100 protein-coding genes and 2 pseudogenes (2 of these 102 only partly in view) are annotated in these 115,343 nt (G+C 74.3%); 56 read left to right on the forward strand and 46 right to left on the reverse strand.

Annotation, left to right across the window (positions count from 1 at the left end):
- From TPA0908_RS20715 to TPA0908_RS20745, 7 genes are all read left to right on the forward strand, one after another.
- Positions 1-2,193: the 3' portion of a Na+/H+ antiporter subunit A gene (locus TPA0908_RS20715; protein ID WP_281940346.1), read on the forward strand. It extends 657 nt beyond the left edge of the window; the window shows 2,193 of its 2,850 coding nt (coding positions 658-2,850); its start codon lies off the left edge, out of view; it ends in the stop codon at positions 2,191-2,193.
- Positions 2,190-2,654, forward strand: a complete 465-nt coding sequence (locus TPA0908_RS20720; protein ID WP_281940347.1) for a Na(+)/H(+) antiporter subunit C — start codon at positions 2,190-2,192, stop codon at positions 2,652-2,654. The genes TPA0908_RS20715 and TPA0908_RS20720 overlap by 4 nt, the downstream gene beginning before the upstream one ends.
- A complete protein-coding gene (locus tag TPA0908_RS20725; RefSeq protein WP_281940348.1) occupies positions 2,651-4,222 on the forward strand; it encodes a Na+/H+ antiporter subunit D in 1,572 nt (523 codons plus the stop codon). The genes TPA0908_RS20720 and TPA0908_RS20725 overlap by 4 nt, the downstream gene beginning before the upstream one ends.
- On the forward strand, positions 4,219-4,824 hold the full coding sequence (locus TPA0908_RS20730; RefSeq protein WP_281940350.1) for a Na+/H+ antiporter subunit E: 606 nt from the start codon (positions 4,219-4,221) through the stop codon (positions 4,822-4,824). The genes TPA0908_RS20725 and TPA0908_RS20730 overlap by 4 nt, the downstream gene beginning before the upstream one ends.
- Positions 4,821-5,084: a monovalent cation/H+ antiporter complex subunit F gene (locus TPA0908_RS20735; RefSeq protein ID WP_107155397.1), complete on the forward strand. Its 264-nt coding sequence runs from the start codon at positions 4,821-4,823 to the stop codon at positions 5,082-5,084. Before TPA0908_RS20730 ends, TPA0908_RS20735 begins: the two co-directional genes overlap by 4 nt.
- Positions 5,081-5,503 (forward strand): monovalent cation/H(+) antiporter subunit G, encoded by a 423-nt coding sequence (gene mnhG, locus TPA0908_RS20740; protein ID WP_281940354.1) that lies wholly within the window; start codon positions 5,081-5,083, stop codon positions 5,501-5,503. The genes TPA0908_RS20735 and mnhG overlap by 4 nt, the downstream gene beginning before the upstream one ends.
- Positions 5,504-5,566: 63 nt before the next feature.
- Positions 5,567-5,989, forward strand: a complete 423-nt coding sequence (locus TPA0908_RS20745) for a cold-shock protein (protein WP_281940356.1) — start codon at positions 5,567-5,569, stop codon at positions 5,987-5,989.
- Between the two features lie 19 nt (positions 5,990-6,008).
- Here the strand turns inward: TPA0908_RS20745 and TPA0908_RS20750 are convergent, their stop codons facing one another.
- The 4 genes from TPA0908_RS20750 to TPA0908_RS20765 form a co-directional block, all read right to left on the reverse strand.
- The gene (locus TPA0908_RS20750; RefSeq protein ID WP_281940358.1) at positions 6,009-7,052 is read right to left on the reverse strand and encodes a polyprenyl synthetase family protein; all 1,044 of its coding nucleotides are present in this window, start codon (positions 7,050-7,052) and stop codon (positions 6,009-6,011) included.
- Positions 7,053-7,059: 7 nt separating this feature from the next.
- Positions 7,060-7,476: a hypothetical protein gene (locus TPA0908_RS20755; protein ID WP_281940360.1), complete on the reverse strand. Its 417-nt coding sequence runs from the start codon at positions 7,474-7,476 to the stop codon at positions 7,060-7,062.
- Between the two features lie 99 nt (positions 7,477-7,575).
- Positions 7,576-7,890 carry a TraR/DksA family transcriptional regulator gene (locus tag TPA0908_RS20760; RefSeq protein WP_281940362.1) on the reverse strand — a complete coding sequence of 105 codons (315 nt, stop codon included), beginning with the start codon at positions 7,888-7,890 and terminating at the stop codon, positions 7,576-7,578.
- Positions 7,891-8,001: 111 nt separating this feature from the next.
- Entirely contained in the window at positions 8,002-8,139 is a 138-nt protein-coding gene (locus TPA0908_RS20765) for a hypothetical protein (RefSeq protein ID WP_281940364.1), read from the reverse strand.
- A 398-nt stretch (positions 8,140-8,537) separates the two neighbouring features.
- Between TPA0908_RS20765 and TPA0908_RS20770 the strand changes: the two genes are divergently transcribed.
- Positions 8,538-8,768: a potassium transporter TrkA gene (locus TPA0908_RS20770; RefSeq protein WP_281940366.1), complete on the forward strand. Its 231-nt coding sequence runs from the start codon at positions 8,538-8,540 to the stop codon at positions 8,766-8,768.
- A gap of 3 nt (positions 8,769-8,771) precedes the next feature.
- Here TPA0908_RS20770 and TPA0908_RS20775 read toward each other — a convergent pair whose 3' ends face one another.
- Entirely contained in the window at positions 8,772-9,998 is a 1,227-nt protein-coding gene (locus tag TPA0908_RS20775; protein ID WP_281940368.1) for a PucR family transcriptional regulator, read from the reverse strand.
- 179 nt (positions 9,999-10,177) lie between these two features.
- Here TPA0908_RS20775 and TPA0908_RS20780 point away from each other — a divergent pair, with 179 nt between their 5' ends.
- The 6 genes from TPA0908_RS20780 (at position 10,178) to TPA0908_RS20805 (ending at position 18,258) form a co-directional block, all read left to right on the forward strand.
- Positions 10,178-11,128 carry a hypothetical protein gene (locus tag TPA0908_RS20780; RefSeq protein WP_281940370.1) on the forward strand — a complete coding sequence of 317 codons (951 nt, stop codon included), beginning with the start codon at positions 10,178-10,180 and terminating at the stop codon, positions 11,126-11,128.
- 81 nt (positions 11,129-11,209) lie between these two features.
- Positions 11,210-12,763, forward strand: a complete 1,554-nt coding sequence (locus TPA0908_RS20785; protein ID WP_281940372.1) for a phenylacetate--CoA ligase family protein — start codon at positions 11,210-11,212, stop codon at positions 12,761-12,763.
- Positions 12,764-12,765: 2 nt separating this feature from the next.
- Positions 12,766-13,206 (forward strand): DUF4188 domain-containing protein, encoded by a 441-nt coding sequence (locus tag TPA0908_RS20790; protein ID WP_107155405.1) that lies wholly within the window; start codon positions 12,766-12,768, stop codon positions 13,204-13,206.
- Positions 13,203-14,285, forward strand: a complete 1,083-nt coding sequence (locus TPA0908_RS20795; RefSeq protein ID WP_281940374.1) for a GNAT family N-acetyltransferase — start codon at positions 13,203-13,205, stop codon at positions 14,283-14,285. The genes TPA0908_RS20790 and TPA0908_RS20795 overlap by 4 nt, the downstream gene beginning before the upstream one ends.
- A gap of 1 nt (position 14,286) precedes the next feature.
- Entirely contained in the window at positions 14,287-15,324 is a 1,038-nt protein-coding gene (locus TPA0908_RS20800) for a nitroreductase family protein (RefSeq protein ID WP_281940376.1), read from the forward strand.
- Between the two features lie 117 nt (positions 15,325-15,441).
- Complete coding sequence (locus TPA0908_RS20805) at positions 15,442-18,258, forward strand: glycosyl hydrolase family 95 catalytic domain-containing protein (protein WP_281940379.1); 2,817 nt, start codon at positions 15,442-15,444, stop codon at positions 18,256-18,258.
- Positions 18,259-18,288: 30 nt separating this feature from the next.
- Here the strand turns inward: TPA0908_RS20805 and TPA0908_RS20810 are convergent, their stop codons facing one another.
- A complete protein-coding gene (locus tag TPA0908_RS20810) occupies positions 18,289-19,005 on the reverse strand; it encodes a hypothetical protein (protein WP_281940381.1) in 717 nt (238 codons plus the stop codon).
- Between the two features lie 73 nt (positions 19,006-19,078).
- Between TPA0908_RS20810 and TPA0908_RS20815 the strand changes: the two genes are divergently transcribed.
- Entirely contained in the window at positions 19,079-19,906 is an 828-nt protein-coding gene (locus TPA0908_RS20815) for a PIG-L family deacetylase (protein ID WP_281940383.1), read from the forward strand.
- 18 nt (positions 19,907-19,924) lie between these two features.
- Here TPA0908_RS20815 and TPA0908_RS20820 read toward each other — a convergent pair whose 3' ends face one another.
- Together TPA0908_RS20820 and glnA are read right to left on the reverse strand one after the other, a co-directional pair.
- Complete coding sequence (locus tag TPA0908_RS20820) at positions 19,925-21,091, reverse strand: carboxylate-amine ligase (protein ID WP_281940385.1); 1,167 nt, start codon at positions 21,089-21,091, stop codon at positions 19,925-19,927.
- Positions 21,092-21,185: 94 nt separating this feature from the next.
- The gene (glnA, locus tag TPA0908_RS20825) at positions 21,186-22,610 is read right to left on the reverse strand and encodes a type I glutamate--ammonia ligase (RefSeq protein ID WP_281940386.1); all 1,425 of its coding nucleotides are present in this window, start codon (positions 22,608-22,610) and stop codon (positions 21,186-21,188) included.
- Positions 22,611-22,765: 155 nt separating this feature from the next.
- Between glnA and TPA0908_RS20830 the strand changes: the two genes are divergently transcribed.
- Positions 22,766-24,547 carry an N-acetylglutaminylglutamine amidotransferase gene (locus TPA0908_RS20830; protein WP_281940388.1) on the forward strand — a complete coding sequence of 594 codons (1,782 nt, stop codon included), beginning with the start codon at positions 22,766-22,768 and terminating at the stop codon, positions 24,545-24,547.
- A 17-nt stretch (positions 24,548-24,564) separates the two neighbouring features.
- Entirely contained in the window at positions 24,565-24,828 is a 264-nt protein-coding gene (locus TPA0908_RS20835; RefSeq protein ID WP_281940390.1) for a YegP family protein, read from the forward strand.
- A gap of 83 nt (positions 24,829-24,911) precedes the next feature.
- On the opposite strand, the gene TPA0908_RS20840 is transcribed toward TPA0908_RS20835, so the two are convergent.
- From TPA0908_RS20840 to TPA0908_RS20890, 11 genes are all read right to left on the reverse strand, one after another.
- Positions 24,912-25,610 (reverse strand): aspartate/glutamate racemase family protein, encoded by a 699-nt coding sequence (locus TPA0908_RS20840; protein ID WP_281940392.1) that lies wholly within the window; start codon positions 25,608-25,610, stop codon positions 24,912-24,914.
- Entirely contained in the window at positions 25,610-26,887 is a 1,278-nt protein-coding gene (locus TPA0908_RS20845) for an NAD(P)/FAD-dependent oxidoreductase (protein WP_281940394.1), read from the reverse strand. Before TPA0908_RS20845 ends, TPA0908_RS20840 begins: the two co-directional genes overlap by 1 nt.
- Before the next feature lie 12 nt (positions 26,888-26,899).
- The gene (locus tag TPA0908_RS20850; protein ID WP_107155420.1) at positions 26,900-27,778 is read right to left on the reverse strand and encodes a family 3 encapsulin nanocompartment shell protein; all 879 of its coding nucleotides are present in this window, start codon (positions 27,776-27,778) and stop codon (positions 26,900-26,902) included.
- Between the two features lie 14 nt (positions 27,779-27,792).
- Positions 27,793-28,632, reverse strand: coding sequence for a class I SAM-dependent methyltransferase (locus tag TPA0908_RS20855; RefSeq protein WP_281940397.1), 840 nt, complete (start codon positions 28,630-28,632; stop codon positions 27,793-27,795).
- A 30-nt stretch (positions 28,633-28,662) separates the two neighbouring features.
- Positions 28,663-29,493: an SDR family oxidoreductase gene (locus tag TPA0908_RS20860; RefSeq protein WP_281940399.1), complete on the reverse strand. Its 831-nt coding sequence runs from the start codon at positions 29,491-29,493 to the stop codon at positions 28,663-28,665.
- 5 nt (positions 29,494-29,498) lie between these two features.
- Positions 29,499-30,464 (reverse strand): sulfotransferase, encoded by a 966-nt coding sequence (locus TPA0908_RS20865; RefSeq protein ID WP_281940401.1) that lies wholly within the window; start codon positions 30,462-30,464, stop codon positions 29,499-29,501.
- Positions 30,461-30,691, reverse strand: a complete 231-nt coding sequence (locus TPA0908_RS20870) for a hypothetical protein (protein WP_281940403.1) — start codon at positions 30,689-30,691, stop codon at positions 30,461-30,463. The genes TPA0908_RS20865 and TPA0908_RS20870 overlap by 4 nt, the downstream gene beginning before the upstream one ends.
- Positions 30,688-31,881 carry an MFS transporter gene (locus TPA0908_RS20875; protein ID WP_281940405.1) on the reverse strand — a complete coding sequence of 398 codons (1,194 nt, stop codon included), beginning with the start codon at positions 31,879-31,881 and terminating at the stop codon, positions 30,688-30,690. Before TPA0908_RS20875 ends, TPA0908_RS20870 begins: the two co-directional genes overlap by 4 nt.
- Positions 31,878-33,191 carry a DegT/DnrJ/EryC1/StrS family aminotransferase gene (locus TPA0908_RS20880; protein WP_281940407.1) on the reverse strand — a complete coding sequence of 438 codons (1,314 nt, stop codon included), beginning with the start codon at positions 33,189-33,191 and terminating at the stop codon, positions 31,878-31,880. Before TPA0908_RS20880 ends, TPA0908_RS20875 begins: the two co-directional genes overlap by 4 nt.
- A 426-nt stretch (positions 33,192-33,617) precedes the next feature.
- Positions 33,618-34,622: an Acg family FMN-binding oxidoreductase gene (locus TPA0908_RS20885; protein WP_281940409.1), complete on the reverse strand. Its 1,005-nt coding sequence runs from the start codon at positions 34,620-34,622 to the stop codon at positions 33,618-33,620.
- Between the two features lie 133 nt (positions 34,623-34,755).
- On the reverse strand, positions 34,756-35,985 hold the full coding sequence (locus TPA0908_RS20890) for a PucR family transcriptional regulator (protein ID WP_281940411.1): 1,230 nt from the start codon (positions 35,983-35,985) through the stop codon (positions 34,756-34,758).
- Between the two features lie 83 nt (positions 35,986-36,068).
- Between TPA0908_RS20890 and TPA0908_RS20895 the strand changes: the two genes are divergently transcribed.
- The 5 genes from TPA0908_RS20895 to TPA0908_RS20915 all read left to right on the forward strand — a co-directional run bounded on the left by TPA0908_RS20895 (position 36,069) and on the right by TPA0908_RS20915 (position 43,062).
- Complete coding sequence (locus TPA0908_RS20895) at positions 36,069-37,160, forward strand: ferredoxin reductase (protein WP_281940413.1); 1,092 nt, start codon at positions 36,069-36,071, stop codon at positions 37,158-37,160.
- 12 nt (positions 37,161-37,172) lie between these two features.
- Positions 37,173-38,312, forward strand: coding sequence for a fatty acid desaturase family protein (locus TPA0908_RS20900; protein WP_281940415.1), 1,140 nt, complete (start codon positions 37,173-37,175; stop codon positions 38,310-38,312).
- Between the two features lie 145 nt (positions 38,313-38,457).
- The gene (locus TPA0908_RS20905) at positions 38,458-40,053 is read left to right on the forward strand and encodes a glycosyltransferase (RefSeq protein WP_281940417.1); all 1,596 of its coding nucleotides are present in this window, start codon (positions 38,458-38,460) and stop codon (positions 40,051-40,053) included.
- A 278-nt stretch (positions 40,054-40,331) separates the two neighbouring features.
- Positions 40,332-41,507, forward strand: a complete 1,176-nt coding sequence (locus TPA0908_RS20910; protein WP_281940419.1) for an alanine--tRNA ligase-related protein — start codon at positions 40,332-40,334, stop codon at positions 41,505-41,507.
- Between the two features lie 67 nt (positions 41,508-41,574).
- Complete coding sequence (locus TPA0908_RS20915; protein WP_281940422.1) at positions 41,575-43,062, forward strand: ATP-binding protein; 1,488 nt, start codon at positions 41,575-41,577, stop codon at positions 43,060-43,062.
- 102 nt (positions 43,063-43,164) lie between these two features.
- Here TPA0908_RS20915 and TPA0908_RS20920 read toward each other — a convergent pair whose 3' ends face one another.
- Positions 43,165-44,589 (reverse strand): C40 family peptidase, encoded by a 1,425-nt coding sequence (locus TPA0908_RS20920; RefSeq protein ID WP_281940423.1) that lies wholly within the window; start codon positions 44,587-44,589, stop codon positions 43,165-43,167.
- 254 nt (positions 44,590-44,843) lie between these two features.
- Here TPA0908_RS20920 and TPA0908_RS31830 point away from each other — a divergent pair.
- Together TPA0908_RS31830 and TPA0908_RS20925 are read left to right on the forward strand one after the other, a co-directional pair.
- A pseudogene (locus TPA0908_RS31830) lies at positions 44,844-45,038 on the forward strand (helix-turn-helix domain-containing protein); the annotation flags it as partial.
- Between the two features lie 15 nt (positions 45,039-45,053).
- Complete coding sequence (locus TPA0908_RS20925) at positions 45,054-48,299, forward strand: AfsR/SARP family transcriptional regulator (RefSeq protein WP_281940425.1); 3,246 nt, start codon at positions 45,054-45,056, stop codon at positions 48,297-48,299.
- Here TPA0908_RS20925 and TPA0908_RS20930 read toward each other — a convergent pair.
- Positions 48,287-49,654 carry an FG-GAP repeat domain-containing protein gene (locus TPA0908_RS20930; protein ID WP_281940427.1) on the reverse strand — a complete coding sequence of 456 codons (1,368 nt, stop codon included), beginning with the start codon at positions 49,652-49,654 and terminating at the stop codon, positions 48,287-48,289. The two genes, TPA0908_RS20925 and TPA0908_RS20930, sit on opposite strands and share 13 nt — an antisense overlap.
- A 252-nt stretch (positions 49,655-49,906) precedes the next feature.
- Between TPA0908_RS20930 and TPA0908_RS20935 the strand changes: the two genes are divergently transcribed.
- A complete protein-coding gene (locus TPA0908_RS20935) occupies positions 49,907-51,718 on the forward strand; it encodes an acyl-CoA dehydrogenase (protein ID WP_281940429.1) in 1,812 nt (603 codons plus the stop codon).
- A 167-nt stretch (positions 51,719-51,885) separates the two neighbouring features.
- Here the strand turns inward: TPA0908_RS20935 and TPA0908_RS20940 are convergent, their stop codons facing one another.
- The gene (locus TPA0908_RS20940) at positions 51,886-52,632 is read right to left on the reverse strand and encodes a GntR family transcriptional regulator (protein ID WP_281940431.1); all 747 of its coding nucleotides are present in this window, start codon (positions 52,630-52,632) and stop codon (positions 51,886-51,888) included.
- A gap of 225 nt (positions 52,633-52,857) precedes the next feature.
- On the opposite strand from TPA0908_RS20940, the gene TPA0908_RS20945 reads away from it, so the two are divergent.
- The 4 genes and pseudogenes from TPA0908_RS20945 to TPA0908_RS20955 all read left to right on the forward strand — a co-directional run bounded on the left by TPA0908_RS20945 (position 52,858) and on the right by TPA0908_RS20955 (position 53,999).
- Complete coding sequence (locus TPA0908_RS20945) at positions 52,858-53,055, forward strand: hypothetical protein (RefSeq protein ID WP_281940433.1); 198 nt, start codon at positions 52,858-52,860, stop codon at positions 53,053-53,055.
- Positions 53,056-53,144: 89 nt separating this feature from the next.
- Positions 53,145-53,396: a hypothetical protein gene (locus TPA0908_RS20950; RefSeq protein WP_281940435.1), complete on the forward strand. Its 252-nt coding sequence runs from the start codon at positions 53,145-53,147 to the stop codon at positions 53,394-53,396.
- Positions 53,393-53,580: pseudogene (locus TPA0908_RS31720) on the forward strand (hypothetical protein). The gene TPA0908_RS20950 and the pseudogene TPA0908_RS31720 overlap by 4 nt, the downstream one beginning before the upstream one ends.
- Complete coding sequence (locus TPA0908_RS20955) at positions 53,565-53,999, forward strand: NUDIX hydrolase (protein ID WP_281940438.1); 435 nt, start codon at positions 53,565-53,567, stop codon at positions 53,997-53,999. Before TPA0908_RS31720 ends, TPA0908_RS20955 begins: the two are co-directional and overlap by 16 nt.
- 3 nt (positions 54,000-54,002) lie before the next feature.
- On the opposite strand, the gene TPA0908_RS20960 is transcribed toward TPA0908_RS20955, so the two are convergent.
- Positions 54,003-54,941: an alpha/beta fold hydrolase gene (locus tag TPA0908_RS20960; protein ID WP_281940440.1), complete on the reverse strand. Its 939-nt coding sequence runs from the start codon at positions 54,939-54,941 to the stop codon at positions 54,003-54,005.
- 83 nt (positions 54,942-55,024) lie between these two features.
- Here TPA0908_RS20960 and TPA0908_RS20965 point away from each other — a divergent pair, with 83 nt between their 5' ends.
- Together TPA0908_RS20965 and TPA0908_RS20970 are read left to right on the forward strand one after the other, a co-directional pair.
- A complete protein-coding gene (locus TPA0908_RS20965) occupies positions 55,025-55,597 on the forward strand; it encodes a TetR/AcrR family transcriptional regulator (RefSeq protein WP_281940442.1) in 573 nt (190 codons plus the stop codon).
- Between the two features lie 69 nt (positions 55,598-55,666).
- Entirely contained in the window at positions 55,667-55,867 is a 201-nt protein-coding gene (locus TPA0908_RS20970; protein ID WP_107162439.1) for a hypothetical protein, read from the forward strand.
- A gap of 66 nt (positions 55,868-55,933) precedes the next feature.
- On the opposite strand, the gene TPA0908_RS20975 is transcribed toward TPA0908_RS20970, so the two are convergent.
- Complete coding sequence (locus tag TPA0908_RS20975; RefSeq protein WP_281940445.1) at positions 55,934-56,338, reverse strand: VOC family protein; 405 nt, start codon at positions 56,336-56,338, stop codon at positions 55,934-55,936.
- Positions 56,339-56,516: 178 nt separating this feature from the next.
- Positions 56,517-56,900: a MerR family transcriptional regulator gene (locus TPA0908_RS20980; protein ID WP_281940446.1), complete on the reverse strand. Its 384-nt coding sequence runs from the start codon at positions 56,898-56,900 to the stop codon at positions 56,517-56,519.
- A 58-nt stretch (positions 56,901-56,958) separates the two neighbouring features.
- Here TPA0908_RS20980 and TPA0908_RS20985 point away from each other — a divergent pair, with 58 nt between their 5' ends.
- Positions 56,959-57,867, forward strand: coding sequence for an NAD(P)-dependent oxidoreductase (locus tag TPA0908_RS20985; protein ID WP_281940448.1), 909 nt, complete (start codon positions 56,959-56,961; stop codon positions 57,865-57,867).
- A 75-nt stretch (positions 57,868-57,942) separates the two neighbouring features.
- Here the strand turns inward: TPA0908_RS20985 and TPA0908_RS20990 are convergent, their stop codons facing one another.
- Positions 57,943-58,548 (reverse strand): YdeI/OmpD-associated family protein, encoded by a 606-nt coding sequence (locus TPA0908_RS20990; RefSeq protein ID WP_281940450.1) that lies wholly within the window; start codon positions 58,546-58,548, stop codon positions 57,943-57,945.
- A gap of 22 nt (positions 58,549-58,570) precedes the next feature.
- Here TPA0908_RS20990 and TPA0908_RS20995 point away from each other — a divergent pair, with 22 nt between their 5' ends.
- Together TPA0908_RS20995 and TPA0908_RS21000 are read left to right on the forward strand one after the other, a co-directional pair.
- The gene (locus TPA0908_RS20995) at positions 58,571-59,479 is read left to right on the forward strand and encodes an aminoglycoside phosphotransferase family protein (RefSeq protein WP_281940452.1); all 909 of its coding nucleotides are present in this window, start codon (positions 58,571-58,573) and stop codon (positions 59,477-59,479) included.
- Positions 59,480-59,593: 114 nt separating this feature from the next.
- Positions 59,594-60,199, forward strand: coding sequence for a class I SAM-dependent DNA methyltransferase (locus TPA0908_RS21000; protein WP_281940454.1), 606 nt, complete (start codon positions 59,594-59,596; stop codon positions 60,197-60,199).
- Positions 60,200-60,242: 43 nt separating this feature from the next.
- On the opposite strand, the gene TPA0908_RS21005 is transcribed toward TPA0908_RS21000, so the two are convergent.
- Together TPA0908_RS21005 and TPA0908_RS21010 are read right to left on the reverse strand one after the other, a co-directional pair.
- Positions 60,243-61,247, reverse strand: coding sequence for a HEAT repeat domain-containing protein (locus TPA0908_RS21005; RefSeq protein WP_281940456.1), 1,005 nt, complete (start codon positions 61,245-61,247; stop codon positions 60,243-60,245).
- 29 nt (positions 61,248-61,276) lie between these two features.
- The gene (locus tag TPA0908_RS21010) at positions 61,277-61,543 is read right to left on the reverse strand and encodes a helix-turn-helix domain-containing protein (RefSeq protein ID WP_281940458.1); all 267 of its coding nucleotides are present in this window, start codon (positions 61,541-61,543) and stop codon (positions 61,277-61,279) included.
- A gap of 75 nt (positions 61,544-61,618) precedes the next feature.
- On the opposite strand from TPA0908_RS21010, the gene map reads away from it, so the two are divergent.
- Positions 61,619-62,437 (forward strand): type I methionyl aminopeptidase, encoded by an 819-nt coding sequence (gene map / locus TPA0908_RS21015; protein ID WP_281940459.1) that lies wholly within the window; start codon positions 61,619-61,621, stop codon positions 62,435-62,437.
- Here map and TPA0908_RS21020 read toward each other — a convergent pair.
- Positions 62,370-63,635: an MFS transporter gene (locus TPA0908_RS21020; protein WP_281940461.1), complete on the reverse strand. Its 1,266-nt coding sequence runs from the start codon at positions 63,633-63,635 to the stop codon at positions 62,370-62,372. The genes map and TPA0908_RS21020 overlap by 68 nt on opposite strands.
- 91 nt (positions 63,636-63,726) lie before the next feature.
- Here TPA0908_RS21020 and TPA0908_RS21025 point away from each other — a divergent pair, with 91 nt between their 5' ends.
- The 3 genes from TPA0908_RS21025 to TPA0908_RS21035 are packed head-to-tail and all read left to right on the forward strand — an operon-like array spanning position 63,727 to position 66,051.
- A complete protein-coding gene (locus TPA0908_RS21025) occupies positions 63,727-64,677 on the forward strand; it encodes a LysR family transcriptional regulator (RefSeq protein WP_281940463.1) in 951 nt (316 codons plus the stop codon).
- A gap of 36 nt (positions 64,678-64,713) precedes the next feature.
- Positions 64,714-65,352 carry a class I SAM-dependent DNA methyltransferase gene (locus TPA0908_RS21030; protein ID WP_281940464.1) on the forward strand — a complete coding sequence of 213 codons (639 nt, stop codon included), beginning with the start codon at positions 64,714-64,716 and terminating at the stop codon, positions 65,350-65,352.
- Between the two features lie 18 nt (positions 65,353-65,370).
- Entirely contained in the window at positions 65,371-66,051 is a 681-nt protein-coding gene (locus TPA0908_RS21035) for a hypothetical protein (protein WP_281940466.1), read from the forward strand.
- A gap of 21 nt (positions 66,052-66,072) precedes the next feature.
- Here TPA0908_RS21035 and TPA0908_RS21040 read toward each other — a convergent pair whose 3' ends face one another.
- Both TPA0908_RS21040 and TPA0908_RS21045 read right to left on the reverse strand, forming a co-directional pair.
- Positions 66,073-67,164 carry a winged helix DNA-binding domain-containing protein gene (locus tag TPA0908_RS21040; RefSeq protein WP_281940468.1) on the reverse strand — a complete coding sequence of 364 codons (1,092 nt, stop codon included), beginning with the start codon at positions 67,162-67,164 and terminating at the stop codon, positions 66,073-66,075.
- A 51-nt stretch (positions 67,165-67,215) separates the two neighbouring features.
- Positions 67,216-67,446, reverse strand: coding sequence for a hypothetical protein (locus TPA0908_RS21045; RefSeq protein ID WP_281940470.1), 231 nt, complete (start codon positions 67,444-67,446; stop codon positions 67,216-67,218).
- Positions 67,447-67,569: 123 nt separating this feature from the next.
- Here TPA0908_RS21045 and TPA0908_RS21050 point away from each other — a divergent pair, with 123 nt between their 5' ends.
- Genes TPA0908_RS21050 through TPA0908_RS21065 form a run of 4 tightly spaced genes read left to right on the forward strand, consistent with a single transcriptional unit; the run spans position 67,570 to position 70,957 of the window.
- Positions 67,570-68,463, forward strand: a complete 894-nt coding sequence (locus TPA0908_RS21050) for an ABC transporter ATP-binding protein (RefSeq protein ID WP_281940472.1) — start codon at positions 67,570-67,572, stop codon at positions 68,461-68,463.
- Between the two features lies 1 nt (position 68,464).
- A complete protein-coding gene (locus TPA0908_RS21055; protein ID WP_281940474.1) occupies positions 68,465-69,193 on the forward strand; it encodes an ABC transporter permease in 729 nt (242 codons plus the stop codon).
- A gap of 19 nt (positions 69,194-69,212) precedes the next feature.
- Complete coding sequence (locus tag TPA0908_RS21060; protein WP_281940475.1) at positions 69,213-70,355, forward strand: sensor histidine kinase; 1,143 nt, start codon at positions 69,213-69,215, stop codon at positions 70,353-70,355.
- Positions 70,352-70,957: a response regulator transcription factor gene (locus tag TPA0908_RS21065; RefSeq protein WP_281940477.1), complete on the forward strand. Its 606-nt coding sequence runs from the start codon at positions 70,352-70,354 to the stop codon at positions 70,955-70,957. The genes TPA0908_RS21060 and TPA0908_RS21065 overlap by 4 nt, the downstream gene beginning before the upstream one ends.
- A 10-nt stretch (positions 70,958-70,967) precedes the next feature.
- Here the strand turns inward: TPA0908_RS21065 and TPA0908_RS21070 are convergent, their stop codons facing one another.
- From TPA0908_RS21070 to TPA0908_RS21110, 9 genes are all read right to left on the reverse strand, one after another.
- Entirely contained in the window at positions 70,968-71,336 is a 369-nt protein-coding gene (locus TPA0908_RS21070; RefSeq protein ID WP_281940479.1) for a nuclear transport factor 2 family protein, read from the reverse strand.
- 89 nt (positions 71,337-71,425) lie between these two features.
- Positions 71,426-73,105, reverse strand: a complete 1,680-nt coding sequence (locus TPA0908_RS21075) for a long-chain-fatty-acid--CoA ligase (protein WP_281940481.1) — start codon at positions 73,103-73,105, stop codon at positions 71,426-71,428.
- 90 nt (positions 73,106-73,195) lie between these two features.
- A complete protein-coding gene (locus TPA0908_RS21080) occupies positions 73,196-73,375 on the reverse strand; it encodes a hypothetical protein (protein WP_281940483.1) in 180 nt (59 codons plus the stop codon).
- Positions 73,376-73,463: 88 nt separating this feature from the next.
- Positions 73,464-74,174 (reverse strand): polyamine aminopropyltransferase, encoded by a 711-nt coding sequence (locus TPA0908_RS21085; protein ID WP_281940484.1) that lies wholly within the window; start codon positions 74,172-74,174, stop codon positions 73,464-73,466.
- A gap of 101 nt (positions 74,175-74,275) precedes the next feature.
- Entirely contained in the window at positions 74,276-74,884 is a 609-nt protein-coding gene (locus TPA0908_RS21090) for a class I SAM-dependent methyltransferase (RefSeq protein ID WP_281940486.1), read from the reverse strand.
- The gene (locus TPA0908_RS21095) at positions 74,823-75,719 is read right to left on the reverse strand and encodes a sulfite exporter TauE/SafE family protein (RefSeq protein ID WP_281940488.1); all 897 of its coding nucleotides are present in this window, start codon (positions 75,717-75,719) and stop codon (positions 74,823-74,825) included. The genes TPA0908_RS21090 and TPA0908_RS21095 overlap by 62 nt, the downstream gene beginning before the upstream one ends.
- Positions 75,716-76,306, reverse strand: a complete 591-nt coding sequence (locus tag TPA0908_RS21100; RefSeq protein ID WP_281940489.1) for a rhodanese-like domain-containing protein — start codon at positions 76,304-76,306, stop codon at positions 75,716-75,718. The genes TPA0908_RS21095 and TPA0908_RS21100 overlap by 4 nt, the downstream gene beginning before the upstream one ends.
- Before the next feature lie 84 nt (positions 76,307-76,390).
- A complete protein-coding gene (locus tag TPA0908_RS21105; protein ID WP_281940491.1) occupies positions 76,391-77,791 on the reverse strand; it encodes an MBL fold metallo-hydrolase in 1,401 nt (466 codons plus the stop codon).
- A gap of 125 nt (positions 77,792-77,916) precedes the next feature.
- A complete protein-coding gene (locus TPA0908_RS21110) occupies positions 77,917-78,186 on the reverse strand; it encodes a metal-sensitive transcriptional regulator (protein ID WP_281940493.1) in 270 nt (89 codons plus the stop codon).
- 139 nt (positions 78,187-78,325) lie between these two features.
- On the opposite strand from TPA0908_RS21110, the gene eccB reads away from it, so the two are divergent.
- The gene (eccB, locus tag TPA0908_RS21115) at positions 78,326-79,708 is read left to right on the forward strand and encodes a type VII secretion protein EccB (protein WP_281940495.1); all 1,383 of its coding nucleotides are present in this window, start codon (positions 78,326-78,328) and stop codon (positions 79,706-79,708) included.
- 128 nt (positions 79,709-79,836) lie between these two features.
- On the opposite strand, the gene TPA0908_RS21120 is transcribed toward eccB, so the two are convergent.
- The 5 genes from TPA0908_RS21120 to TPA0908_RS21140 are packed head-to-tail and all read right to left on the reverse strand — an operon-like array spanning position 79,837 to position 84,309.
- Positions 79,837-80,439, reverse strand: a complete 603-nt coding sequence (locus tag TPA0908_RS21120; RefSeq protein ID WP_281940497.1) for a class I SAM-dependent methyltransferase — start codon at positions 80,437-80,439, stop codon at positions 79,837-79,839.
- A gap of 23 nt (positions 80,440-80,462) precedes the next feature.
- Positions 80,463-81,065 carry a phosphatase PAP2 family protein gene (locus TPA0908_RS21125; protein ID WP_281940499.1) on the reverse strand — a complete coding sequence of 201 codons (603 nt, stop codon included), beginning with the start codon at positions 81,063-81,065 and terminating at the stop codon, positions 80,463-80,465.
- 30 nt (positions 81,066-81,095) lie between these two features.
- The gene (locus TPA0908_RS21130; protein WP_107162409.1) at positions 81,096-81,962 is read right to left on the reverse strand and encodes a carbohydrate ABC transporter permease; all 867 of its coding nucleotides are present in this window, start codon (positions 81,960-81,962) and stop codon (positions 81,096-81,098) included.
- Positions 81,962-82,921: a carbohydrate ABC transporter permease gene (locus TPA0908_RS21135; protein WP_281940501.1), complete on the reverse strand. Its 960-nt coding sequence runs from the start codon at positions 82,919-82,921 to the stop codon at positions 81,962-81,964. Before TPA0908_RS21135 ends, TPA0908_RS21130 begins: the two co-directional genes overlap by 1 nt.
- Positions 82,918-84,309 carry an ABC transporter substrate-binding protein gene (locus tag TPA0908_RS21140; RefSeq protein WP_281940503.1) on the reverse strand — a complete coding sequence of 464 codons (1,392 nt, stop codon included), beginning with the start codon at positions 84,307-84,309 and terminating at the stop codon, positions 82,918-82,920. Before TPA0908_RS21140 ends, TPA0908_RS21135 begins: the two co-directional genes overlap by 4 nt.
- A 121-nt stretch (positions 84,310-84,430) precedes the next feature.
- Between TPA0908_RS21140 and TPA0908_RS21145 the strand changes: the two genes are divergently transcribed.
- Genes TPA0908_RS21145 through TPA0908_RS21155 form a run of 3 tightly spaced genes read left to right on the forward strand, consistent with a single transcriptional unit; the run spans position 84,431 to position 87,628 of the window.
- A complete protein-coding gene (locus tag TPA0908_RS21145) occupies positions 84,431-85,468 on the forward strand; it encodes a zinc-binding dehydrogenase (protein ID WP_281940505.1) in 1,038 nt (345 codons plus the stop codon).
- Between the two features lies 1 nt (position 85,469).
- Positions 85,470-86,288 carry a sugar phosphate isomerase/epimerase family protein gene (locus tag TPA0908_RS21150; RefSeq protein ID WP_281940506.1) on the forward strand — a complete coding sequence of 273 codons (819 nt, stop codon included), beginning with the start codon at positions 85,470-85,472 and terminating at the stop codon, positions 86,286-86,288.
- Positions 86,285-87,628 carry an MGH1-like glycoside hydrolase domain-containing protein gene (locus TPA0908_RS21155; RefSeq protein WP_281940508.1) on the forward strand — a complete coding sequence of 448 codons (1,344 nt, stop codon included), beginning with the start codon at positions 86,285-86,287 and terminating at the stop codon, positions 87,626-87,628. The genes TPA0908_RS21150 and TPA0908_RS21155 overlap by 4 nt, the downstream gene beginning before the upstream one ends.
- A 64-nt stretch (positions 87,629-87,692) precedes the next feature.
- Here TPA0908_RS21155 and TPA0908_RS21160 read toward each other — a convergent pair whose 3' ends face one another.
- Positions 87,693-88,397, reverse strand: coding sequence for a CBS domain-containing protein (locus TPA0908_RS21160; RefSeq protein WP_281940510.1), 705 nt, complete (start codon positions 88,395-88,397; stop codon positions 87,693-87,695).
- Between the two features lie 403 nt (positions 88,398-88,800).
- On the opposite strand from TPA0908_RS21160, the gene TPA0908_RS21165 reads away from it, so the two are divergent.
- The 10 genes from TPA0908_RS21165 to TPA0908_RS21210 form a co-directional block, all read left to right on the forward strand.
- Positions 88,801-89,193, forward strand: a complete 393-nt coding sequence (locus TPA0908_RS21165; protein WP_107155450.1) for a DUF2267 domain-containing protein — start codon at positions 88,801-88,803, stop codon at positions 89,191-89,193.
- A gap of 328 nt (positions 89,194-89,521) precedes the next feature.
- Positions 89,522-92,989, forward strand: coding sequence for an AMP-binding protein (locus TPA0908_RS21170; protein WP_281940512.1), 3,468 nt, complete (start codon positions 89,522-89,524; stop codon positions 92,987-92,989).
- A complete protein-coding gene (locus TPA0908_RS21175) occupies positions 92,986-96,228 on the forward strand; it encodes a thioesterase domain-containing protein (protein ID WP_281940514.1) in 3,243 nt (1,080 codons plus the stop codon). Before TPA0908_RS21170 ends, TPA0908_RS21175 begins: the two co-directional genes overlap by 4 nt.
- A complete protein-coding gene (locus TPA0908_RS21180; protein ID WP_281940516.1) occupies positions 96,225-98,531 on the forward strand; it encodes a lantibiotic dehydratase in 2,307 nt (768 codons plus the stop codon). Before TPA0908_RS21175 ends, TPA0908_RS21180 begins: the two co-directional genes overlap by 4 nt.
- Entirely contained in the window at positions 98,528-102,040 is a 3,513-nt protein-coding gene (locus tag TPA0908_RS21185; protein ID WP_281940518.1) for an amino acid adenylation domain-containing protein, read from the forward strand. The genes TPA0908_RS21180 and TPA0908_RS21185 overlap by 4 nt, the downstream gene beginning before the upstream one ends.
- Positions 102,041-102,072: 32 nt before the next feature.
- Positions 102,073-107,535 (forward strand): type I polyketide synthase, encoded by a 5,463-nt coding sequence (locus TPA0908_RS21190; protein ID WP_281940520.1) that lies wholly within the window; start codon positions 102,073-102,075, stop codon positions 107,533-107,535.
- Between the two features lie 32 nt (positions 107,536-107,567).
- On the forward strand, positions 107,568-108,521 hold the full coding sequence (locus TPA0908_RS21195; RefSeq protein WP_281940522.1) for a TauD/TfdA family dioxygenase: 954 nt from the start codon (positions 107,568-107,570) through the stop codon (positions 108,519-108,521).
- Position 108,522: 1 nt separating this feature from the next.
- On the forward strand, positions 108,523-108,711 hold the full coding sequence (locus TPA0908_RS21200; RefSeq protein WP_043324625.1) for an MbtH family protein: 189 nt from the start codon (positions 108,523-108,525) through the stop codon (positions 108,709-108,711).
- Complete coding sequence (locus TPA0908_RS21205) at positions 108,708-111,830, forward strand: non-ribosomal peptide synthetase (RefSeq protein ID WP_281940525.1); 3,123 nt, start codon at positions 108,708-108,710, stop codon at positions 111,828-111,830. Before TPA0908_RS21200 ends, TPA0908_RS21205 begins: the two co-directional genes overlap by 4 nt.
- Positions 111,830-115,343, forward strand: partial view of a non-ribosomal peptide synthetase/MFS transporter gene (locus TPA0908_RS21210; RefSeq protein ID WP_281940527.1) — the 5' portion only. Its footprint extends 1,973 nt past the window's final position; the window shows 3,514 of its 5,487 coding nt (coding positions 1-3,514); its start codon is at positions 111,830-111,832; its stop codon lies beyond the right edge, outside the window. Before TPA0908_RS21205 ends, TPA0908_RS21210 begins: the two co-directional genes overlap by 1 nt.

Below are 115,343 nucleotides of genomic sequence, written 5' to 3' on the forward strand. Positions count from 1 at the left end.
TTCCCGTTCAGCTTCTGGCTGCCGCGCGCGATGGCCGCGCCGACCCCGGTCAGCGCCTACCTGCACGCGGCCGCCATGGTGAAGGCCGGGGTGTTCCTGGTCGCGTTGATGGGCCCGGCGGTGGGCCAGGCCACCGCGTGGCGCGGCGTCCTGCTGGCCGGCGGCCTGGTCACCATGTTCCTCGGCGGCTGGACGGCGCTGCGGCAGGTCGACCTGAAGCTGCTGCTGGCGTACGGCACGGTCAGCCAGCTCGGCCTGCTGATGGTGATCCTCGGCGCCGGCACCCGGGACACCGCGCTGGCCGGCGCCGCGATGGTGCTGGCCCACGCGCTGTTCAAGGCCACCCTGTTCCTGGTCGTCGGCGTCGTCGACCACGTCGCCGGCACCCGGGACCTGCGTGAGCTCAGCGGCCTGGGCCGACGGGCGCCGGCGCTGGCGGTGGTCGCCGGGCTCGCGGCGGCCTCGATGGCGGGCCTGCCGCCGCTGGCCGGGTTCGTCGCCAAGGAGGCCGCGCTGGAGGCGTTCCGGCACGGCGGCGCCGTCGATCTGGTGGTGCTCGCCGGGCTGGTGACCGGCTCGGCGCTGACCGTCGCCTACACGGCGCGCTTCCTCTGGGGCGCGTTCGCCGCCAAACCCGACGTGCCGGCTACCCGGCCCGAGCCGGTCGACCGGGCGTTCCTGGCGCCCGCGGTGGTGCTGGCCGTCGCCGGCCTCGCGGTCGGCGTCCTCGCCCCGGCCGTGGACCGGGTGCTCGTCCCGTACGCGGACCAGTATCCCGGCGCCGACGCGGGCTACCACCTCGCGCTCTGGCACGGGCCGACCCCGGCGCTCGGCCTGTCGGCGCTGGCCGTCGCCGCCGGCGTCGTGTTGTTCCTGCTGCTGCACCGACGCCGACCGCACCTGCCGCGGCTGCCCTTCGACGGCGCCACCGGCTACGACCGGCTGGCCGGCGCCGTGGACCGCGCGGCGGTGGAACTCACCGGCGCCACCCAGCGCGGATCGCTGCCGTTCTACCTCGGCGTCATCCTGCTGGTGCTGGTCGTGCTGCCCGGCGGCGCGTTGCTGGTCGGCGTGCCGTGGCCCGAGCGCTACCAGCTCTGGGACACCCCGTTGCAGGCCGCCGCCGGCGCCGCCGTGGTGGTCGCCGCCGTGGCCGCCGCGCGCGCCCGACGTCGGTTGACCGCGATGATCCTCGTCGGGGTGACCGGCTACGGCACGGCGCTGCTGTTCATCCTGCACGGCGCGCCCGACCTGGCGCTGACCCAGTTCCTGGTGGAGACCGTCACGATCGTGATGTTCGTGCTCGTGCTGCGCCGGCTGCCGACGAAGTTCTCCGCCCGCCCGATCCGGTCCAGCCGGCGGGTGCGCGTCGCGCTCGGCGTGGCCGTGGGCGTGGTCACCGCCGGCATGGCGTACGTCGCGGCCGGGGCGCGGGTGGCGACGCCGATCTCGGTCGGGTTCCCCGAGGAGGCGGTCTCCTACGGCGGCGGCAAGAACGTGGTCAACGTGACGCTCGTCGACATCCGGGCCTGGGACACGATGGGCGAGATCGCCGTGCTGGTGGTGGCCGCGACCGGCGTGGCCAGCCTGATCTTCCGTCGGTCCCGCGCCCTGGACCTGCGCAGCGGCATTCCCGGCGTCGGCCGGCAGAGCTCGGCGCGCCCGCGCTGGCTGACCGGCGGCGCCACCACCCGCGCGCAGTCGGTGATCCTCCAGGTCGTCACCCGGGTGCTGTTCCACGCCATCCTGCTCTTCTCGATCTACCTGCTCTTCTCCGGCCACAACCAGCCCGGTGGCGGGTTCGCCGCCGGACTGGTCGCCGGACTCGGCCTGGCCGTGCGCTACCTGGCGGGCGGGCGTACCGAACTCAACGGCGCGGCGCCGGTGGACGCCGGCCGGGTGCTCGGCGCGGGCCTGTTCGTCGCCGTCGGCACCGGGCTGGCCGCGATGCCGCTGGGTGGCGACTTCCTGCAGAGCGCGGCGCTCGACCTCCACCTTCCGGTGCTGGGTCACGTCCACTTCGTCACGTCGGTCTTCTTCGACGTCGGCGTCTACCTCATCGTGGTCGGCCTGGTGCTGGACATCCTGCGCAGCCTGGGCGCGGAGATGGACCGCCAGGAGGAGGCCGACCAGGGGGAGACCGACCAGGGGGAGACCGCCCCGACCGAGGCACGGGAAGAGGAGTTGGTGTGAGCCCCAACCTGGTCTACGTCGTGGTGGTCGGCGTCCTGTTCGCCACCGGCGTCACGCTGCTGCTGGAACGCAGCCTCACCCGGGTGCTGATGGGGGTCATCCTGCTCGGCAACGGCGCGAACCTGCTGCTGCTCACCGGTGGCCGGGCCGGCGGCCCGCCGATCGTCGGCACCACCGCCGAGGAGGAGATGTCCGACCCGCTCCCGCAGGCGATGGTGCTGACCGCCATCGTCATCACGCTGGGCATGACCGCGTTCCTGCTCGCCCTGGCGTACCGCAGTTGGCACCTCAACGGGCACGACGAGGTGCAGGACGACGTCGAGGACCAGCGCATCATGGAGCTGGCGGAGCGGGACGAGGGGCCGGGCACCGCCGACCCGGAGACCACCGACCGGGTACCGACCGCCGGGGCGGACGACGACCGGCGGGTGGCCGCCGGTGGGCCGGGGCGGACCCGATGAGCTGGCTCGTGCCGTTGCCGGTGGTGATGCCGCTGTTCGGCGCCGCCCTGACGCTGCTGCTCGTCGGCCGGGCCCGCGCCCAGCGGTGGGTCAGCATCACCGTCCTCGCCGCCACCGTGGCGGTCGCGGCGCTGCTGCTGGTCCGCGCCACAGTCGACGGTCCGCTGGTGGTCGAGGTGGGCGGCTGGGTCGCGCCGCTGGGCATCGTGCTGGTCGCCGACCAACTCGCCGCGCTGATGCTGGTGGTCTCCGCCGCGGTCACGCTGTGCGTGCTCGTCTACTCCATCGGGCAGGGCCTGGCCGACGGCAACGAGGAGACGCCGCTGTCGGTCTACCACCCGACCTATCTGGTGCTGACCGCCGGCGTGTGCAACGCGTTCCTCTCCGGTGACCTGTTCAACCTCTACGTCGGCTTCGAGATCCTGCTGGTGGCGAGCTACGTGCTGCTGACGCTCGGCAGCACGGAGAACCGGATCCGCGCCGGCACCACGTACGTCGTGGTCAGCCTGCTGTCGTCGCTCATCTTCCTGGTCGCGATCGGCCTGATCTACGCCGCCACCGGCACGCTCAACCTGGCCCAGCTCGTCGACCGGCTGGACGCGCTGCCGGACGACCTGCGGCTGGTCCTTCAGGGCATGCTGCTGCTGGCGTTCGGCATCAAGGCCGCCGTGTTCCCGCTCTCGGCCTGGCTGCCGGACAGCTATCCCACCGCGCCGGCGCCGGTCACCGCGGTCTTCGCCGGCCTGCTCACCAAGGTCGGCGTGTACGCGATCATCCGGACCGAGACGCTGCTGTTCCCCGGTGGCCGCACCGCCGACCTGCTGCTGGTGATCGCGGCGCTGACCATGGTGGTCGGCATCCTCGGCGCGGTGGCGCAGTCGGACATCAAACGGCTGCTGTCGTTCACACTGGTCAGCCACATCGGCTACATGCTGTTCGGGGTCGGCCTGACCACCGCGCTCGGGCTGTCCGCCGCGATCTTCTACGTGGTGCACCACATCACCATCCAGACCACCCTGTTCCTCGCCGCCGGTCTGGTCGAACGACGCAGCGGCAGCACCGCGCTGGACCGGCTCGGCGGGCTGGCCCGGCTGTCGCCGTTGCTGGCGGTGCTCTTCTTCGTGCCCGCGCTCAACCTGGCCGGCATACCGCCGTTCTCCGGGTTCCTCGGCAAGGTCGGCCTGGTGCAGGCCGGCGTGTCCGACGGCGGCGTGCTGGCCTGGGCGCTGGTCGCCGGCGGGCTGCTCACCAGCCTGCTCACGCTCTACGCGATCGCCCGGGTGTGGAACCTCGCGTTCTGGCGGGACCCGCACCCGGCCATGCCGGTCCCCGACGACACCACCCGGGCGGCCCGCACCGACGGCGCCGAGCAGCCGCACGGCGACCCGTCGCCGGCCGGCGCCGTGCTGCCCCGGCTGATGACCGCCTCCACCGCCGCGCTGGTGGTGCTCGGTCTCGGGCTGACGGTGGTGGCCGGGCCGCTCTTCGACATCAGCACCGACGCCGCCGACGACCTGCTGCGGCGTGCCCCCTACGTCGAGGCCGTCTTCCCGGACGGTGCGCCGTGACCACTCATCCGCGTGCGCCGCTGACCCGCCGCGTGCGGTGGCGCAACCGGGCCGTCGCGGTGACCGGCCTGGTCACCGTCTGGGTGCTGCTGTGGGGCACGTTCACCTGGGCGAACGTGATCAGCGGCCTGGCGGTCGCGGCCGTGCTGCTGGTGGTCTTCCCGCTGCCGCCGGTGACGTTCGCCGGGCGGATCCGGCCGGTGCCGCTGGCCCGCTTCCTGGCCCGTTTCCTGTGGGACCTGGTGGTCGCGTCCGCGCAGGTGGCCTGGCTCGCGATCCGGTTCGGGCACACCCCGCGCGGGGCGATCATCGCGGTGCGGCTGCGGGTGAACACCGACCTCAACCTGACGCTCACCGCCGAGGCGCTGTCCCTGGTGCCCGGCAGCCTCATCCTGGAGGCCGACCGGGGGACCGGCACGCTCTACGTGCACGTCATCGGTGTCCGGACACTTGACGAGGTGGAACGGTTCCGGCGCGGTGTGCGGGAGCTGGAGGAACGTATCGTCGCCGCCGTCGGCTCGGCCGAGGAACTGCGCCGGCTCCGCGACCCCGATCCCACCGGCCCGCCCGAGCCGGTCGACCTGGAAGGGGCACCGACGTGACAGTCGTGGCCGTGATCGTCACCGTGCTGCTCACCGTGGCCGGTGGACTGACCCTGCTCCGCATCATCCGTGGACCGTCGATCCTGGACCGGGCCGTCGCCACCGACGTGCTGCTCGCCGTCGCGGTCGCCGCCATCGCCACCGAGGCCGCCTACAGCCGGGACGCCACCGCGCTGCCGGTGCTGGTGGTCCTCGCCGTCGTCGGCTTCGTCGGCTCGGTCAGTGTCGCGCGGTTCGCGGCCCGGAAAGATCCCAAGTGACCGTCGACGCCCTCCTCGACACCGCCGCCGGCGTCTGCCTGATCGCGGGTGCCCTGCTCAGCCTCGCCGCCGGCATCGCCCTGGTCCGTTTCCCGGACGTGCTGTCCCGGATGCACGCCGCGGCCAAGCCGCAGGTGTTGGGGCTGCTGCTGGTGCTGCTCGGGTGCGCGTTGCGGCTGCGTACCGGCGTGGACATCACCACGCTGGTGCTGGTGGGCATGTTCCAGCTCGCCACCGCCCCGGTCGCGGCGCACATGGTCGGGCGGGCCGCCTACCCGCACGACGACATCCGGCGGGACCTGCTGCTCACCGACGAGCTGGCCGGTCGGCTGGACCGGGTCCGCGCGAGCCGGGCCGGGGCGGCGGAGACCCCGTCGACGGTCGGCGCGCCCGGACGCGACGCGCGGCCCCCGGCCTGACGGTTTCTCCGCTATCCTGACCCGTGGTTTTGTTGGTTGGTTCGGGTGGCGGGGTTGGTGGGTATGGAAAAGGGCACTATCGTCCGGTTCGACGACGTCCGGGGTTACGGGTTCATCGCGCCGGTGCGCGGCGGTGACGACGTCTTCGTGCACGCGAACGACTTCGGCGACCAGCGGCATTCCGTGGCGGTCGGCATGAAGGTGAGCTACGAGGTCGTGCAGTCCGAGCGGGGTCTGAAGGTCGCGCGGGTGACACTGGACCAGCCACCGGTGTCGCTGCACGGCGCGACGGCCGCCGTGCCGGCCGGCGCCGGGGCGGCGCCGATGGAGGACGACGAGTTCGACGTCCTGACGGTCGGCCAGTTCGAGGCGTCGGTCACCGAGCTGCTGCTGGCGAACGCGCCCACCATGACCGGCGGGCAGATCGTCCAGGCCCGGCGCGCGCTGATCGCGCTGGGGCGTCAGCACGGCTGGGTGGAGGACTGACCGCCCCGGTGCCCGCCGGTCAGCGGTTGCGCTCCACGACGTAGGCGGTCAGGTCGAGCAGGAAACGACCGTCCTCGGTGTCGGCCGCGGCGCCGAGGGCCCGTTCTCCCTCGCGTCGGGCCGCCGCGGCCAGTTCCCGGGCGCTGCGCCGGGCCGCCTCCACGCAGTCGTACGCGAGCAGCCGCCCGTGCAGCCAGCGCACCTCCGACGCGGTGCGCGCCGCCCGGGTCCGGCCCAGGAAGCGCAGCGCCCGCTCGCGTTCGTCGGGCGTGCACCGCCGCAGGAAGTCGATGAGGATGAGCGTCCGCTTGCCCTCCCACAGGTCGCCGGCGATCTCCTTGCCGTACCGGGCGTAGTCGCCGGTGAGGTTGAGCGCGTCGTCCTGGATCTGGAACGCGGCGCCCAGGTACCAGCCGTACCGGTCCAGGACGTCGACCGCGTTCTCCCGCCCGGTGGCGACCAGGACGCCGGCACGGCACGGATAGATGCAGGTGTACCAGGACGTCTTCTTCAGACACATCCGGTAGTAGTCGTCGGCGTCCAGGTCGCACACGTTGTCGCGGATCCAGCCGACCTCGATGGCCTGCCCCTCCAGCGAGTGGCGCAGCATCAGCTCGGTCTCGGTGAACAGCCGCCACGCGATCCCCGAGCCGAGCGCCGCCCGGTTCGCGGCGAGCCGCCGCAACGCCAGCAGGTTCGTCATGTTGCCGACGTTGAGCGCCACGCCGACCCCGTACTCGGCGTGCAGGGTCGGCCCGCCGCGTCGCTGCTCGCTGGCGTCCTGGATGTCGTCGTGGATCAGGAACGCGTTGTGGAACAGCTCCACGGTCACCGCGGCGTTGAGCCCCACCGGCTCGGCGCCGCCGAACGCCCGGCAGGTCGCCAGGCACAGCGCGGCGCGCAGTCCCTTGCCCCAGCGCCGGGGATACTCCGCGACCAGGTCGTAGAGGTACCGCGGCCCGCCGTCGGGCAGGTCGTCGAGCAGCGCGTCGAGGGCGAGCCCGCGGTAGCGCGCCAGCATGCGGTCCACGTGCCCGCCGGCCACCCCGGTGGTCGGCGCCACCGCGCGGCTACCGGTCCGTCCGGGTCGGACCGGCCGGACCCGGCGACGACAGCCGGTCCGCGAGCCCGTTGGCCACGTCGGGCGCCAGCCGCGCGAGATTGAGTACGGTGTCGAGCGCGTCGTGCGCGTCCGAGGTGTACCGGCGGATCACCTCGCCGCGTTGGTCGTCGGCCATCTTCAGTTGCCCGACCACGGTGTCGATCAGCGCGTGCCCGTCGGTGCGGACCCGCGCGACGAGTTCGTCGAACGCCTCCGGGTCGACCCGGCGGCTCTCGGTCAGCTTCTCCTCGAGCCGTCGGGCGCCGGCCAGCCCCGCCGCGAGTTCCTCCTCCAGCACCGTGGCCGCGTGGGTCACGGTCTCCGAGGTCTCCTCGGCCACCTTCTCGAAGCGCTCGTCGGTGCGCTCACGCTGGGCGTCTGTCATGGCCGAAGTGTCACCGGACCGCTGATGGCACGCCAGAGGAGTGTCGCCATGGTGACTCAGCGTGGCCGGGGGCGAGGGCCGCTGCCGCCGTGAGCCGGGTCAGCGGGGCCGCTGGCACGGTACGCAGAAGCGGGCCGCGGGCCGGATCTCCAGGCGGGCCGTCGGGATGTCCTGGCCGCAGCGCTCACAGACGCCGTACCTGCCCTCGGCCATCCGCGTCAGCGCCCGGGCGGTGTCCGCGGCGCCCTGCTCGGCGGCCTCGATCAGTCGGCGCAGGGTGTCCGGGTCGTGGCCGCCGTGCTCGGGCTGGCGGTGCTGCCCGGTCAGCTCCCCGAGCTGGGCGGTGTACTCCGCGGACTGCCGCTCGAGCAGTTCGCGCAGCGTTCGGGTGCGGTCGTCGAGGGTGTGCGTCATGGCCGGATGGTCCTTTCGGGAATGATGACGGCCCGGCCGCCCGGGCATCGGGGCGGGTGCGGCGGGGCCAGGGTCGGGGGGCGCGCGTGACGACGTCGCGTCGGCGTCGCCTCAGCGGCGGCGAGGGCCGTCCGGGACGGGCCGGACGCGACCGTCGCCGACCGGACCGGTGCGCACCGCCGGCTCGGGCCGGCGCGGCAGCGCGACACCGGCGAGCACGGGCGGCGGAGCCGTCGACGTGCCGCTCATGATCACCGCCTCCTCGCTGCTCGGCCACCGGGTCGGATCTCCATCGTCGTCGGCGTGGCAGGGACCGGCACTGCCAGCGGCCGGCCAACAAGTGGCTGCCTGGTTGCCGGTGGCCGGAGAGGTGCGGGCGTCCGGGCCGCCGCGTCCGGCGCCGATCGCGCTGCTCCACACCGCTTTCGCCGGCTCCGGGCGGCGATCGGAGCGACACCGGGGCCGGCGACGGCGGACGCTACGGTTGACGCATGGGCATCGACCAGCGCCACCACGGCGATTGCGTGCCTGCCCGGTCGGCCGACCGGGCGCCGCCCACCAGCACGGTCCACGCCCGCCCGTCCACCGCGTCGCCGTAGCGTCCGCCCGCTCCCGGGCGGCCCGGCCGCCGTCCCTGGGGAGTTCTCGTGATCATCGAACGCACCGTCCTGCCCGGCATCGGGGTCCGACACACCATCACCACCGAACAGGGTCGTCGGATCGGCGTCGTCGTCCATCGGCTCGGTGGTCGGCGGGACGTCGTGCACGACGACCCGACCGACCCCGACGGCACGGTCAACCTGGCCCTCACCCGCGACGAGGCGACGGCCCTGGCGAACCTGCTCGGGTTCCCGGAGCTGGCGCTCGTGCCGGCCTGACGCCTACGCGGGCAGCGGCCGGCGGGGCCAGTCCAGCGCCCGCGCCCCGAGCACGGCGGCGTGCAGGGTGAACCGGTCCCGGGGGTCGGCGGGGTCGTAGCCACTCAGCGCGCGCACCCGACTGAGCCGGTAGGTGACGGTGCGTACGGACACGTGCAGGCGGCCGGCCGCCTCGGTGGCGACCTCACCGCAGGCGAAGTACTCGGTCAACGTGTCCAGCAGCGGACCGGCGCCGCCCCGGGCCTGGCCGAGCGGGGTGAGCACGGCCCGGACGAGGTCCACCATCGCCGGCTGGTCCCGCAGCAGGACGCGGTAGATGAGCAGGTCGTGGGCGTCGATCACCGGTGTCTCGGCGCGTAGCCGCCGGGCCGTCGTCAACGCCTCCCGGGCTTCCTCGTAGGAGCGGGCGATGCCGTAGAGACCCGGATGCGGCCGGCCCACGGCCACCTGCCACGGGCGGCCCCGCACCAGCCGGTCCAACTCGCCGTGCATCAGCCGGCCCAACTCCCCGGGCGGCTCACCGCCGGCGGGCCCGCGCCCGGGCGACACCGCGTCGGCCGGCGCGATCACGACCAGCAGCCCTTCCTTCGTGGCCACCAGCACGTCCCGGTCGCCGAGCCGGTCGAAAATGACCCGTTCGAGCGTGCTGATCGCCGCCCCGGTGTCCGGTAGCCGCCGGCCCGGTGCGGCGAGCGCGACCTGGTGCACCCGGGCGAGGTCCAGCCCGAACGGCTCGGCCCGCTCCACCAGGCCGCCGAGGTCGGAGTCACCCCGCAGCAGGTCGTCGACGAGTTCCCGGCGCAGCGACTCCTCACGGCGGACCAGGTCCCGGCGGGCCGCCGCGTAGCCCTCGGCCAGGGTGGCGACGGCGGCGTCCACCACGTGCAGGACCGCCTCCGCGGTGGCGCGTACCGTCTCGCTGTCGGTGGACCGGTCCAGGTGCGGAAGCTGCTGCCAGAGCCGGCGCGCCGCGGACAGGTAGAGCTGCACCACCCGGCCGGCCGACACGCCCTGCTCGGCGGCGCGCCGGCCGAGGGCGCCCACCGCGTCGAGTTCGCCCCGGCGCGGCCGGCGGCCGGTGACCGCCGCGTCCCGCAGGAGCGGCAGATAGTCGCCGAGCAGCTCCACCGGTACGCCGGCGGCGTCGGCGCTCGCCTCGCGGGCCACGCTCGTCAGCCACCCGTCGTCGCCGGTCCCGGCCGGTCCCGGCCGGCGGCCACCCTCGGTCATCGCGGTCTCCCAGTGCGGGGCCGGCCATCGGCCCGGTGCCCCAAGGCTAGGCCCCGACCCGGCCCGCTCCCGGCCAGGTCCGGCCGGCCGGCCCGGTTCGACGCCGCACCCCGGCGCGTCGGCGGCCGGCGGACGCAATCCGTTGGCCGGACCGGAACGGGTCGGCGACCATGGTCGGCATGAGGCTGCCGTTGCAGGGTGGGTTGCCGCCGACGGGTGGGCCGGTCGACGGCATGGTGGAGATCGCCTGCGACGAATCGGGGTTCTCCGGCACGAACCTGCTCGACCCGGCCACTCCGCTGATCGCCCACGCGAGCGTCGACCTGCGGGCCGAGGAGGCGACCGCGCTGCTCGCGTCCCTGCGGTCCGGGTTCCGGTTCTCGCCGGACGAGGTCAAGTCCCGCCAGTTCCTCCGTCAGCCGGGAGCCGCGCCGGCGGTGGACTGGTTCCTGGCCGCGCTGCGCGGGCGCGCACACGTCCAGCTCGTCGACAAGCAGCTCTTCCTGGCCACCCGCGTCGCCGACCTGCTGCTGACCGAACCGTCCTACGCCGCCGGCACCCGCCTGGCCGGGGAACGCCGGGCCGACGCCCGCGCGCTGCACCGGGCCGGGCGTGCGGCCGGCCCCGACTGGGACGCCTTCCTGGCGGCGTTCGTCGACATGCTGCGGACCAAACGGCGGGACCGGGCGGACGACGGCAGCGTGGACCGCTTCTTCGCGGCCCGGGACGCGCTGCTGCGGCACGCGCCGACCGACGCCGTGCTCACCGCGCTGGACCGGAGCCGGGTGGCCGCTGTCCAGGCCCGGCTCTACGCCGAGGACCGGACGATTCCGCCGCCGTTGGAGCCGTTGCTGCCGGCGCTGGCCGAGACCGTGCTGTTCTGGAGCGTGGGGCGGCGGCGGGTGCTGGTGACCCACGACGAGCAGAGCGCGCTCACCGCCGACCGGCTGCGCCGCCTCCAGCGGGCGCTGGCCGAGCGCGCCGGACTGCCGGCGGGGGAGTCGCCGCTGGCCGGCCTGGTGATGACCGACTCCCGGGACGACCCGCGCGTGCAGGTCGCGGATCTGCTCGCCGGTGTGGCGCGGCGGATGCCGCGCGCGGTCGACGACGGCGCGTTGCTGACTCCGTAGCGCCGCTGGGTACGCGTACTCAGCACAACTCCCGTCCGGTGGCTCAGGTGTCGGCGCGTCGGCGTCGGCAGGATCCTTGTCATGGCCGAGACACTGCACCGACCCGCCGCCCTGCGTACCGTCGAGACGCCCGTGCTGGGGGAGGCCGCCGGCCGTGCGGTGGCCACGCTGGTCCGGCTGGTCGGCCGGCACCCGGCCGGGTGGCGGTGGCTGGCCCGGCGGCACCACCCGGCGCTCGACCGGCTGGCCGAGGCGAACGCGCGTGCGGCGTGCGTGCGTGCGGCCCGGCGGGTGCCGGCCTACCGCGAGTTCCTGCGGGCCCGTCCGGCGGGCGTCCGCCGTCGGCTGCGGGACTTCCCGGAGACCGACAAGCTCGGGTACGTGGTGGGCCACGACGCCGCCGCCCGGTGCCGGCGGGGGCGCCTGCCGGAGCGGGGCGTGGTGGTCGACGAGTCGGCCGGGTCGTCGGGGCGGCCGTTCAACTGGCCGCGCGGCGAGCGGGAGCTGCGGGCGGTGCACCGGGACATCGCCGGCTACACCGGGCTGGTGTTCCCGATGCGCCGGCCGTTCGTGATCAACGCGTACTCGATGGGGGCCTGGGCGACCGGCACCACGACCGGCGCGGCGATGGCCCGGATCGCGGTGGTGAAGAACACCGGACCGGACCTCGGCAAGATCATCGACACGTTGCGCGAGTTCGGCCCGGGGCACGACTACCTGGTCACCGCGTACCCGCCGTTCCTCAAGCACCTGCGGGACCGGCTGGACGCCGAGGACTTCCCCTGGTCGCGGTACCGGATCTTCGGTAGCTGCGGCGGGGAGGGGATGACCGAGGCGCTGCGGGACTACCTGGAGCAGCGGTTCGTGCGGGTGCGTTCGGCGTACGGGGCGTCGGACCTGACCATCGGCATCGGCGCGGAGACCCGGTTCACGGTGTGGCTGCGGCGCCGGCTGCGGACCGACCCGGGGCTGCGCGCGGACCTGCTCGGCGACGGCGAGCAGCGGCTGCCGATGGTGTTCCAGTACAACCCGTTCGCGACCTACCTGGAGACCAACGAGCGGCGGGAGCTGGTCTGCACGGTGGCCGGGCCGGACGTGCTCCAGCCCCGGCTGCGCTACAACGTCGGCGACGAGGCGCTGCTGGTGCCGTACCGCAGGATCGCCGAACTGGCCGCGGCCGACCCGGTGCGCGCGGCCGAGTTCCGCGCCGCGACGGCCGAGGAACGGATGACGCTGCCGCTGCTGCTGCTGTTCGGCCGGCGCGACTCCACGATCTCCTACCTGGGCGCGAACCTCTACCCGCAGGACGTCGAGTACGGCCTCTACACCGGAAACCCGCACGCCGCCGCGATCAGCCGGTTCTGCCTGGCGCTGGTCGAGGACGCGACGCTGGAGACCCGGCCGGTGATCCACGTCGAGCTGCGCGGCCCGCTGGCGCCCGCCGACCGCGCGGCGCTCGCCACCGCCTGCCGCGACGGGGTACGCCGGCACCTCACCTCGGTGTCGCGCGACTTCGCCCAGTCCCTGCTGGAGGACCCGTCCGCCGGTGACCTGCGGGTCGAGCTGCACGAACCGGGAACCGGCCCGTTCGCCGGCCCGCAGAAGATCAAGAACGCCTACCTGGTGGTGAAGTGACCATGCGTACCCGAGACTTCTCCCGCGCCCCGGCGCAGGCCCGTGCCGGCGCGATGTTCATCGGCGGCACCCGCTACGCGAGCCCGCTGGTGCTGCTGCGGCTGGCCCCCGACTGGTTCCGGATGGTGCGCGACATGCGCAGGATGTCCGGCTACTGCTGGCACACCGTCTACTGGCAGTTCCCACTGACGTTGGGCACGATCGCGTTCTTCACCGACCGGGACGCGATGCTGCGCTTCGCGCGTACCCGGCACCACCGCAAACTGATGGCCTGGCTGACCGACGGCGGGCGCAACGCGACCGCCGGGTTCATCCGGCTCTACACGGCCTCGCCGGACGGCTACTCCAACGGCGCGTGGCGGGCCGAGGACGGCGCGATGGGCCACATCGACACGTTCACCCCGCTGGGTGCGGAGACCACCGGACCGGCGGTACGCCGGTGAGCGGCCACCGGTTCGAGCGGGTCACCGGCCGGCGCGGCCTGGCCGAGTTCCTCGCGCTCACCGACCGGCTGTACGCGGACGAGCCACGGTACGTGCCGACGCCCCGGCAGCAGATCCGCCGCTGGTGGGCCGACGGCGTGCCGCTGTACGTACTGCGCGACGCCGACGGCGCGGTGGTCGGGCGGACCACGCTGCACACCGACGCGGACCTGGACGCGAAGCTGGGCCGCCGGTGCCAGTTGTTCGGGCTCACCGAGTTCACCGCGCCGGCCGCCGGGCCGCTGTTCGACGCCGTCACCGCGCACGCCGGCGCCGACCGGGACCTGCTGTTCGGCCCGGTGGCGCTGCTGCCCAACCAGGCCGGCGGCGTGATCACGTCCGGGTTCGACGACCGGGGCTTCGTGGACAGCGCCTGGAACCCGCCGCGCTACCCGGCCGCCTACGAGGCGTACGGCTTCGCCCGCCGGTTCGTCTCCGACACCTGGATCTGCCCGGTGCCGGCCCCGGTCGGGCCGCCGCCGGCGTGGGGCGGGCAGCCGGACGGCGCGCGGCTGGAGCTGCACCGGGGCGACGCGCGGCGCCTCGACGAGCAGCTCGACCTGCTGCGCGGCATGCTGAACGACTCGTTCGCCCAGCTCGGCTACTACACCCCGATCTCCGCCGCGCAGTTGCGCCGGCAGACCGACGGGCTGGCGTACCTGCTGGACTCCGCGCTGCTGCTGTACCTGACCCGGGACGGGCAGCCGGTGGCGTTCGTGCTCTGCGTACCGGACATCAGCGCGTTCCTGGTCGCGACGCGCGGCGACCTCGGCCCGGTCAACCAGCTCCGCCTGCTGGCCACCCGCCGCCGGTACCGCCGCGAGGCGGTGCTGATCGTCAAGGGTGTGCTGCCGGAGTTCCAGGGGCGCGGCTACCAGCGGCTGCTCTCCGCGCACCTGCACCACAACCTGCACGCCGGCGGCTACACCACGCTGCGCAGCACCTACGTCGGGCGGGACAACCCGGCCTCGGCGGCGCAGTACCGCCGGCTCGGTGGCCGCCCGCTGCACGGTTACACGTTCTACGCGAAGGAGCGATGACATGGACCTCGCCGCGTTCCGCGCGTTGGAGCCGCTGTGCTGGCGCGCGCCGAGCGCGCACAACACCCAGCCGTGGCGGCTGCGCTACGAGCGCTGGGCGATCACCGTCGGCTGGGACCCGGCCGACACGCTGCCGGCCGGCGACCCGAGCGGGCGGGACCTGCGGCTGTCGCTCGGCGCGTTCGTGGAGACCTGCCTGATCGTCGCCGCCGACGCGGGGCTGCGACTGGACTGGGTCGCCGACCACGACGAGCACGACCGCCGGGTGGGTCGGCTGCGTCCGGCGCGGCAGCCGTACCGCACGCCGTTCCGTACCTCGGAGGTCTGGGACCGGCGTACCGACCGGGGCCGGTTCACCGGCGGCCCGGACGCCGACGTGCTCGCCGCCGTCGACGCCGTGGCGCGGCGGGCCGGCGGCGGGGTCCACCTCGTGCCCGGGGCCGGGCGGCTCGGCGCGTTGCTGCGCGCCGCCGACCGGCAGGTGTACGCGGACCCGGCGGTGGTGGCCGAGCTGCGTCGTTGGCTGCGGCTGGACCCGGCGCGGCCGGACTACCGGGCCGACGGGCTGAGCGATCGTTGCCTCGGGTTGTCCCGGCCGGCCGCCACCGGGCTGCGGGCGGCGCTGGCCGCGTATCCGGTGCTGCGCCCGCTGGGGCTGGCCCGGCTGCTCGCCGCCGGCGACGATCCGCTCGCGCGCGGCGGCGCGGTGCTCGCGCTGGTGGCCCCGCCAGACCTGGACGCACCCGGCCAGGTCGAGTTCGGCCGGGTGCTGATGCGGGTGTGGCTGACGCTGCACGCCGCCGGCCTGGCGGCGCACCCGTTGAGCCAGCTCGTCGACGTCGCCGCCACCCGCGACACGCTCGGCGCGCTGCTGGACGTGGCGCCGCAGCGGGTCGTGCACGTGACCCGGGTGGGGCGACCGGTCGCTGCGGCGCCCCGCTCGGCACGCCGGATCCGAGATGGCAACGTTCGCAAAACCTGCTCGTCACTTCTTGACGACCGGCGTCTCATCCATGAAAGTCCATATGGGCTGATGTAGTGCGCGGTAAGGGAGCTCCGGCGTGCGCATCGTGGCAGTGGGCATCGTTGGGCGCGGCGCGTTGATGTTAGCGCTAACAGTTGCCCGTCATCCTTGATTGTGTGACCGGGAGAGACCATGTCCGAAGTTTCCCGAAGGAACGTCCTCAAGGCTTCCGCGGCCGGCGCCGGCGCGGCGCTGGCGCCGGCCGCCTGGACCGCCGCCGCCCGCGCCGGCTCGGCGGCGCCACCCGCGGTGCTGGCCGCGAACGATCTGGCGCTGTGGTACGACGAGGAGGCCGGTACCGACTGGCTCCGCGCGCTGCCGATCGGCAACGGGCGGCTCGGTGCGATGGTGTTCGGCAACGTCGACACCGAACGGCTCCAGCTCAACGAGGACACGGTCTGGGCCGGCGGCCCGTACGACTCCGCCAACACCCGGGGCGCGGCCAACCTGGCCGAGATCCGGCGGCGCGTCTTCGCCGACCAGTGGACCTCGGCGCAGGACCTCATCAACCAGACCATGATGGGGACCCCCGGCGGTCAGCTCGCCTACCAGATCGTGGGCAATCTCCGGCTCGCCTTCGGCTCGTCCGGTGGGGCGACGCAGTACCGCCGGACGCTCGACCTCACCACCGCCACGGTCACCACGAGCTACGTGCTGGGCGGCGTACGACATCAGCGGGAGGTGTTCGCGAGCGCGCCCGACCAGGTGGTCGTGGTCCGGCTGACCGCCGACCGGGCGAACTCGATCAGTTTCTCCGCCACCTTCGACAGCCCGCAACGCACCAGCGTGTCGAGCCCGGACTCCGCCACCGTCGGGCTCGACGGCATCTCCGGCAGCATGGAGGGTGTCACCGGCTCGGTGCGGTTCCTCGCCCTGGCCAACGCCGCCGTGACCGGCGGCACGGTCAGCAGCTCCGGCGGGACGCTGCGGGTCTCCGGCGCGACGAGCGTGACGCTGCTGATCTCGATCGGCTCCAGTTACGTCAACTACCGCACCGTCAACGGCGACTACCAGGGCATCGCGCGCAACCGGCTCAGCGCCGCCCGGAGCGTGGCGGTCGACCAGTTGCGCAGCCGCCACCTCGCCGACTACCAGGCGTTGTTCAACCGGGTCACGATCGACCTGGGCCGGACGGCCGCGGCCGACCAGCCGACCGACGTCCGGATCGCGCAACACGCGAGCACCAACGATCCGCAGTTCGCCGCGCTGCTGTTCCAGTTCGGGCGGTACCTGCTGATCTCCTCCTCGCGTCCGGGCACCCAACCGGCGAACCTCCAGGGCATCTGGAACGACTCGCTCGCCCCGTCCTGGGACTCGAAGTACACGATCAACGCGAACCTGCCGATGAACTACTGGCCGGCCGACACCACGAACCTGTCCGAGTGCTTCCTGCCGGTCTTCGACATGATCAAGGACCTGACGGTGACCGGCGCGCGGGTCGCCCAGGCGCAGTACGGCGCCGGCGGCTGGGTCACCCACCACAACACGGACGCGTGGCGGGGCGCCTCGGTCGTCGACGGGGCGCTGTGGGGCATGTGGCAGACCGGCGGCGCCTGGCTGAGCACGCTCATCTGGGACCACTACCTGTTCACCGGCGACCTCGGTTTCCTCCAGGCCAACTACCCGGCCCTGAAGGGCGCCGCCCAGTTCTTCCTGGACACCCTGGTCGCCCACCCGACGCTCGGCTACCTGGTGACGAACCCGTCGAACTCGCCGGAGCTGCCGCACCACGCGAACGCGAGCGTCTGTGCCGGCCCCACGATGGACAACCAGATCCTGCGCGACCTGTTCGACGCCGCGGCCCGGGCCAGTGAGGTTCTCGGCGTCGACACCACGTTCCGGTCGCAGGTGCGCACCGCCAAGGACCGGCTGCCCCCGATCCGCGTCGGCTCCCGCGGCAACGTCCAGGAGTGGCTCGCCGACTGGATCGAGCTGGAGCGGACCCACCGGCACGTCTCCCACCTGTACGGGCTGCATCCCAGCAACCAGATCACCAAGCGCGGCACGCCGGCGCTCTACGAGGCCGCCCGCAGGACGCTGGAGCTGCGGGGCGACGACGGGACCGGCTGGTCGCTCGCCTGGAAGATCAATTTCTGGGCCCGGCTGGAGGACGGCGCCCGCGCCCACAAGCTCCTGCGTGACCTGGTGCGCACCGATCGGCTCGCGCCGAACATGTTCGACCTGCACCCGCCGTTCCAGATCGACGGCAACTTCGGCGCCACCTCCGGCATCGCCGAGATGCTGCTGCACAGTCACACCGGCGAGCTGAACGTGTTGCCCGCGCTGCCCAGCGCCTGGCCCGCCGGGCAGGTCGCGGGCCTGCGCGGTCGGGGCGGGTACACGGTCGCGCTGGCCTGGTCGAACGGCCAGCCCGACGAGATCGTCGTCCGCGCCGACCGCGACGGCACGCTGCGGCTGCGGTCCCGGCTGTTCACCGGCGGCTTCACCCTCGTCGACGCCGGTGACGACAGCACGCCGGCCACCACCCGACCGGAGACGGACGTCGTCCAGTTCACCGTCCGGGCCGGCCGCACCTACCGGGCGGCGCGACCGGGCGTGACGCCGGCACCGACGCCGACCGTCACGCCCACTCCCACCCCCACGGCGAGCCCGACGCCGACGCCGACCACCAGCTCTCCCGCGCCGTCCGGCGCCCGGGCGACGTACGCGGTGACGGGCTCCTGGTCGGGCGGCTTCCAGGGCGAGGTCACGGTGACCGCCGGCGCGACCGCGATCCGCGGCTGGACGGTGGCCTGGACGTTCCCCGACGGGCAGGTCATCAGCCAGATCTGGGGCGGCTCCCACACCCAGAGCGGCGCGAACGTGTCGGTGCGCAACGTCGACTACAACGGCGCGCTGGCGGCCGGGGCGTCCACCACGTTCGGCTTCATCGGCACGGTCACCGGTGCCAACAACCCGCCGACGAACCTCACCTGCACGACCACCTGACCGAGCGGGAACACCCCGGGGTGGGCGGCGTCAGGCCAGCAGCGTCTCGCGCAGCCGCGCCCCGGGGTTGATCCGACCCACCACCCGGGGGGCGGCCGGGTCGTACACGTCGATGCTGTGGTTGCGGCGCATCATCTCGCGGACCGGCGGTGGTAGCCGGGGCGGATCGTCCATGGTGGCGAGCACCTGCGCGGCGGTGCCGGTGAGCCGCTCGACAAGCGTGGCGCTGTCGGTGTCCACCCGTACCCGGCCGAACTCCCAGCCGGCGGTGGTGAGGTCGAGCACCTCGAACAGGCGGGTCACGAACGGCTGCGGGTCGGTCACCCGGTCGAGGCGCTTCGCCCGGCCGCCGACCACCGTGACGGCGGCGGCCACCTGCGCGTACGGGTGCAGCCCGCTGGGCAGCGCGGCGAGCGGCCAGCGCAGCCACTGCCCGGCCTCCTTCCACAGGGGCCGGTAGTTGCGGCGGTGCACCAGCAGCCGCCGGCCGGTGCGCCGGAACACCTCCTGGGCCTGGAACTGGAGGTCGGCGTGGGCCTCCTCGGCGGCCTCGCACACGATCCCGGCGGCCACCACCAGACCGTCGTCGTCGGCGAGCAGCCGACCGATCGCGTCGACCTGCTCGGGGAACCGGATCGGGGCGTGCGCGCCGTAGGAGTGCCGGACGTCCCGCAGCAGTGTCTGCTGGCGTTCGGGGTCCAGTTCGACCCCACCGCCGCCACCCAGCAACCGCCGGAGCCAACCCATCGTGCCTCGCTTCCGTCGCCGTCTGCGGACCGGGCAATGCTAGTGCGTCGGTGGATGCTCGTATGGTGACGGGGTGGCTGAGCGATCCCTGACCCTGATGGCGGTGCACGCGCACCCCGACGACGAAGCGACGAGCACCGGCGGCGTCCTCGCCCGCTATGCGGCCGAAGGCGTCACCACAGTGCTCGTGACCTGCACGGACGGCCGGTGCGGCGACGGCCCCGACGGCGTCAAGCCGGGCGAGGCCGGGCACGACCCGCAGGCCGTGGTGGCGATGCGCCGGGCGGAGCTGGCGGCCAGTTGCGAGGCGCTGAAGGTCACCCACCTGGAGACGCTCGACTACGCGGACTCCGGGATGATGGGTTGGGCGACCAACGACGCGCCCGGCGCGTTCTGGAACACGCCGGTCACCGAGGCGGCCGACCGGCTGGCCGAGCTGATCCGGCGTTACCGCCCCGACGTGGTGGTCACCTACGACGAGAACGGCTTCTACGGCCACCCCGACCACATCCAGGCGCACCGCATCACGATGGCCGCGGTGGAGCGCACCGGCATCCCGGCGAAGGTCTACTGGACCACGGTGCCGCGCAGCGCGTTCCGGGAGTTCGGCAAGGTCATGCAGGAGATCGGGGTGGAGTTCCCGGATCCGGAGGCGACCGACTCGACGCCGCCGCTGGGACTGCCCGACGAGGAGATCACCACCTGGGTGGACACCCGTGCCCACGGCGAGCAGAAGTTCGCCTCGCTGGCCGCGCACGCCAGCCAGGCGGAGAACATCTTCTTCCTGCGCCTCGGGCAGGAGCGGTTCGTCGAGCTGATGGGGACGGAGACGTTCGTCCGGGTCCGCGACACCACCGGCGCGCCGACGCCGGAGGACGACCTGTTCGCCGGTCTGCGCTGAGGGCACGGCCGGCACCGGTCAGGCCGCGGTGGTCTGCGCGGCCAGACGCTCCAGCACGGCGCGGACGTCGCCGCCGGTGTCGGCCATGACCCGCCGTTGCCGGGTGGCGCCGGTGCCGTCCCGCCGGAGCCGCTCCGCCTCCCGCAGGACCAGCTCCCGGTCCCCGTGCCGGGTCAGCGCGGGCGCGACGGTGGCGAGCAGTTCGTCGACCAGGTCCCAGGCCGGCCGGGGCCGGCCGGTGCGCAGGTCCACCAGCTCCCCGTCGAGACCGTCGTGGGCGGCCCGCCAGTGCGCGGCGGCGACCAGACAGTCGCGGATCCGCGGCGCGGGCACGTCCGCGCGGATCTCGTCGATCATGGTGGCGACCAGCGCCCGGACCAGCCCGGCGACGAGCACGGTGTCGTCCACCGTGGGGCAGACGTCGCCGACGCGGATCTCCACGGTCGGGTAGGACGCGGACGGCCGGGCGTACCAGTAGACCATCGCGGCGTCGAGCATGATCCCGGCGGTGATCAGCTCCTGCACGGTGGCGTCGTAGTCGGCGGCGGAGTCGAAGTGCGGCGTGGGCCCGATGCTCGGCCAGCGTTCCAACTGCATCGAGCGCCAGCTCGCGTGTCCGGTGTCCCGCCCGTCGTGCAGTGGCGAGTTCACGGTGAGCGCCTGCACCACCGGCAGCCACGGGCGCAGGTGGTTGCAGACCCGGACGGCGAGTTCCCGGTCGGGCACCCCGACGTGGACGTGACAGCCGCACACCGCCGGATCGTGGGCGACCGGCCCGAACCGGCGGGACATGTCGTGGTAGCGCGGCTCGTCGGGCACCGTGCGGTGGCCCTCGCAGACCGGGGTCGCCCCGACCGCCACCAGCCGCGCCCCGACCGCGTCGGCGGCCCGGGCGGCGGCCCGACGCAGCGCGACGAGGTGCTCCCGCAGCGACGTCAGGTCGAGGCTGACCGGGGTCACCATCTCCACCATGCTGTGCCGGAACTCCTGCCGGCTCTGCGCACGGGCGATCCCGGAGAGCGCGTCGCGGACCCGGTCGGCGACCGGCATGCTCTCCCCGGTCACCGGGTCCAGCAGCAGGAACTCCTCCTCCACCCCGAGCGTGAGCGGGTCGGCGGTCGCCGGGGCGTCGGTCGGTCGCGGCCGCACCGCCGTTCCGGGCCGGTCGTCGCGGGGCTGCGCCATGTCTCGACGGTACGAGGCCGGTGGCCTCCCGGATGCCGTTTCCACCGACCCTGCGGGCTCCGCACGCGGGGCCGGTGACGAACGGGATACGGCGTCAGCAGTCGAAGTACATCGCGAACTCGTGCGGGGTCGGGCGCAGGCGCACCGGGTCGACCTCGTTGGCGTTCTTCCAGTCGATCCAGGTGGAGATCAGATCGTCGGTGAACACGCCGCCGTCGAGCAGGTAGTCGTGGTCGGCCTCCAGCGCCTCCAGCGCGTGCGACAGCGAGCCGGGGACCTGCTTGACGTCGCCCCACTCCTCCGGGGGGAGGTCGTAGAGGTCCTTGTCGATGGGGGCCGGGGGTTCGATCTTGCTCTTGATGCCGTCGAGGCCGGCCATCATCATCGCGGAGAAGGCGAGGTAGACGTTGGCCGAGGGGTCGGGGACGCGGAACTCGACGCGCTTGGCCTTGGGGTTGCTGCCGGTGACCGGGATGCGGGTGCAGGCGGAGCGGTTGCGCTGGGAGTAGACCAGGTTGACCGGGGCCTCGAAGCCGGGCACGAGGCGTCGGTAGGAGTTGACGGTCGGGTTGGTGAAGGCCAGCAGCGAGGGGGCGTGGTGCAGCAGGCCGCCGATGTACCAGCGGGCGGTGTCGGACAGGCCGGCGTAGCCGGTCTCGTCGTAGAACAGCGGCTCGCCGCCCCGCCAGAGGCTCTGGTGGGTGTGCATGCCGGAGCCGTTGTCACCGAACAAGGGCTTCGGCATGAACGTCGCGGTCTTGCCGTGCGCCCACGCCTCGTTCTTGATCAGGTACTTGAAGAGCTGGAGTTGGTCGGCGGCGTGCAGCAGCGTCGAGAACTTGTAGTTGATCTCCGACTGTCCACCGGTGCCGACCTCGTGGTGCGAGCGCTCGACCGTGAAGCCCGCGTCGACCATGCGGCGGACCATGCTGTCGCGCAGGTCGGCGTAGTGGTCGACCGGGGGGACCGGGAAGTAGCCGCCCTTGTAGGCGGTCTTGTAGCCGCGGTTGCCGCCTTCTTCGATGCGGCCGGTGTTCCAGGCGCCCTCGATCGAGTCGATGTAGTAGAACGACTGGTGGGCGGAGGTTTCGTGGCGGATGGAGTCGAAGATGTAGAACTCGGCTTCGGCGCCGAAGTAGGCGGTGTCGGCGATGCCGCTGGCGGCGAGGTAGGCCTCGGCCTTCTTGGCGACGTTGCGGGGGTCGCGGGAGTATGCCTCGCGGGTGAACGGGTCGTGGACGAAGAAGTTGAGCGCGAGGGTCTTCTGGGCGCGGAACGGGTCGATGAACGCGGTGGCGACGTCGGGGAGCAGGAGCATGTCCGACTCGTGGATCGACTGGAAGCCGCGGATCGACGAGCCGTCGAACGCGAGGCCGTCGGTGAAGACGCTGTCGTCGAAGGACTCGACCGGCAGGTTGAAGTGCTGCATCACGCCGGGCAGGTCACAGAAACGTACGTCGACGAACTTCACGTCCTCGTTGCTGAGGTATCGCAGGAGTTCCTCGGAATTGGCGAACACACGTCCTCCTGGCAGCGTTGTTGATCATGGCCACGTCCCGTGGCCGGACCGCCCGGGGACATGGCCCGTACCGTCACCGTACGACGGCTCGTCGTCCCCGGCTCGCCAACCGCCCATCCCGGGTTTCCTTGGTCACACGCCGGGTAGTCGCCGACATGTGCGGGATCAGCGGTGAGGCCCGGTTCGACGGGGCCACCCCCGACGCGGGCGCGGTGACCCGGATGACCGAGGCCATGCGCTCCCGCGGCCCCGACGGTCAGGGGCGGTGGCACGACGGCTGGGTGACCCTGGGGCACCGCCGGTTGACCGTGATCGACCTGACCGAGACCGGCGACCAGCCGATGGTCCGGGACGACCTCGGGCTCGCCCTGGTCTTCAACGGTTGCGTCTACAACTATCCCGAGCTGCGCGACGAGCTGCGGGCGGCCGGGCACACCTTCCGATCGACGAGCGACACCGAGGTGATCCTGGTCGCGTACGCCCAGTGGGGTGAACGGTTCGTCGACCACCTGGTCGGCATGTTCGCCGTCGCGCTGGTGGACCGGCGGCGCCGCCACCTCGTGCTGGCCCGGGACCGGCTGGGCATCAAGCCGCTCTACCTCGCCGAGTCACCCGGCCGGCTGCGGTTCGCCTCCACCCTCCCGGCCCTGCTGGCCGCCGGCGACGTGGACACCGGCATCGACCCGGTCGCGCTGCACCACTACCTGTCCTGGCACTCGATCGTGCCGGCGCCGCGCACCATCCTGCGCGGCGTGCGGAAGCTCCCGCCGGCCACCGTCCGGGTGGTGGAGGCCGACGGGAGCACCCGCGAGCACGTCTACTGGCGGCCCGAGTACCAGCGCGACCCGGCCCACGACGGGATGGACGCCGGCGACTGGCGGGCCGCGATCGGGGACGCGCTGCGCACCGCGGTACGCCGTCGGCTGGTCGCCGACGTGCCGGTCGGGGTGCTGCTCTCCGGCGGCCTCGACTCCAGCATGATCGTGGCGCTGCTCGACGGGGCCGGGCAACAGCACCTCCAGACGTTCAGCATCGGCTTCGACAGCCGGGGCGACGAGTCCGGCGACGAGTTCCACTACTCCGACCTGGTCGCCCACACCTTCGACACCGACCACCACCGCATCCGCCTCGCCGACGGCGACCTCGCTCCCGCCGTCCGCGCCACCGTGGCGGCCATGACCGAACCGATGGGCAGCCACGACGTGGTGGCCTTCCACCTGCTCTCCGAGCAGGTCGCCCGACACGTGAAGGTGGCGCAGTCCGGGCAGGGCGCCGACGAGGTGTTCGCCGGCTACGGCTACCACCACCGGCTCGCGCGGACGGCCCGCGCCGACGCCGCGGCCGAGTTCACCGCCGCGTTCTTCGACCGGGACCACGCCGAGCTGAACCGGGTGGTCGACCCGGCGTACGCCTGCGACGCCGACGTCAGCGGCGAGCTGGCCGCCGCGGAACTGGCCGCGCCGGGCGCGCGGACCGCGGTGGACGCGGTGCTGCGCCTGGACACCCACCTGATGCTCCCCGACGACCCGGTCAAACGGGTCGACAGCATGAGCATGGCCTGGGGACTGGAGGTGCGCACGCCCTTCCTCGACCAGGACCTGGTGACGCTCGCCGCCGCCTGCCCGCCCGAGCACAAGCTGGCAGGGGGCGGCAAGGGCGTGCTCAAGGACGTGGCCCGGGAGGTGCTGCCGGCCGAGGTCATCGACCGGCCCAAGGGCTACTTCCCGGTCCCGGCGCTGCGCAACGTCGACGGCCCGGTGCGGGAGTTGGTGATCGAGGCGCTCGACGCGCCCGAGGCCCGCCGGCGTGGCCTGTTCCGCCGGGCCTACGTGGACGAGTTGCTCGCCGAGCCGGACCGGGCGCAGGCCGCCGCCGGCAGCAACAAGCTGTGGCAACTGGGCCTGCTGGAGCTGTGGTTGCAGTCGCACGGGGTCTGAGCGGCGGGAGGAACGCGGTGAAGTTCGTCATCGAGAGCGAGACCGACGGCCGGGTCGGTTTCACGGTGCTGGGCGGCGACGGCCAGGTGCTCGCGACCGGCCGCCCCTGTCCGGACAAGGGCTCGGCGCTGGCCGCGATCGGGGAGCTGATGCACGGGCTCGGCGACGCCTGCATCGAGGACCGGACCGAGGCCACCGCCCCGCCACCGCCCACCGACACCAGCGAGATCGGCGGCGGCGACATGTCGGCCATCGGCCGCTCCGGCATCCCCCCGGTCTGACCGCGCACTGTCCCGCGCCGCGGTTTCCGGAAGGAGTGGCTGTCCGAGCGACAGCCACTCCTTCCGGGAATCAGGGCGGTGGGCTAGGTCTGGGGGTAGGGGCGGCGGGTCAGGGCGGCATACGCCATCGTGGTGAGCGTGACGATGTCGAACACCGGCACGCCGAGCCGCGCCTGGATCCGGTGGGCGAACGGCACCAGGTCGGTGCACTCGATCACCAGCGCGCCCAGGTCGGGGTGGGCGCGGGCCAGCGCGTCGACCCGGTCGTCCACCTCGGCGGCCAGCCGGTCCACGTCGAGCGCGTCCCGCCGCCCCTGGAGCATCACCTCGCGGAACTCCGGCTGCCCGGCCATGCCGGTGACCGCGACCGGCACGTCCGCCGCGTCGACCGCCGCCAGGTGCCGCGGCGTCAGCGCCGCCTCGTCGGCAACCAGCAGCCCGACGGTCTGCCCGACCATCCGGTGCACCATCGGCAGCTGCACCAGGCTCGACGACCACAGCGGCACGTCCACCGCGGCGGCCAGCTCGGCCTGGAACAGCACCAGGAACCCGCACGCCCCGGTGATGCCGGCCACCCCGGCGGCCTGGAGGTCCCGGGCCGCGTCGACGAACGGCGTCAGCAGCGTCGGGTCGGCGTCGCGGACCAGCCGCTGCGGCGTGGCGCCCTCGACCACCCGGTAGCGCACCGGGAAGTCGAACGTGGCCGGGTTGCGGATGTGCCCGGGGATCTTGTCGAAGCTGGTGTCGAGGCAGAGCACCCCGATCTCCGGTCGGTCGCCCATCAGCTCCCCCTCCGGAAGCGGTCCAGCGCGAACGTCCGCGCCGGCAGGGTCGGTTCCACGCCGGTGACGAGCTGGGCGAGCAGCTCACCGCCGGCCGGGGCCAGCCCCATCCCGATGTGCCCGTGGCCGGTGGCCACGCTGACGTTGTCGTAGCCGCCGGCCCGGCCGATCAGCGGCAGGCTGTCCGGGGTGCACGGGCGCAGCCCGCTCCACACGTCCAGTCGCCGGCCGGTGTCCAGCGCCGGCAGGTAACGCCGGGCGGTACGCAGGATGCCGTCGACCCGGCGCGGCGAGATCGAGGCGTCCAGCCCGGACAGCTCCAGCGTGCCGCCGACGCGTACCCGGTCACCCAGCGGCATCACCGCGACCTTGCCCTCGCTGAGCAGCACCGGCCGGGTGGGCGTGCCCGGCCCGGCCGGGAGCGTGACGGTGTAGCCCTTGGCCGGTTGCAGCGTCAGCCCGACGCCGAGCATCCGGGCGCACGCCGTCGACCACACCCCGGCGGCCACCACCACCTCGCTCGGGCGCAGGTCGCCCCGAGCGGTCCGCACCGTCCGCACCCGACGGCCGGTCGTCTCGAAGCCGCGTACCTCGGCGCGGGTGACGATCTCCACGCCGCGGGCCCGCAGCGCCTCGGCGAGACCGACCAGGAACGCCGGGATGCGCAGCGCCGCGCCCTCCTCGTTGAGCAGCGCGCCGGCCACCGCGAAGTCGACGCCCGGCTCCAGCCGGGCCAGCTCCGCCCGGCCCAGGTCGCGCAGCGGCACCCCGCGGGCGGTCGCCGCGCGGATCGTGCGGCGCGCCTGCGCGTACCCCTGCTCGGTGTGGCAGGCCAGGATCATGCCGCGTTCGGTGAGCGTGCCGGCCAGCTCGTCCTCGGCGCACATCCCGCGCAGCAGCGCCAGGCTGCGTTGCTTGAGCGCGAGCAGCGTCTCGAAGCCGGCGCGGGCGTGCCGCTCGGTGCAGTGCCGGCGGAAGTGCCACAGCCAGGCCAGCAGCGCGGCGTCCAGCCGGGGCCGGACCGAGAACGGGCTCTCCGGGCTGAACAGCCAGCGGACGCCCTTGGCCGGCACCCCCGGCTCGGCCAGCGGCGCCGAGCCCTGGGTGCCGACGAAGCCGGTGTTCCCCGCCGAGCAGGCCGCCGCGTCCCCGACCTCGCCCCGGTCGACCACCGTCACGGTGTGGCCGGCGCGGCGCAGGAACCAGGCACAGCACAGCCCGACCATGCCCGCGCCGATGACCAGGACGTCGGGGTCGGCGCGGGCGGGCGTCGTCATCGTCGCCGCCGGTCAGATCGTCACGACGAAGAAGCAGGTGGGCAGGTTGACCACGACCCGTTCCCAGATCTCGGCGCGCAACGCCACCCCCGGCTCGGCGAACGTGCCCGGCGGCGGCTCGGCGAACCCGATCGTGGACCGGCCGGCGTCGAACAGCAACGCGCCGTGGCCGAAGTCGCCGACGATCGCGGTGCCCGGGTCGACCAGTCGGGTACGCACGATGAAGACGCCGTTCTCCTCCACGTCCCGCATCAGCGTGCCGCTGCCGAGCAGCCGGTAGTAGTCGGCCGGGTTGATGATCAGCCCGTCGGCGGTGCTGCCCATCTGCTCGACCTCGTTGCACGCGGACAGGATGGTCGAGGCGAACGGCCCCGGGTCGGTGAGCCGGCCCAGGTCCGGCATGGCCAGCAGCCCGCCCTCGCCGCGCAGGATGGTGTGGTTCTCGGCGGTGGCCAGCCGCACCACCAGCCGGTAGTCGATGAACTGGGCGAAACTGACCGGGTCCTCCCACAGCGTGTCCGGCACCTGCACCCACGCGGTGGTGGTGAGCAGCGGCGGGATGGGGGAGCGGTGGAAGTGGTTGGCCGCCTCCCGGCGCAGGTCCGCGCCGTCGACCGCCGGGTCGTCCGGCCGGGGCGGGCTCTCGTGCCAGTAGAAGTCCTGCGGGTCCCGGGACAGGTCCACCACCTTCAGCATGTTCCGGGACGGGTAGCGGGGCTTGCGCCGGGAACTGGTCAGCGAGTCGGTGATCGTGACGTCGTAGTCGACGCTGGTGTCGAAGCCGTCCTTGGCGAACGCCTCGACGAACGTCGCGCCGGGCGACATCTGGGTCTTCCGCTCGGCGACCACCTCGGCGATGGTCCGCTTCACGGTGTCGGTCCGCTGCTGCATGTGTCGCCCTCTCCTCAGGCCGGCTTGCGGGCGACGAACATGCCCCAGCCGAACTCGCCCCGGTCGATCGCCGCCTGGATCTCGTCGCACGACTCGGCGAAGCCGAGGATCCAGGTCCGCGCCGCCTCGTCCGCCGTGCCGTCCGCCCGCTCCCGGGCGGTGCGGCCCAGCACCCGGTACGTCTGCCGGATGTGCCCGTCCAGGCTGCGGGCCACCACGTCCACGAACCCGGCCTCGGCCAGCGCCTCGCGGTAGCCGTCGAGCGAGTAGCCGCCGTTCCAGCGCACCCGGTCGTAGACGTGCCGGCGGGCCGCCTCGCCGATCCGCTCGGTCGGCTGGAGGAAGTCGGAGACCGCCAGCACCCCGCCCGGCGCGAGCACCCGGAACATCTCGGCGTGGCTGCGCGGCTTCTCCGGCACCAGGAACAGCGCGTCCTGGCTCACCACGTGCGTGAACGTGCCGTCGGCGTACGGCATGGCGGTGGCCGAGCCGTGCCGGAACCGGACGTCCAGCCCGGCGCCCCGCTCGGCGCGCCGCTGCTCGGCGAAGCGCACCCGCTCGATGCTCAGGTCCAGCCCCTCGCCCCGGCAGCCGGTGCGTCCGGCCAGCCGCAGCAGGAAGTTGCCGCAGCCGCACCCGACGTCGAGCACGTTCGAGGAGGCGTCGATGCCGGCGTCGTCGGCGAGGATGTCCGAGGTCCGGTCCGCCGCCGCGTGGTAGTCGGTGTCGTCGTCCCCGGCGAAGTAGCCGGTGTGCAGCACGCCCTCGCTGTCCCAGAAACTGAGGTACGTCTGCGTGGTCTGGTCGAAGAATTCGGAGACGTCCCGCTCGGTGAACTGGCTGGTCGTCGACATGGGCACTCCCTCGTGCGGCGGTCGGGTGGATCAGGCGTAGGTGTCCTTGCGGACGCCGGTCAGGTGGGGCAGGTCGGGGCCGGTGGCGGCGGCGCCGCCGTCGATCAGGTGCACGCCGGCGGTCACGTACGACGCCCGCTCGCTGGCCAGGAACGCGGCCATCGCGGCCACCTCCTCGGGGTGGGCCAGCCGGCCGAGCGCGCTGTGGTGACCCATCGCGGCCAGCCGCGCCTCCACGTCACCGTCCGCGCCGGCCAGCCGCGCCGCCGCGCGTTCCATCGGCGGGGTACGCACACTGCCGGGCGCGAGCACGTTCACGGTGATGCCGTCGCGGCCCACGTCGACGGCGAGCCCCTGCGCGAAGCGGACCAGCGCCGCCCGGGTCACCCCGGACAGCACCAGCGGGCCGATCGGCACGCAGGCGGTCTCGGAGGCGACCAGCAGCAGCCGGCCCCAGCCGGCGGCGCGCATGTGCGGCAGCGCGGCCGTCGACACCGCGACCGCGGGCAGCAGCACCCGCTCGACGGCAGCCCGGTAGTCCTCGACGCCGAACCCGGCGGCGGTGCCGACCGGCGGGCTGCCGCCGCTGACCAGCAGCACGTGCGTCCCGCCCAGGTCGGCGGCGACGTCGTCGACCCAGCGGGCGGCGGCGGCCGTGTCGGTGAGGTCCACGGCGGTCGCGCTGACCCGTCCGGTGGCCACCGACGCCAGTTCCCGTCCGGCCGCGGCCAGGCGCGCCGGATCCCGACCGCAGACGGCCACGTGCGCGCCCTCGGCGGCGAACTCCTTCGCGCAGGCCAACCCGATGCCGCTGGTGCCGCCGGCGACCAGCGCCACCCGACCCTTGAGCCCCAGATCCACGTCCGTCACCTCTCCGTCTCGCCGACGCGGGCCACCGCGCCGGGGTGCGTCCGGGCCGTTCCGCCGGGCCGGTAGCCGTAGCGGGTGGACAACGGCCAGGCCAGCGCCGCCACGGCCAGCCGTTGCCGGCCGGTCAGCGTCCGCCGCCACCCGTCGTCGGTGTCCCGGATGACCGTCGGGCCGGTCCGGAACCGGTCCGGGTTGCCGGTGACGGTGTGGTTGCCGCGCAGCTCGACGGTCCGGTCGCGGACCGGGTTGCCGGCCGGGTCGGCGCCGACCAGCCGCAGCAGCGCGTCGACCGTGCCGGCCGGGTCGGCGGCGAAGTCCTCGTACCGCAGCAGCATCGACCGGTCGGGATGCCGGCTGTTGATCGCCGCCGAGGCCAGGTTGAACCCGTGCCAGTACGCGGTGCTGCGCGCCGCCGACATGGCGTAGACGTACTCCTTCGGCTCCCGCCACGAGTGGGCCACCGCGCGCGGGTCGCGGACCAGGTGCAGCCAGTACGGTTCGACGCCGGGCACGTGCGGCAGCAGGGCCGACTCGCCCGGGATCTTGGTGCTGTCCACGATCACGCGGGCCCCGGTGCGCGCGGCCACCTCCCGGTAGACCGCGCCGAGCAGGTCGGCGTGCGCGCGGGTGTCCGCGTCGGACGCGCCCCGGCGCAGCACCCGCCAGGTGTGCCGGGTCCGCAGCCGGGCGCGTTGCCGTCGCATCACCTCGGCGGCGTGCGCGTCGGCCGACACGCCGTCCGGGCGGCCGACCGGCAGCACCGCCGACCACAGCGGGCAGGCGGTCAGCGCCTCGCCGCAGCCGCAGCGGTCGTTGACGCCGCGCCCGGTCGAGTTCTTCCACAGGAAGTGCAGTTCACCGACGTGCGCCACGCCGGGCACCTCACCGAGGACGTTGCCGATGATGGTGCTGCCGTTGCGGCACCAGCCGGTGACGCTGAGCACGGCCACGGGTCCGCTCATGCGGTGCCGCCGGGCATGCGCTCACGGCCCTCGCTGCGCTCGGTGCGTTCGCTCATGCGGTGCTGGCTGGGCATGCGCTCACGGCCCTCGCTGCGCTCGGTGCGTTCGCTCATGCGGTGCTGGCTGGGCATGCGCTCACGGCCCTCGCTGCGCTCGGTGCGTTCGCTCATGCGGTGCTGGCTGGGCATGCGCTCACGGCCCTCGCTGCGCTCGGTGCGTTCGCTCATGCGCGTACCTCCATCGGGGTTTCCGTGACTGCGGGCCGGCCGATGCGCAACGCCATCGCGGCGGCCACCGCCGCGCCGGCCGCGCCGGCGACGAACACCGCCGGGTAGCCGAAGCCGGCGGCGACCAGCCCGGTCGCCGGCCCCCACACCGCCAGACCGAGGTCCCAGAACGACGTGTACGCGCCGATCGCCGCGCCCTGCCGCGCCGGATCGGTGCGGTTCATCACCATCAGCGCCAGCGACGGGTGCAGCAGCGAGAACCCGACGCCCATCACCACACTGCCGACCACCGCGACCGGCAGGTTCGGGGCGACCGCGATGACCAGCAGGCCGACCGCCTCGCCCACCCCGCACCAGGTGGCCACCCGGCGGGGGCCGAGCCGGTCGGGCAGGTGCCCGATGACCAGGCGGGTGCCGGCGTAGACGGCGCTGAAACAGCTCAGCACCACCACGCCATGCCCGATGCCACGGGCGTCCAGGTGCAGCACCACGAACGCGGCCAGGCCGGCGTACCCGGCGGCGCCGAACGTCAGCGCCACGCCGGGCAGCAGCGCGGGGCGCAGCAGCAGGCCCCCGCCCTTGGCCGCCGGCGCGGTACGCGGCGGCGCCGGCACCAGTGCGACGAGCACGGCGCCGGCCGCCGGCGCGGCGGCGCTGAGCACCCACACCGCCGGATAGCCGGCCTGCTGCACGGTCGCGCCGAGGAACGTGCCGGCGGAGATGCCGCCCCACATGCTCACCCCGTACAGGCCGATGAGCTGGCCGCGCCGGTGGTGCGGGGCGAGCTGGACGATCCACACCGCCCCGGCGGTGAACAGCGCCGCCTCGCCGGCGCCGAGCAGCAGCCGGACCACCACCAACGCCGGCACGCCCAGCGGCGCCAGGTAGAGCAGGCCGCCGGCGGCCACCACGAGCGCGCCGGTCAGCATCACCGTGCGGTGGCCGTACCGATCGGCGAGCGCACCGGCGACCGGACGGACCAGCAGCGCGGTCACCGCGGTCACCGTGACCACCACGCCGACGGTGAGGTCGCCGGCGCCGTGCCGCTCGCGCAGGAAGCCGGGCAGCACCGGGATGACCGCGGTCAACCCCAGGTAGCCGGCGAAGAGCCCGCCGAGCAGCCCGACCAGCGCCCGCCGGGGCAGCGGCTTCTCCTCGGTGCCGGCGTCGGTCAGGGGCGCGCCGGTCACGGCCGGGCCAACACGGTCTCGCGGGCGGCGGCCACCTTGCGGACCGCGCGGATCAGGTCGTCGCAGTCGTCCGGGGTGAGGTTCGACGACAGCGGCACGTCGACGGTCTCGGTGAGCAGTCGCGCGGTGCGCGGCAGCGTCGCCCGGATCTGTCCCGGGTCCGCGGTGTCGTAGAGGAAGCGCCAGTTCCAGAACGCGCGGACGTTCAGGTCGTCGTCCGCGCCGATGTTGCGCGCGTCGATCCCCTCGGCCCGCAGCGCCCGGGCGAACCAGCCGGCGTCGCCGCCGGGCACGCGGAACACGAACGCCTCCCCGAGGTACGCCCCGGGCGCGACCGGCCGCCGCGCCGCGATGCCGGGCAGGTCGGCCAGCGCCTGCGAGACGTGCGCGTAGTTGCGGTGGAACAGGGTCAGCCGCTGCGGCAGCCGGGTCAGCTCGGCGCGCAGCAGGGCCGCCCGGATCTCGTCCATCCGGAGGCTGAGCAGCGGCAGGTCCAGGCCGGTGAGCGGCGGTTCGCCATCCGGGAAGTGCCGGCGCAGCCGCCCCTCGTACGCACCGGACAGCGCGACCGCCCGGGCGAACAGCGTGCTGTCGTCGGTGATCAGGAAGCCGCCCTCGCCGCAGTTGAGCGCCTTGTCGGACTGGGTGCTGAACGCCCCGGCGGCGCCGAACGTGCCGAGCTTGCGGCCGTTGAGTTCGGCGCCGAGCGCCGGCACGGCGTCCTCGATGAGCGGCACGCCCATCTCGGCGGCGAAGGCGGCCAGGGCCTCGACGTCGGCGGCGAAGCCACGCATGTGGACGACCATGATGGCCCGGATGTCCGGTCGCCAGCGGCGGCGCAGGTCGTCGAGGTCCATCCGCAGGTCGTCGTCGACCTCCACCAGGAATGGCCGGCACCCGGCCAGCACAATGGCGCTCGGAGTGGCGACGAAAGTGAATCCGGGACAGGCGACCAATGACCCGGCCGGCACCCCGGCGCCCATCAGGGCGAGGGCAAGTGCGGCCGTGCCGCTGGAAACGGCGAGGGCGTGCCGGGTGCCGAAATAACGGCACAGTTCGTCCTCGAACCGCCCGCATTCGGTTTCTTTCTGCGCGCGATGGTCGTATCGGAAGTAGAGATGGCTGCGAATGGCCCGAATTGCGGCGTCCTCGTCGTCGGGGTGCACGAATACCGCGCCCTTGTCATAGGTGGGCCACGGCGTGTCCCGCACCGGCCGGCCGCCGTGCAGTGCGAGCGGTTCTTCCAGCTCAGCGCCGCGCGAGGCCGGCCTGGGCCGGCTCGCCGCGGGAGCGTCGTTGTTCCCGTTCACCGGCGGACTCCTCGAGGCGAGCGGTGGATTTCCTATTCCCTCGATAGGATTTACGGGGCGCGCGCCGGGCGTGGTCGCCCGGCGGAATCTCGCGTCCGGCGCGATCCCGTCGAGGGGTGGGAAAAGCCACCAGATCCGACATTGGCGTTAGGTGGATCCAGTGACCATCATGATTGCCCTCGGACTGGCAGCCGTCAACATGCGATTGGGAATGTGCACAAGGGTTGCTGACAGTGACAGTGGACAATAGGGAATAGTTCCTGGTGGGCGCTCGCCCACACCGCCGGCGCATGTCGGCCAGGGTCGTCGTCACCACGGTCCGTCGGCCTCCGTCGGCCGGGTGGCAGCCGCCGACGAGCGTCCGGCCTCCGGTCGGGACGGCGTTCCGTCATCCGGCACGCGGGGCGCGCGGTGACGGCGGGCAGGTCACTCCGCCGGCGCCACCACCTCGATGACGTCGGCCGGCGCGCGGCGCGGGGCCGGCGGCAGGTCGGCGTCCGGTCCCCAGCCGACGCGCACCACCAGGTAGGGCTCGCCGATGCCGGCGAGCAGGTCGCGCATCATCCGGCGCGGCCAGGCCACCTCGATCGCGTCGCTGAGTGGTGCGCTGGCCAGGCCCTCGGCGGTGGCGGTGAGCAGCAGCGCCGACAGCGCCTCGCCGCCGCGCAGCCAGGCCGCCGGGTCGTCGCGCTCACCGAACAGGATCAGGTACGCCGCGCCCCGGTCGAAGTCCGCGCCGGCGGTCAGCCCGGCCGCCCCACCGGGAGCGTGGTCACGCAGGGGCACCCGCCGTGGCGCGGGCCGGACCGCGGTGGCGGTGGGCACGCCGTCGCCGCTGCCCGCCGGGCGGTTGGTCCAGCGGCGCAACTCCTCCCGGTACGCCGGGTCGGCCAGCTCGGCGTCGGCGGCGCGGCCGGTGGAGACCGCCAGCATCGGCATCTGGTCCGGCCGGACCACGTGCAGGTGCACGCCCTCGGCCTCGACCGCGTCCCCGAGCCGGGCCAGCACCGGTTCGGGGACCGGGCGGTCGCCGTACGCGCGCCGGTCGGTGCGGCGGCGCGGGATCGCGTCGACCAGCCGGCCGGCCGGCACGTCCAGGGCGGTCGGGCCGGTGGTGCGCAGCCGGGCGAGCATTGTCGGGTCGGCCCGGTCCGGCAGCCGCCCGACGTCGACCGTCCAGCCGGCGGCGGCGAGCGAGACGCGGGCGTGGTGCAGTGCCGCGCCACAGCTCAGCACCAGCAGTCGACCGTCCGGGTCGGTGTGCGCGAGCTGCCGGCCCGGGTCCGTGCGCAGCTCCAGCGCGTCCGCGGTGACCCGCCACCGCCAGGGCTGGGTGTTGAACACCGAGGGAGCGTGCAGGGACTGTCGGGCCGCCGCCTCCAGCACCCGTACCGTCGGGTTCTGTTCGGTACGCGTCGATGACCGGTCCATGGCGGCGCCTCCTCGTTGCTCGTCCCCTTCCGAGGCTGCCGGCCGTCGTGCCCCCGGGACAGGGTCGGAGGGCCCGACCGGCCGGACCCTGCGTCCCGGGTGTCGAGCGGGGAGCGCTGCTCTACCGGAGGCGTTAAGCGGGGGCCCGTCCTTGCGTCGGGGGGACGGCGAGGGCGATGGTCAGGTCGAGGATGGTGGCGGGGTCGTGCAGGCGGTCGCCGAACAGCTCGCGGAGCTTGCCCATCCGGTAGCGGACGGTCTGCGGGTGCACGAACAGGTCCGCCGCCACGTCGTCGCGCCGCCCCTGGTGCAGCAGCCAGGACCGCAGCGTCTCGGCGAGCCGGTGCGCGGTGGCCGGGGGAAGGGCGGCGAGCGGCGCGAGGGCCTGGGTGCGCAGGTCGGCAAGGGCTTCCGGGTCCATGCTGAGCAGCAACGCGGAAAGGTGACACTCGGTGTCGACCGGCCCGGCGCCCGGCTCGCCGAGCCCGAGCGTGAGCGCCCGGGTGGCCCGCTGGTAGGACGCGGCGACCCGGTGCCAGGGGCGGGCCGGGCCGAGCACCGCCCGGTGCCCGTGCAGCAGCCGGACGAGTTGACGGCGTCGTCCGCCGTGCGCGTCCGGCACCAGCAGCACCGCCAGTTCCTCGGCCGGGTTCATGCCGGGCAGGTCCTCGCCGCTCTCCAACGTCTGCGGGCCGAGCAGGGCGAGCACCGCGCGCAGGTGCCGGCGGGGCAGCAGCACCACGGTCAGCGTCTGGGGCGGCGGCCAGTCGGCCCGTTCCGCGCTGCGCCGCAGCGACTCCTCCGGCTCGCCGGCGAGCAACTGCTGGGTGAGCCGTTCCAGGTCGCGGCGGCGGACCCGGCCGGCGCTGGCCAGCTCGTCGGCGTGCCCGGCCACGCTGGCCGCGGACAGCTCGTCGATGTACGCGAACATCAGCTCGGCGAACTCGGCCACCGTCTCGGCGGCCAGCCCGCTCCGGACCGTGGTGGTGGAGACCTCCCGCCAGGCCACCCGGGCGCCCACCCGGTACGCGGCCAGCAGCGCGTCCATGCTCCGCCCGGCGCGCGCCTCGCCACTGCCCAGCGCGTACGCGGCCTCCAGCGCGGGGGCCAGGGGAGTGCTCGGGTCGAACGCCTGGGTACCCTCGATGAGCTGGAGGAACGTGCCGAGCGCGATGCGTACCGCGTTCTCGATCTTCTCCCGCATGGTGTCGGTGAGCGCGCCGGAGTAGTCCGTCACCTCGGCGGTGATCGCGCTGACCGTCCGCTCGGCGACCATGGGCAGCCGGTCGCGCAGCAGCGCCGCGACGCCGGCGTCGAGATCGAGATGGGCGGCCCGCGCGCCGGTCCCGGCCTCCTGCGTCATGTTGTTCCCTTCGAACAAAAACCCGTGACCGTTTCACCTTTGCTGGTCAAGATGTTATGCGATCCTGCGGTCACGCTGGTCATATGACCACAACTGCGCCCCGCCGCCCCCAGAAGGCTTCCTTCCGGGACAGGCTGCTGCGGCTGGCCGGCACGGTCACCACCCCGCTGCTGCCGGGCGACTACCTCGACATGATCGCGCCGTTGCGCGCCGGCGCCCCGCTGCGCGGCCGGATCGTCGCGGTCCGCCCGGAGACCCGGGACGCGGCGACGCTGGTGATCCAGCCGGGTCGCGGCTGGCTCGGCCACCTGCCGGGGCAGTACGTGCGACTCGGCGTGGACGTCGACGGCGTACGCCAGTGGCGCGCGTACTCGGTCACCTCGGTGCCGGGCGCGGCGGACGGCCGGATCAGCGTGACGGTCAAGGCGATCCCGGACGGCAAGGTCAGCAACCACCTGGTCCGCCGGATCCGGCCCGGCACGATCGTCCAGCTCGACCAGGCGCAGGGCGACTTCGTGCTGCCCACCGCGACGCCCGAGCGGGTGCTGTTCCTCACCGCCGGCAGCGGCATCACCCCGGTCATGGGGATGCTGCGGGCCGGGCTCACCGAACGGGCCGACGTGGTGCTTGTGCACTCGGCGCCCACCCGCAACGACGTCATCTTCGGCGCGGAGCTGCGGGCGCTGGCCGACCGTGGCGCGGTGCGGCTGGTCGAGCGACACACCGACACCTCCGGCCTGCTCGACGTGGCCGAGCTGGACGACCTCGTACCCGACCACGCCCAGCGGCACACCTGGGCCTGCGGCCCGGTCGGCATGCTCGACGCCGTCGAGGGGTACTGGACGTCGAACGGCGTCATCGAACGCCTGCACACCGAGCGGTTCCGTCCTACGGTGGTTACGCCTGGCGACGGCGGCACGGTGACCTTCACCGGGGCGGGGGTGACCGTCGAGGCCGACGGCGCCACCACCCTGCTCGACGCGGGGGAGAACGCGGGGGTGCTCATGCCCTCGGGCTGCCGGATGGGGATCTGCTACGGCTGTGTCGTGCCGCTGCGGCAGGGCGCGGTACGCGACCTGCGCAACGGCGACGTCACCACGGCCGTGCCGGGAGACGGCGTGCGGATCCAGACCTGCGTGTCGGCGGCTGCCGGTACCTGCGACATCGAACTCTGAGGAGCCACCGACGTGACCGTGATCCAGAAGAAGGCCGACAACCCGATCGCCCACCTGAGCGCCGAGGACATCGAGATCATCGGCAAGGAACTGGACGCGATCCGGGACCGGGTCATCGCCGACCGGGGGGAGCGGGACGCCCGCTACATCCGCAAGGTGATCAAGACCCAGCGGACGCTGGAGATCAGCAGTCGCGCGGTGCTGCTGTTCTCGCTGTTCCCGCCGGCCTGGATCGTCGGCACGGCCGGCCTCACCATCGCCAAGATCCTCGACAACATGGAGATCGGGCACAACGTCCTGCACGGCCAGTGGGACTGGATGCGCGACCCGAAGATCCACTCGACCACCTGGGACTGGGACCACGTCTCCCCGGCCGACCAGTGGAAGCAGTCGCACAACGAGCTGCACCACCGCTTCACCAACGTCGTCGGCAAGGACAACGACCTCGGGTACGGCATCATGCGCGTGGACGAGGACCAGCCGTGGCACCCGATGCACCTGGGCCAGCCGGTGTGGAACCTGCTCAACGCCGCCTTCTTCGAGTACGGCATCGCCGCGTACGACATGGAGCTGGGCGACCACCTCAAGCAGAAGCGGCTCAAGGAGCCGGCGTTCCGGGCCAAGGCGAAGGCGGTCGGCCGCAAGATCCGCAAGCAGGTGCTCAAGGACTACGTGGTGCACCCGCTGCTCTCCGGCCCGTCGTTCCTGTCCACCCTCGCCGCCACGTTCACCGCGAACCTGATCCGCAACGTGTGGAGCCACTCGGTGATCATGTGCGGGCACTTCCCGAGCGGCGTGGAGACGTTCGAGAAGACCTCCATCGAGGGTGAGACGCGCGGCGAGTGGTACCTGCGGCAGATGCTCGGCTCGGCCAACATCAGCGGCCCCCGCCTGCTGCACATCATGACCGGGAACCTGTCGTTCCAGATCGAGCACCACCTCTTCCCGGACCTGCCGAGCAACCGCTACCAGGAGATCGCCCCGCAGGTGCGGGCGCTGTTCGACAGGTACGGCCTGCGGTACACCACCGGCCCGCTGCCCAAGCAGGTCGCCTCCGCCTGGTGGAAGGTGATCCGCCTGTCGCTGCCCAACCGGCGCGACCGCCGGCAGCCGGTCGCCCCGGGCCCGCTGGTCCCCTCCGGCGCGGCCTGACCGACCGGTGCACGGCGGATGAATTCCCGCCCGCCGGCACCTGCACAACCGGTGTCCGCCCAGCTCAGCGCGGCTTCTGTGTGCTTCGGGACGGTCGCCGGCCCCCGTACACTCGCGCCGTCGAGCTGAGGGGGTGTGGTCGTTGATGCCGTACGACGCCGCGACGCCGCCGGCCGCCGGCCGGCGGGTGGTGATGCTTGTCGACAACGCGGTCGAGGGTGACTCGCGGGTGCAGAAGGCCGCCCGGTCCGCCGCCGACGCCGGCTGGGACGTCACGCTGCTCGGCTGCGCCCGGGTCGACGCCGAGCGTCGCTGGCGGCTCGGCGACGCCGAGGTACGCGTGCTGCCGCTCGACGCCCCCCGCGCCCCCCGACCGGCCGTCGGTGACCCGGGCGACGGCGCACCCGGTCCGCGCGACGGCCTGCCTCGGCCGGTGGGCGGGATGTCCGGTCTGCGGCGGCGGCTGGTGGCCCGGGGCGGTCTGCCGCTGCGCGCCGCCCGGCTGGCCCGCCGGCCGGTGGAGCACGCCCAGGTCCGCTACTGGGCGGCCCGGCTCGGTGACCGGGCCTGGCGTCGGCTGGAGCCCGGCCTCTGGGACTACGAGCGGGTCGCCGGCCCGGTCGTCGACGCGCTGCGCCCGGACCTGATCCACGCGCACGACTTCCGGATGCTCGGCGTGGCCGCCCGCGCGGTCGACCGCGCCCGGGCCCGGGGCCGCGCCGTGAAGCTGGTCTGGGACGCCCACGAGTGGCTGCCCGGCGCCCGGCCCCGCCGCGACAACGCCCGCTGGCTGCCCGCCCACCTCGGCTACGTCCGCGAGTACGTGGGCCACGCCGACGCGGTCGTCACCGTCTCCGACACGCTCGCCGACCTGCTGGTCCGCGACCACGCCCTGCCCGACCGCCCCACCGTCGTGCTCAACGCGCCGGTCACCGCCGCCGAACCGGCCACTGCCGCCGGGTCGGTCGCCGCCGGTTCGGTCACTGCCGCCGAGCCGGTCACCGCCGCCGAGCCGGTCACCGCCGCCGAGCCGGTCGCCGCCGCCGAGTTCGGGCCGGGGGCCGTGCGCGCGTCGGTCACCGGGACCGGGTCCGTCCCGGTCGACGCGGGCGAGGCGGGCGGCCGGGAGGCACCTGACCTCCGGGCCCGCTGCGGCCTGGCCGCCGGCACCCCGCTGCTGGTCTACAGCGGGGCGATGGCCGTCCAGCGCGGCGTGGACACCGTGGTCGAGGCGCTGCCCCGGCTGCCCGGCGTACATCTGGCCCTGGTCGTCGCCGACCCGGCCGCCGCCTACGTCCGGCAGGTCGTGGCGCGTGCCGCCCGGCACGGCGTGGCCGACCGGGTGCACGTGCTGCCGTACGTGCCGCACCGGCAGCTCGTCGCGTTCCTCGCCACCGCCGACGTCGGGCTCATCCCGCTGCACCACTGGCCCAACCACGAGATCGCGCTGATCACCAAGTTCTTCGAGTACGCGCACGCGCGGCTGCCGATCGTGGTGAGCGACGTCCGCACCATGGCCGACACGGTCCGGGCCACCGGCCAGGGAGAGGTGTTCCGCGCCCTGGACGCCGCCGACCTGGCCCGCGCGGTCCGGGCGGTCCTCGCCGACCCGGCCCGCTACCGCGCCGCCTACGACGGCCCGGACTCGCCGCTGTCCACCTGGACCTGGGAGGCCCAGGCCGCGCGCCTCACCACCCTCTACCACCACCTGCTCACCCCCACCCCCGCCCCGCTGCCCTGAACGCGCTGATTCACGGAAAGCGTGGCCATTCGGCCGCCGACAGCCACGCTTCCCGTGAATCAGCGCGAGGCGAGGGGTGGGTGTGGGGTAGCGTGGACGGCATGCAGGGTTGGCGATCTCTCACCGCCGCGGCCGCGCGAGCTTCCCGCTCGCCGGTTGCCGCCGCCTGACCTGCCCCATCCCACGCCGGCGACCGGAGACGGTCCGCCGGCGTCGTCGTGTGTCACGGCCACCGTCGGGTGGGCCGTCCGGACGCCCGTACCCGGAAGGCACCCGCCATGACCCCCGACGAGATCATCCGTACCTTCGCGGAGCACTACCATCGCCTCGGCCACTCCGACGCGCCGGAGAGTTCCCTGGTGCCGCCGCCCGGCGACCCGGTGCTGTTCACCACGTCCGGCATGCACCCGCTCACGCCGTACCTGCTGGGGCGCCCGCACCCCGGCGGACGCCGCCTGGTCAACGTGCAGCGGTGCCTGCGCACCACCGACCTGGACGAGGTCGGCGACCGGACCCACCTGACCGTGTTCCAGATGCTCGGCTCCTGGTCGCTCGGCGACTACGACATCGCGACCAGCCTGCGCTGGGGCTTCGACCTGCTCACCGACGGCTACGGCATCGCGCCGGGAAGGCTGCACGCGACGGTCTTCGGCGGCGACGACCACGGCCTCGGGCCGGACGAGACGGCGCGCGCCACCTGGACCGCGCTCGGCGTGCCGGTGGAGGCGCTCGGCGCGGACAACTGGTGGTCCAACGGCCCGACCGGCCCGTGCGGCCCGGACTCGGAGATCTTCGTGTGGACCGGTGACGGCCCGCCCACCGGCACCCCGAGCGGCGACGACCGCTGGGTGGAGGTGTGGAACCACGTGCAGATGCGACACCACCGGCACCCCGACGGCCGGCTCACGCCGCTGCCGGTGTCCAGCATCGACACCGGCATGGGCCTGGAACGGCTGGAGATGGTGCTGCGCGGCGACCGGTCCGTGTTCACCGGCGACGGGCTGCGCCCGTGGGTGGGCGCGGTCCGCGACCGGTGGGGCCTGCGCGGCGCGGACCTGCGCGTGGTCGCCGACCACCTGCGGTCCGCGGTGGTCGTGCTGGGCGACGGGGTACGCCCGGGCAACACCGGCCGCGGGTACGTGCTGCGGCGGCTGCTGCGCCGCGCGTTGACCGTGCTGTGGCGCGACGACCCGACGCGGAGCCTGGACGAGCTGACACTGACCGGATACGACGACACGCTGCGCCGGTTCCGCCAGCCGGTCGAGCCGGGTCCGCTGCGGGCGGCGCTGCGCGACGAGGAGCGCCGGTTCCGGGGGCTGCTGCGGCGCGGCCGGCCGCTGGTGGCGCGGGTCCGTGCGCGGGGCGCGCTGACCGAATCCGACTACCACTGGCTGCACGACACCCACGGGCTGCCCCGCGACCTGGTCGACGCGCTGCTCGCCGACGCCGGCTGAGCGGTTGGCCGCCCGGCCCGGCCGGTGCCAGACTCGGTGCAGACATCGCCGCGAGGGAAGAGGCCCCATGACCGGGTACGACGTGCGGCCGGACGAGGAGACGGTGCCGCTGCTCGGCGCCGAGGTGCGCATCGCCGACCCGGCCGGGCTGCTGGCCGCCGCCCAGGGCGGGCCGGTGGAGCTGCTGGCCGAGACCGACTTTCCCGCGCCGGTGCGGGAGGTCCGCTGCACCCTGCGCGCCGACACCGTCGACGGACAGCCGGTGCACCGCTTCGAGGCGTACCTGCGGGTGGAGGCCGCCCCGGCCGGCCTGCTCGCCCTCGGCCTGGCCGGCCCGGTCGGCCTGCTGCTCGCCGAGCGGCTCGCCGCCCGCGCCGTCGACGGCCCGGCCGCCGCGGTGGGCCGGGCGGCCGCCGAGGCGACCCGCCGCCTCGGGCTGCGACCGGCCGGCACCGCGCTGGCCACGCCGCCGCGCGACCCGGCCGGTCGGGCCGTGCTGCGCGCCGCCGAGGAAGCCGGCGTGCGCCCCCGCGTCGAGCAGGACAACGGCACGGTACGCATCCGCGTCGACGTGCCCAGCGCCGAGGTGGGACCGGAGCACCTGCGCGTGGTGCTCGGCGTGCTGCTCCAGGCCGTCCGCGAACTGACCGGGGACACCCTGGAGCCGACGGTGCTGCGCGGGCGGACGTACCGGGTGGGGCGGCGACCGGTCGCCGCGCCGCGCGGCGCGACGGTGGCCGCGCCGCGCAGCGAGACGGTGACGCTCGACCAGGTCGGCGGCCTGGTCGACGTGGTCGCCCGGTTCCGCGAGGTGGCGGTGTCGTTCCGGCACCCGGCCGCGATGGCCCGCTGGGGCGCGCGCCGGCCGCAGGGCATCCTGATGTACGGCCCGCCGGGCACCGGCAAGACCATGCTGGCCCGGGCGCTCGCCAACGAGGTCGGCGCGGACTTCGTGGAGATCCGCACGCCGGAGATCCTGGACAAGTACCTCGGCGGCTCCGAGCGCAACATCAAGCGCATCTTCCGCGACGCCCGCCGCTACCGCCGGCCCACCGTGATGCTCTTCGACGAGTTCGACTCGATCATCAGCTACGCGGGCGCCGGCGGCGACGCGGCCAGCCAGGCGGTCAACGCCGTCGCCGGCATCTTCAAGCAGGAGATGAACACGCTGTTCGAGGAGAACCCGGACGTCATCGTGGTGGCCACCACCAACTTCCCGCAGCGCGTCGACGCCTCGCTGATCCGCTCCGGCCGCTTCGACCTGAAGATCGCCATTCCGGCGCCGGACGACACCGGCCGCGCGGAGATCCTCACCAAGATGATCCGCGAGCTGATCGACCGGCACGAGCGGCCCGGTTTCCGGATGTTCGCCGACGACCTCGACCCGGCCGCGCTGGCCGCCGACACGGCCGGGCTCACCGGCGCGGACCTGCGTGAGGTGCTGCGCCGGGTGCAACTCGCCAAGGCGCTGCGGGAGGCCGCGGAGGGCGCGTCGCCGGCCCCGATCGGCCAGGACGACCTGCGGGAGGCCGTCGCCGGGCTGCGCCGCGGCTGAGGCCGGCCCTCCGCTTCCCGGCCGGCCGCCACGACTCCGACCGGGCGCGCCGCCACGGCGGGATCCGGTGGTGTCCGGGTCCCGCCGTGGTGGGTGTGGTGGTCAGATGCCGTAGATGAATTGGGTGTCGACGGGGCCGCCGCTGTTGGTGTTGCGGAGGTAGACGGTGTTGTTGCTGGGGCGGCGGACGCCGGGGGTGGTGTTGGTGTTGGTGTTCCATTGGCCGGGGACGGCGATGTCGCCGGAGGGGCCGTGTCCGAAGATGAATTCGTGGTCGGTGGTGTTGGTGTTGGTGGTGGTGCCGTTGGTGAGGTACCAGGTGGAGTTGGTGGGTCGGAAGACGCCGACGGAGTCGTAGCCGTTGTTGTTCCAGTCGCCGGCGATGGGTTGGTCGCCGGAGGGGCCGTGGCCGAATTTGAATTCGTAGTTGGTGTCGTTGGTGTTGGTGGTGGTGCCGTTGGTGAGGTACCAGGTGGAGTTGGTGGGTCGGAAGACGCCGACGGAGTCGTAGCCGTTGTTGTTCCAGTCGCCGGCGACGGGTTGGTCGCCGGAGGGGCCGTGGCCGAAGATGAATTCGTGGTCGGTGGTGGTGGTGCCGTTGGTGAGGTACCAGGTGGAGTTGGTGGGTCGGAAGACGCCGACGGTGTCTTTGCCGTCGTTGTTCCAGTCGCCGGCGACGGGGATGTCGCCGGAGGGGCCGTTGCCGAATTTGAAGATGCGGGTGGCGTCGCCGCTGTTGGTGTCGCGGAGGTAGAAGGTGGAGTTGCTGGGTCGGTAGACGCCGACGGTGTCGATGCCGTCGCCGTTCCAGTCACCCGAGATCGGCACGTCCTCCGGGGAGACGTCCTCAAGGATGTTGTCGTAGCGGACCGGGGTGTAGAGCCCGGCGTAGCTGGACGACCAGGTCCGCTCGATCGTGTCCGAGCTGCCCGTCTGCTCGATCACCACCGGAGCGGTGTGCGCGGAGTCGCTCCACTTCACGAACAGCGCGACGTGGTTCTCGCTGGGATCCCCGGTGTGCCGCAGCAGCGCGTCGCCCGGGGCGAGGTCACCACGCGCGATCGTGTGTGACCTGCTGTCCAGGTTTCCGGTCCAGAACGCGCTTCCCGAGCCGCCGAGACCCCACGCCATCGCCACGAACCCCGAGCAGTCGGTGCGGTAGTCGCCGTACTGGTTCTCGTAGCAGCGGTTCTGGCTGTAGGGGACCCCACCCACGCTGAGCCAGCTGCGTGCCCGCTTGACCGCGTCCGATCGCTGCATGTCCTTGTCGGAACCGTTGTCGCCGCAGGGCGTCGGCGTGGTGCCCACCGCGGCGGCCGCTCCCACCCGCGGCGTCAGGCCCGGGTAGTCGGGCAGGGCCGGATCACCCGGAACCGCGGTGACCGCCAGCCCGGCCGGGTCCAGCGCGGAGGCGTCCGGCGTCGCGGACGCCACAGTCGGCATCGCGGCCAGGGCCACGGCCAGCACCGCCACCGGCACCATTGACCGGCGGGCCCACCAGCCACCTCGTCGAGCGTATGAGTGCAAGATGTTCTCCTCGTCTGTTCCGGCGTGCTTGCCGCCTCGCCTCGCCCCAGAGTGTGCGGAGCGCTCCTGACGCCTGACTGGAGGGACAGATCCTGTAGTGAAACTCGTACTACGATCTGTCCGGACAGAGGTAGGAGTCGGATCGTCACACCGCCGGCGGCATCGGTCGCCGGCTACCCGTCGATGAGCCAGCCGCCGGGGGCGCCGCGGGGCGGCCCTACGGGTTGACGATCATGCGTACGGGGGAGTCGACGATGGACGACGGGGGGAACGGCGGCCTCAGCGAGCTTCTCCGACGCGCCCGGGTCGGCCGCGGCCTGACCCAGGCCGATCTCGCGGATCGGGCCGGGGTCAGCGTCGGTGTGGTTCGTGACCTCGAACAGGGGCGTAGCGGGAGGCCGCGAGGACGTTCTCTGCAGGCGCTCGCGGACGCTCTGGGCCTTCACCACGAGGACCGCGTGCGGATGACCCAGCTCGCCCGGCCGCCGCAGCGGGAGCGACCGGAGGCGACCGGTCCGGCCCGGATCTCTGTGCTGGGGCCGCTGCTGGTCACCCGGAACGGTCAGCCCACCGACCTCCGGACCGGACGGCACCGTGTCGTGTTGGCCCGCCTCGCGCTGACCCCTGGCCGCCCTGTGAGCCGCGCGGAGCTCATCCATCTCCTGTGGGGGGACACGCCGCCGGCGTCGGCGGCCAACGTGGTGCAGACCCACGTCAGTCGCATCCGTCGCCTGCTGGAGCCGACACCGCACCCGGACCAGCCACCGTCGGTGATCCTGGGATCGGGCGGGTACCAACTGCGGGCCGATGCCGAGCGACTCGACCTGGTGGCCTATCGGTCCCGTCTTCTCGACGCGGGCGCGCCGGCCCTGCCCGCCGGGCGCGCCTTCGAGCTGCTCCTCGACGCGTTGGACATGTGGCGCGGCGACGACGCCGCCCAGGACGTGCCGGAACTCGCCGGTGATCCGTTGATCACTGCGCTGGCCGAGGAGCGCGTGGAGGCGGCCGTGCGCCTGGCGGCTCTCGGGGAGGTGGTGCACCGGCAGCGGCAGGTCCTCCCGCTTCTGCGCCGGCTGGCGGGGCGGTTCCCGTGGCACGAGTCGTTGCACGCGCGGCTGGTCGTCGCGCTCGCCGCCTCGGGTCAGCAGGCCGCCGCGATCGAAGCCTTCGAGAGTGTCCGCCAGCGGCTCGCCGAGGAACTGGGCGTCGACCCCGGCCGCGAGTTGATCGAGGCGCGGCAGGCCGTGATCGGCGGGCCGGGGGATCGGAGCGCGGGTACGCCGGTGGACATCCGTGGTGCCGTCACGCCGCAGCAGGTGCCGGCGCCACCGGTGGACTTCTGCGGACGCGCTCAGGAGCTGCGCGACATCGAACGCGCGTTCCGCTATCCGGAGCACGGCTCACCTGTCGTCCGCGTCATCTCCGGCATGGCCGGCGTCGGCAAGACCAGCCTCGCCCTGAAGGCGGCCTGGGGACTCCGGCGGGACTTCCCGGACGGGCAGCTCTACCTCGACCTCCGCGGTGGCGACGACCGGCCGGTCGCGGTCGCGTACGGGCTCGCCCGACTGCTGAAGGCACTCGGGGTCGAGGCGCGTGCCATCCCCGGTGACGAGGACGAGGCCGCCGCGCTCTACCGCAGCGTGCTCGCCGACCGACGGGTGCTGATCGTGCTCGACAACGCGCACAACGCCGCCCAGATCCGCCTGCTGCTGCCGGGTCCGGGCGGAAGCGCGGTCCTGGTCACCAGCCGTAACCAGTGTGCGGAGTTGGACGGCGCCGCCACGACGCTCCTGCCGGTGTTCACGTCGGACGAGGCGCTGGACCTGCTGCGGATCAAGCTCGGTGCGGCCCGGGTCCACACCGAACGCGGGGACGCCGAGGCCCTGGTCGACGCGTGCGGCCGACTGCCGATCGCGGTGCGGCTGATGGCGGGCCGGTTGGCGGGCCGACCGGGGACCACGGTCGCCGAGGTCCTCCAGGGCCTGACCGACGAGCGGCTGCGGCTCGCCCGACTCAGCCTCGGCGACCGTACCGTGACGAGCAGCTTCGCCATCAGCTGCCGCGCCCTGCCGGCGGCGGCGGCCGAGGTCTTCCACGCCGCCGCGCTGATCCCCGGTGAGGACTTCTCGGCCGCCGCGGTCGCCGCGCTGCTCGGCACGGAGCAGCGCGGCGTCCGGGCGACGCTGGAGCACCTTGTCGCGGAGAACCTGCTCCAGCCCGGCGGGGCGGGCCGCTACCGGTACCACGACCTGCTGCGCCTCTACGCGCTGCGAGCCGGCGAGACCCGCGAGACGCCCGTCGACCGCGCCGCGGCCCTGGGCCGGCTCTACACCTGGTACCTGGCGCGAACCGCATCGGCGATGGACCTGGTCTATGCCGACATGGTGCGGCTGCCGATCGATGTCGACCCGACCGGGAACCCCTTTCCCGACCTCGACGCCGCGACGGGATGGCTCAGCCGGGAGGCGACGAACCTCTTCGCCGCCGTCGAGGTCGCCGCGGCTGACGGACACGGCGCACGGTCCTGGCAACTGGCCGACCAGCTCCGCGGCTACTTCTTCGTCTCGGGAGACGTGCTCGCCTGGCTCGCGACCGGGTCGGCCGGGCTCGCCGCCGCGGAGGCCGCGGGCAACGTGCTGGCTCAGGCCGCCATGCACCAGACCATCGGGCAGGCACACTGGGCGGCGGGAAAGCACCACCTGGCCGCCGACGCCTACCGCCGGGGTATCGAGGCCGCCCGGGGCAGCGGCTGGCTCGTCGGCGAGGCGTACCTGTCGCACAACCTCGGGCTCGTGCAGGCCGAGTTGGGCCATCCGGACGAGGCACAGGAGCTCTACCAGCGGGCACTGACCCTGGGGGACGGCCCCGAGTTCCACCACGTTCGGGCGGTGACCCTGAACGACCTGGGCACCCTGTGCCACGAACGGGGGCAGCTCGCCGAGGCGGCCGGTTACCTGACGGCGGCTCAGCAGTTGAACGAGAGGTCCGCGCGCCATCCGTCGGCGATGGCCAACCGGCACAACCTGGCGATGGTCCTGCGACAGATGGAAGACTTCGAGCCCGCACGCGCCCACTTCGAGACCGCACTCGACCACTACCGTCGCACCGGGTCGACACTGCGTGAACTGTCGGTGCTCGACGAGCTGAGCCAGCTCGACCGACAGTTGCACGAGTGGGTGTCGGCCGTGCACAACGCCGCCGAGGCGTTGCGGCTGGCCCGGAAACTGCGCAACCTGCGGGCCGAGGCGGCCACCCTCAACACGCTGGGCTTCGCGCTGTTGGGAAGCCGGGCTGTCGATGACGCCCGTGCCCGGTTCACCGAGAGCCTGTCGATCAGCCGGAACCGGGGCTTCCAGTACTTCGAGTGCCAGGCGGCCATCGGCCTCGCTGAGGCCGCCCTGCTCGAGGGCGCCGCCGAGGAGGCCGGCCGGACCGCGGAGGACGCCGTCCTCATCGCCTCCCGCAACGCCTACCGGGCACTGCACAGCGATGCCCTCATCGTGCGGGCGAAGGTGGCGATCCGCCAGGGTGAGCCGGAGACCGCCCGGCAGCACTGCGCGGCTGTCCGGGACCTGCTCGGGACGACGTTCCTTCCCGACCGGGAGCGCGAGTGCGGCGCGATCGAGGCACGGTTGACCCCACTGCCGCCACGGCGGGATCCGGTGGTGTCCGGGTCCCGCCGTGGTGGGTGTGGTGGTCAGATGCCGTAGATGAATTGGGTGTCGACGGGGCCGCCGCTGTTGGTGTTGCGGAGGTAGACGGTGTTGTTGCTGGGGCGGCGGACGCCGGGGGTGGTGTTGGTGTTGGTGTTCCATTGGCCGGGGACGGCGATGTCGCCGGAGGGGCCGTGTCCGAAGATGAATTCGTGGTCGGTGGTGTTGGTGTTGGTGGTGGTGCCGTTGGTGAGGTACCAGGTGGAGTTGGTGGGTCGGAAGACGCCGACGGAGTCGTAGCCGTTGTTGTTCCAGTCGCCGGCGATGGGTTGGTCGCCGGAGGGGCCGTGGCCGAATTTGAATTCGTAGTTGGTGTCGTTGGTGTTGGTGGTGGTGCCGTTGGTGAGGTACCAGGTGGAGTTGGTGGGTCGGAAGACGCCGACGGAGTCGTAGCCGTTGTTGTTCCAGTCGCCGGCGACGGGTTGGTCGCCGGAGGGGCCGTGGCCGAAGATGAATTCGTGGTCGGTGGTGGTGGTGCCGTTGGTGAGGTACCAGGTGGAGTTGGTGGGTCGGAAGACGCCGACGGTGTCTTTGCCGTCGTTGTTCCAGTCGCCGGCGACGGGGATGTCGCCGGAGGGGCCGTTGCCGAATTTGAAGATGCGGGTGGCGTCGCCGCTGTTGGTGTCGCGGAGGTAGAAGGTGGAGTTGCTGGGTCGGTAGACGCCGACGGTGTCGATGCCGTCGCCGTTCCAGTCACCCGAGATCGGCACGTCCTCGGTGCGAGGGCCGGTGGCGTCCCAGAGCGCATCGACGATGATCTGCGCGTCCGACGCCTGGACCTGGTAGCGGTCGGGGTAGGCCGACACCTGCACCGCCTGGCAGACCTCGCCGATCGGGGCGCTGGCCCAACTGCCGTTGGGATACTTCCGCACCATCGCGTCGAGGAAGGCGTTCGTGGCCGAGGCCGGGTTGAGGCGCTCGGCCCGGGTGCCCCACCACTCCTGCTGCTGGAACAGGCCGAGGCTGGTGTGGTCCACCTCCTCACTGATGTTCTGCAGGTGGGTCTCGACGATCACGGTGGTGATCGCGATGACCGCCGCGCGCGAAGCCAACCCCCGGGCCCGCACCGCTTCGACCACCTCCCGCGCGCAGGACACGCGGTACGCCGACATGTAACCCCGCATGTCCGAGTTCAGCCGTGAGTTCAGTTGGGTGGCGAGCGTCCCGTCGCTCGCGGTGGGACCGGCGGGATCGCACGCGGCCGTCTGGTACTGGGCGGTCAGCGGGGCGAGGGCCGGCGGCAGGTCCGGTCCCGACTCCGCGCCCAGGGCGGGTGCGGCACCCAGCAGCGCGGATGTGGTCAGGGCGGCCGTGACGCAGAGGGCGGCTGCCGTGGAGGAGGGGTTCTTCACCAGTGATGATCCAATCGCCGAGGGGTCCGATGACCTGCCCGGTTCTTGGACCGGGCGGTTGCTCAGAGACTCGCGGAGCCTGCTGACGGCAGGCTGACGCGACGCTTCCAGGACCCATCCCGTACTCGGTGGGCACCGCGACGCGAGGCGGTGGAGGGTGCGCGGCCGGCCCTGATCGGCCAGGATGACCTGCGGGAGGCCGTCGCCGGGCTGCGCCGCGGCTGAGGCCGGCCGACCTGGGAGGAGTCCACGGTGTCGTCGTCCGACCTGCTGTTGTCCCGCCGTGACGTGGCGTTCCTGCTGCACGACTGGCTGGACGTGACCCGGCTCACCGAGCGGCCCCGCTACGCCGAGCACTCCCGGGAGACGTTCGATGCGGTGCTCGACCTCGCCGCGCGGGTCGCCGCCGAACGGTTCGCCCCGCACAACCGCGCCGCCGACACCGCCGAACCCACCGTCGAGGGTGGGCACGTGCGCACCATTCCGCAGGTCAAGGCCGCGCTGGACGCGTTCGCCGAGACCGGGCTGTTCGCCGCCACCCTGGACGAGTCGGTGGGCGGCATGCAGCTCCCGCACGCGGTGGCCGCCGCCGCGTTCGCCTGGTTCCAGGCCGCCAACGTGGGCACCTCGGCGTACCCGTTCCTCACGCTCGGCAATGCCAACCTGCTGCTCGCCCACGCCAGTCCGGAACAGGTCGACACCTGGGTCCGGCCGATGGTGGAGGGCCGGTTCTACGGCACCATGTGCCTGTCCGAGCCGCAGGCCGGCAGCTCGCTGGCCGACCTCACCACCCGCGCCGAGCCGCAGGACGACGGGACCTACCGGCTCACCGGCACCAAGATGTGGATCTCCGCCGGGGACCACGAACTCGCCGAGAACATCGTCCACCTGGTGCTCGCCCGCATTCCCGGCGGGCCGCCCGGCGTGAAGGGCCTGTCGCTGTTCATCGTGCCGAAGGTGCTGCTCGACGACGACGGCTCGCTCGGCCCGCGCAACGACGTGGTGCTGGTGGGGCTCAACCACAAGCTCGGCTACCGGGGCACCACCAACACGCTGCTCAACTTCGGTGAGGGCGTGCACCGCCCGTACGGGCGGGCCGGGGCGGTCGGCTACCTGGTCGGGCAGCCGCACCGAGGGCTGGCGCTGATGTTCCACATGATGAACGAGGCACGCATCGGCATCGGGGCCGGCGCCACCGCGCTCGGCTACACCGGCTACCTGAAGTCCGTCGCGTACGCCCGGCAACGGCCGCAGGGCCGGCCGGTCGCTGACAAGGACCCCACCGCGCCGCAGGTGCCGATCGTCGCCCACCCCGACGTACGCCGGATGCTGCTGGCCCAGAAGAGCTACGTGGAGGGCGCGCTGGCGCTGGTCCTCTACTGCGGGCGGCTGCTCGACGAGGAGAAGACCGCGCCCGACGGGGCGGACCGGGAGCGGGCGCACCTGCTGCTGGAACTGCTCACCCCGATCGCCAAGAGCTGGCCGTCCCAGTGGTGCCTGGCCGCCAACGACCTGGCCATCCAGGTGCACGGCGGGTACGGCTACACCCGCGACTACGACGTCGAGCAGCACTGGCGGGACAACCGGCTCAACGCCATCCACGAGGGCACCCACGGCATCCAGGCGCTCGACCTGCTCGGCCGCAAGGTCACCATGCGCGACGGCGCGGCGCTGGAACTGCTGCTGGAGACCATGCGCGCCACGGTGAACCGGGCCTGGAAGGCGGACGGAGCCGCCGCCGAGATGGCCGGGCGGCTCGGGGCGGCGGTGGACCGGATCGCGGTGGTGACCCGGCGCCTGTGGGCCACGGGCGACCCGGAGCTGGCGCTGGCCAACGCCTCGGTCTATCTGGAGGCGGTCGGGCACGTGGTGATCGCCTGGATGTGGCTGGAGCAGGTGCTGGCGGTGGAGGCGCTGGGGTCGCCGGAGGGGGAGTTCTTCGCCGGGAAGCGGGCGGCGGCGCGGTACTTCTACCGGTGGGAGCTGCCGAAGGTGGTCGCGCAGTTCGACCTGCTGGAGAGCCTGGACCGCACCACGCTGGACATGCGGGAGAGCTGGTTCTGACTCGCAGGCGGGCATGGTGCCGGTCCGGACGCCCCCATTCCGGTGTCACGTTGTGTGACGTTCCCCCGAGGACTTGGGGTGGAGAGCGATATACCGTCCTGTCATATTTATGACTTGGTGTCATATCGCTCGCAAGGAGAGTCGTCCCCCGCCCGGTCGCGGCATCATCAGTCGATCGGGAGGCGATAGACGAGGTCGTAACGGCCGCCGGGCAGCACGATGTCGGCCGTCTCCACCGGCCTCCCCCCTGCCGTGTAGGTCCGCTCGATAGTGTGCACGAAGGTCCGAGCCGGCAGGTTGAGGGCCTCGACCTCGTCGGCCGTCGCCGCTCGCAGGCTCACCCGCTCCACCACCTCGTTCACGCGGACGCCGATCGCGTCCATGCGGGCGACCACGCCCAGCGCGCTGCCTTCCTCCGGCCACTCCACCGGAGTGCCCCCGGTGAGGGCAAGCGGCTCGTACGAGGTGGAGAGCTGGATCGGTTCGCCGTCGGCCAGGAAGCGGTATGCCGTACGCATCACCGAGGCACCCGATTCCAAGCCGAGCCGCGCGGCGATCTTCTCGTCGGCCCGGGCGTGTCGACTTTCGTGTTCCCAGGTGCCCTGTTGACCGGCGCGGGCAGCGTCGCGGGCGAACGGTGAGGTCGGGCCGTCGCCGGTCCGGAGGTCCCGGGCCTGTGCGTGGCGGACCAGCCGCTTGGTATCTCTGACATACACGCCGGATCCTGCGCGACCCTCCACGATGCCCTCGCCTTTGAGAACGGCGATGGCCCACTTGGCGACGGTGCGGCTTACGTCGTACTGGCGCATGAGCCCGGACTCTGACGGCAACTTGGCTCCGGCGGGTAGTTCTCCCGACACGATGGCGGCGCGTAGGTCGGCGGCGATCGTCAGATAGGCGGGTGACGTCGGCATGGCGGCGGTACCTCCGGTCAGCCCGCCCAGTCGATCACAGAGAACCTGGTGTGCCAAGTTGCGTGGCGTGCTTGTCGCCGCAAAGCTAGTGTACTAGCTTTGCCATTAGCGACCCGTTACCGTTCGGCTCCGGTCAGCAACCAGGCGGACGGTAGCGGGACGTCTCCCTCCCCCTGTGGCGGCACCTGCCTGGGTTCCGCCTGCCCGAACGCCGATGGAGGCGCGGTGGAGACGAACATCTTCGGCCTACTTCGCAGACTGCTGCGTCGGGATGGGCCGGACGTGCGCGGTATCGGCACGACCATTCAGGAACGCGAGCAAGCGGCGGCTCATCGCCGTCTGCTGGATCAGGCCGGGCGATTGTCGAGAGGACCGTTCCCGGACGAGTCGGACCCGGTCGACCTGCCGGGGGAACGGTCGTGACCGGCGGGGGGCCGACTGGAATACCTCGTCGACGCGATGCCGGCGGCGTGCCGGGCGCGGTTGACTCCGTACCCTCGATGGAAGGTGGCATGAGGAATTGGCCGGCGCTTGCCGGTGTGGGAGCGACCGCGCATGGGCCGGTGCTGCCGGCTTGGACGTGCGGTGGGTGCGACGCGCCGTGGCCGTGCGCGGAGCGGCGGCGGGAGCTACGGGCCGAGTACGAGGGCGCGTCGGTCTCGCTGGCGATGTACCTGGGGGCGCAGTTGGTGCGCGCGACAGCGGATCTGGGTTGGGCGCCGGCGGGGGCGTTGCACCGGCGGTTCCTGGGGTGGCTGCGGTGAGCGTGTTGCGTGCGGGGGACGAGAAGTTCCACTACAGCGATGGTCGCACCGGTGGATCCCGCCGGATCCGGACTACGACCAGGCGGTGTGGGACGAGCAGGTGCGGCAGCACAAGCTGGGGCGCTTGCGCAACGAACGGCCCAGGGTGGGCGGGAGGAGGCCGGCACCATGGCCCAGAAAGTGATGGTCACCAAGGTGCTCTGCTACGTGGTGCGGGACGGGCGACTACTCGTCTTCCGGCACGTCGACTTCAGCTACGAGGAGGTGGGCATCCAGGTGCCGGGCGGCAGCGTCCGCGCGGGGGAGGACCCGGCGGACGCCGCGCTCCGGGAGGCGCGCGAGGAGACCGGACTGCGGGACTTCACCGTCGTGCGCGAGCTGGGGATGATCGAGTACGACATCAGCCCGCTTCGCTTCGAGATCCAGCGTCGGCACGTCTTCGAGCTGGCGCTGCACGAGGCGACGCCCGAGCGGTGGGCGAGCCGGGAGGACCACGACGGCGAGCGGGAGCCCACCCGGTTCGAGTGCTTCTGGATTCCGCTGCGGGCGGCGCACGTCCTGCAGTCCGGCCAGGGTGCCCTCGTCGGCCGGTTGTTCGACTGACCGTCAGTCGTGCGGCATACCCGCCAGCGGCTTGCCGTCGAGGAAGTCCGCCAGGATCTCGGTGAACCGCGCCGGCTGTTCCTCGGCCGGGTAGTGGCCGCAGTCGTCGAGGACCATGCCGGTGACGTCGTCGGCCGCCAGCCGCATCGTCTGGGCGGCACCCGCGCCGCTCCACAACGCGCCGCCGACGGCAAGCACCGGCAGCGTCAGCCGGGTCCTGCTGCGCCGCTCGTTCTGCGCGATCGTCTCGTCCAGCGCCCGGTAGTACGCGAAGCTCGCCCCCAGCGCGCGCGGATCCGCGGTGATCGCGTCGACGTAGACGTCGACGGCGTACGCGGGGATCGTGGTCGGGGTGGCGGCCTTGGTGGCGAACTGCCAGCCGAAGAAGAGCCGCTCCCGTCCCCGGACGAGTTCCTCGTTGAGGTCGGTGAGCCGGTTGAAGCCGAACTGCCAGAGCTTCTGGTTGACCGCGGCCGGGCTGAAGGCCGGTGGGGACGGCACGACGCCGGGGATCACGGCTTCGACGACGGCGAGTCGGCCCACCCGCTCGGGGTGGTCGGCCGCGAGGGCGTACGCGGTCCACGTGCCGATGTCGTGGCCGACCACGTCGAAGCGGTCGTGCCCGAGCGCGGTCATCAGCGCGACCAGGTCGGCGGCCAGCGTGCCGGCGTCGTAGCCGTCGTCGGGCTTGTCGGAGAGCCCGGCCCCGCGCGAGTCGACGGCGACGACGGTGTGGGTGCGGGCGAGCGCGGGCATCACCTTCCGCCACGCGTACCAGGTCTGGGGCCATCCGCCGACCAGCAGCAGCGGCGGGCCGTCCCCGCCGGTGACGGCGTGCAGCCGTAGCCCGGTCAGTTCCACGAGCCGGCTGGTGAACACGTCGGTGAACCCGTCGGGCAGCCGCAGCGCGTGCAGGCTGGTCGCGCGGTCGGTCGTCGCCATCCTGGAATGATCGGTCCAACTTGTCATGGCGAGAACCATACGCATGTTGAAACGATCGGTGCAAGATGGGGTAGGCTGAGAACATGGCCGGCCGCAAGCAGTTCGACGTGGACGAGGCGCTACGGCGTGCGATGCACGTCTTCTGGCGCTGGGGCTATGCGGAGACCTCGATCGACCGCCTGACCGAGGGCACCGGCCTGGGCCGCAGTTCGCTCTACGGCACCTTCGGCGACAAGAGCACCCTGTTCCGGAAAAGCCTGCACCGGTACGCGCAGACCTACCACCCGCGGTACGAGCAGGCGCTTGCCGGCCCCCACCCGGCCCCGAACGCGGTCGTGGCCGCCTACCTCCAGATCACTCTGAACCGCATCGCCGACCCGGCCGTCCCGGACGGCTGCCTGCTCACCATGTCGGCGGCGCAGTTCCCGGCCCTCGACGCTGAGGGGCAGGCAACGGTCCGCGCCATGATCGACAGTCTGCGGGCGATGCTGGAGCAGTCGTTGCGGGCGGCCGGCGCCGATGAGCACACCGCGGCGGAGTTGGCGTTGTGCACGCTGGCGACGAACAAGTCCCTGGCGGTGCTGAGCCGCGCCGGCTTCTCGGGCGAGGACCTGGCCACCGTCGCCGCAGCCGCCGCCCGCATCCCGGAGAGATAGGGGTACCCGGACCCCGGAAACGCGGCGCGGCGCGGGTAGAAGACGCGGAGCGCGGGGTACTGCCGACGCATGGCTGAACTTCCCACGCACATCCTGACCGACGCGGGTTTCACGACCGACGAGGCGGACGCCATCGTCAAGGCCCTGGTGGCAGGCGACAACCTACACGGCGACACGAACGCTGACGAGCCGATCAACATCGACGACCTTCCGCCGGAGAAGAAGGAGGCACTCGACCGGTTCAACCTGGCGGTCGCCGCCGACGCCTGAGCCCGTTGTTCCTGCCCCCAGCCAGTGACCGGGTGCCGTCCGTGGTCGGATGGCGCCCCGGCGGCCTCAGTGCGGCACCCGCGTTCCGGGTTCGCCCGGGGAGTGGGCGATCTCGACGAGGTTCCCGTCCGGGTCCCGGACGTAGACGCTGGTCATGGCGCCCAGGGCGCCGTCCCGGGCGACCGGCCCGGCCACCACGGTGACTCCGGCGCGACGCAGGTCGTCGAGCACCGCGTCGATCGGCTCGGCGCTGACGAGGCAGAGGTCGCCGGCGCCCGGCGTCGGCGCTGCCGCCCGGGGGTCGACGGGATGGTCCACCCGGTGCAGATTGATCATCTGGTGGCCTGCGTGCAGCGCGGCCCGGTCGTCGCGCCGGACGACCCGCAGGCCCAGCACTCCGCCGTAGAAGGCGGTGCTGCGGTCGATCGAGTCGACCGTGAGGACGAGGTGGTCCAGCCTCAGAAGCTCCACGTCATCCACGGTAGCCAGTCGCCGTCCCGCTGGTGCGGACTCGACGGATACCCGGTCGGCCCTGGCCGACGCAGGTCGAGGCTGTGGAGCATGGAGTTTCTGTGCTGCCGTCGCGACCGCTCCGGCTCCGCGACCCTTCGGGACGAGTTGGGGAGGAGCACTGGTCCTACATGGACCGTTACGCGGGCGTCCGGCCAACGCGGCGGGTCGGGTCGGGCGTGCCCTGAATGATGCGGTCCAGGATGGCGCGTGCCGTCGTGAGCTTCTCGATGGACCCGGTGAGGCGGTGGCGTTCCTCGGCCAGGGCGTCGAGAAGCTCGGGGCAGGTGGGCGCCAGCACGGTGCGATCGTCGGGGATGCAGGGCAGGATCTCGGCGATCGCGGCGGTGCCCAGGCCGGCGGAGAGCAGCAGTTGGATGTGCCCCACGACGCGTACGGCCTGTTCGTCGTAGTCCCGGTACCCGCTTGCGTGTCGGGCGGGCCGCAGCAGCCCCTGTTCCTCGTAGTAGCGCAGGGCGCGGGGGGTGGTGCCGGTCTGCCGGGCCAGTTCACTGATCCGCATGCCCGGAGCCAAACAGGACTTGACCTTCACGTCAACGTGAAGGTTTACCGTCGCTGCTGTGACAGACCATGACATCCCCGTTGACCAGCAGTCCGCCGTCGCCGTCCTGGGCCTCGGCCCGATGGGCAGGGCATTCGCCACCGCCGCGCTCGCTGCCGGGCACCCGACGGTGGTGTGGAACCGTACGCCGGGCCGGGCCGACCCGCTCGTGGCGCGGGGAGCCGTGCTCGCGCCGACGGTGGGCGACGCGGTACGGGCGGCCCCGGTCACGATCGCCTGCATGATCGACTATGCCGCGGTCCGCGCGAGCACGACCGACCTCACCGACCGGCCCGGGGGCACGCTGGTCAACCTGAGCAGCGGACACGCCGCAGAAGCCCGCGCCATGGCGGACCTCGCCGCACGGCGCGGCATCGACTACCTGGACGGTGCCATTCTGACCCCGGCACCCACGATCGGCACACCCGCCGCGATGATCCTCTACAGTGGCCCGCACGCGCTCTACCAGCGGCATCGAACCCTGCTGGATGCGTTCGGTGGAACCGGCATCCACCTCGGCGACGACGTCGGCGGCGCGGCGGCGTACGAGACGGCGCTGCTCGACCTGTTCGCGATGTCCGTCGGTGGGCTCGCGCACGCCTTCGCCCTGGCCGTCGCCGAGGGGATCGCGCCGGCCGCGTTCGCCCGCTTCGCCAAGGGGATCGGCGGCCTGCTGCCCGATCTCACCGACCGGTTCGCCGCCCAGCTTGCCGCCGGCCAGTTTCCGGCCGAGGTCTCCAGTATCGCGTCGGCGGCCTCCGCGCTGTCGCACGTGCGGGCGGCCGCCGCCGTGCACGGAATCGACGCCGCCCCGCTGGAGGCCGTCCACCGCATCATCGACCGGGCGGTCGCGGCCGGCCACGGCGGCGACAGCTACGCCCGGCTCGCCCAGCAGCTCGCCGGAGCCGGAGCCACGCGGTCGGGCTGACGCGTCACGCCGCCATGTCGCCACGCCTTCCGCTGTTTCCTCTTTCCTCGTCCTCGACGCCTGCTGACCGCCGGATCACCCGACGGCCGGCGGCTTGGCCTTCTGTGGATGGGGCGTCTCGTGGCGGGCCAGCATGGCGACGAACTCGCGGATCTTCCGCTCCCGGGTCTCGGCCCGTTTGACCGCGTTCAGCCGGTGGATGAGCGCGAACCGGTTGGTGCTGGTGAGGACGTCGAACATGGCCTGGGCGGCCGGGTCGGTGGCGACGGCGGCGAGCAGGTCGGCCGGCACCTCGGCCTCCGAGGGTGGGGCGTAGGCGGCGGCCCAGCGCCCGTCCGCCTGCGCGGCCTCCACCACCGCCCGGCCCGACGGTCGCATCCGCCCCGCCGCCTCCAGCCGGGCCACGTGCTCGACGTTGCGTCGGGACCAGGAACTGCGGGGCCGGCGCGGGGTGAACCGGATCCAGGAGCTCTCCTGGTCGCGCTTGCGGGCCTGCCCGTCGATCCAGCCGAAGCACAGCGCCTCGTCGACCGCCTGCTGCCAGGTCAGCGTGGTGACCGTGCCGCCCTTGCGGGTCAGGGCGAGCCAGACGCCGGGTGAGGTGGCATGGTGGGCCGACAACCACGCCCGCAGCGCCTCGGCGTCCGCGACGACCAACTCTTCCAGCTCGATGCCCGGCATGACGGAAGGCTAACCCCTCGGTATGACACACGAGATCACCGCCGACCTGGTCCGGGAACTGCTCCGCGACCAGCATCCGGATCTCGCCGATCGACCGCTCCGGCTGGGTGCGCGGGGATGGGACAACCAGTTGTGGCGGCTCGGTGACGACCTGGCCGTCCGGCTTCCCTGGGCTACCGCGACCGCGGACGCGTTGCTGCGCAAGGAGCACCGCTGGGTGCCCCGGCTCGCTCCACGCCTTCCGATGCCGGTTCCGGTCCCGCAGCGGCTCGGCGAGCCGTCCCCGTTGTTCACGCACCCCTGGCTGGTCACCACGTGGGTGCCGGGTGAGCCGGCCGACCGCGCTCCCGTCACCCGGGCGATCGAGGCGGCCACCGCTCTGGCCGGCTTCCTGTCCGCCCTGCACCACCCCGCCCCGGGCGACGCGCCCACCAACCCGTACCGGGGTGGGCCGCTGACCGGCCAGGCGGACGGGTTCGCCGAGGCGCTGGCCGCCGCCACCGCACGAGGGCTGGTCGACGACCCGGCCGCCGTCCGCGCCGTCTGGGACGACGCGGTCACCGCACCGGCGTGGACCGGCCCGACGCTGTGGCTGCACGCCGACCTGCACCCCGCCAACGTGCTCACCGCCGACGGCGCGCTCTGCGGCGTCATCGACTTCGGTGATCTCTGCGTGGGCGATCCGGCGTACGACCTGGCCGCCGGGTGGCTCCTGCTGCCGGACGAGGCCGTGCACCAGTTCCACTCGGCCTACCGGCCGGCCCCGGACGCGGCCACCGTACGCCGGGCCCGTGGGTGGGCGGCGGCACGGGCCCTCGGCGGCATCCTCATCGGTGACAACGGCGTCCACGGTCGTCCGGGCGGCAAGACCACCTGGGGTCCGCCCGCGCACGCCGCGCTGCGCCGCTTGACCGCCCCGGGACCGGCCTGACCTCGCGGTGGCCGGCCGGGCAACCGTCCCGCGGGCCACGTCGGGGCGGGAACGCCGAACTCCCGCCGGGTCGGCGCCGACGTCCCAGCGCGGCCCGGGCCGTAGGGTCGGCGCATGACGACCGAACAGGTCCGCCGGGCGTACGCGGCCATCGCGGACCGCTACATCGCGTTGTTCGGCACGAGTGGCCAGGTGCACGCCGACGACCTCGCGTTCCTCCGGCGGCACCTGACCGGCCGGTCCGGCCCGGTGCTCGACCTGGGGTGCGGGCCCGGCCACCTCACCGACTTCCTCCGCGCCCACGGCGCCGACGCGACCGGGGTCGACATCGTCGGCGAGTTCATCGCCCACGCGCGGGCCGCCCATCCGACCGGTCGTTACCTGCTCGGGTCGATGGCGGATCTTCCGGTCGCCGACCGGCGGGTCGACGGCATCCTGGCCTGGGGTTCGGTGATTCACCTGCCCCCGCCCGACCTGGACCGGGTGCTCGCCGAATTCCGCCGGGTGGCCACGCCGGGCGCGACCGTGGTGCTCGGGATCTTCGTCGGCGACGAGGTAACGGCGTTCGACCACAAGGTCGTCACCGCCTACCGCTGGCCGGTCGACGCGTTCGCCGAGCGGCTGGCCCGGGCCGGCTTCACCGAGGTGGAGCGCCTGCACCGGCCCGGTGACGCCGACCGCCGGCCGCACGCCGCCGTCGCGGCGGTCGCCGCCGGGTGAGTCGGCCGCTGCCGGGTGAGTCCGCCGCCCGTCCACCCCGCCGTCAGGACGCCGGCTCGTGCCTCCGGAGCGCCGCCGACGCCGTCGCCCGTACGGTCGGGTCGGAGTCCGCGCTCAGGTGGGCGAGTAACGGCCGGGCCGGTGGCCAGCGTGGCAGCGCGGCGGCGAGGACGCCGGCGACGGCCGCCCGCACCCACCAGTCCGGATCGTCGACGCGGGACCGCAGCGCGTCCGGTGGCACGCCGAGCAGGCCGAGGCCGCGCACCGCCCCGGCGCGTACCGAGGACTCGTGATCGTCGAGGAGCACGCCCAGCGCGGCTGACGCCACCGGGACGCGGTCGGAGTTCGCGGCGCGGCGGCCGATCGCCTCGCCCAGCACGGTACGGACCGGCCAGGCCGGGTCCGACGTCAACTCGACCAGATGGTCCACCACCGCCGGCGGGGCGGACCAGGCCAGCAGCAGCACGGCCTGATCACGGACCCACGCGTCCGGGTCCCGCAGCGCGGTGACGACCAGCGCGTACGCCCTCGGGTCGAGATGCACCGCCGGCAGCGCGCCGAGCGCGGTCCGCCGGATCTCCGGGTCGGGGTCGGCCGCCGCCGCGCGCAGCCGCTCCAGGTCCGGCGCCTCGAACATGTGCCCGAGCGTCTCCAACGCGGCCCGCCGCAGGTGTGGGTCCCGGTCGTCGAGCAGCGGCAGGACGACGGCCCGGCAGGCGGGCGGGTCCGCGCGGGTGGCCAGGCCCACCGCCATCCCCAACTGTTCGCCGTCGTCGTCACCGTCGCGCAGCGCGTCGGCGTAGAGCCGCAGCAACCGGGGGAGCACGTCGGCGCCGCACAGCCGGGCCAGCAGGTGGGCCATCAGATTCCGGCCGTGCCCGTTGCGCTCGCGCACGTAGCGTTCCAGCTCGGTCCGGGCCGACGCCGCGGTGGCAGGGTCGCCCGCCGCGGCCAGCTCCCGCAGGAGCGGCCACGGATCGTCGTCCCGGCTGCCGTCGGGGTCGCCCGGGTCGTCGTCGGCGATGCGGAGCAGATCGGCCAGCGTCACGCTCACCTCCGTCGGCGCGGGCCGGGCGGTCAGGACGCCTGGCGGACGGGCGGGTCGGCGAGCCAGGTGTCGGCCAGGTCGGCGAGCGGGACGTCGAGGGCCTGACTGAGGCAGACCACGGTGCCGAACGCCGGCGCGGGCAGCCGGCCCGCCTCGATCTTGCGGAGCGTCTCCGGGGAGATGCCGGCCGCCAGGGCCACCTCGCCGAGGCTGCGGCCGGCTCGCGCGGATCGCAGGGCGACGCCGAGGCGTCGGCCGGCGGCGATCTGTTCGGCGGTGAGTGGCTGGCGAACCATGGCAGCAGGATATCCCCTCGGGACGCCCGTAGCGGGCGTGGTATAAAAATACCGGACCGGGAGAGGGAGGCTGTCGTGATCGAGCTCAAGTCCGCCGAGGAGATCGGCCGGATGGCGGTGACCGGCCAGTTCGTCGGTGAACTGCTCGCCGAGCTGAGGGGCGTCGCCGCGGTCGGCGTCAACCTGATGGACATCGAGCACCACGCCCGCCGCCGGATCGCCGAGCGCGGCGCCGAGTCCTGCTACTGGGACTACGCCCCGTCGTTCGGCCGGGGCCCGTTCCGCAACGTGCTGTGCCTGTCGGTCAACGACGCGGTGCTGCACGGCCTGCCGCACGACTACGTGCTGCGCGACGGCGACCTGCTCAGCATCGACATGGCGGTCGGCATCGACGGCTGGGTCGCCGACTCCGCGCTCTCGTTCGTCGTCGGCACCCCCGACCCGGCCGACCTGAAGCTGATCGAGGCCACCGAGGTCGCGCTGGAGGCCGGCATCGCCGCCGCCCGGCCCGGCGGTCGCCTCGGCGACGTCTCCGCCGCGATCGGCGAGGTCGCCCACGCCTACGGCTACGGCGTCAACGGCGAGTTCGGCGGCCACGGCATCGGCCGCACCATGCACGAGGCCCCGCACGTGGCCAACAGCGGTCGCGCCCGCCGCGGCATGAAGCTCACCCCCGGCCTCACCATCGCCATCGAACCCTGGCTGTGCCGCACCACCGACAAGATCAGGGTCGACGACGACGGCTGGACGATCCGCTCCGCCGACGGCTCCCGCACCGCCCACTCGGAACACACCGTCGCCGTCACCGACTCCGGCCCGCAGGTCCTCACCCGCCGTCCCACCGACGCCGCCACGCCGGGCGACCCCACCCGGAAGCCCGCCGCCGCCTCCTGAGCCGGGCCCGGACGGAAGTCCCGCCCGGCAGCAGCAGCGGGGTGCCGAGCAGCAGCACGCCGGAGACGGTGATCGCGGCGAGCGGGCCGGTGAGCGAGGCGAGACCACCCCACACCGCCGTCAGCGTGGCCGACGTGAGCTGGCTGCCGACGCTCCACGCGCCGAGCACCCGGGCCGCGTGGTCGGTGGGGGTCCGCCGCAGCCGCTCGGTGGCGTAGATCGGGTTGAACACGCCCATCGCCACGATCAGCAGGCCCTCGACCACGATCACGGTGACGAGCCCGCCGACGCCGGGGCGGACGAACGCCAGCCCGAGCGGGAAGACCGACCGCAGCCAACCGCTGGCGGTCAGCACCCGCTGCCCGCCGTACCGTCGCACCAGGCGGGCGGAGAGGCGCGCGCCCACGAAGCCGCCCAGCGCCGGCACGCCGAACGCGAGACCGTACTGCCAGGCCGGGAACGCGTACGCACCGAGCAGGAGCACGGCCAGCAACGGGACGGTGGCCGTGATCAGGCCGCCGACCAGCACCGAGTTGAGGAACAGCCGCCGCAGGACCGGATCGTGGCGGATGAACCGCCATCCGCCGAGCAGATCCGCGCCGCGAGGCGTCGCCGCCCGGGCCGTCGCCACGTCGCCGCCGGAGATCCGGTGGACCGCGAGCGCCGACAACAGGTAGCTCAGCGCGTCGGCGGCGACGGTGACGACCGGGCCGAGCAACGCGACCAGCGCGCCGCCCAGCGGCGGGCCGGCCGCCGTCGCCACCCAGGCCGTGCCCTCCAGGCGACCGTTCGCGACCAGCAGCCGGTCGGCGGGCACGAGATGCTTCAGGTACGCGCCGGACGCGGCCGTGAACGCGATCCCCGCGCTCCCGCAGACCACCGCGACGACCAGCAGGTGGCCGAAGGTCAACACCCCGAGCACGTACGCGACCGGCACGCTCGCCATCGCGGCGAACCGGACCAGATCCGTCCCGATCATCACCGGGCGCTTCGGCCGGTGCTCCACCCACGGCCCGAGCGGAAACGCCACCACCGCCGCGACCGCGAGCCCGGCCGCCTCCAGCAGCGACACCGCGAACGCCGACGAGTGCAGCTCCCGCACCGCGAGCAGCGGGAACGCGCCGAACGCGAGCCACGTGCCGTACGTGCTGACCGCGTACGCCGACCACAGCCGGTTGAAGTCCGAATCCCGTGCCACCGTCGCATCAGACCGGCCGTCGGCGCGCGTGATCAAACAACCGCGTCCGGGCGAGCCACAACCAGCGGTTGGACGGCCATAGGCTGAGCCGGTGGACTCCGAGGCAGTGCGATCGTTCGTCCGGGCCGCCGACGTCGGGCAGTTCCAACACGCCGCCGACGAGCTGGGCGTCACCCAGCAGGCCGTCTCCAAACGGGTCGCCGCGCTGGAACGTGAGCTGGCGGTCCGCCTGTTCACCCGGACCGCCCGCGGCGTCGACCTGACCCCCGACGGCCGGGCATTCCTCCCGCACGCCCGCGGCATCGTGGCGAACGTCGACCGGGCCGTCGCCGCGCTCCGGCCCGGTTCCCGGGCCCTCCGGATCGACGTGCTCGGCCTGCGCAGCGCACAGGCCGTCGTCCTGCACGACTACTGGCGCGCCCACCCCGGCACCCGCCTGGACGTGGTCACGCTCCGGGTCGACGACCCGCACCGGGTGGCCGCCGCCGTCCGGGCCGGCGACCTGGACGCCGCGTTCCGCTCCGTCACCGACCCGGCCACGTTGCCGCCCGACGTCCGGATGGTCCACGCGTTCGACTCGCCGCTGGAACTGCTCGTCGGTCCCCGGCACCCACTCGCCGCCGCCCGCACCCTCACCCCGACCCACCTGCGCGGGCTGCGCATCTGGGTGCCCGGCATCGTGGCGCACAGCGAATGGTCGGAGTTCTACGACCAGCTCGCCACCGCCTTCGACCTCCGCATCGACGCGGCCGGCCCGAACTTCGGCGACGAGGTTCTCCTCGACACGCTGGCCGACGCCGCCGACGTGGCCACAGTGGTCGGCGCGCGCGACAGGTACCTGTGGCCGGCGAGCCACGACCTGCGCCGCATCCCGATCCGGAACCCGACGCTCGCGTACCCGATCTCGCTGATGCTGCCCACGACGAACCCGCACCCGGGTCTCCGGGCGATCGTCGACCACCTCGCGGCCCTGACCCCGCCGCCCGACCCGGTGTGGCGACCGTCCTGGGCCGCCGTCACCCCGGCGGCGGGCCGACGCTGACCCGGCCCTCGGCCGCCGCCGGTTACCCTGCGGCCCGTGGACGTCCCCGACTGGCTCGCCGACACCCGCGTCTCCTACGACACGGTGGCGGTCAGCTACGCCGACCTGCTGCGGGACGCGCTCGCCGAGGAACCGTTCCAGCGGGGCATCCTGGCGCTCTTCACGGAGCTGGTGCGGGCCCGGGGCAGCGGACCGGTCGCCGACGTCGGCTGTGGCCCCGGCCGGATCACCGGCCATCTGCACGGGCTCGGCCTGGACGCGTTCGGCGTTGACCTGTCACCGGGCATGATCGAGGTGGCCCGGCGGGAGCACCCCGGGCTGCGCTTCGAGGTGGGTTCCATGACCCGCCTCGACCTCGCCGACGAGTGCCTGACCGGGCTGCTCGCCTGGTTCTCGCTCATCCACGTCCCCGACGACGAGGTGCCCACGGTCCTCGGCGAGTTCCGCCGCGTGCTGCGGCCCGGCGGCGTCGTGCTGCTCGGGTTCCACGCCGGCGACGGCAGCCGGCTCAAGACCGAGGGCTACGGCGGTCTCCCGATGCGCGTCCACGTGCACCGCCGCCCACCGCAGCGGGTCGCGGCCTGGCTGGACGCCGCCGGCTTCACCGTCGAGGCGGAGCTGACGCACCGTCCGGCCCCGGGTGTCGAGGGCGGGTTCGTCTTCGCCCACCGGTGACGGCGGTACCGTGCCCTGGTGCCTGCCACCTCGGTGACGTCGTCCGCCGTCACGTCCGCGTTCGACTACTACCTGCTCTGCCCGGCCGGTGCGCCGGTCGCGCCGCTCGGGCTGCTGGTCGAGGAGTTCGTGCTCGCCGACGACCTCTCGGCGACGCGTCTGCGGACCGCCGGTTGGACCCCGGCGGACGGCGGGTGGTGGAGTTCCGCCGCGTTCGCCCGCGCGGTCCGCGCGGACCCCGCCGTCCGGGGCCGGCTGCGGGCGGTCACCCGGGCCGACGCCGAGGAGGCGTACCTCCGGTCGGGCGGCGGGACGCTGCCGGACGAGGACGTGCTGCGCGGTCACTTCCGGGAGGACGTGCCGCTGGCGACCGTGGCGCCGCTGCGGCTCGGCGGCGGACCGCCGGTGTGGCGGGTGCTGTTCGCCGGTGACCTCGACAACGGGCGGCTGGCCGGCCTCGGGGCGGCCCTGCGGCTGTCGGCCGGCACCGGCCCGGGGGTCGCCGGCACCGGGCGACTGCGCGTCGACGACACCACCTTCCGCTGGGACCTGCGCCGCGTCGGCGGCGGGGTGGCGTGGTGCCTGGACGTGACCGCCGAGCCGGCGCACCGGGACGCGCTGCGCCCGCTGCTACGCCGGCTCACCGACGTGGTCCGCCGGCACGGCCCGGTGCCGGCGACGATCGAGTGCTTCGCCTGACGACAGACACCATCGCTCCCGTCAGTCGGTGAACTCGACCCCGGCGAGCGCGGCCGAGCGGTGCGCGGCGAGGCGTTCGGCCTGCTCGACGACCGCCCGGCGCCGGCTGTCGGGAAGCTTCTGCCACGGCTGCACGGCGACCGTCAGTTTCGCGCCGGACTTGCGGGGCCGCCAGGTGCCGACCAGGTCGCCGTCCACCAGGACCGCGCCGGGACGGCCCAGCACCGGCCACAACTCCTTGGCCCGGGCCGGGTCCGGCACCAGCGTCGCCCGGTCCTTCGCCTGGAGGAACAGGTCGTACGGGCCGAGCAGCCGCGTCACCGTGCCCCCGGCCGTCGCCGTCGCCGTCTCGTCCTCGGCCAGGAGCCAGCGCGTCTCGCCGTCGACCGGCACCTCCACCACGTCCTGCGGCCAGCGCGCCCGCACGTCCTTGACCGGGGCGTCGAGGTAGTCGGCCACGTGCTTCGGGGTGGCCGGGCCGAGCAGCCGCAGGTAGGCGCGGACCAGGTCGAACCGGTCACCGGGGTCCGCCGCCCGGCGGAACGCCGGGATGCGGCGCAGCACCGGCGGTGACGTGCCGGGCGTCAGCTCCAGCCCGGCGCGCACGGCGGCCAGCCGGAACGGCATCTCGAAGAGGTGGGTGGCCTGGCACGGCCGGCAGAACCGCAGGTAGGGCTCGGGGAGCAGCGCGGCGAGGCGGGCCGAGACGTCGCCCTTGACGGTCGGCTCGGTGACGATCGCGCGCATCCGCCCGGCCACCTCGTCGAGCGCGGCGACGATGCCGATGCCGGCCGCCTTCAACGGTTTGGCGGCGTCGTAGATGCGCTTGCCGGCGTCGGCGTCGGTGAACGGCTCGACCGCGGCCGCCACCCGGCCGACGTCGGCGCGGCGGTACAGGTGGGGCGCACCGCGCACGGTCCACAGCAGGACCACCTCGTCGTCGGAGAGCGCCGACGCGTCGACCCCGCGCAGGGCCAGCGCCCACCGGGCGCCGTCCGGGCCGGTGTCCTGCACGCCGAGGTCGAGCACGGCGGTGTCGGCGAGCGTGCCCTCGACGCGGTCGAGTTGCTGGGCCCGTACGCGGAAGCTCATCACCTGACGCCGGTCGACCATCGCCCCAGCCTAGGCGCCGCCACCGACAAACGCCGGTATCCGGCAGCCGGGTCAGTGCGACGCCGGGCGGGCCATCGATCCCGGTTCGCCTGCCCGACGAGGGCCGCCCGAACGCTTGAGCGCGAACACCCCGCCGCCGATGAGCACGGCGCTGAGCACGATGCCGACGAGGTTCGCCTCGGTGAGACTGCTGAACGCCATGAGCAGACCGATGATCACCGACACCCCGCCGACGAGCCGCAGGAGGTAACGCCCGACCGCCTTGCCCCGTGAATCCATCATGGACCGTCGGCTACCCGGTTGCCCGGTACGGCAAACGGAAGAGATCGTGGTGACATTTGTACCGGCCGACCGGGTATCGCCGGCCCTGCCGCCCCACCACCACCGGCTCCTACCGTCTCCGGTGTGGACGACGACGCGGTACGACTGGCCGGGCTCACCCGGCGCTACGGCCCGGTGCGGGCCGTCGACGCACTCGACCTGACCATCCCGACGGGGAGCACGGTCGCCCTGCTCGGCCCCAACGGCGCCGGCAAGACCACCACGCTGGAGATCCTGCTGGGACTTCTCCCGGCCGACGCCGGCACGGCGTCGGTGTTCGGCCGGAAGCCCGCCGAGGCGGTGCGGGCCGGCCGGGTCGGCGCGATGCTCCAGCACGCCGGCTTCGTGCCCGGCGCCACCGTCGGGGACCTGGTCGGGCTGGCCCGGGCGCTGCACGCCCGCCCGCTGGACACCGACCGGATCCTCGACCTGGCCGGCCTCACCGACCTGGCCGAACGCCGGGCGGACCGCCTCTCCGGCGGGGAGGCGCAGCGCGTCCGGTTCGCGTTCGCGCTGGCCGGCGATCCGGACCTGCTGGTCCTCGACGAGCCCACCACCGCGCTCGACGTCGACGCCCGGCGGGCGTTCTGGGCGGCCATCCGGCGGTACGCCGACGACGGCCACACCGTGCTGTTCAGCACCCACCAGCTGCACGAGGCCGACGAGTACGCCGACCGCGTGGTGGTGCTCGCCGCCGGCCGGGTGGTGGCGGACGGGCCACCTGCCCGGATCCGCGCGCTGGCCGGCGCCCGTACCGTCGCCTTCGATCTCGCCGGCGGGCCGGTCGACGGCCTGGCGGAGCTGCCCGCGGTGCGCTCGGTCGAGGTGCGCGGCGAGCGGGTGGTCCTCACCACCACCGACGCCGACGCGACGGTGCTCGCGCTCGCGACCGGCCGGGGCTTCCGGGGCCTGGAGGTCGCCGCCCCCGGCCTGGAGGCCGCCTTCCTCGCGCTCACCTCGACCGGAACGGAGTCCTGACATGCGCGCCTACCTGCGATTCGAGCTGCGGCGGCTGGTCCGGGACCCCCGGCTGACGATGTTCACCGTCCTGGGGCCGGTCGTCACGTACCTGATCTTCTCGCCGCTGGCCGGCGACGACCGGTTGTCCGGCCTCGACGCCGCGACCGCGCTGATGGTCGGCCTGGCCGGCTACGGCGCGGTGGCCGGCGCGCTCACGGTGGCCGGGTCGGTCGCCCAGGAGCGCGCGTCGGGCTGGCTGCGTCAGCTCCGCGTCACCCCGCTGCCACCCGGCCGGGTGCTGGCCGCCAAGGCCCTGACCAGCATGCTCAGCGGCGTGCCGGCGGTCGTCGCGGTGGGCCTCACCGGCGTGCTCCAGCACCACGTCACGCTCTCCGCCGGCCGGTGGGCCGCGCTGGTGGTGCTGCTGTGGGTCGGCACCGCACCCTTCGCGCTGCTCGGGCTCGCCATCGGGTACGGCCTCGCGCCGCACCTCGCCCAGCCGGCCGTCTTCCTCGCCTTCCTCACCCTGTCCGTGCTCGGTGGCCTGCTCGTGCCGGTGGCCTACTTCCCGGACGCGCTGCGGCACCTGGCGCACGCGCTGCCCACGTACCGGTTCGCCGAACTGGGCTGGCGGACGGTCGACGGTCGGGCGCCCAGCCCGGTCGGGGTGACGGTGCTGCTGGCCTGGACGGTGGCCTTCGCCGGGTTGGCGACCGGCGCGTACCGTCGCTCGACCGGCCGCCGCTGACGGTCGTACGGTGTCTGCCATGGCCGTCACCGACCCGGACGCCGCCCGGCGGCGACGCGGCATCGCGCTGGTCGCGGCCCACACGCTGTGGTTCTGGCTGCTGGTTCCGCCGGCCGCCGCGATCGCCGGGGGCCGGGTGCGGCCCGCCGCGCCGGCGGCCGTCGGACTGGTCGCGTTCGCGCTGCTCTACCTCGCGTTGGTGGCCGTGCCGGTGGCGTCCCTGCCGGTCCCGCCGACCGTTCGGCGCCTCGGACTGGCGCTGTTCGCGTTGCTCGGCGCCGGCCTGGCCGGCGCGTACGCCGGTGGGCCGGGCGGCTGGCTGATCCTGCTGATGTACGTGGCGGCGGCGGGCGCCGTGACGGTGGCCCGGCCGGCGCGGGGCGCCGCCTGGGTCGGCGGTGCGGTCGCGGCGGTTCCGGTGATCGGCGCGGCTCGGGGCGCGCCGGTCGCCGACACCGCGCAGACCGCGCTGATCACCATGCTCGCCGGCGCCATGACGCTGGCGTTCGCCCGGATGGCGCAGCTCGTCGACGAGCTGCGCCGGACCCAGCGGGAGCTGGCCCGTTCGGCGGTCAGGCAGGAACGGCTCCGGTTCGCCCGGGACCTGCACGACCTGCTCGGGCACACGCTGTCGTTGGTGGTGGTGAAGGCGGAGGTGGCCCGCCGCCTGGCCCGGACCGACCCGGACCGGGCGGCGACGGAGGCCGCGGACATCGAGCGGATCGGCCGGACCGCGCTGGCCGAGGTCCGCGAGGCGGTCACCGGCTACCGGGACCACAGCTTCGGCCGGGAGTTGGCCAACGCCCGGGTCGCCCTGGCCGACGCGGGGATCGCGGTGACGGTACGCCACAGCGGTGACCCGCTCGGCGTGGCCGCCGACGACGTGTTCGGCTGGGTGCTCCGCGAGGCGGTGACGAACGTGCTGCGGCACAGCCGGGCGTCCCGGTGCGAGATCGCGCTCCACACCGGACGCGACGGGTCGGTGCTGACCGTGCGGGACGACGGCGTCGGCGGCCGGCCCGGGTTCGGCAACGGGCTGCGTGGACTCGCCGAGCGGCTGGGTCGGGCCCGGGGCACGCTGGACGTCGGACCGGCGCCCGGCGGCGGCCTGTTGCTCACCGCCCGGATCGATCGTCGACCGGCCGCGGCGGTGCCGGCGTGATCCGGCTGCTCCTCGCCGAGGACCAGGGCATGATGCGGGGCGCGTTGGCCCTGCTGCTGAACCTCGAACCCGACCTCGAGGTGGTGGCCGAGGAGAGCACCGGGGCGGGCGCGGTGGCGGCGGCCCGGCGGACCCGGCCGGACGTGGCGCTGCTCGACATCGAGATGCCCGACGGCACCGGTCTGGATGCCGCCGCCGCGCTGCGCACCGAGGTGCCCGACTGCCTGGTGCTCATCCTCACCACGTTCGGCCGCCCCGGCTACCTCCGCCGGGCGATGGAGGCCGGCGCCCGGGGATTCCTGGTGAAGGACGGGCCGGTGGCGGAGTTGGCGGCGGCGGTCCGGCGGGTGCTGGCCGGCGAGCGGGTGATCGACCCGGCGTTGGCGGCGGCGGCGCTGTCGGCCGGCCCCGATCCGCTGACCGACCGGGAACGCGCGGTGCTGGCCACCGCCGAGGACGGGGCCACCGTCGCCGACATCGCCGCCGAGCTGCACCTGTCGGAGAGCACGGTCCGCAACTACCTGTCGGCGGCGATCGGCAAGACCGGCACCCGCAACCGGATCGAGGCGGCGCGCACCGCGCGGGCGAACGGTTGGCTCTGACGACCGGCGGTCAGGGCCCCGGGCGAATCTCCATCTCGGCCACCAGGCCGTCGACGAGGCGGTAGACGTGCGTGACGGTATGGTCCGCCAGTTCGACGCCGGCCCGGTCCCGCACCACCTGGCGGACCGACACGGCGACCCGGCCGTCGGGCTCCACCGTGAAGGCGGTCGGCGTCACCGACGGGTCGAGTTCGGCCCACTGCCGCCGCCAGTAGTCGCCCACCTCGGCCCGGCCCCGGAGCACCCCACCCTCCCAGCCGTTGGGCCAGGAGACGTCCGGCGTCATGGCCGCCAGCAGGGTCGGCACGTCGCGTTCGTTGAACGCCGCGTAGAGCGCCGTGAGCCGGGCCGGTGCCGCGTCGGATCCGAGGGTCGTCATCCCCCGAGTGTGGCCCGCGCGGACCGGTTGCGGCCGGTGACTTCGCGCTGGGCAGAACGTCGGTCGACGACGTCGCGCCGGCCAGGAACTCAGCCGTCGGCGAGGAGCCGGTCGCGGACCTCGCGGCGCAGGATCTTGCCGATCTGGGAGCGGGGCAGGCCCTCGACCACCACGACCCGGCGGGGCACCTTGTAGCCGGCCAGGTGGGCGCGGCAGGCGGTGCGGATCGCCTCCGGGGTGCCGGCCACGGCGGGGTCGAGCACCACGGCGGCGACGACCTCCTCGCCGTCCGCGGTGGGCACGCCCACGGCGGCGGCTTCGACCACGCCGGGGACGCGGCGCAGCGCGTCCTCCACCTCGGACGGGTAGACGTTGAAGCCGCCGGTGATGATGAGTTCCTTGATCCGGTCGACCACTGTCAAGAAGCCGTCGGCGTCCATGGTGACGATGTCGCCGGTGCGCAGCCAGCCGCCGGGCAGCAGCACCTTCGCCGTCTCGTCGGGCCGGTTCCAGTAGCCGGTGAACACCTGCGGGCCGCGTAACAGCAGCTCGCCGGCCTCGCCGGGGGCACGGTCGCGGCCCGGGTCCTCGGGGTCGACGATGCGCACCTCGGTGGACGGGAACGGCACCCCGACCGTGCCGGGCCGGCGGGTCGACGCGACCGGGTTGCCCAGCGTGATCGGGGACGTCTCGGTCATGCCGTAGCCCTCGACCAGCAGCCCGCCGGTCACCGACTCCCACAGCTCCACGGTGGCCGGCGGCAACGCCATCGCGCCGGAGATGGCGTACCGGATCGAGGTGAGGTCGACGCCGCGCTCGCGGGCGGCGGTGGCCAGCCGCGCGTAGACCGGCGGCACGGCGGGCAGGAAGGTCGGCGGGCGACGGCGGGCCGCGTCGAGCACCTGGTCGGCGTCGAAGCGGGGGAACAGCACCAGCGTCGCCCCGATGCCGACGGCGAAGGTGAGGCAGAGCGTCAGGCCGTAGGCGTGGAACAGCGGCAGCACCGCGTACACGGTCTCCGCGCCGTCGCGCAGGCCGGGCACCCAGGCCCGGCCCTGCGCGGCGTTGGCCCGCAGGTTGCGGTGGGTGAGCACGGCGCCCTTCGGCACGCCGGTGGTGCCGCCGGTGTACTGGAGCAGCGCCACGTCGTCGACGCCCGGGCCGGGATGCGCGGCGGGCAGCGGTTCGGCGGCGCCGACCAGCTCCGACCAGGCGCGCGCGCCGGGCGCGGGGCCGGTCATGGCCGCGCGGGCGGCCCGGACCTTCGGCAGCGGCAACCGCAGCGCCCACCGCTTGAGCCGGGGCAGCGCCGCGGTCAGGTCGACCGAGACCACGGTACGCATGGCGCCGCGGCCCGCCACCAACGGCGCGACCTTGTCCCACGCGATCGCGACGGTGGCGCCGTGGTCGGTGAGCTGCCGGTCCAACTCGTCGGCGGTGTACAGCGGGTTGTGTTCGACGACCACCGCGCCGAGGCGCAGCACCGCGTAGAACGCGACCACGTGCTGCGGGCAGTTCGGCAGCACCAGCGCCACCCGGTCACCCGGTCGGACGCCGAGTCGGCGCAGCGCCTCGGCGGCGCGGGCCACCTGGTCGGCGAGTTCGGTGAAGGTGGTGGTGGCGCCGTAGAAGTCGAGCGCCACCCGGGGCCCGAACCGGCCGGCCGCGTCGGTGAGCAGGTCGACGAGGGAGCCGTCCGGTTCCGGGACCTCGGCCGGCACGCCCGGGGCGTAGCTGCGGGTCCAGGGCCGCCGGTCGGTCGCGTCCATCGCCGTCTCTCCTCGCTGCGCGGATGACGGCCTCAGCCTAACTTAACCGGCCGGTAACCTACGTTGGCGTAGGTTGCCGGGCTCGTCACATCAGCGGTGCGACGCCGAGTGCCGGTGCGCTATCCGCCGGGTCTTCACGATCGCGAAGATGACGACCGCGGCCAGCGCGACCACGCCGATGATGATGAGCCAGCGGACCGCCTCCAGCAGCAGCCCGAGCAGGATGAGCACGCCGGCGACCACGCCGACCACCCAGAGCAACGCGCGCATGTCGGTGCCTCCCGTCTCCTCCGGTCGGCCGCGCGCTTTCCCGCTTCCCGGCCCGGCATGCCCGGCCGGACCTGCCGTCGGCGGACGGTCAGCGCCGGGCCACGTAGACGGTGTTCGCCGCCTCCCGCCCCTGCAACGGGTTGGGGAACCGGACGACGTGCGCCACCGAGGTCGGGAACACCTCGGTCAGCGTGCGCTGGAACGCCGGATCCGGCGGGTCGTTCGACCAGAGCGCGAAGACGCCCTCCGGGTGCAGCAGCGCGGCCAGCCGGCGCAGCCCGTCGACCGTGTAGAACGGCGCATGGTCGGGGTGCAGCACGTGCCGGGGGGAGTGGTCCACGTCGAGCAGCACCGCGTGGAACCGCCGCCCGGGCTCGTCCGGGTCGAAGCCGCCGCCGGCCACCGCGGCGAAGAAGTCGGCCCGCACGAACCGGGTACGCGGATCCGCGGCCAGGCCGGCGGCGAACGGCAACAGCTCCTGCCGGTGCCAGTCGATCACGTCCTCGATCGCCTCGACCACCAGCAGCGAGCGCACCCGGGGGTCGGCCAGCGCGGTGCGCGCGGTGTAGCCGAGCCCGAGCCCGCCGACCACCACGTCCAGCGTCTCCCCGGGCAGCGGGGCCAGCCCCAGCCGGGCCAGCTCGATCTCCGCGACCGGGAACGCGCTGGACATGAGGTACTCGTCGCCGAGCTTCACCTCGTACACGTCGGCGTCCAGCGCCGGGTCGCGACGCCGGCGCAGGCTGATCTCCCCGATCGGCGTCTCCCGCCAGGCCAGTTCCTCGAAACGCGTGCCCACCCGGTGTCCCCTCCGCCGATCCGTTCCCGGATGCTACCGGCCGACCGCGACCCGGCCGGCGGGAACGGGCCGGTCCGGCCGCCTCGGTCGGCGGATCCGCCTCAGTCGGCGGGTCGGGTGGCCACCACCACGGTGTCCAGCGCGTCGACCGTGCCGCCGTCGGCGGTCGGCACCGGCCGGCGGGCCGTCTCGGCGCGCCCGATGCGCAGCCCGGCCAGCCCGTCGACCACCGCCTCCGGGGTGAGCAGCACGCTCGCGTCCTGCGGACCGCCGGTGCCGGCGTCGAGGTTGGCCAGGTCGTGACCGACCACCACCAGCGTGCCGCCCGGGCGCAGCGCCGACCGGGCCGCCGCGAGCACCCCGGCGAAGTCGGCGGCGGGCAGGTGCAGATAGCTGATCAGCACCAGGTCGTAGCTGCCCGGCACCGGCCGGTACGCGGTCACGTCGGCCACCCGCCAGTCGACCGTGACGGCCCGCGCGGCGGCCAGCTCACGCCCCCGCTCCACGGCCACGGCCGAGAAGTCGACCGCGTTGACCCGCCAGCCCTGCCCGGCCAGCCACACCGCGTTGCGCCCCTCGCCGGCGGCGACGTCCAGCGCGGAGCCGGGGCTCAGCCCGGACACCGACTCGACCACGAAACGGTTGGGTTCAGCGCTCCACACCAGTCCCGACGCGTTGGCGTACCGTTCGTCCCAGGCGCTGCTGTCCACTGTGTCCCCTCCTTCGGCGGCCCCACACCGCCACCGTGACCGTACCGGCTGCGGCAAGGATGACCAGTCCGAGTCCCGCGAGCGGCGGCAACTGCCGGACCAGCACGAACCCGCCCATCGCCACCACGAACCAGCCGAACGACAGGCGGAGCACGTGCTCCGGGATCCGGCCGGCGAGCCGCCCACCGAGCAGGCTGCCGACGATCGCGGCGACGGTGACGGCCGCGGCCAGCGCCCAGTCGATCCGCACGCTGGACAGGTAGCCGGCCAGGCCGGCGAACGACTTCATCGCGATGACCACCAGCGACGTGCCCACCGCCACCGGCATCGGCAGGCCGCCGAGCAGCGCCAGCGCGGGCACGACCAGGAACCCGCCGCCGGCGCCGACCAGGCCGGTGACCAGCCCGACGACCACGCCGTCGAGGATCACCCGCAGCGTCGGCAGCTCGCGCGGCGTGGGCCGCCCCTCGACCGGGCGTCGGCCCCGGATCATCGCCGCCGCGGTGGCGAGCATCATCAGCGCGAACGCGGTGAGCAGCACGCTCGCCGGGACGAACCCGGCCAGCCGGCCGCCGGCGTACGCGCCGGTCATGCCGGCCACGCCGAAGATCAGCCCGGTGCGCCAGCGGACCCGGTGGGCGCGGGCGTGCGGCAGCACGCCGACCGCGCTGGTGGCGCCCACGACGAGCAGCGAGGTGGCGATGGCCTCCTTGGTGGGCAGACCGGCGACGTAGACCAGCAACGGCACGGCGAGGATCGACCCGCCGCCGCCGAGCAGGCCCAGGCTCACGCCGATCAGCACCGCGCCGGCCAGCGTGAGCACCAGCGCGGTCACGACCGCCGCCCGGCGTCGTCGCGGAGCCGGCCGACGACGGTGTCCAGGTCGCAGCTCGCACCCCGGTTGTACGGCAACCGGCCGAGCAGCATGCCCATGGCGCAGGTGTTCGAGACCGCCGCGACGGTGAGACCGGCGCCGATGGCGCCCGCGACCCACTTCAGGCCCGGCACGAACACCGAGCCGAGCACGCCGGCCAGCACGATCGAACCGGCGACCAGGCGGACCTGACGCTCCAACTCCCAGCGCGGCCGGCCCTTGACGACCGGGGCGCTCGCGGCCTGCCAGGCCAGCATGCCGCCGTCGAGCACCCGGAGGTTGGGCAGGCCGACGGTGGCCAGCGCCCGCTCCGCCTGGCCGGCGCGGGCGCCGGAGCGGCAGATCAGCACCACGTCCTCGTCCAGGTGGGCGCGCAGCTCCGCGCGGTGCTCCCGGAGCAGGTCCAGCGGCACGTTGTAGGCGCCGGGGATGTGCGTGGCCTGGAACTCGCCCGGGGTGCGGACGTCCAGCAGCCGGGGCGCGCGGCCGGCGGCGATCAGCTCGCCCAGCGTCGCCGCGTCGACGGTCGACGGGTTGGTGGTGGTCATGTCTGTTCTCCTTCGGTGGTTTGCGGGCAGGGGTCGTCGCCGGCCGGCGCGTCGCGCGCCGGCCGGGCAGGGTGGCGGGGACGGTCAGCCGGCCGGGGCCATCCGGACGCCGGCCGACTCGGCGCGGCCGAACGCGTCGTCGATCAGCACCACGTCGCGGCCGGCGTTGGCCAGCAGGGACGCGGCGGCGGTGGCCCGGTAGCCGGAGCCGCAGTGCACCCAGACCGTCCCGGCGGGCAGGTCGGTGAGCCGTCCGGGCAGGTCGGGCAGGGGGACGTGCACCGCGCCGTCGACGTGCCCGGCCCGCCACTCGTTGGTCATGCGGACGTCGAGCACGACCTGCGGGGCGGGCAGTCCGGCCGGGATGTGGCCGGCCTGCGCGGCGGCCAACGCCGCGAAGTCGGCCACGGTCAGCTCGCGCAACTCCGCGCGGTCGGTGGCCCACTGCCCGGGGTCGCCGGTGGCCTGCGCGGCCGGCCGGTCGACGCCGATCCGGACCAGCTCCCGCTGGGCGTCGGCGACCTGCTCCGGCGTCTCCGCCAGGAGCGTGATCGGCACGCCCCACTCGATCAGCCAGCCGAGCCACGTCGACATCGGCCCGTCCAGGCCCAGACCGACGGTGCCGGCCAGGTGCGAGGCCGCGTACGCCTTGCGGTGCCGCAGGTCGACCACCCACTCGCCGGCGGCGATCCGGCGGCGCAGCTCACCGGCGTCGGCGCGGGCCACCGGCGTGAGGTCGACCGGGGCGGGGCCGGCGGCGTTGGCCACGCCCATGTGCGCGTAGTAGGCCGGGTAGGCGTCCAGGCCGGCGAGCGTCTCGGTGACGAACCGGTCGGCGGCCAGCCGCAGCACCGGGTTGGCCGCCTTCTCCCGGCCGATGGTCGACTCCGGGGCGTCGGCCTGGCGGGCCGAGCAGAAGCTGCCGAAGCCGTGCGTGGGCCACACCTGCGCGCCGTCGGGCAGCAGGTCGACCAGCTTGCGGGCGGAGGCGTGCTGGTGGTGGGCCAGCTCGTGGGCGTGCCGCTGGCCGAGCAGGTCGGTGCGGCCGGTGGTGCCGAACAGCAGCGACCCGCCGGTGAACACGCCGGCCGGGGTCCAGCCGCCGCCGCCCGCCTCGTCCAGCACGTACGACAGGTGGTGGAAGGTGTGGCCGGGGGTGCCGACCACCCGCAGCCGCAGGCCGTCCGACACCGGCACCACGTCGCCGTCGGTCACCGGCATCCGGTCGAAGCCGACCTCGTCGGCGGCGGACACCAGGTAGTGGGCGCCGGTGATCCGGGCCAGCTCCAGGCCACCGGAGACGTAGTCGTTGTGCAGGTGCGTCTCCACCACGTGGGTGATCCGCACTCCCCGCGCGCCGGCCAGGTGCAGGACGCGGTCGATGTCGCGCTGCGGGTCGACCACGACCGCCACCCGGCCGTCGGACGCCAGGTAGCTGCGGTCGCCGAGCGAGGACGTCGCGATGACTGTCACCTCGGTGCTCACGTGCGTTCTCCTCTCCTCGTCCCCACATACCCCCGGGGGTATGTGGGAGGCAGACTCCGGCCCGGTTCCGGGCGCGGATTACCCGCCCGCGTCGCGATCAGGCGGCGCGGGCGGAAGTCGGTGGGTCAGGCCAGGGCGAGGAAGAGCTTCTCCAGCTCCTCCTCGGTCATCTCCGGCTCCTCGCCCGCCCGGCGGGCGGCGCCGCAGTGGCGCATGCCGGAGGCGATGATCTTGAAGCCGGCCCGGTCGATGGCCTTGGAGACGGCGGCGAGCTGGGTCAGCGCGGCGCGGCAGTCCTCGCCGTTCTCCATCATCTCGATCACGGCGTTGAGCTGCCCCCGGGCCCGCTTGAGTCGGGTCAGCGCGTCACTGGTCATCTCGGGTCGAAGCTTCACGTCCCACCTCCTGCCCCCGACCATACCCCCGGGGGTACCCAACCTGCCACCGTCCCTGCCGCCCGGGGGCAACGCAGGGTGGGCGGGGGATCGACGGAGCGCTTATCCTGTGCGGCGACTATCCCGGTGGAGGGGCCCGATGGCGTCGCGGCAGGACCAGCTGCACTCGTACCAGTTCACCGTGCAGCGGGCGGTCGCCGCACTGGTGATGCGGGAGACCGATCCGGCGCAGTCGCCGTTCCGCCGGTTGGCCGGCGCCGGCCTGGCCAGCGTGCTGGTCGCGGTGATCGCGCTCGGCGGAGTGGCGTTGTACGGCCTGTTCACCGGCGGCGGCAGCTCCTGGCGGGACACCGGTGCGGTGATCGTGGAGAAGGAGTCCGGCGCCCGGTTCGTCTACCGCGACGAGAAGCTGCACCCGGTGCTCAACTACGCCTCGGCCCTGCTGATCATCGGGGCGGAGCGGCCGAAGACCGTGCTGGTCACCCGCCGGGCCATCGACGGGGTGCCCCGTGGGCTGCCGCTCGGCATCGCCGACGCGCCGGATTCGCTGCCCGCGCCGAACCGGCTGGTCGGCGACGGCTGGACGCTCTGCTCGTCGGTGACCGTGGAGCCGGGCCGGCCCGAGGCCCGCTCGGCGCTGTTGATCGGGCGGGCCGCGGCCGGTGGGCGGGCGCTCGGCGACCAGGGCCTGCTGGTCCGCCACCCGGACGGCGGCCTGCACCTTCTCTGGCACGACCGGCGGTACCTGCTGCGCGACACCGACCGGGTGCTCGCCGCGCTGGCCGCCACCCGGGAACGGGCCGTCCCCGTCGCGGCGGCGTTGCTCAACACCGTGCCGGCCGGCGCCGACCTGGTCCCACCGCCGGTGGGCGCGCTCGGCGCTCCCTCGGCACGGGTCCCCGACGCCGCCGTGGGCGACGTCTACCTGGTGCGCAACTCCGGCGGCGGCCGGCAGTACGCGGTGGTGGCGCGCGACGGGCTGGCCGGCATCACCGAGTTGCAGGCCGCGCTGCTGCTGGCCCGCACCGGGCAGGGCGAGCCGGCGCCGATCACGCTCGGCCGGTTCGCGGCGCTGCCGAAGCTGCCCGACCTGGTGCCGGCCGGGCCCGCCGCGCCGCCCGCCGTGCCGCCCCGGCTCGCCACCGCCGATCCGGGCGCGCTCTGCGCGCGGGCCGGTGACGACACCGGCGTACGCGAGATCCGGCTCGGCGTCACCGCACCGGACCCGGCCGCCGCCGCGCGTACCGCCGGGGGTCGGGGTGGGCTCGCCGACCAGGTCGTGGTGGAGCCCGGGCGCGGCGCGCTGGTGGAGGCGGTGGCCGCCCCGGGCGCGACCGGCGGCACCGTGTGCGTGGTCACCGACCTGGGCCGGCGGTACGCGCTGGCCGGCGCGGACGTGCCGGGCATGCTCGGCTACTCCGGGGTGCGGCCGGTGCGGCTGCCGGCGGGACTGGTGGACCTGCTGCCGGCCGGCAGCCCGCTCGATCCGGCAGCGGCCCGTGCCGTGGCCGCCCCGGCCTGACCGGGCGGAACCCGGGCGCGGCTCGGGCCGGCGCGAGTCAGGCCGGGCGTACCCGAGGCCGGCGCGACTCAGGTCGGGCGCAACCCGGCCCGGCTCGGAGCCGGTGCGATCCGGGGCGGGCGGGCGGCTCAGGCCGGGCGGCGCAGCACGGTCACCGCGAACCCGGCGTCGTCCTGCCAGGGACGCAGGTCCCAGGTGGCGAAGCGGTGCTCCCGGCGCAGGCCGGCGGCGACCGCGTCGGCGTCCAACTCGGCGACCGGGTAACCCCGGTCCGTGCCGAAGCCGACCACCACCACGCCGTCGGGACGCACGTGCGCGGCGATCCGGGCCAGCACGGCGCGCTCGGTGCCGGGAGCGACGAAGGTCATCACGTTGCCGGCCACCACCGCCGCGTCGAACGGCTCGGGCTCGCCCTGTGCGGGCAGGTCCAGCTCGGCCAGGTCGGCGACCAGGAACCGGGGACCGGGGTGGTCGGCGCGGGCGGCCTCGACAAGCGTCGGATCGGCGTCGACGCCGACGACGGTGTGGCCGCGGTCGGCCAGCACGGCGGCGACCCGGCCGGTGCCGCAGCCGGCGTCGAGGATCCGCGCGCCGGGCGGCACCAACGCGTCCACCAGGCGGGCCTCGCCGGCCAGGTCCGCCCCCTCGGCGGCGAGGCGGCGGAACCGGTCGACGTACCACTGCGAGTGGCCGGGCTTGGTGTCGGTCACCCAGCGGGTCGGCTTGCTCATGGGCCAACCGTAACTGATCTTGTTCAGGTCAGCGCGAGGAACGTGGCGGCGGCCAGCGGCGCGCCGAGCGCGGCGCCGGCCAGCACCTGCGGCCCGGTGTGGTCACGCAGCCGCACCCGGGACCAGCCGACCGCCGCCGCCAGCGGCCAGCCCAGGTGCGCCACCGGCCCGAACAGCAGCATCAGCACGGTCACCGTGGCGGCGGCCACCGCCGCGTGGATGCTCAGCTTCCACCAGTGGTTGACGAGCGTGCAGGCCGTGCCCACCACGAAGATGACCACGATCACCGCAAACAGCTCGGCCGGCGCGTCCAGCGCCGCCAGCAGCAGCAATCCGACCGCCACCGAGGCCAGGCCGATCGACAGCGGTCGGGCCCGCTGCCGGTGGTCGCCGACGTGCCGGTCGGTGAGCCGACCCCGGCGTACGCCGTGGACGATCACCCCGACCGGGATGATCGCGCAGCACAGCAGCGCGGTGCCGCCCCAGAGCAGGAACTGGGCCGGTGAGCGGCTGACCCGGGCGGCGGCCACCAGCGGCAACGCGGTCACCAGGACGCCCGGTGCGAACACCTCGGTGAGCAGCCGGGCCAGCCGCGCGCCGGCCGGGCGCTCCCGTGGTGATCGCACCGGGTCATCCTGGCATGCCGCCGCCCCTGCTCAGCCCTTCTCGGCCCCACTGGTGAGACCCTCGGTGAGCAGCCGTTCGCCGGCGAAGAAGAGCACCACGATCGGCAGGGTGAGGATGACCGAGCCGGCCATCAGCACCGTCTTGGGCACCTCGACGCCGTCGGCGAGCAACGACAGCCCCAACGAGACGGTCCACCGGTCCGGCCGGTCGACCAGGAACAGCAGCGCGAACAGGAACTCGTTCCAGGCGATCATGAAGTCGTAGAGCGCGACCGCCATCACCGACGGCGCGGCGAGCGGCAGACTGACCCGGCGGATGATGCCGAGCCGGCCGGCACCGTCGATCGCCGCGGACTCCTCCAGGCTGACCGGGATGGTCTCGAAGTAGTTCTTGAGCATGTAGACCGAGACCGGCAGCGTCTGCGAGATGTAGACCAGCACCAGCCCGAACAACGACCCGCGCAGCCCGGCGCGGCTGAAGACCACGAACAGCGGGATCGCGATGACGATCGACGGGAACAGGTAGACCGCCAGGAACAGCGCGCTGACCTGCCGGCGGCCGAAGAACCGCAGCCGGGAGACCGCGTACGCGCCGGGGATGGCGACCACCAGGGTGAGCACGGTCGCGGCCAGCGCCACCAGGCCGCTGTTGCGGATGAACGTGAGGAAACCCTGGCCGCCGCTCTCCACCGACTTCAACACCTCGGCGTACGTGGCGACGGTCAGCTCGCCGAACGGCACCCAGAGCGAGCCGGGGTCGAGCAGCAGGCGCTCGATCGGGCGTACCGACAGCACCAGCATGTACCAGAACGGCAGCAGCGTGACCAGCAGGAAGCCGGCGATCACCAGCCGGCGCAGCCAGCGCAGGCTGACCGTCTCGATCCGGTCCCGATCCATCACGCCTCCCGTTTCGCGCCGAAGAAGCGCAGGTAGATGGCCACGAACACGAGAAGCACCACGGCCAGTACGACCGCCTGGGCGGCGGCGGCGCCGATGTCGGTACGCGCGGTGAGGAACTGGTAGACCCGGACGCTTACCACCTCGGTGCCGGCCGAGCCGCCGGTGAGCAGGTAGACGTCGTCGAACTTGTTGAACGTCATGATGAACCGGAGCACGCCGAGCAGCGCGATCACGGGCATGAGCTGCGGCAGCAGGATGTGCCGGAAGCGCTGGGTCGGGGTGGCGCCGTCGACCCGGGCGGCCTCCTCCAGCTCCGCCGGCACGGCCTGGAGCCGGGCCAGCAGGAACAGGAACGCGAACGGGAAGTAGCGCCACGCTTCGAACGCGATCACCGTCCACAGCGCGGTGGACTCCTGGGACAGGAACGCCACCGGGGCGTCCCAGCCGAGGAAGCGCCGTCCCCAGTCGTTGACGATGCCGAGCTGCGGGTCGAGCATCACCTGCCAGACGAACGTCATGGCGACCACCGGCGCCACGTACGGCAGCAGCATCGAGGCGCGGACCAGCGTACGGCCCCGGAACGGCCCCCGGACGGCCAGCGCCGCGACCAGGCCGACCACGATCGAGCCGGCCGTGCCGCCGACGCTGTAGACCACGGTGGTCCAGAGCGTGTCGGCGAACCCGGGGGTGTGCAGCACCCGGTCGATGTTGTCCAGCGTCAGCTCGCCGAACAGGCCGGTCTTGCGCAGCGTCGCCAGGCGTACCCGCTGGAAGGCCAGCACCACGGTCCAGACGATGGGTATGCCGATCACCGCGAGCACGACGAGCAGCGTCGGCGCGACCAGCGCGAGCCCGGCGCGGGACTCCCGGCGGCGCAGCGTCAGCGGGCGGCGGCCGGGCCGGCGGGGCCGCTCCGGGGTGGGGGAGCGGCCGGCCTCCGGCGCGACGGTGGTCAATTGACGCCCTTGGCGATGGCCTCGACGTCCTTCTTGGCGCGCTCGGCGGCGGCCCGGGCGTCGGACTTGCCGCCGACCACGTCCGCGAGCGCCTTGGGCACCGGCAGCTCGCCGAGGATGGCGCCGACCAGCTTGCCCTGACCCTGGGTCAGCCCCCAGCGCTGGAACGTGTCCGGGCTCTTGCGCAGCGTGGCCAGCACGTCGTCGCCGTAGACGTCGGAGAGCGGCTTCTTGGTGTCCACCCCGGCCGGGCTGGTGTTCCACAGCGTGCGGAACTTCTGCTTGTCCTCCGGCGTGCCGGTGCGCACCGGGAACCGCCCCTCGGGGGACATGCCGAACCAGCGCGGGTAGCCGTCGGAGAGCATGTACTCCACGAAGGATGTCGCCGGGTCGGCCGCGTCGTCGAGCACCGCCCAGGAGCTGACCTCGCCGTACTGGGCCGGCGCGGTGCCGTTCGGGCCCTTGATCGCGGTGACGAAGCCGCTGTTCTTCGCCAGCCACGCCGGGTCGGCCTGGCACTGCGGGCAGGTGGGCCGCGCGTCGTCGCGCAGGCCGGCCAGCTCGTCGAGGACGAACGGCGACCAGATCAGCATGGCCGCCCTGCCGGCGAAGTAGGTGGCCCGGGTGGTGTCGACGTCCTGCGCGCCCCTGACCGAGTTGTTCCGCATCAGGTCGCCGTAGAACCGGAACGCCTCCACGCACTCCGGTGAGTCGAGTGTGACCTTGCCGGCGTCGTCGGTGAGCTGGCAGTTGTTGGCCAGCGCGAGGTGTTCGAAGGTCTGCTGGGTGAACACGTCGCCGGGGGCGGTCGCCGCGGTGATGCCGGCGACGCCGCCGGTGTTCAGCTTCGCCGCCGCGGCGGCGATCTTCTCGTACGTGTCGGGGGCGGGCAGGCCGGCGGCGTCGAACAGGTCCTTGCGGTAGACGAGCAGTTGGCCCCAGCCGTCGCTGGGCACCGCGAGCTGGGTGCCGCCGTCGCTTGTCAGCTCCAGCGCGCGGGGGGAGAACGTGTCCCGTCCGAGCTTGTCCACCACGGCCTTGTTGGCGTCCGGCTCCAGCAGCTCGTTGGCGGCGAGCGTGCGGACGCCGGCGAGCGACACCGAGCCGACCACGTCGGGCAGGTCGCCGGCGGCGGCGCTGGACGCGATCAGCGACGGGAACTGGTCCTCGTTGACGGTGACCAGGTTGACCTTCACGCCGGTCTTCGCGGTGTAGTCGGCGATGATCGCCTTGGTGGCGGTGACCCGGTCGGCCACGTCCTCCAGGCTCCAGACGGTGATCTGGGAACTGTCGGATTTCTGCTCGTCGTCGCTGCAGGCGGTCGTGCCGACCCCGGCCAGTGCCAGGATCAGGCTCGAAGCGAGCAGCCGTGTGGAGGGTGATGGCATCGGCGGCACTCCTTCTCGAAATTACACGGCACGCCATCAATACCCGCAGATTCATCAATCTAATCACATATGCCCATTTTTGGGTTAGCATTGAGGCCGGCACTTTCCTCGGAGCGACGCCATGGCCAACTGGGTTGTCTCTCTGGCCGGGCCCCGGAGCATCCGCCTGGAGCCCTGCCCCCCGGACCGCCTCGGCCCGGGTCAGGTCCGCGTCCGCACCTGCTACTCCGGCATCTCCGCCGGCACCGAGCTGACCCTCTACCGGGGCAGCAACCCCCGGCTCCGCAAGGACTGGGACGCCACCTCCCGGATGTTCGTGCCCCGGCAGGCCGCGCCCGCGTACCCGGTGGTCGGCTTCGGCTACGAGGAGGTCGGCGAGATCGTCGAGGTCGCCCCCGATGTCGCCGACCGCCGCGCCGGCCAGCTCGTCTGGGGCATCTGGGGGCACCGCGCGGAGGCCGTGCTCGCCGCCGCCGCGACGCACCCGCTCGCCCCCGGCCTCGACCCGCTCGCCGCCGTCTTCGCCCGTCCCGGGGCCATCGCGCTGACCGCGGTGCTCGCCGGTGACCTGCACCTCGGCGACTGGGTCGGCGTCTTCGGCCAGGGCGTGATCGGGCTGCTCGGCACCCGGCTCGCGGTGCTCTCCGGCAGCCGGGTGGTGGCCGTGGACCGGATGCCCGGGCGACTCGCGCACGCCACCCGCCTCGGCGCCCGCCGGGTCGTCGACGCCGCCGGCGACTCGGCCGCCGCCGCGCTGCGGGCGGCCACCGACGGTCGCGGCGCCGACGTCTGCCTGGAGCTGTCCGGCGCCTACCCGGCGCTGCACGAGGCGATCCGGGCCACCGCGCACGCCGGCCGCGTCGTCGCCGCCGGCTTCTACCAGGGGTACGCCCACGGGCTGGAACTCGGCGAGGAGTTCCACCACAACCGGATCCAGCTGGTGGCCGCCCAGGTCTCCGGCCCCGACCCGGCTCCCGGCACGGCCGGCCGGTGGTCCGGGACGCGGATCGCGCACACCTTCATGGACCTGGTGGCGGAGGGCAGCGTCGACCCGCTGCCGCTGGTGAGCCACGTCGTCGACGCGGGCGCGGTGGCCGACGCGCTGGCGTTGCTCGACCGCGGTGACGGTGACGTCCTCCAAGTGGTGCTGAGGTTCTGACATGGACATCCCACTGGCCTGCCAGGAGCAGTTGCTCCCCGGCGCCGACCTGATCGACAAGTACGCCCTCGCCGTCTCCCTCGGCTACCGGGGCATCGAGCTGCGCGGGCGGGGGGACCTGGCGTTCGCCCGGCGGCTGCCGGAGCTGCGCCGGGCCCGCGCCGCCGGGGTGGTGACGCCGACCGTCTGCGTCGAGATGGACCACTTCATCGGCGACTTCGACCCGGCCCGCTCCCGGGACGCGGTGCGCAACCTGCGCTCCCAGCTCTCCGTCATCGCCGAGCTGGGCGGCGTCGGCGCGATGACGCCGGCCGCCTGGGGCATGTTCTCCCGCCGGCTGCCGCCGCACGAGCCGCCCCGGTCGCCCGAGGCCGACCGGCGGGTGCTCGTCGACGCCCTGGGCGAGCTGGGCGAGCACGCCCGGTCCGAGGGGGTCACCCTGTTCCTGGAACCGCTCAACCGGTACGAGGACCACATGGTCAACCGGCTCGACCAGGCGGTCGAGCTGTGCCGTGCGGTCGGGTCGCCCGCGGTACGGGTGGTCGCCGACACCTACCACATGAACATCGAGGAGGACGACCCGTGCGCCGCGCTGCGCGCCGCCGCGCCGTACCTCGGGCACGTGCAGGTCAGCGACTCCAACCGGCACCAGCCCGGCGCCGGGCACCTGGACTGGGCCGCGCTGCGGGACACGCTCGCCGGGATCGGCTACCCCGGCTGGCTGGCGCTGGAGTGCCGGCTGCGCGGTGAGCCGGTCGCCGCGCTGCGCCAGGCCGCCGCCGTGCTGACCTCCGTCCGGCCCCGGCGGGCCGCCGCGTGACCGGCAGCCTGGCGGCCGGCGTACGGGCGGGCGCGGAACGGGACGCCCGACTGCGTCGGCTCGCGCTGGCCACGTTGGACGCCAACTGGGAACACGACCACACCGTCCCGTCCCGCACGCTCTACCCGCACCAGTGGAGCTGGGACTCGGCGTTCATCGCGGTCGGGCTGGCGCACGTGCGACCGGACCGGGCCTGGCGTGAGCTGCGTACGCTGTTCGCCGCCCAGTGGGTCGACGGGCGGGTGCCGCACATCGTGTTCAACCCGGCGCCGCACCTCGGCCCGTACTTCCCCGGGCCGACGTTCTGGGACTCGGCGTGCGCCGACGGCGCGCCGGCGGTGGCCACCTCCGGCATCGTCCAGCCACCGGTGCACGCGCCGGCCGCCTGGCTGGTGCACCGCCGCGCCCCCTCCGAGGCGTCGGTGGCCGCGCTGCGCCGGCTCTATCCCCGGCTGGTCGCCCAGCAGCGCTACCTGACCGGGCGGCGGGACGTCGGCGGCGGCGGCCTGGCCGCCATCGTGCACCCGTGGGAGTCCGGCCTGGACAACAGCCCCGCCTGGGACACCCCGCTGGCCGCGGTGCCGGCCGACGAGGCGGTGATGCGCGCGTACCGCCGGCACGACACCGCGCACGCCGACGCCACGCACCGGCCCACCGACCTGGACTACGCGCGGTACGTCGCGCTCGTGGACAGCTACCGGGCCGGCCGCTACCGGGACGAGGGGCTGCTCGGGCGGCACCCGTTCCTGGTGGAGTGCCCGCTGGTCAACGCCGCGCTCGGGGTCGCCGAGTACGCGCTGGCCCGGATCGCGACGGTCGTCGGCGCCGACCCGTGCCCGCACCGGGACCGGGCCGCCCGCCTCACCGAGGCGCTGGTGAGCCGCCTCTGGGACCCGGTCACCGGCACGTTCCGGCCGCGTGACGTCCGCACCGACCGGCTCGTCGGCCCCCGTACCGTGCTCGGGCTGCTGCCGCTGGCCCTGCCCGACCTGCCGGAACCGCAGGTGCGGGCCGTGCTCGCCGAGGCGTGCTCGTCCCGGTTCGGCCTGGCCGCCCGGATGGACCGGCCGCTGCCCACGTACGACCGCACCGCGGCGGACTTCGAACCGCTGCGGTACTGGCGCGGGCCGAGCTGGGTGAACACCGGCTGGCTGCTCTGGCAGGGCCTGCGGACCCACCGCCGGGCCGACCTGGCCGCCGGGCTGCGGGACTCCCTGCTCGACCTGGTCGACGGCGCCGGCTGCCACGAGTACTTCCACCCGGACACCGGCGCCGGCCTCGGCTCGCCGGCGTTCAGCTGGACCGCCGCGCTGGTGCTGGACGTGCTCGCCGAGGGCTGACCGGCGCGGACCGGCCGCCGACCCGGTGGCGTCGCCCCGGGGCCGCTGCCGCCGGCCCCGGTGGTCAGGCGATGCCGGCCGGCATGCCGCCACCGAGCCGCAGCGCCGACATCGGCGCGTCGTCGATCGCGTAGCCGAGCGCGTCGACCACCTCGACCACGCCGCTGACCTGCCGGGTCAACCGCAGCGCCAGGTGCACCGTGGACCAGCGCTCCACCTGCCCGGTGAGCGTCACCACGCCGCCGTGCACGGCCACGTCCACCACGCCGTCGCGTACACCGAGCGTGCGGCGAAGCACCTCGTCGACCACGTCCCGCCGGATGTCCGCATCCGGGCGCAGGTGCGCCTTGAGCAGGTCGCCGCGGGTCACGATGCCGACCAGCCGGCCCAGGTCGTCGACCACCGGCAGTCGCTTGACGCCGCGCGTGTTCATCAGCCGGGCCGCCTCGACGAGCGTGGCGTCCGGCGCGACGGTGACCGGGGGAGCGGTCATCAGGTCGGCCGCGAGCGTCGCGCCGGCCTTCGCCCGCGCCTCCCGGCGGTGCCGGTCGGGCCGGAGCCGCCGTTCGTGGGGCTGTCCGGACAGCTCCACCTTGTACATCAGGTCCACCTCGGAGACCACCCCGAGGACCCGCCGGCCGCCGTCCACCACCGGCGCCGCCGTGACGTTCCGGTCGGCCAGCACGTCGACGATCTCCCGGTACGCCGTGCCCTCCCGTACCGTCGCCACGTCGGTGGTCATCACGTCCTGCACCTGCCACGTCCGCATGGTCGGCCTCCCGATCTCCGCGACGCCGCGCTCCGGCGCCTCCGATGGCTCCCGCTCGGCACGTCCGACGCCGCGACCCGGAGCCACCCGTCTCCGACGCTAGGCCGCCGTGACCGGCCCGAGCAGGGGCGCACGGACCCACCCCCCAGGCCCTAGGTCCCCCGCGCCCCCGCGCCCCGCCCCTCCTCACCGATCTTGCAGTTGTGGCCCGCGAGACGTCGGATCGGTCGCTTTTGTCGGGGCGGCAAGTGCAAGATCGCGGGCGCGGGCGCGGGCGCGGGCGCGGGCGCGGGGTTGGGGTTGGGGGTGGGGTGTTTGTGGGGGTGGGGGGTGGGTACTCGCGGGGGCCGGCGGGGCGGGGGTCTCCCGGGAGGTCGGCGACCGGCTGCCAGGGGAGGGCGGGATGCGGTTTCCGCTGTTCGTCGACGCGGTGGCGCGTCGTGCCGAGCTGCCCACCGACGACGCGGCGACGATCTCCCGCGCGGTGTTGCAGACCCTTGCCGAGCGGATCACCGCCGACGAGTCGGCCGACCTGGCCGCCCAGCTTCCCGACGACGTCGGCGGCTACCTCGCGACGGCCGGGCCGCCGGCGACCGGGGCCGCGGTGGACTTCCTCTACCGGGTGGCCGACCGGGCCGCGGTGGATCCGGCGCTGGCCGAGGTGGGGACGCGGGCGGTGCTCGCCACGCTTCGGGAGACGGTCACGGTCGGCGAGTTCCAGGATCTGGTGGCGCAGCTACCCCGGGGGTTCGACGCGATGGTGGACCCGCTTCCGCGTCCGCCGTACGATGTCTGAGCACGCTCCCCGCGACCCGGGTCGAGCTGCGGAGCGGCCGCCCATAAGGCGAAGATTTAACCGCCCAGAAGTACTTTCACCGTAAAATAACTCGCGAGTAGCCATCTACGCTGAAAATCGTCTACGCGCTAGAGGGATGATCGGACGAATTCCTCCGTCCGAGGTGCCAGGGGTCGTCCCCCCTTCGGCTCGACCCGGATCGATCCTCTTCCGGTCGAGAGATTGAGCTTTATTCTGCTTCCAATGTGAAGTCCTGGGGGGGATCAATGGTCACATTCGTCGATTGCTGCTGCGCGCCCACCGTCAGTGGAGCACATCCCGTTTCCTGATGGCAGAGACGATGATCATCAATCGTTTCAGCGCGGTCGCAGCGGTCCACGGTGGCCGTCCGGCCCTGCTCGGCGAGACCCACGAGGTCGGTTACGCCGAGTTGGCCGAGACGGCCGGGGGGTACGCTGCCGTGCTCGTCGCCGCCGGTTTCCGGCCCGGCGACCGCATCGCGCTGCTCACCGCGCACGGCGCGCCGACCGTCGCCGCGCTGCTCGGCACGCTGGCCGCCGGCTGCGCGTACGTGCCGCTGGACCCGGGTTTCCCGGTCGCCCGGCTGCGACACATGGTCGCCGCCGCCGACGTCACCGCCGTGGCCTGCGCCGCCGAACACCGCGAACTCGCCCTGACGGTGGCCGACGGTCGTGCCGTGGTGCCCCTGGACGAGGTACCGCCGGCCCCGCTGCGCCCGGTGCCGGTCGACCCGGACGCGTTGGCGTACGTGCTGTTCACCTCCGGCTCCACCGGCGTGCCCAAGGCGGTCGGGCAGACCCACCGCAACCTGGCCCACGTCGTCGACAACCAGATCGACGCGCTCGCCGTCGGCCCGGCCGACCGGCTCAGCCTGCTCGCCTCGTTCAGCTTCGACGCCGCCATCCCGGACCTCTACCCGGCGCTGCTCACCGGCGCCGCCGTCGTCCCGGTCGACCTGCGCCGGCACGGTCTCGCGTACGCGGTGGAGCAGCTCGATCGGCACGGCGTCACCGTGCTGCACTGCACGCCGACCGTCTACCGCTTCCTGCTCGACACGCTCGACGACCGGCGGCTGGCCACCGTGCGCGCGGTGCTGCTCGGCGGGGAACAGGCCACCTGGGCCGACGCGGCCCGCGGCCGGGACCGGTTCGCCGGCGACTGCGTGCTGGTCAACGGCTACGGCGCCACCGAGATGACGTTCGCCGCCCGGCACGTGCTGCCGCTGTCCGAGGTGGACCCGGCCAGGGTCGGGCCGCTGCCGGTCGGCCACGCGTTCCCCGGCTACCGCCTCGACCTCGACCCGGGCACCGGCGAGATCGTGGTCCGCAGTCGGCACCTCGCCCCCGGCTACCTCAACCAGGACAGCGACCGGTTCGCCACGGACGCCGACGGGACGCGGTCGTACCGCACCGGCGACCTCGGCTCGCGGCTGCCCGGCGGGGAACTGGTCTGCCTGGGTCGGCTCGACCGGCAGGTCAAGGTGCGCGGGCACCGGGTGGAGCTGACCGAGATCGAGACCGTGCTCGCCGCCCAGCCCGGCGTCGCCGGGGTCCGCGCCATCGCCCGCGACGGCGAGCTGCTCGCGTACGCCCGCCCGGCCGGCGCCCGCCCCGACCCGGCGGCGCTGCGCGCGGCGCTCGCCGCCGCGCTGCCCGACTACGCCGTGCCGCGCGCGGTGGTCGTGGTGGACGAGTTCCCGCTCACCGTCAGCGGGAAGGTCGACGAGCGGGCGCTGCCCGACCCGGTCGTCGAGGTGCCCGCCGAGGCGGCGCCGGCCACCGACACCGAACGCCTCGTGCACGACATCTGGTGCGCGGTGCTGGGCCGCCCGGCGGTCGGCCGCACCGACAGCTTCTTCGACGTGGGCGGGCAGTCGCTGCTGCTGGGCCGGGTGCAGCAGCAGATCGCCGAGCGGTTCGGCGTCCGGCTGCCGATGCTGCGCCTGTTCGACCACCCGACCGTGGCCACCCAGGCGGCGCTGCTCGACGCGCCGCCGGAGGCGGTCCGCGCCCCGGTGCTGCCCGCGCCGGCCGCGCCGGTCAGCGCCTCCCGCGAGTACACCGGCGACGAGATCGCCGTGGTCGGGATCGCCGGCCGGTTCCCCGGCGCGCCGGACGTGGCGACGTTCTGGTGGAACCTGTGCACCGGGGTCGACTCGGTGCACGACCACACCGACGAGGAGCTGGCCGCGCTCGGCATCGGGCCCCGGCTGCGCGCCGACCCCCGACACGTCCGCGCCGCCGGCCGGCTCGACGGGGTGGCCGACTTCGACGCCGAGTTCTTCTCCTTCGGCGCCGACGAGGCCGCCCGCACCGATCCGCAGCACCGGCTCTTCCTGGAGACCGCGTGGGAGGCGCTGGAGGACGCCGGGCACGATCCGCAGCGCTTCCCCGGGCTGGTCGGCGTCTACGCGGCCACCTCCGCCAACCGGTACTTCCTGTTCCATCTGATGGACAACCCGGCGGTGGTCGGCGACGTCGACCCGGACGACTGGGAGGCGCGGCTGGTCGGCCGGCAGTTCCCCGACCATCTGCCCGGCCAGGTCGCCTACCGGCTCGGCCTGACCGGGCCGGCGCTGGCCGTGCAGAGCGCCTGCTCCAGCTCGCTGGTCGCGGTCTGCGTGGCCGCGCAGAGCCTCGCCGACTACCAGTGCGACCTGGCGCTGGCCGGCGGGTCCACGGTCATGTGGCCCCGGCACCGGGCCACGCCGGGCGGGCTCGCCTCCCCCGACGGCCGGTGCCGTGCCTTCGACGAGGCCGCGGAGGGCTCCGGGTTCGGCTCCGGCGCGGGTGTGGTCGCGTTGCGCCGGCTCGCCGACGCGCAGGCCGACGGCGACCGGATCTACGCGATCCTGCCCGGGTGGGCGGTCACCAACGACGGCCCGGACCGGGCCGGTTTCGCGGTGCCCGGCCCGGCCGGGCAGGCCGCCGCCGTGGCCAACGCGCTCGCCACCGCCGAGGTCGCCCCGGGCGAGGTCCGCCTCGTCGAGGGGCACGGCAGCGGCACGCCGCTCGGTGACGCCATCGAGGTGGCCGCGCTGCACGAGGTGTACGCCGGCGCCGCGCCGGCCGAGACGTGTGCGCTCGGCTCGGTGAAGACGAACATCGGCCACCTCGACGCCGCCGCCGGCGTCGCCGGGCTGATCAAGACCGTGCTGGCCGTCCGGCACGGCGTGATCCCGCCGAACCTGCACTTCACCCGCCCGCACCCGGAGATCGACCTGGCCGCCGGCCCGTTCTACGTGCCCACCAAGGCCCGGGACTGGCCGGACGGCGGACGCCGGGTGGCCGGGGTGAGCGCGTTCGGCCTGGGCGGCACGAACGCGCACGTGGTGGTGGAGCAGCCGCCGCCGGTCGAGCCGGCCGACCCGCCGGGGGAGGGGCCGTGGCTGCTGCCGGTCTCCGCGCGTACGCCGGCGGCGTTGCGGGCCGCGCTGGTCCGGTTGCGCACCCACCTGGCCGGCACCGCGCCGGCGCTGCCCGAGGTGGCCGCCACGCTGGCGCTCGGCCGCCGGCCGTTCGCGCACCGGGCGGCGGTGGTCGCCGCCGACCTGCCCGCCGCGTTGTCCGCGCTGGACGTGCTGCTCGACACCGACGCCCGGCTCGCCGGCGACGCCGGGCCGCTGCGCGAGACGGCCGCCGACTGGGTGGCCGGCCACGACATCGACTGGGACGCCCTGCACCCCGAGGGCACGGTCCGGCGTACCGGGCTGCCCACCTATCCGTTCCAGCGCCGCCGGCACTGGATCGACCCCGTGCAGAGAGGTCCGCGGTGAACTGGTTCGCCTCCACCGGAAGCCGCCCCGAGGCGCCGGTGCAGTTGTTCTGCCTGCCGTACGCCGGCGCGGGCGCCAGCGCGTTCCGGCACTGGCCGGCCGCGTTCGGTCCCGACGTCGAGGTGTTGCCGGTGCAGTTGCCCGGCCGGGAGAAGCGGATCAGCGAGGACCCGCACTTCACCGTCGCCGAGGTCACCGACGCCATCGCCGCCCGGGCCGACCGCCCGTACGCGATCTACGGCCACTCGATGGGCGGCCGGCTCGGCTTCGAGGTGGTCCGCGAGCTGCGCCGTACCGGCCGTCCGCTGCCGCTGCGGCTCTACGTCGGCGGCGCCCGCGCGCCGCACGTCACCGAGCCGGGCGGCTTCATCGGGCTGTCCCGGGTCAGCGACGACGAACTGCTGCGCCGCCTCAGCGACGGTGGCGGCCTTCCCGCCGAGGCGTTCAACCACCCGGAGCTGCTGGAGCTGATGCTGCCGCTGCTGCGCGCCGACTTCGGCCGGGTCGACGACTACCGCCACGTCCCGGAGGATCCGCTGCCGGTGCCGATCGTCGCGTTCGGCGGCGACGCGGACGCCGCGGTCACCCGCGCCCAGACCGCCGGCTGGGGCGAGCACACGGCGGCCGGGTTCACCATGCACGAGCTGTCCGGCGGGCACTTCTTCCTGCACGACCGGCTCGCCGAGATGGCCGCGCTGATCCGGGCCGACCTGGCCGCCGCGCCCGGCGCCGCGACGACAGCGCCCGGCGCCGCGACGACAGCGCCCGGCGGCCTGACCACCGCTACCGGCACCTCGACCACCGCGCCCGGCGTCGCCGCCGCCGGGCCCGGCACCTCGACCGCCCGCGCCGGTACCCCGGACGCGGGTCCGGGCCCGGTGCGCGCCGTCGGCCGCGGGACCGCCGGCGGTGCGCACCGGGTGCCGCTCGGGGACACCGGATGGTCCGTGTGGCGCGACGCGATGCTGCGGACCACCGGTTTCCCCGCCGACGGGCTGGTGGCGCTGAGCGCGCCCCGGGCCGCCGCCGCCGCCGACGCGCTGCTGGCCACCGGCACCGGCGAGGAACGGTTCGACACGGAGTTCGACGAGGCGGTGCGCGCCGGCGCCGCGCGGCTCAGCGCGTTGGCCGCCGACCCGCTGCTGCGCGAGGCGGTCACCTGGCAGAACCGGGGCGCCCTGGTCGCGTTGGACGGGCTGGCGCGCGGCGGCGCCGACGCGCCCCGCAACGTGCGGCGACGGGACCGGGAGCGGGCGCTGCTGAAGTACTGGCAGCGCTACTGCGGCAAGAACGAGACGGTCGGGTTCTTCGGGCCGGCCTGCTGGGTCACCGTCGACCCCGACCAGCCGGAGGTTGCCCTGGTCAACCCCGGGGAAGGGCTGACCAGGCGACGGTGGGTGTGGTTCGAGTCCTGGGCGCTGGCCGCGTACGCCGACCGGGTCGGCGCGGACCTGGCGGTCCGCCGCTGGTGGCCGCCGATGCTCCGGCCGCACCTGGCGATCCGGGACCGGGACGTGCTCCGGCCCGGCCGCCCGCCGCTGACACTGACCCCGGTCGAGGCGGCGCTGCTGCGGGCCGCCGACGGCCGCCGCCACGCCGCCGCCCTGGTCGCCGACCCGGCGATCGGGCTGCGCCGGCCCGAGGACGGCTACGCGCTGCTCGACCGGCTGGTGGAACGGGAGCTGATCACCTGGGACGCGGCGCTGCCGGTGAGCCCGGACGCCGAGCGGGTGCTGGCCGAGCGCATCGCGGCGATCGGTGACGAGCCGGTCCGCGCCGCCGCCCGCGCCGGCTTCGACCGGCTGTGCGCCGCCCGCGACGCGGTGGCCACGGCGGCCGGCGACCCGGACTCGCTGCGCGCCGCGCTGGACGCCCTCGACGCCACGTTCACCGAGCTGACCGGTGTGCCGGCGGTGCGCCGCGCCGGCCAGATGTACGCCGGCCGCACCATCTGCTACGAGGACACCGCCCGCGACCTGGACGTGGTCTTCGGCGCCCCGCTGCTGGCCGAGCTGGCCGCCCCGCTCGACGTGCTGCTGCGCGCCGCCCGCTGGCTGGCCAACGCGCTCGCCGACGCGTACCTGGCGGTGCTGCGCGGCCTCCACGACGAGCTGCGCGCCGAGACCGGCGGCCCGGTGGCGCTGGCCGACCTGTGGTTCCTGGCCCAGGGCCTGTTCTGGGGCGGCGGCGAACGGCCGGTCGACGCGGTCGCCGCCGACTTCGCCGCCCGGTGGGCCGGCCTGTTCGGCCTGGACACGCTGCCCGCCGGCACCACCGACGTGCGACTGCGCGCGGCCGACCTGGCCGAGAAGATCGACGCGGTCTTCCCCGGCACCCGGCCGACCTGGTCGAACGCCGCCATGCACAGCCCCGACCTGCAGATCTGCGCCACCGACGAGGCGGCGCTGCGGCGCGGCGACTACACCGTGGTGCTCGGCGAGCTGCACGCCGCCTGGTCCTCGTTCGACTGCGCGGTCTTCACCCCGTCGCACCCGGACGTCGAGCGGCTGCGCGAGGCGCTCGCGGCGGACCTGGGCGAGCGGCGGGTCCGGCTGCTGTTCCCGGCCGACTGGCCGCGCCGCACCAGCCGCACCGCCGAGTCGCTGACCGGTCCGACCGACCGGCAGCTCGCCTTCCTCGACGCGCCCGGCGCGGACCGGGCCCAGGTGCTGCCCACCGTGGACCTCACCGTCGACGAGGCGGACGGCGAGCTGGTCGCCACCGCCTCGGACGGGCAGCGCTGGCCGCTCGCCGAGATCTTCGCCGAGGCGTTCAGCGCGCACGCCGTGGACGGCTTCAAACTGGTCGCCGCCGCGCCGTACACGCCACGGATCACGGTGGACCGGCTGGTGGTGGCGCGGCAGACCTGGCGGACCACGGTCGGCGAGAGCGGCCTGGCCGCCGTCACCGGCGAACGGCAGCGGTTCCTGGCCGTGCGCGACTGGCGTCGCCGGCTCGGGCTGCCCGAGCAGGTCTACGTCAAGCTCGGCACCGAGACCAAGCCTTGCTTCGTGGACCTGGCCGCGCCGGGGTTCGCCGCGATGCTCTGCGCGCTGGTGCGCGCCGCCCGGGTCGACGGCGGCGACGACGTCTCGCTCACGGTCAGCGAGATGCTGCCCGACCCGGAGCAGGCGTGGGTGCCCGACGGCGCGGGGCGCCGCTACTTCAGCGAGCTGCGCCTGCACCTCACCGACACCGGAGCGCTCGTCACCGACAGCGGAGTGGAGGACGCGCGATGAGCCATCTGCTGCCCCTGGGCGAGACCGGCTGGTCGGTGTGGCGGGACGTGGTGCTGCGGACCGCCGGGTTCCCGGCCGCCGGTCTGGACCGGTTCGCCGCGCCCGGGTGCGCGGTCGCCGCGGACGCGCTGCTGGCGGGCGCGAGCAGCGCCGAGGTGTTCGACAAGACGCTGGGCGAGGCGTTCGCCGAGTCCTCCGCGGTGGCCGGCGAACTCGCCGCCGACCCGCTGCTGCGCGAGGCGGTCACCTGGCAGAACCCGGACATGCTCATCGCGTTGGACGGCCTGTTGCGCACCGACCCGCAGGTGCGCAACGTGCGCCGGCGCAAGCGGGAGCTGAGCCTGTTGCGCTACTGGCAGCGCTACTGCGGCAAGGCGGAGACCATCGGCTTCTTCGGCCCGGTCTGCTGGGGCACGTTCGACCCGGCCGTGCCCGGCGTACGGACCGCGCCGGGCGCCGCGCTGGTGCGCCACCGCCGGGTGTTCTTCGAGGCGTGGGCGCTCATCGCCTACGCCGACCGGCTCGCCGACGACCTGGCGGTGCGCCGCTGGTGGGCGCCGGCGCGGCAGCCGCACCTGACCGTGGTCGGGCGGGAGCTGCGCTGGCCGCTGCACCCACCGATCGCGCTGACGCCGGTCGAGGCCCGGCTGCTCGCCGCCGCCGACGGGCGTACCCCGGCGGTGGAGCTGGCCGAGCGGCTGTGCGCCGAGGGCGCGGTGCACGGCGTCGACGACGTCTACCTGCTGCTCGACCGGTGGGTGGAACGCGGCCAGCTGAGCTGGGGCGCGAACCTGCCCATCGCCCCGGACGCGGAGGACGTGCTCGCCGCGCGGATCGCCGCGATCGGCGACGAGCCGGTGCGCGCCGCCACGGCGGCCGAGTTCGACCGGCTCCGCGCCGCCCGCGACGAGGTGGCCGCCGCGGCCGGCGACCCGGACCGGCTCGGCGCCGCGCTCGCCGCGCTCAACGCCGGGTTCACCGCCGTCACCGGCCGCCCGGCCACCCGCAACAGCGGACAGATGTACGCCGGCCGCACGATCTGCTACGAGGAGACCGCCCGTGACCTGGACTTCCAGGTCGGCGCCGCGGTCACCGAGGCGCTCGCCGAGCCGCTCGCGGTGGTGCTGCGCACGGCCCGCTGGTTCACCGTCGAGGTCGCCGAGCGCTGCGCCGGGCTCTTCACCGAGCTGCACGAGGAACTGGCGACCGGCGACGAGCCGGTGCGGCTGGCCGACCTGTGGCTGCTGGCCCAGGGCACGCTGATCGCGTCGGACGGCCCGATCGCCCGGGCCGGCGCGGAACTCACCCGCCGGTGGGCCGAGCTGTTCGACCTGCGTGACCTGCCCGCCGACCAGGCCGAGCTGCGGGTCCGCGCGGCGGACCTGGCCGGGCGGGTGGCGGAGCTGTTCCCGGCGGCGGGGCCCGGCTGGCCGTCGGCCCGGCTGCACAACCCGGACGTCCAGCTCAGCGCCGCGTCCCCGGAGGCGGTCGAGCGGGGCGACTTCCTGCTCGTGCTCGGTGAGCTGCACCCGGCCACCGTCGCGTTCGACAGCGCGGTGCTCAGCCCGTTCCACGGCGACCCGGCGGCGCTGCGCGCCGACCTCGACGCCGACCTGGGCCCGGTGCGGCTGCGGGTGCTCTGGCCGGAGAGCTTCCCCCGGCGGACCACCCGCACCACGTACGCGCTGACCGGCCCGACGGACCGCCAGCTCGGCATCGACACCGCGCACGGCGCCGACGCCGACCGGCTGGTCCCGGCCACCGCGGTGCTGGTGGAGCGCGCCGGCGACCGGCTCACCGCGGTCTTCCCCGACGGCGCCCGCTGGCCGCTGATGGAGGTCTTCGCCACGCTGCTCGGCTCGCTGCTGCTGGACGCGTTCAAGCTGTTCGGCGCCGCGGCGCACACGCCCCGGATCACCATCGACCGGCTGGTGGTGGCGCGGCGCACCTGGCGCACCACGGCCGGCGCGTGCGGGCTCGGCGGTCACGCCGACGAGACCGCCCGCTACCTGGCGGTACGCCGTTGGCGGGCGGCCACCGACCTGCCCGAGCGGGTGTTCGTCAAGATCGGCACCGAGATCAAACCCTGCTACGTGGACCTGACCGGCCCGCTGTACGCGCAGTCGCTCTGCGCCATGGTGGACGCCGCGCTGCGCACCGGCCCGGACGTGCCGGTGGTGGTCTCCGAGCTGCTGCCGGCCCCCGACGAGGCGTGGGTGCCCGACGCCCGGGGCCGCGGCTACGTCAGCGAACTCCGCCTCCAGATCACCGATCCGGCCGAGCACCTGGGAGCACACCGGTGACCCACACCCTGACCGTCAGCGCCGTCTCCGGGCCGGACCTGCCCTGGCCGGACGCCACCCTCGCCGACCTGATCACCGACCGGGCGGCCCGCGTCCCGGACGCGGTGGCGGTGCGCCAGTGGGACACCCGGCTCACCTACCGGCAGCTCGTCGACCGGGCCGCCGGGGTGGCCGCCGCGCTGCGCGCGCACGGCGTCGGCCGCGGCGACCGGGTCGGGGTGTGCGGCGCGCGCACCCCCGACCTGGTGGTCACCGTGGTCGGCGTGCTGCTGGCCGGCGCCGCCTACGTGCCGCTGGAGCCGGGCGGCCCGCGCGACCGGCTGCGGGAGATCGTCCGCGACGCGGACATCCGGGTGGTGGTCGGCGACGCGGCGACGGCCGAGTTCGGCGACGAGCCCGGCGTCGAGGCGCTCGGCCTGCCCGGCCCGGCCCCGCTCGCGCCCTGCCCGGCCCGCCCCGGCGACCCGGCGTACGTGCTGTTCACCTCCGGCTCCACCGGCCGCCCCAAGGGCGTGCTCACCACGCACCGCAACGCGGTCCAGTTCGTCACCGGCGTCACGGCGCTGACCGGGGCGGACGCGTCCACGCACAGCCTCGGCATCGCCTCGCTCGGCTTCGACGCGGCCACCATGGACCTGTTCGTGCCGCTGATCCTCGGCGGCGCGGTGCAGCTGCTCGGCGCCGACGACCGGGCCGACCCGGTGCGGCTCGCCCGGTTCGTCGCCGCGCACGAGGTGAACTGGGGGTTCGTCACCCCCACCGTGCTGGCCCTGCTCGACCCGGCGGACCTGCCGTCGTGGCGGGTGCTGCTCTGCGGCGGCGAGGCGGTCCCGGCCGAACTGGCCGCCCGCTGGGCGCCGGGCCGGCGCTTCCTCAACGGCTACGGCCCGACCGAGACCACCGTGCTGGTGGTCCTCGGCGACCTCACCCCGGCCGACGCCGACCCGGCGCCGATCGGCCGGCCGCTGGCCAACCACCGCGCGTACGTGGTCGACGCCGACCTGCGGCCGGTGCCGCCGGGGGAGACCGGTGAGCTGCTGATCGGCGGGCCGGGCCTGGCCGACGGCTACCTGAACCGGCCCGGCCTGACCGCCGAGCGGTTCGTGCCCGACGAGTTCGGCGCGACCCCCGGCGAGCGGCTCTACCGCACCGGCGACCTGGTCCGGCAGGCGCCGGACGGCCGGATCGTCTACCTCGGCCGGGCCGACCGGCAGGTCAAGGTGCGTGGCCAGCGCATCGAGCTGGGCGAGATCGAGGCGGTGCTGGCCGACCACCCCGGCGTCGAGCGGGCCGCCGTGGAGGCGCTGCCCGGCCCGGCCGGCACCGAGCTGGTCGCGTTCCTCACTCCGGCCGACGCGCCGGACGACGACGCGCTGCGGGCGTACGCCGAGCAGCGGCTGACCACCGCGATGCTGCCGGCCCGGACGGTGCGGCTGGCCGCGCTGCCGGCCAGCCCGGTCACCGGCAAGCTGGACCGGTCCGCGCTGCGCGAGCTGGCCACGGCCGCCGCGCCGGCCCACGACGTGTCCGACGACCTGCCCGACGGCGGCGACCCGGTGGCGGCGGCGGTCCGGCGGGTCTGGACCCGGCTGCTCGGCGCGGCCCCCGCCCCGGACGCCGACTTCCTCGCCGCCGGCGGCAACTCGATCGCCGCGATGCGGCTGGTCGCCGCGCTGCGCGCGGAGACCGGCCGGCAGGTGGACACCCGGGTGCTGTTCACCGACCGCACGTTCGCCGCGCTTGTGGACCGGGTCCGGGCCGCCGACCCGGCCGGCGGCGACGAGCTGACCACCGGCAACCCGCCCACGCTGTCGCCGCCGCAGCGGCGACTGTGGTTCATGGACCAGCTCGCGCCGTCCAGCGCGCCCTACAACATCGCGGTCGCGCACCGGCTGCGCGGGCCGCTCGACACCGGCGCGCTCGGCGCCGCGCTGCGCGCCGTCGCCGAGCGCCACGACGTGCTGCGCTGGCGCATCCCGCAGCAGGGCGGCGTGCCGTACGCGGTCCGCGAGGAACCGACCGACGTGGCCGTGCCGGTGGTCGACCTGACCACCGCCGCCGACCCGGACACCGAGCTGGCCACCATGCTCACGGCCGGCGCCGGGCACGCGTTCGACCTGGCCACCGGCCCGCCCTGGCAGGTCACCGCCTACCGGCTCGCGGCCGAGGAGCACGTGCTGGCGGTGACCGTGCACCACGCGGTCTTCGACGGCTGGTCCGAGGCGCTGCTCTACGACGAGCTGGCCGCCGCGTACGCCCGCGCGCTCGGCCGGCCGACGCCGGGCCGCCCGCCACTGCCCGCCACGTACGCCGACTACGCGGTCTGGCGCGAGGAACGTGACCGGCGTCGGGGCGAGGCCGACCTGGCGTGGTGGACCGGGCACCTGGCCGGCGCGCCGACCGTGCTGGAGCTGCCCCGCGACCGGCCCCGCCCGGCCGTGCAGACGTACGCCGGCGCGGAGGCCGCGGTCCGGCTGGACGCCGCCGCCGACCGGGCGGTACGCGACCTGGCCGCCCGGCGCGGCACGACCGCCGCGGCGGTGCTGCTGGCCGGCTTCGGTGAGCTGCTGCGCCGGCTCACCGGCGGCGACGACCACGTGCTCGGCGCGATCGTCGCGGACCGGCGGCTGGCCGCGTTCGACGAGGTGATCGGCTTCTTCATCGACACCGTGCCGGTGCGGGTGCGCGCCGGCGGCAGCTTCGCCGCGCAGGTCGACCGGTGCGCCGCCGAGCTGCACGAGGTCACCGCGCATCCGGGCGCGCCGCTGGAACGCCTCGTCGAGGCGCTCGGCGTCGGCCGGGACACCTCCCGCGCACCGCTGGTGCAGGTGCTGTTCAACGTGCTCAACTTCGTCCCGCCCCGGCTGGCGCTGGCCGACCTGACCGTCGAGCCGGTGCCGGTGCCGAAGCCCGGCTCGCCGTTCGACCTGACCGTCTACGTGGTGGAGCGGGACGGGCGGGCCGGCGTCGAGGTGGTCTACAACCCGGACCTGTTCGACGGCGACCGGATCACCGCGCTGCTGGCCGACCTGACCGCCCTGGTCGGCGCGCTCGCCGCCGACCCGGACACGCCGGCCGGCGAGGTGGCCCCCGAGCTGCCCCGCCCGGCGGTCCGGGTGGCCGCGCTGGGCGCGATGACGGTGGCCGCCGCCGAGCCGGCCCGGGCGCCGCTGCCGGTCGGGTCGGACGCGCTCACCGGGACCGAGGAGCTGATCGCCGGCATCTGGCGGGACGTGCTCGACCGGGAGACGGTCGGCGTCACGGACAACTTCTTCGACATCGGCGGCCACTCGATGGCGCTCGCCGCCGTGCACGCCCGGCTCGTCGAGGCCACCGGCCGCTCGATCACCATGCTCGACCTGTTCCGCCACCCGACCGTGCGGGCGCTCGCCGCCAGCCTCGACGGCGCCGCCGACCGGCCGGAGCTGGCCCGCGCCGCGATGCGCGCGGCTGCCCGGCGGGGCCGCGCCCGCCGTACCCCGCCACCCCGCCGACCGCACCAGCCGTGATGCCGCAACCCCTTGTGAATGAAGGACCTCCCATGCATAACGACATTTCCGCCGCCGCCGACGACGGCATCGAGCCCATCGCGATCGTCGGGCTGGCCGCCCGCCTGCCCGGCGCGGCCGACGTCGACGAGTTCTGGCGCAACCTGGTCGACGGCGTGGAGTCGACGACCGAGCTGACCCGTGAGGAGCAGCTCGCCCGGGGCGTCAGCGCCGACGAGGTCGACGACCCGAGCTGGGTGAACCGGGCCCCGCTCGTCGACGGCTACGACGAGTTCGACGCCGGCCTGTTCGGGATGACCGCCCGCGAGGCCGAGACCACCGACCCGCAGCACCGGCTGTTCCTGGAGACCTGCTACACCGCGTTGCAGGACGCCGGCTACGACCCGGGTCGCTACGACGGCGCGGTCGGCGTCTACGCCGGCAGCGGCGGCACCACCTACCTCAACCGCTACGTGCTGCGCAACAAGCGCGTCGGCGGCAACCCGCACGGCGCGGTCTCCATCGCCACCGGCAACTCGCCGAACTACGTGGCCACCAACGTGTCGTACCGGCTGGACCTGCGCGGCCCGAGCATGACCGTGCACACCGCCTGCTCGACCTCGCTGGTCGCGTTCCACCTGGCCTGCGAGGCGCTGCGCAACGGCGAGTGCGACATGGCGCTGGCCGGCGGCGTCAACATCGAGCTGCCGCACGCCGGCTACCTGGGCATGGACGGCTTCACCTCGCCGGACGGCCGGTGCCGGCCGTTCGACGCCGACGCCAACGGCACGGTGTGGGGCAGCGGCGTCGGCGTCACGCTGCTCAAGCGACTCTCCGACGCAATCGCCGACGGCGACACGATCCGCGCGGTGGTGCTCGGCAACGCGATCAACAACGACGGCGCCGGCAAGGTCGGCTTCACCGCTCCCAGCATCGACGGGCAGATGGAGGCCGTCGCCCAGGCCGTCGGGCTGGCCGGGATCGACCCGCGCACCATCAGCTACGTCGAGGCGCACGGCACCGGCACCGCGCTGGGCGACCCGATCGAGGTCGCCGCGCTCTCCGCCGTCTACACCAAGGACACCGAGGACCGGGGCTGGTGCGGCATCGGCTCGGTGAAGTCCAACATCGGCCACCTCAGCCAGCCCTCCGGCATCGTCAGCGTGATCAAGACGGTGCTCGCCATGGAACACGGGCTGATCCCGCCGACCATCAACTACGAGTCGCCGAACCCGGCCATCGACTTCGCCGACACCCCGTTCTACGTGGCGAACACGCTGACCAAGTGGGACGCCGACGGCGGGCCGCGCCGGGCCGGGGTCAGCTCGTTCGGCATCGGCGGCACCAACGCGCACGTGGTGCTGGAGGAGGCGCCGGCCGCGTACCGGGCCGAGCGGCGGGTGCGTCCGGCGCACCTGCTCCAGGTGTCGGCGAAGACCCCGACCGCGCTGGACACCGCCGTGCGCGACCTCGCCGACCACCTGGAGCGCGCCACCGCCGGCGGTCCCGACCTGCTCGCCGACGTCGCGCACACGCTGCGCGTCGGCCGTCAGCGGTACGCCCACCGCGCCGCCGTGGTCGCCGGCGACCCGCAGACCGCCGCCGCCGCGCTGCGCGACAAGCGCAGGGCGCACCGGGGCGTCGCCGACGGTCCGGCCCCCCGGGTGGCGTTTATGTTCAGCGGGCAGGGCGCGCAGTACGCCGGCATGGGCGCCGAGCTGTACGCCGAGGACCCGGCGTTCGCCGCCGCCGTGGACGAGTGCGCCGAGCTGCTCCGCCCCGAGCTGGGCCTGGACATCCGGGACCTGATCCTGGGCCGGGACCCGGAGGCGGCGACGAAGCTCACCGAGACCCGCTGGACCCAGCCGGCCCTGTTCACCGTCGAGTACGCGCTCGCCGCCGCCTGGCGGGCCGCCGGCGTCACCCCGGCCGCGATGGTCGGCCACTCGATCGGCGAGTACGTCGCCGCCACGCTCGCCGGCGTGCTCGACCTGGCCGACGCGCTGAAGGTGGTGGCCGCCCGGGGCCGGCTCATGCACGCGCTGCCGGCCGGGTCCATGCTGGCCGTCACGCTCGACGAGTCGGCGGTGGCCGAGCGGCTGCCGGAGGGCCTGTCGGTGGCGACCGTGAACGGCCCCGGCACCTGCGTGGTGGCCGGCGAGACCGCGCTGGTCGAGGCGTTCGCGGAGAGCCTGGGCAGCAAGCAGAAGTCGAAGCTGCTGCGCACCTCGCACGCGTTCCACTCGCCGATGATGGACCCGATCCTGGACGAGTTCACCGCGTTGATGGCGAGCGTGCCGCTGCGCGCGCCGGCGGTGCCGTTCGTGTCCAACGTGACCGGCACCTGGATCACCGAGGCGGAGGCCACCGACCCGGCGTACTGGGCCGCGCACCTGCGCCGGCCGGTCCGCTTCGGTGCGTGCGTGGCCACGCTGCTCGCCGAGGGCACCTGGGCGCTCGTCGAGTGCGGCCCCGGCCGGCAACTGGCCAACCTGGCCCGGATGCAGGTCGCGAAGGCCGGCGAGGCGCAGCGCGCGCTCACCCCGCTGGGCAGCCTGCCCGGCCCGGGGGAGCCGACCGGTGACCTGGCCACGCTGCTCGGCACCGCCGGCGCGCTGTGGTGTGCCGGCGTGCCGGTGACGCTCGCCGTCGACCCCGACGCGCGGCGGGTGCCGCTGCCCACGTACCCGTTCGAGCGTCGCCGCTACTGGGTCGAGCCGGACCCGGTGGAGCAGGTGGCGGCGGCCCCGGCCGAGACCGGCCCGCGCCCGCTGCCGGAGTGGTTCGCGGTGCCGGTGTGGCGGCAGGCCGCGCCGGCCCGGACCGTCGAGCCGCTGGGCCGGTGCCTGGTGCTGGCCGACGGCCCGCGCGGCGAGGCGCTCGTCGCGGCGTTGCGGGCCGCCGGCGACGACCCGGTCGAGGTACGCGTCGGCGGCGTGTTCGCCGCCACCGCCAACGGCTTCCGGCTGCGCCCCGGCGCCCGCGAGGACGCCGAGGCGCTGGTCGCCGCGCTCGGCGCGGACCTGCCCCGACGGATCGTGCACGCGTTCGCGCTGGACGGCGAGCCGGCCGGCACCGACATCGCCGCCGCCTGGGCCGCCCAGGAGCGCGGCTTCTTCGGCGCGCTGCACCTGGTGCAGGCGCTCGCCGGCGTCGGCCTGACCGGCGACGAGGCGGGCGTCCGGCTCGACCTGGTCACCGCCGGCATCGGTGACGTGCGCGGCGACGACCTGGTCCGGCCGGAGCACGCCGCGCTGGCCGGTCTGGCCCGGGTGCTGCCGGCCGAGCTGCCCGGCCTGACCGTCCGGCTGCTCGACGCCGACCCGGCGGCGCGCGGCGTGGCCGCCCTCGCGGTGGAGCTGCGCAGTCCGGTCGACCCGGAGCACCCGGAGGTGGCGCTGCGCCGCGACCGGCGCTGGGTGGGCGGCTACGAGCAGGTGACCGTGGCCGCCGAGGACGAGCCGGGCGTGCTGCGCGAGGAGGGCCGCTACCTGATCACCGGCGGGCTCGGCGGCATCGGCGTCACGCTGGCCGAGGACTTCGCCCGCCGGGCCCGCGCCAAGCTGGTGCTGCTGGCCCGCTCCGGTCTGCCCGAGCGCGACGACTGGGACGCGCACCTGGCGGTGCACGGCGGTGCCGACCGCGCCGGCCGGGCCATCGCGGCCATCCGCCGGATGGAGGCGGCCGGCGCCGAGGTGCTGGTGCTCGCCGCGGACGTCACCGACGCGGACGACCTGCGTCGGGTCCGCGCGGAGGCGGAGCGCCGGTTCGGCGGGCTGGACGGCATCGTGCACGCCGCCGGCCTGCCCGGCGGCGGCATGGCCGAGGTCAAGGAGCGGGCCGAGGCGGAGCGGGTGCTCGCCCCGAAGCTGGCCGGCACGCTGGCCCTGGCCCAGGTCTTCGGCGACCTGCCGCTGGACTTCGTGGTGCTCTGCTCGTCGATCACGGCCGTGATCGGCGGCTTCGGTCAGGTCGACTACTGCGCCGCGAACAACGTGCTGGACGCGTTCGCGCGCTCCGGCGCCGGGTTCCGCGCGCCGGTGGTGTCGCAGAACTGGGGCGGCTGGGCCGAGGTCGGCATGGCCGTGGAGACGGCCGCGCCGGCCGCGTTCCGGGCCGCCGGTCGGGACACCCTGACCAGCCCGGTCACCCACCCGGTGCTGACCACCATGGTCACCGGCCCGGACGGCGCCGTGCTGCACGGCCTGGTCGCGGCCGACACCCACTGGCTGCTCGACGAGCACCGGATCGGCGGGGTGCCGGTGGTGCCGGGCACCGCGCACCTGGAGTCGGTGCGCGCCGCCGTGGTCGCCGCGCTGCCCGCGCCGGCCCCGGACGCCGCGGTGGAGCTGCGTGACGTGGTCTTCCTGGAGCCGTTCTCGGTGCCGGACGGCACCGTCGCGCAGTACCGGGTGGAGCTGGCCCCGACCGAGGAGGGCGTGGACTTCACCGTGGCCAGCCTCGCCGCCGGCCGGCTGCGCGCCCACGTGCGGGGCACGGCCGGCTGGACCACCGAGCCCGCGCCGCCGGCCGCCCCGGCCGAGGTGGCCGGCCGGCGGGTCGACGACGACGCCTCGTTCGGCCGGGGCCGCACCAGCATGCTCACGTTCGGGCCGCGCTGGGCGGCGCTGGCCGAGCACCACCTCGCCGACGGCGAGGAACTGGCCCGGGTGGAGGCGCCCGCCGCGGCGCTGGCCGACCTGCCGTCCTGGGGGCTGCACCCGGCGCTGCTCGACGTGGCCACCGCGTTCGGTCGGGGGCAGGGCGACGGCACGTACCTGCCGCTGTCGTACGGCCGGATCACGGTGCGCGGGACGCTGCCGGCGACGTTCCACAGTCACCTGCGGCACCGGCCGGCCGCCACCGACGAGGTGGTCGCCGCCGACCTGTCGCTGCGCGACCCGGACGGTCGGGAACTGGTCGCGATCAGCGACTTCGTGCTGCGCCGGGTCGACCAGAGCGCGGTCACCGGCAACCTCGCCGAGACCCCGGCGACGGCCGACGCGCCGGACGCGGTCACCGAGGACATCCGGCCGGTCGACGGCGCGGAGGCGTTCCGCCGCAGCCTCGGCGCCGGCCTCGGCGCGCAGGTGGTGATCGCCACCCGCACGGTCGCCGACATCCGGCGCCGGGCGGCCCGGGTCACCACGGACAGCCTGGCGGAGGAGGCCGACGCCCCGGTCGGCGCGCCGGCCGCCACCGGCGGCGGCTCGGCCGCACCGCGTACCGAGCTGGAGAAGACCGTCGCCCAGGTGTGGCGGGACGGCCTCGGCGTCACCGACGTCGGCGTGGACGACGACTTCTTCGCCCTCGGCGGCAACTCGCTGGTCGCCGTGCAGCTCATCGCCGCGATGCGCAAGGCGACCGGGGTGCGGCTGCCGATGCGCAGCCTCTTCGAGACGCCCACCGTGGCCGGCCTGGCGGCCCGGATCGAGGAGCTGCGCGCCGAGGCGCCCGCCGACCAACCGGCCGCCCCGGCGGCGATCCCGGCCATTCCGCGGCTGCCCCGCGGCTGACATCCCCCGACGGAACAAGGAGACACCGCACCATGAGCGAGACAACCGCCACGCTCCCGGTGGTCGTCGAGAACGACGGCCGGGCGCTGACCGACCTCATCGCGGCCCGGCGCGCCGAGCTGCGGGACACGCTCGTCGCCAGCGGCGGGCTGCTGTTCCGCGGCTTCGACCTCGGCGGCGTGGACGGCTTCGACGCCGCCGTGCGCGCGCTGGCCGGCGAGCCGCTTACCTACACCGAGCGTTCCTCGCCCCGGCACTCCATCAAGGGCCGGGTCTACACCTCGACCGACTACCCGCCGGACGAGGAGATCTTCCTGCACAACGAGAACTCGTACCAGGCGCGGTGGCCGTTGACGTTGTTCTTCTACTGCGTCACCCCGCCGGAGACCCGGGGCGCCACCCCGCTGGCCGACGTGCGCCGGGTGTACGAGCTGATCGACCCCGCGGTCCGGGAGGAGTTCGTCAGGCGTCGCTGGATGCTGATGCGTAACTTCCACGGCGACTTCGGCACCCGCTGGCAGGAGGTGTTCAACACGGAGAGCCGCGCCGAGGTGGAGGCGTACGCGGCGGCCAACGGCATCACCGTGGAGTGGGTCGGCAAGGACGGCCTGCGTACCCGCGCGGTCCGTGACGCGGTGCACCACCGGCCCGGCTCGGACACGCCGCGCTGGTTCAACCACGCCACCTTCTTCCACCTGAGCACGCTTCCGGCGGACTACCAGGAGGGGCTGCTGGCCATGTTCGGCGCCGACGGGCTGCCGTCGAACACCTACTACGGCGACGGCGGCGAGATCCCCGCCGACGTCATGGACCATCTGCGGGCCGCCTACCGGGCGGCCACGGTCCGCTTCGACTACCAGCGCGACGACGTGCTGGTGGTCGACAACATGACCGCCGCGCACGGCCGGGAGCCGTTCACCGGCCCCCGTAAGATCGCCGTGGCGATGGCCGAGGCGTACACCCCCGACACCGCTGGAGCGAACTGACATGGCCGAATCCCGATTCCTGGTCGTCCGCAACGACGAGGAGCAGTACTCGATCTGGTCGGCCGACCGGGAACTGCCCGCCGGCTGGCACGACACCGGCTTCGCCGGCAGCCGCGAGGAGTGCCTGGCCCACGTGGACGAGGTCTGGACCGACATGCGCCCCCGTTCGGTACGCGAGGCGCTCTCATGAGCCAGCGGGAGTGGACGTTCCCGGCCTCGTACGCCCAGGAGCGGGTGTGGATGGCCAACCAGCTCGACGCCGGCTCGCCGGTGTTCAACGTCTCCATCCCGTGGGCCTTCCCGGCCGACATGGACGCCGAGGCGGCGAGCGACGTGGTCAACCGGGTGGTGGCCCGGCACGAGGCGCTCCGTACCCACCTGCGCGTCGACGACGGTGCGCTGGTGCAGGTGGTGCGCGCCCACGAGCCGGTGCCGCTGCCCACCACCGACCTGAGTCACCTGCCGGCCGGCGAGCGGCTGGCCGAGTTCGAGCGGCTCCGCACCGAGCTGGGCCGCACCCCGATCCCGCTGGACGCGCCGCCGCCGTGGCGGGCCCGGCTGTTCCGCCTCGACGACGCCTGGGCGCTGGCGTTCGTGGCGCACCACGCCGTCTTCGACAGCCACTCGGCGGTGCTGTTCCACGCCGAACTGGCCGCGTTCTGCGAGGCCGCGCGCACCGGCGCCGAGCCCGCCGTGCCGGAGCTACCGATCCAGTACGCCGACTTCGCGGTCTGGCAGCGCCAGCAGCTCACCGGCGACGAACTGGACCGGCAGCTCGCGTTCTGGACCGGCCACCTGGCCGGCGCCCCGGCGGTCACCGGCCTGCCGCTGGACCGGTCCCGCCCGGCCCAGCTCGGCTTCGCCGGCGACGAGGTGCGGTTCCCGCTGCCCGACGGGTTGCTCGACCGGGTCGCCGCGTTGGCGGTCGGTGCGCAGGCCACCCCGTACATGGTGCTGCTGGCCGGCTTCGCGGCGCTGCTGTCGCGGATCTCCGGCGACACCGACGTGGTGGTCGGCGTCTCCACCGCGGGCCGCGACAACCCGGAGCTGGCGTCGCTGATCGGGATGTTCGTCAACCCGGTGGCGCTGCGCTGCGACGTCTCCGGCGACCCGACCTTCACCGACCTGCTCGGCCGGGTGCGCAACGGCCTGATCGACGCCATGGAACACGGGCAGACCCCGTTCCAGAAGATCGTCGAGGCGGTGGACCCGCAGCGTGACCCGTCCGTGCAGCCGATCTTCCAGACCGCGCTGAACTGGATCCCGGACTCCGGCCTCGACCCGGTCGAGCTGGGCACCACCAAGGACGACCTGGCGTTCGACATCACCACCGGGGAGTGCCGCCTGGTCTACCGGACCGCGCTGTTCGACCGCACGACCGCGGAGACGGTGACGCGGCGCTACGTGCGGCTGCTCGCCGCCGCGGTGGCCGAGCCGGACCGCCCGGTCGGCGCGCTGCCGCTGCTCACCGACGACGAGCGGGACCTGGTGCTGCGCGCCGGGACCGGCGCCGCGCACGACCTGCCGGCGGCCACCGTCACCGACGAGGTGCAGCGGCAGGCCGCCGCCACCCCGGACGCGCCGGCGTTGGTCTGCGACGGCGTGACGCTCAGCTACGCCGAGCTGAACACCGCCGCGAACCGGCTGGCCCGGCTGCTGGTGGCGCGCGGGGCCGGCCCGGAGACCCGGGTCGCGCTCGCCCTGCCCCGCTCCTGCGAGCTGGTGGTGGCGATGCTCGCGGTGCTCAAGTCCGGCGCCGCGTACGTGCCGGTGGACACCGCGTACCCGGCCGGGCGGATCGCCTACCTGCTGGCCGACGCCGCTCCGGCGCTGGTGGTGGCCACCGCGGACACCGCCGCGTCGGTGCCCGGCGACGCGCTGGTGCTCGACGGGGAGATCGGCGCGGACCAGCCCGGCGACGACCTCACCGACGCCGACCGGGTCGCCCCGCTGCGTCCCGACCACCCGGCGTACGTGCTGTACACCTCCGGCTCCACCGGACGCCCGAAGGGCGTGGTGGTCGAGCACCGGGCGGTGACCGCCTACCTGGCCTGGGCCCGGGCGACCTATCCGGGGCTGGCCGGCACCGCGCTGCTGCACTCGCCGGTCTCGTTCGACCTCACCGTCACCGGCCTGCTCGGCACGCTCACCGCCGGCGGCACGGTGCGGCTCGCCGCGATCGACTCCCCGGCCGCGCGGGCCGGTGGCCGGCCGTCCTTCCTCAAGGTCACCCCGAGCCACCTGCCGCTGCTCGACGGCGAGCTGTCGCCGACGGTCGACCTGGTGATCGGCGGCGAGGCGCTCAGTGGCGAGCAACTCGCCGGCTGGCGGTCCGCGCACCCCGACGTGGCGGTGGTCAACGAGTACGGCCCGACCGAGGCCACCGTCGGCTGCGTCGCGGCCCGGATCGCCCCCGGCGAACCGGTCCCGCCCGGCCCGGTGCCGATCGGCACGCCCACCTGGAACACCGGCGCGCTGCTGCTCGACGCCGCCGGTCAGCCGGTCCCACCGGGCGTGGTCGGCGAGCTGTACGTCACCGGCGCGCAGCTCGCCCGCGGCTACCACGACCGGCCCGGCCTCACCGCCGAGCGCTTCCTGCCCTGCCCGTACGGCCCGCCCGGCACACGCATGTACGCCACCGGCGACCTGGCCCGCTGGCGTTCCGACGGGACGCTCGACTACCTGGGCCGCCGCGACGACCAGGTCAAGGTGCGGGGCATGCGGATCGAGCTGGGCGAGGTCGAGGCCGCGCTGCTCGCCCACCCGGACGTACGGGCCGCCGCCGCGGCGGTGCGCACCGACGGTGGCGAGCCGATGCTGGTCGGTTACCTGGTCGGCCCGGCGCACTCCGACTCGGTCCGCGCCGAACTGGCCCGCGAGCTGCCGGCGCACCTGGTGCCGGCCGCCCTGGTCCGACTGGACACGTTGCCGTTGACGCCCAACGGCAAGCTGGACCGCGCCGCGCTGCCCGCCCCGGCGGCCACCGAACCGGCCGAGGACAGCTACGTCGCCCCGCGTACCGAGGCCGAGGCGCTGGTCGCCGAGGTGTACGCCGACATCCTCCAGGTGGAGAAGGTCGGCGCGCTTGACGACTTCTTCGCGCTCGGCGGCAACTCGCTGCGCGGCATGCGGGCGATGGCCCGGATCCGCGCCGAGGTGGACGTCGACCTGCCCATGCGGGCGCTGTTCTCCAGCCCCGTGGTGGCCGACCTGGCCGGCCAGATCGAGCAGCGGATCGCCGCCGAACTCGACGGCCTCTCCGACTCCGAGGTCGCCGCGCTGCTCGCGGCGGAAGAGGGAACCAACTGATGACCGACCTGAAGGATCCGGCCCGCGAGGCGGCCCGGCAGGCGCTGATCGCCAAGCGGTTGCGCGCCCGCCAGTCCGCCCCCGCGGCCCGGATCACCCCCCGGCCCGACGGCGCGCCGGTGCCGCTGTCCTACGCCCAGGAGCGGGTCTGGTTCATGGACCAGCTCGCCCCGGGCGAGGCGGCGTACCACATCGCGGTGCCGCTGCGGGTGCGCGGACCGCTCGACGTCGACGCGCTGCGCGCGGCCCTGGCCGCGCTCGCCGCCCGGCACGAGTCGCAGCGCACCCGATTCCCGGCCGACGCCGACGGCCGCCCCACGGTGGTGGTCGCCGACACCCCGGACGTGCCGCTGACCGTGGTGGAGGCCGCCGACGAGACCGCCGCGCAGGCGCTCGTCGACGCGGCGGCGGCCGAGCCGTTCGACCTGGCGCACGGCCCGCTGCTGCGCGCGCTGCTGATCCGGCTGACCGTCGAGGACCACGTGCTGTTCCTCGGCCAGCACCACATCGTCGGTGACGGCTGGTCGGTGGACGTGCTGCTGCGCGACCTGATCACGCTGTACCGGGGCGGCGAGCCGCCCGCCCTGCCGATCCAGTACGGCGACTTCGCCGTCTGGGAGGCCCAGGAGCTGGACGGGCCGCAGGCCCGGGCGCACGTCGACTACTGGAAGCAGCGCCTCGCCGGCGTCACGCCGCTGGAACTGCCGCTGGACCGGCCCCGCCCGGCCACCCAGACCTACCGGGGCGACTTCGTCGAGTTCCAGCTCGACCCGGCGGCCACCGAGGCGCTCAACGCGCTCACCCGGGACAGCGGCGGCACGCTGTTCATGACGCTGCTGTCGGCGTACCAGGTGCTGCTGGCCCGGCACGCCGGTCAGGACGACTTCGCGGTCGGCGCGTCGGTGGCCGGCCGGTCCGCGCCGGAGCTGGAGAACGTGGTCGGCATGTTCATCAACATGCTGCCGCTGCGCGCCGAGCTGGCCGGCGACCCGACCTTCACCGAGCTGCTGGCCCGCACCCGGCGCAGCGTGCTCGACGGTTTCGAGCACGCCGAGGTGCCGTTCGCCAAGGTGGTGCACGAGCTGGGCCTGCCGCGCGACGTGAGCCGCTCGCCGGTGTTCCAGACCATGTTCGTGCTCCAGAACTACGAGATGGGCCGGTTCCGCGGCGTGTCCCGCTCCGACGAGGTCACGTTCGAGTGGACCCCGATGGAGTTGCAGGCCACCCGGTTCGACTTCGAGCTGCACGCGGTGGAGACCGTCGACGGGCTCTGGGGCAAGTTGGTCTTCAACACGGACCTGTTCGACCGGGCCACGGTCGAGCGGATGGCCCGGCGGTGGACCGCGCTGCTGGACGCGATCGTCGCCGCGCCGGACACTCCGGTGTCCCGGCTGCCGCTGCTGTCCGACGTCGAGCGGGAGCTGCTCGCCGGCTGGAACGACACCGCGGGGGACTTCCCCCGCGACGAGACGCTGCACGGCCCGGTCGAGGAGCGCGCCGCCGCCACCCCGGACGCGGTCGCGGTCACCATCGACGGGACCAGCCGCACGTACGCGGAGTTGAACGCCGAGGCCAACCGGATCGCGCACCGGCTGCGCGCGGCCGGCGTCGGCCCGGAGACGCTGGTCGGGGTGTGCGCGGAACGCTCGGTCGAGTTGGTCGCCGGCCTGCTCGGCGTGCTCAAGGCCGGCGGCGCCTACCTGCCGCTGGACCCGGAGTACCCGGCGGACCGGCTGGCCTTCATGGTCACCGACGCGGACGCGCCGGTGGTGCTGGTCCAGTCGCACCTGCGTGACGTGCTGCCGGCCACCACCGCCACCGTGCTCGACCTCGACGACGCGTCGGTCTGGGCCGACCAGCCGGTCACCGACCCGACGCCGGTGGCCGGGCCGGAACACCTGGCGTACGTCATCTACACCTCCGGTTCCACCGGCCGCCCGAAGGGGGTGCCGAACACCCACCGGGGCATCGTCAACCGGCTCGACTGGATGCAGCAGACCTACGGGCTCGGCGCCGACGACGCGGTGCTCCAGAAGACGCCGGCCAGCTTCGACGTGTCGGTCTGGGAGTTCTTCTGGCCGCTGCGCACCGGCGCCCGGCTGGTGCTGGCCAAGCCCGGCGGGCACAAGGACGCCGGCTACCTGCGCGACCTGCTGGTGTCCGAGCGGATCACCACCACCCACTTCGTGCCGTCGATGCTGACCGTGTTCCTGGCCGAGGAGGGCGTGGAGGCGGCCACCGCGCTGCGGCGGGTGATCTGCTCCGGCGAGGAGCTGCCGCTGACCTCGGCGGTCGACTTCACCGCCCGGCTGCCCTGGTGCGGCCTGCACAACCTGTACGGCCCGACCGAGGCGGCCATCGACGTCACCTCCTGGGCGTGTGAGCCGGACCGGCTGGCGCAGGTGACGAGCGTGCCGATCGGCGCGCCGATCGCGAACCTGCGGCTGCACGTGCTCGACGCGTCGGGGGCGCAGTGCCCGGTCGGCGTCGCCGGTGAGCTGCACATCGGTGGCGTCGGCCTGGCCCGCGGCTACCACCGGCGGCCGGCGCTGACCGCGGAGAAGTTCGTTCCCGACCCGTTCTCCTTCGAGCCGGGGGCCCGGCTCTACCGCACCGGCGACCTGGCCCGCTGGGTCGTCGGGCCGGACGGCGCCGGGGTGATCGAGTTCCTCGGCCGGATCGACCACCAGGTCAAGCTGCGCGGCCTGCGCATCGAGCTGGGCGAGATCGAGAGCGCGCTGCGCGAGCAGCCCGACGTCACCGAGGCCACGGTGATCGTCCGCGAGGACAGCCCGGGCGACAAGCGGCTCACCGCGTACCTGGTGGGGGCGGCCGAGCACGCCGCGCTGAAGGCGGCGCTCAAGGACACGCTGCCGGAGTACATGGTGCCGGCCGCGTTCGTCACGCTCGACGCGCTGCCGCTGACCCCGAACGGCAAGCTCGACCGCAAGGCGCTGCCCGCGCCGGTGGTCACCCGCGAGGCGTCGGTGGCGCTCGTCGAGCCGCGGGACGACACCGAGCGGGCCCTCGCGGCGATCTGGTCGGAGGTGCTGGGCGTGGAGACGCTCGGCATCGACGACGACTTCTTCGACCTGGGCGGGCACTCCATGCTCGCGACCCAGGTGGTCGCCAAGATCCGCAAGGCGGAGCTGGGCGGCCGGGCGGTCGGCGTGATGGACCTGTTCCAGAAGCGCACCATCCGGGACCTGGCCGCGTTCATCTCCGGCGACGCCACCCAGGAGGGGCCGCGCCGGCTGCTCTACGAGCTGACCAAGCCGATCCCGGTGGCCAAGCGGGTGCTGACGTACGTCTGCGTCCCGTACGGCGGCGGCAGCGCCATCGTCTACCAGCCGCTCGCGGACGCGCTGCCGGCCGGGTACGGACTGTGGTCGCTCGCCATCCCCGGCCACGACGTCGGTCTCACCGAGGACGCGCTGCCGTTCGACGAGCTGACCACCCGGGTCGCGGACGAGATCGTGGAGCGGGTCGAGGGCCCGATCGCGCTCTACGGCC

The sequence above is a fragment of the Micromonospora sp. AKA38 genome, from assembly GCF_027925725.1.
In the GTDB taxonomy this organism is placed as follows: Bacteria; Actinomycetota; Actinomycetes; order Mycobacteriales; family Micromonosporaceae; genus Micromonospora.

Bases quoted from the DNA above. Each gene is read 5' to 3' on its own strand.
- TPA0908_RS20725 (WP_281940348.1), top strand. From the start codon at position 2,651: ATGAGCTGGCTCGTGCCGTTGCCGGTGGTGATGCCGCTGTTCGGCGCC.
- TPA0908_RS20745 (WP_281940356.1), top strand. From the start codon at position 5,567: ATGGAAAAGGGCACTATCGTCCGGTTCGACGACGTCCGGGGTTACGGG.
- TPA0908_RS20755 (WP_281940360.1), bottom strand. From the start codon at position 7,476: ATGACAGACGCCCAGCGTGAGCGCACCGACGAGCGCTTCGAGAAGGTG.
- TPA0908_RS20760 (WP_281940362.1), bottom strand. From the start codon at position 7,890: ATGACGCACACCCTCGACGACCGCACCCGAACGCTGCGCGAACTGCTC.
- TPA0908_RS20765 (WP_281940364.1), bottom strand. From the start codon at position 8,139: ATGAGCGGCACGTCGACGGCTCCGCCGCCCGTGCTCGCCGGTGTCGCG.
- TPA0908_RS20775 (WP_281940368.1), bottom strand. From the start codon at position 9,998: ATGACCGAGGGTGGCCGCCGGCCGGGACCGGCCGGGACCGGCGACGAC.
- TPA0908_RS20780 (WP_281940370.1), top strand. From the start codon at position 10,178: ATGAGGCTGCCGTTGCAGGGTGGGTTGCCGCCGACGGGTGGGCCGGTC.
- TPA0908_RS20785 (WP_281940372.1), top strand. From the start codon at position 11,210: ATGGCCGAGACACTGCACCGACCCGCCGCCCTGCGTACCGTCGAGACG.
- TPA0908_RS20790 (WP_107155405.1), top strand. From the start codon at position 12,766: ATGCGTACCCGAGACTTCTCCCGCGCCCCGGCGCAGGCCCGTGCCGGC.
- TPA0908_RS20800 (WP_281940376.1), top strand. From the start codon at position 14,287: ATGGACCTCGCCGCGTTCCGCGCGTTGGAGCCGCTGTGCTGGCGCGCG.
- TPA0908_RS20805 (WP_281940379.1), top strand. From the start codon at position 15,442: ATGTCCGAAGTTTCCCGAAGGAACGTCCTCAAGGCTTCCGCGGCCGGC.
- TPA0908_RS20810 (WP_281940381.1), bottom strand. From the start codon at position 19,005: ATGGGTTGGCTCCGGCGGTTGCTGGGTGGCGGCGGTGGGGTCGAACTG.
- TPA0908_RS20820 (WP_281940385.1), bottom strand. From the start codon at position 21,091: ATGGCGCAGCCCCGCGACGACCGGCCCGGAACGGCGGTGCGGCCGCGA.
- TPA0908_RS20830 (WP_281940388.1), top strand. From the start codon at position 22,766: ATGTGCGGGATCAGCGGTGAGGCCCGGTTCGACGGGGCCACCCCCGAC.
- TPA0908_RS20840 (WP_281940392.1), bottom strand. From the start codon at position 25,610: ATGGGCGACCGACCGGAGATCGGGGTGCTCTGCCTCGACACCAGCTTC.
- TPA0908_RS20845 (WP_281940394.1), bottom strand. From the start codon at position 26,887: ATGACGACGCCCGCCCGCGCCGACCCCGACGTCCTGGTCATCGGCGCG.
- TPA0908_RS20850 (WP_107155420.1), bottom strand. From the start codon at position 27,778: ATGCAGCAGCGGACCGACACCGTGAAGCGGACCATCGCCGAGGTGGTC.
- TPA0908_RS20855 (WP_281940397.1), bottom strand. From the start codon at position 28,632: ATGTCGACGACCAGCCAGTTCACCGAGCGGGACGTCTCCGAATTCTTC.
- TPA0908_RS20865 (WP_281940401.1), bottom strand. From the start codon at position 30,464: ATGAGCGGACCCGTGGCCGTGCTCAGCGTCACCGGCTGGTGCCGCAAC.
- TPA0908_RS20870 (WP_281940403.1), bottom strand. From the start codon at position 30,691: ATGAGCGAACGCACCGAGCGCAGCGAGGGCCGTGAGCGCATGCCCAGC.
- TPA0908_RS20885 (WP_281940409.1), bottom strand. From the start codon at position 34,622: ATGGACCGGTCATCGACGCGTACCGAACAGAACCCGACGGTACGGGTG.
- TPA0908_RS20890 (WP_281940411.1), bottom strand. From the start codon at position 35,985: ATGACGCAGGAGGCCGGGACCGGCGCGCGGGCCGCCCATCTCGATCTC.
- TPA0908_RS20895 (WP_281940413.1), top strand. From the start codon at position 36,069: ATGACCACAACTGCGCCCCGCCGCCCCCAGAAGGCTTCCTTCCGGGAC.
- TPA0908_RS20905 (WP_281940417.1), top strand. From the start codon at position 38,458: ATGCCGTACGACGCCGCGACGCCGCCGGCCGCCGGCCGGCGGGTGGTG.
- TPA0908_RS20910 (WP_281940419.1), top strand. From the start codon at position 40,332: ATGACCCCCGACGAGATCATCCGTACCTTCGCGGAGCACTACCATCGC.
- TPA0908_RS20915 (WP_281940422.1), top strand. From the start codon at position 41,575: ATGACCGGGTACGACGTGCGGCCGGACGAGGAGACGGTGCCGCTGCTC.
- TPA0908_RS20925 (WP_281940425.1), top strand. From the start codon at position 45,054: ATGACCCAGCTCGCCCGGCCGCCGCAGCGGGAGCGACCGGAGGCGACC.
- TPA0908_RS20940 (WP_281940431.1), bottom strand. From the start codon at position 52,632: ATGCCGACGTCACCCGCCTATCTGACGATCGCCGCCGACCTACGCGCC.
- TPA0908_RS20950 (WP_281940435.1), top strand. From the start codon at position 53,145: ATGAGGAATTGGCCGGCGCTTGCCGGTGTGGGAGCGACCGCGCATGGG.
- TPA0908_RS20955 (WP_281940438.1), top strand. From the start codon at position 53,565: ATGGCCCAGAAAGTGATGGTCACCAAGGTGCTCTGCTACGTGGTGCGG.
- TPA0908_RS20960 (WP_281940440.1), bottom strand. From the start codon at position 54,941: ATGGCGACGACCGACCGCGCGACCAGCCTGCACGCGCTGCGGCTGCCC.
- TPA0908_RS20965 (WP_281940442.1), top strand. From the start codon at position 55,025: ATGGCCGGCCGCAAGCAGTTCGACGTGGACGAGGCGCTACGGCGTGCG.
- TPA0908_RS20970 (WP_107162439.1), top strand. From the start codon at position 55,667: ATGGCTGAACTTCCCACGCACATCCTGACCGACGCGGGTTTCACGACC.
- TPA0908_RS20980 (WP_281940446.1), bottom strand. From the start codon at position 56,900: ATGCGGATCAGTGAACTGGCCCGGCAGACCGGCACCACCCCCCGCGCC.
- TPA0908_RS20990 (WP_281940450.1), bottom strand. From the start codon at position 58,548: ATGCCGGGCATCGAGCTGGAAGAGTTGGTCGTCGCGGACGCCGAGGCG.
- TPA0908_RS20995 (WP_281940452.1), top strand. From the start codon at position 58,571: ATGACACACGAGATCACCGCCGACCTGGTCCGGGAACTGCTCCGCGAC.
- TPA0908_RS21000 (WP_281940454.1), top strand. From the start codon at position 59,594: ATGACGACCGAACAGGTCCGCCGGGCGTACGCGGCCATCGCGGACCGC.
- TPA0908_RS21010 (WP_281940458.1), bottom strand. From the start codon at position 61,543: ATGGTTCGCCAGCCACTCACCGCCGAACAGATCGCCGCCGGCCGACGC.
- TPA0908_RS21040 (WP_281940468.1), bottom strand. From the start codon at position 67,164: ATGGTCGACCGGCGTCAGGTGATGAGCTTCCGCGTACGGGCCCAGCAA.
- TPA0908_RS21045 (WP_281940470.1), bottom strand. From the start codon at position 67,446: ATGATGGATTCACGGGGCAAGGCGGTCGGGCGTTACCTCCTGCGGCTC.
- TPA0908_RS21055 (WP_281940474.1), top strand. From the start codon at position 68,465: ATGCGCGCCTACCTGCGATTCGAGCTGCGGCGGCTGGTCCGGGACCCC.
- TPA0908_RS21060 (WP_281940475.1), top strand. From the start codon at position 69,213: ATGGCCGTCACCGACCCGGACGCCGCCCGGCGGCGACGCGGCATCGCG.
- TPA0908_RS21070 (WP_281940479.1), bottom strand. From the start codon at position 71,336: ATGACGACCCTCGGATCCGACGCGGCACCGGCCCGGCTCACGGCGCTC.
- TPA0908_RS21075 (WP_281940481.1), bottom strand. From the start codon at position 73,105: ATGGACGCGACCGACCGGCGGCCCTGGACCCGCAGCTACGCCCCGGGC.
- TPA0908_RS21080 (WP_281940483.1), bottom strand. From the start codon at position 73,375: ATGCGCGCGTTGCTCTGGGTGGTCGGCGTGGTCGCCGGCGTGCTCATC.
- TPA0908_RS21100 (WP_281940489.1), bottom strand. From the start codon at position 76,306: ATGACCACCACCAACCCGTCGACCGTCGACGCGGCGACGCTGGGCGAG.
- eccB (WP_281940495.1), top strand. From the start codon at position 78,326: ATGGCGTCGCGGCAGGACCAGCTGCACTCGTACCAGTTCACCGTGCAG.
- TPA0908_RS21120 (WP_281940497.1), bottom strand. From the start codon at position 80,439: ATGAGCAAGCCGACCCGCTGGGTGACCGACACCAAGCCCGGCCACTCG.
- TPA0908_RS21130 (WP_107162409.1), bottom strand. From the start codon at position 81,962: ATGGATCGGGACCGGATCGAGACGGTCAGCCTGCGCTGGCTGCGCCGG.
- TPA0908_RS21140 (WP_281940503.1), bottom strand. From the start codon at position 84,309: ATGCCATCACCCTCCACACGGCTGCTCGCTTCGAGCCTGATCCTGGCA.
- TPA0908_RS21145 (WP_281940505.1), top strand. From the start codon at position 84,431: ATGGCCAACTGGGTTGTCTCTCTGGCCGGGCCCCGGAGCATCCGCCTG.
- TPA0908_RS21150 (WP_281940506.1), top strand. From the start codon at position 85,470: ATGGACATCCCACTGGCCTGCCAGGAGCAGTTGCTCCCCGGCGCCGAC.
- TPA0908_RS21160 (WP_281940510.1), bottom strand. From the start codon at position 88,397: ATGCGGACGTGGCAGGTGCAGGACGTGATGACCACCGACGTGGCGACG.
- TPA0908_RS21165 (WP_107155450.1), top strand. From the start codon at position 88,801: ATGCGGTTTCCGCTGTTCGTCGACGCGGTGGCGCGTCGTGCCGAGCTG.
- TPA0908_RS21170 (WP_281940512.1), top strand. From the start codon at position 89,522: ATGGCAGAGACGATGATCATCAATCGTTTCAGCGCGGTCGCAGCGGTC.
- TPA0908_RS21180 (WP_281940516.1), top strand. From the start codon at position 96,225: ATGAGCCATCTGCTGCCCCTGGGCGAGACCGGCTGGTCGGTGTGGCGG.
- TPA0908_RS21190 (WP_281940520.1), top strand. From the start codon at position 102,073: ATGCATAACGACATTTCCGCCGCCGCCGACGACGGCATCGAGCCCATC.
- TPA0908_RS21195 (WP_281940522.1), top strand. From the start codon at position 107,568: ATGAGCGAGACAACCGCCACGCTCCCGGTGGTCGTCGAGAACGACGGC.
- TPA0908_RS21200 (WP_043324625.1), top strand. From the start codon at position 108,523: ATGGCCGAATCCCGATTCCTGGTCGTCCGCAACGACGAGGAGCAGTAC.
- TPA0908_RS21205 (WP_281940525.1), top strand. From the start codon at position 108,708: ATGAGCCAGCGGGAGTGGACGTTCCCGGCCTCGTACGCCCAGGAGCGG.